This window comes from Blautia sp. DFI.9.10 (assembly GCF_024461705.1).
Taxonomy (GTDB): Bacteria; Bacillota; Clostridia; order Lachnospirales; family Lachnospiraceae; genus Blautia_A; species Blautia_A fusiformis.
This window is the reverse complement of sequence record NZ_JANGAA010000005.1, coordinates 1-115,343: the sequence shown is the minus strand read 5'-3', so window position 1 is coordinate 115,343 and position 115,343 is coordinate 1. Positions and strand designations below refer to the sequence as shown.

The following is a 115,343-nucleotide window of genomic DNA, read 5'->3' as shown; positions in this document are numbered from 1 at the left end:
CAGGGTGTGGCAGACGCCAATCTGTTCCTTCGTACCACAGAACGTGTGCTTCTGAAAATAGGCGAAGTAAAGGCTGAGACTTTTGATGAGCTTTTTGAAAAGACCAAGGCTCTCCCATGGGAGAATTACATACCGAAAAACGGTAAATTCTGGGTAGCCAAGGCAAACTCCATCAAAAGTAAGCTTTTTAGTCCATCTGATATCCAGTCCATTATGAAAAAAGCCATTGTAGAGCGTCTCAAAGGCATTTACGGGATTTCCTGGTTTCCGGAAGATGGTCCGGAATTTCCTATCCGTGTGGCCTTTATGAAAGACGTAGCTCTGATCGGAATCGACACTTCAGGAGTATCCCTCCATAAGAGAGGGTATCGCCAGATGACTGTCAAGGCACCTATCACCGAGACGCTTGCCAGTGCTCTTTTGATGCTCACCCCCTGGAAAAAGGACCGTATTCTTGTCGATCCGTTCTGCGGAAGCGGCACCTTTCCTATTGAGGCGGCAATGATGGCAGCGGATATGGCGCCGGGACTGAACCGTCATTTTCTGGCCGAGAGCTGGGAGCATCTGATCCCGAAGGAATGCTGGGAGGATGCAAGAGAAGAAGCCAGAGAACGTGTAAATCTTGATATTGAAACCGATATCCAGGGCTTTGATATCGATGCAGCTGCCATCAAGGCAGCACGCGCCAACGCAAAAATGGCAGGAGTGGACAGACTGATCCATTTCCAGCAGCGCCCGGTCAGTGAACTCCGCCATTCCAAACCCTTTGGTTTTATCGTGACAAATCCGCCATATGGTGAGCGGATCGAAGAAAAATCCAATCTCCCTGCATTGTACCGTGAGATCGGTGAAAGCTATAAGGGGCTGGATCGCTGGTCCATGTATCTGATCACTGCCTATGACAAGGCAGAGAATGACATCGGCCGAAAGGCAGATAAAAACCGTAAGATCTATAATGGAATGATGAAAACCTACTATTACCAGTTTCTTGGACCACGTCCGCCGAAGAAAGGAAGTATTAAAGAATGAAAAAGATCATTTTTGCTACCGGAAATGAGGATAAAATGAAGGAGATCCGAAGGATACTTGCGGATCCTTCTCTGGAGATCCTTTCCCTGAAGGATGCCGGGATCCATGCGGATATTGATGAAAATGGAAAAAGCTTTGAAGAAAATGCCATGATCAAGGCAGAAGCAATCAGTAAAATGACTGGCGAGATCGTTCTGGCAGATGATTCCGGTCTGGAGATCGACTATCTGAACAAAGAGCCGGGAATCTATTCCGCACGCTATATGGGTGAGGATACTTCTTATCATATTAAAAACGCAAACCTGATCCAGCGTCTGGAAGGTGTACCTGATGAGAAACGTACTGCACGTTTTGTATGTGCTATTGCGGCAGCTTTCCCGGATGGCAGAAGAAAGACAGTCCGTGCTGCCATGGAAGGCCGCATCGGCTACGAGGAAAAAGGGGAGAATGGCTTTGGCTATGACCCGATCTTTTATCTTCCGGAATATGGCTGTACTTCCGCAGAGCTTTCCATGGAAGAAAAGAACAGGATCAGCCATCGTGGAAAAGCTCTTTGCCTTATAAAGGAAGAGCTTGTATGAAGGTGCTGATCGTAAGCGATACTCACGGAAGAGATGAAAACCTGGAGATCGCGATAAATCGGGAGGCTCCTTTTGACATGCTGGTACATTGCGGAGATGTGGAAGGCAGAGAATTTTATATCGAAGCCCTTGCAGAATGTCCCTGCAGTATTGTGTCCGGAAATAATGATTTTTTCTCGGATCTTCCGAGAGAAGATGTGATCGAGGTCGAGGGAAATAAGATTCTGGTAACTCACGGTCATTACTACGGTGTATCCATGGCCTTTGATCAGCTGGCAGAAGCTGCCCGCTCAAGGGGATGCAATGCGGCTTTTTTCGGACATATCCACGTACCGGTTGTTGAAAAGGAAGCAGGTGTGCTTCTGGTAAATCCCGGAAGTCTGGCTTATCCCAGACAACGGGGACGCCGTCCAAGCTATGCAGTAATGGAGACAGATGGAAAGGGCGAAATGCACGTAGAGATCCGTTACCTCTGATTCCGGCAGAAAAAACAAATAAACTGTCATAATTGATAAAATTTGTGCCAATATTCAGCATATATTAGTCAAAAACGATTGCGAAAGTCAGCTATGTGCTATATAATGAACAAGTAGTTTTTTTTAGTAATATAGAGCATTCTTTAGGGTACTGACCATGAATGGGTCTCGTTCCTGAGAATGCAGCAGAGCGGAATGAGAAGGTCCGCTTTACATAAATGAAGGGGGAAAATACGCATGACTGCGGTTATTATAGGGAGTATCGGCTTTTTATGCTGCTTCCTGTATGATCATAACAGTATCCGATTGAAAAAAAGCTTTCTTCATCCGTTTTTTAGCATAGGATGTTTCCTGATCGCAGTGTCAACAGGTCTGGTGATCCGGAGCTGCTGGCCGCGGCGGGGAAGTTCTTTTTTTATTTCTGCTGTTTTTCTGACAGCAGCGATCCTGTTTCTGGGACTGTTGATCTATACATTGTTTTTTGCGCTGCCCTTTGATGAGACATATGTCAAAGAAAATCATGAAAGGCTGGCCTATACAGAGGGTGTTTATGCACTCTGCCGACATCCTGGCGTTCTGTGGTTCGCCGGATTTTATTTTTGCCTGGCCGGATTTCTGGGATCCGGGAAGGCAATGGGGGCTTTTGGGGTCCTTATTGTGTGGAATATATTGTACATTTTTTACCAGGACAGGATCGTGTTTCCGGAAACATTCAGTAATTACGGAGCGTATCAGCAGACAACTCCCTTTCTGATCCCAGACCGAAACAGTACAGCTGCCTGCATAAAAACATGGCGAAAAGGGGGGAAAAGGCGGTGAGTCTTGGCGAAAAGCTTCGAAAACAGCAGTATGATGCTATCTGGAAAGAATATTGCGGATTTCTTGATCTGACAATGCAGGATTACATGAAGATCCAGAATCGTCTGATGGAAGAGCAGATCCAGCTCTGGTCAGACTGTGAACTGGGCAAAAGCATTCTGAAGGGCAGGAGACCGTCCGGGATCGACGAGTTCCGTCGGCTGGTACCTCTTACCACTTATGAGGATTATGCGGATATGCTCCTCCAGAAGAGAAGTGAAACTCTTCCGGGGAATCCGATCATCTGGATACAGACGACCTGGGAAGGCGGACGCCATCCGATAAAGGTAGCACCATACACAAGAAGTATGCTGGATACCTACAGGAACAATGTAGTTGCCTGCCTCATATTAGCTACAAGCCGTGAAAAGGGCAAATTTGATGTGGAGGAAACGGACAAGATCCTTTACGGACTGGCACCGTTGCCTTTTGCTACCGGCCTTTTTCCACTGGCGCTGAAAGAAGATATCGACATCCGTTTTCTTCCGGAAGTGGAAGATGCGGTAAATATGAGCTTTGGTGAGCGGAACAAAGAGGGCTTCAAGATGGCCATGAAACAGGACGTGGAATTTTTCTTCGGACTTGGAAGTGTGGCCTATGCAGTAAGCCAGAGCCTCACCGGAAGCGTATCATCAGGAAAAAGCAAAACCTCCTTTTCGGAACTTCTGCAGTATAAACCAAAGATGCTGAAAAGGATCCTGAATGCCAAAAAGATCTGTAAGAAGGAGAAACGGGAGCTTCTTCCGAAAGACCTTTTTCACCTGAAGGGATTTATGGTGGCAGGAACCGACAACCAGTGCTATAAGGATGATCTGGAGGAAATGTGGGGAGTTCGGCCCATGGAGCTTTTTGCAGGAACGGAACCTTCCATTATAGGAACCGAGACCTGGACCAGGAACGGAATGTACTTTTTCCCGGATACCTGCTTTTATGAATTTATCACCGAAAAGGATATGCTCCATAATTATGAGGATCCCACGTTCACTCCTCCGACCTATCTTATGGATGAGGTTGTTCCCGGGGAGAAATATGAGCTTGTGATCACTGTGTTGAAGGGCGGAGCCTTTGCCAGGTACCGTGTGGGAGATATGTATCGATGCGTGGGTCTTACCAACCAGGAGGATCGGACACAGATCCCAAGATTTGAGTACATAGACCGTGTTCCGTGGATCATTGATATCGCAGGCTTTACCAGGATTTCGGAAAATGGTATCAAAAGTGTGATCCAGCTGTCCGGGCAGCCGGTTACGGATTGGATCGCAGTGAAAGAATATAATGAGAAAAAACGCCCATATCTGCATCTTTATATAGAAGTAAAAAAAGAAGCGCTGATGTATCAGGCTATGAGCACGGATATTCTGAAAGAACTTCTGACCACGTATTTCAAATATATCGATCAGGATTACCGGGATCTGAAGAAAATCCTGGGAATGGATCCCCTTGTGGTGACCATCCTGCGCTGTGGTACCTTTCATCTGTATGAGTCCAGAAAAGGACGGAAACCACGGCATATGAGCACTCCTTATTATGAGGTGGCGGAACTTTTGAGACTGCAGGATGAAATCGGATTCGGGAATATGAGGAAGTAACTATGGAAAGCTATATATCATTTTCAATCATTTCAGTTTTTTTCTATACATTTATGATACTGACTCTTCTGGCTGGTAAGCGCAGCCGGATCATCAACAGTTTCATGTGTGTGCTGGGAGGAATGCTCTGCTGGACGTTGGGCTCTTTTCTGATGCGTATGGAGGCAGGACCCTCTTACATCCTGTGGTATTATGTGTCTCTGGCCGGAATCCTGTTTCTGCCATATTTTTACTATGTGTTCATCAGTGAATTCATGGGAGTGCGTATGGGCAGAAAAAGCAAGATCCCATTGCTTTTGATGCTGCTGCTTTTTGCAATCAACATCCCGGGCGGGATCATCCTGCGCTGGCCGGATCTGATCCGTAAAAACGGTGGTGCGCATTTTGTTTATAAGATCACACCCTGGTTCCTTCTGTTCTTTGTGGTGGCAGGAATCACCATTATTCAGATCTTTATCACCATGTACCGCGGATGCCGGAGACATCCCGGATACCGCAAACAGATCGAACCGATCCTTGTGGGGATACTGATCATTTTTGTGGGAAACCTTGCGCTGGCAGTGCCGGTATTTTCCGGATTCCCCATCGATATTGTCAGCGGTCTGATCAATGCTGTCCTGATGCTTTATGCACTGACCAGAAGACGGCTGTTCCAGATGCGCCGTCTTGCGTCAGATGGGGTTTGCTTTGGTGTGGGCGTGGTCCTGACGGTAGTACTGTTTATCAATCTTTCACCGTACCTGATGAGTTATATCCGAATGCTGCTCCCTGCAGCCAGTGAGTATCATGTGCTGATCTTTTCTTTCGTTTTTCTTATATCTGCATGGCTGGTCACAGTGCTGTGGAAATGTCTGATGAACAATGTTTTTATCAAAAAAGAGATCCAGCAGTCTCAGGAGCTGAAAGATTTTAGCCAGTCAGTATCCAGGACACTCCGGGTAGGAGAGATCCTGCGCAATACGGTAAATGTGTTGAAGGAAACTACCAATGCAGGACGGATCTATATTTGTCTGAGAGACAAAAAATCAGGGGAATATCAGGCTGTTTACAGCAACCGTCCGTTGAACGATCTGACCTTTTCACTGAAAGCGGATAATCCGGTGGTCACCTGGCTTACCAGAAATGAGGACTGTGTGGTGATCCGGGATTTTCGTTCTTCCACAGCCTACAAATCCATGTGGGAGTCGGAAAAACATATGTTTTCAGAGCTGGGTATCGAATACTGTGCAGGTCTTCGCCAGAATGATGATCTGGCCGGGATTATTGCGATTTCCGGTGACGGACACAGGAATCTGAACCATAATGATCTGGCCATGCTGTCTTCGGTCAGTTCGGTAGCTTCCATTGCCATCAAAAATGCCAGACTTTATGAGGCGGCATGGACTGAGGCAAGGACCGATGAACTGACGGGCCTTCTGAACCGGAAATATTTTTATGAGATCCTGGATGAGGAATACGAAAAAAATAAAGAGGGTTCGCTTGCACTGATCCTGTTCAATATTGATGATTTCAAGCTGTACAATCAGCTGTACGGAAATCAGCAGGGAGATGTTGCACTTCGAAAGGTGGCAGATATCATCCAGGCAAGTGTGGGAGAACAGGGATATGTGGCACGTCACAGTGCCAAGGAATTTGCGGTCCTGATGCCAAATTACGATATTTTTTCCGCCAGAAATCTGGCAGAATCCATACAGAAGCAGATCCTGCATATGCGCAACGATTCTGCAGACTACAAGCTGAAGATCCTTACGGTAAGCGTGGGGATCAGTGCGGCGCCTTATGCGGCACGCTCAGCAAAGGAGCTCTTGGATAATGCGGACCTGGCAGTATATCATGTAAAGCGCAGCGGTAAAAACGGCATCGAGATTTTTGACACCATGCTGAAGGAAAGCCTGGATGAAGAAAATGCGGGTAAGAAATCCGATCATGAACATATTTATCAGTCCTATGAATCCACGATCTATGCGTTGACTGCAGCCATTGATACCAAAGATCATTATACCTTCGGACATTCCAACAATGTGGCTTATTACGCAACAAGTCTTGCGAAGGCGCTGAACTATACAACGGAAATGGTGGAGATCATCCGTCAGGCGGCGCTTCTTCATGATGTTGGAAAGATCGGGATCCCGGAGCATATCCTGAACAAGGAAGGCAAGCTTACGGATGAAGAGTATGAGATCATGAAAGGTCATGTGGAGGCGTCCATCGGGATCATCCGTCACCTTCCGTCGCTGGATTATGTTATCCCTGCGGTTATCGGTCATCACGAACGTTATGACGGAAACGGCTATCCAAGGAGGATCGCGGGAGAAGATATCCCGGCATCTGCAAGGATCCTCTGCATCGCAGATTCCTTTGATGCCATGACATCCAAACGTTGTTATAAAGAACTGATGCCAGCGGAAAAAGCTCTTCGGATCATAAGAGAAGAGGAAGGAAAACAGTTCGATCCGGATATGGCGGAGGTATTTATCCACATATTTCGGGAAGGAAAGATCCATCTGGCAGAACCGGCGGAGTTGAAACGGGAAGAAAAAGCATAAAGAATATTAAGATTACGGGTCTGACAAGCTATGTCAGACCCGTTTTTGTGAAGAATATGAAGAAAGCTTTATTTATCATCTCCGGTAAGGCGAAGTACATCCCGGATCTCATCCACATTCATATCCAGGATCACGGCAAGCTCATCAATGGTGAATTTGGTGGCGTCATCATCGTCTGTGAGTTCTTTAACCGCAGCCTCCAGGTTTTCTACCTTGGATACCAGATAGTCGTCACGGAATTTCTGCTGTGTCTGTTCCTCGATGGCATGAAGGATCCCACTGCGGATACGACCACGCATCCAGGTATCGTTTTTTTCCTGTGGGTCAGTCTCTTTGAGAGACGCCAGAAGGGCCAGATTTGCCTCCTGAATGAGATCGGCCAGGTGGATTTCCTCACAGTTCAGTTCAGCGGCCATCTGGGCTGCCTGAGCCATGTAGAACTGTGTCAGTGCACCTTCGGCAGCAGTGTCACCCTTTGCAAAGGCATGAAAGAGGGACGCAAGATCATCCGGATCAAGTCCTTCCGGGGAAAAGCTTTCCATATAGTCACTGAGATAAGCCTGTTCTTCGGCAGTAAGAGCAGCACGGGTACCCGGAAGCTCGTCCTTGTCGCTGGATTCGGATGAAACAGCATCTGCTCTGGCAGCGCCGGCAGCTTCATCGGCGCCTTCGATGGTGATCCCCTTTAATTTGAGATACTGCAGGATCTTTACAAGCTGTGAAGTGCTCAGATCCGATTCATCGAAATGATCACGGATCTGCTGCTGGGAGAGCTGCTTATTGTTTTCCTCAGCGATGGCACAGATGTCATTAAGCTTCTGCTGAAATAATTTTATATCCATGTAAAAACATCTCCTTATTATTTGCTTTTTTTCTTGACTTTAATTATGGTTTCATGATACCATAAGCCAGTCGCAAATGACAAGAAAACCTTTAAATAGGCGGAAAAAACGTGAAAAAAAGTTTTTTTAAAAAAATTCAAAAAAGGTGTTGACATTTGTAGATTGCTATAATATAATATCACTTGTCGTCAGGCAGGAAACGAAAACGAAACACAAACGAAGACGACAACAACTTAATAAAAACCATAAGTAAATGGTACATCGGGGTGTGGCTCAGCTTGGCTAGAGCGCCTGGTTTGGGACCAGGAGGCCGCAGGTTCGAATCCTGTCACCCCGACTGCTGTAAACTTATTACCGCAAGCATGCGGGTGTAGTTCAATGGTAGAACACCAGCCTTCCAAGCTGGATACGTGGGTTCGATTCCCATCACCCGCTTCTCTGAGAAGAGAGCATGTGTCTGTAGCTCAGCTGGATAGAGCAACGGCCTTCTAAGCCGTGGGTCGGGGGTTCGAATCCCTTCAGGCACGTTGTGGTGGGTATAGCGCAGTTGGTTAGCGCGCCAGATTGTGGCTCTGGAGGCCCAGGGTTCGAATCCCTGTATCCACCCTTCGCCCATTGGGCTATCGCCAAGCGGTAAGGCACAGCACTTTGACTGCTGCATTCGCTGGTTCGAATCCAGCTAGCCCAGTCCTTTTTTATGGGGTATTAGCTCAGTCGGTAGAGCACTTGACTTTTAATCAAGTTGTCCGGGGTTCGAATCCCCGATGCCTCATTAGCGGAAAGCATTTGCTTTCCGTTATTTTTTTATCATCAGACAGGATGAAAATATAATTGAATATGCGGATATGGCGGAATTGGCAGACGCGCTGGTTTTAGGTACCAGTGGGCAACCGTGCAGGTTCAAGTCCTGTTATCCGCAGTGCTTAAGAGGCTTTCTATAAATCTGATTTATGGAAAGTCTTTTAATTTTTAGAATTATATTCACAGAAAAATGCCACATATGCATAATGATATGTGGCATTTTGACTCTATCGAATTTCTTAAATGACGTTACAGTTTCTCCCCTTCATTCACTTCCTCAATAAACACCTTCCCTTCCGCCTGCTGTTCCACAAAATGAAATCGAAGTACAGCCTGAGGCCAGTTGAGTGTGATGATGGCTTTTTTGTCCCGTGTCTTTCCTGCGGCCTGGATCTGATCTACAAGGTCTGCGAGGACTTCACGGGTGAGATATCCGCCTCGCCAGTGGAAGGTGAATTCGCGGCCTTTTTTTGCGGCCTGGAGGGCACGTTTGTATACGTCTTCCAATTTGGTGAAGGATAGCTTTTTCTCACGGTAATAAAAGTGGTTTCCATCCGGGCAGGGAGGTGCCGGAGCGATCAGTGGTTCATGGTCACGGAAGATGTTTTTGTCATCCAGATTAAAATAATCGTAACGGATACTGGTTAAGCCGTCTTCGTTTTTGCCCAGAGTATTATCGAAGGTGGCATCCAGATGATAGTACTGTCCGTTGATCCGGACGATGTTCCAGGTATGACGGTATTTGATCCCTTTTTCCGGATTGTTCCCGCAGATGGCGATAATACACCATACACCAAGGGCATCACAGAGGACCTTTACGGATTTGGCGATTCCCTCGCAGACACCGACACCATGGCCCAGAGGCCCGATGATCTCGTGGGAATATGGCTTTTTCAGTTTGTCGTAGCGGATATTTTCGCAGATGAAGTCATGGACATATTTTTCCTTATCCCACTCGGAAAACTTCATGGCGGTGCGCACAAGCTTGTCTACGCGGGCTCCCAGGGCTTTCTGATGCTCCCGGATTTTATTTTTGTCGAAGATATATTCAGGAATCAGTATCAGATTTGGCGAGTCCTTGTAATAACGGTATTTAAACCCCACAGCCCAGAAAATCTCCGGGTGATCCAGACGAAGCTGGAAAAATACATCATAGAGCCAGTTTCCATCGGTGGTTGGTACCTGCGGGATCAGGAACTCGTCGGAAAGCTCCATAAGCCCGTGAAGCATTGCACGGTACACGTTTTGTTTATCTTTCGACATTTTGCCGTAGTAATATTCTTCAGTTTGTTTCATATATAAAAATACGGAGACTCCTTTCCGGAAAAATAGATTTCAATCAAAGATTATAGCATAAAAAAACATGCAGGACTATCAGAAAAGATACACCCTGCATGTTTTTGGTATTGAATATTTTAGATCGAAAATAACTGTGAGCCTGGATCAGCCGTTATACAGCTGATAATACCGGCCCTTCTGTGCAAGTAGCTCCTCGTGGGAACCACGCTCGATGATGTGTCCCTGCTCCAGGACCATGATGCAGTCACTGTTGCGTACTGTGGAAAGTCTGTGGGCGATCACAAAGGTCGTCCTGCCTTCCATCAGCTTATCCATACCATCCTGTACAAGCTTTTCGGTACGGGTATCAATGGAGCTGGTGGCCTCGTCCAGGATCAGGACGGGCGGGTCTGCAACGGCTGCACGGGCAATGGAGAGAAGCTGTCGCTGGCCCTGACTTAAGTTTGCACCGTTTCCGCGGAGAAGGGTATTATAACCCTGCGGAAGCCTGCGGATGAAACCGTCGGCGTTGGCAAGCTTTGCTGCTGCGATAACCTCCTCATCTGTGGCATCCAGCTTTCCGTAGCGGATATTTTCCATAACGGTTGCTGTGAACAGGTTGGTATCCTGAAGAACGATGCCCATGGAGCGTCTGAGATCATCTTTTTTGATCTTGGTGATGTTGATGCCGTCATAACGGATCTTACCCTTCTGAATGTCGTAAAAACGGTTCAGAAGATTGGTAATGGTGGTTTTTCCGGCGCCGGTGGAGCCTACAAAAGCGATCTTCTGGCCTGGCTGTGCATACATGTTGATGTCATGGAGAACGATCTTGTTGGAATTATAACCAAAGTCTACATCCTCCAGGACCATATCACCCTTCAGCTCGATATAATCAGTGGTACCCTCAGCTTTGTGGAAATGCTTCCATGCCCAGCGGCCGGTACGTTTGTCGGATTCGGTAAGAACACCGTTTTCCTCTTTTGCATTGACGAGAGTAACGTAGCCTTCATCCACTTCCGGTTTTTCATCCAGAAGATCAAAGATACGTTTTGCACCTGCAAGAGCCATAACAATACTGTTGAACTGCTGGCTGACCTGGTTGATAGGCATGTTGAAGCTCTTATTGAAGGTCAGGAAGCTGGCAAGCCCGCCAAGTGTGAAGCTGCCGATGCCGTTGATAGCAAGGATACCGCCCACCATGGCGCAGATCACATAGCTGACATTTCCAAGCTGTGCGACCACAGGCATCAGGATGTTGGCAAAACGGTTTGCATTGTCTGCGCTGGTGAAAAGCTGGTCGTTCAGTTCATCGAATTTCCGGATGCTTTCGTCCTCATGGCAGAAGACCTTGACAACCTTCTGACCCTCCATCATCTCTTCGATATAACCATTGACAATACCAAGGTTGGTCTGCTGCTCCAGGAAATATTTTCCGCTTAAGCCCGCAAGCTTCCGGCTGGCAGTCATCATAATGGCAACCATAAGCAGGGTAACTACAGTAAGCGGAACATTCAGGATCAGCATACTTACAAGAACACTGACGATGGTGATCACACTGGAAAGCAGCTGCGGAAAGCTCTGGCTGATCATCTGGCGCAGGGTATCAATGTCGTTGGTGTAGATGGACATGATATCGCCGTGTGCGTGAGTGTCAAAATATTTGATGGGAAGCGTTTCCATCGTTGCAAACATATCGTTTCGGAGGTTACGTAAGGTTCCCTGGGAAACATTGATCATGATACGGTTATAAGTATAGGTGGCAATAACACCAATGGCGTAAAAGCATGCCACACGTGCGATGGCTGTAGCCAGAGGCCCGAAATCCGGTGTATCTGCTGAGAGAAGCGGTGTGATATACTGGTCGATCAGGGTTTTCATGAACATAGTTCCCTGTACATTGGCAAGAACACTGACAAAAATGCAGATCACCACGATCACGATATGGATACTGTAGTTTTTAAAGATATAACGGGCAAGGCGTCCCAGAAGCTTTCCCGGCTGCTCCGGTGTTCCCATACCCCTTGGGCCAGGACCGCCCGGGCCTTTCATGTTCTGTTTTTTCAAGCCGGTTCACCTCCCTCGTCAAAATCACCGGCGCCGCCGGTCTGTGAATGAAATACTTCCTGATAAATGGCGTTAGTCTTAAGAAGCTCCTCGTGGGTACCAAAACCGTTGATCTCACCGTTATCCATAACGATGATCCGGTCCGCGTTCTGGATGCTGGAAACACGCTGTGCGATGATCAGCTTGGTGGTATCCGGGATCTCCTCGGCAAAGGCGCGGCGGATCCTTGCGTCTGTGGCAGTATCTACCGCACTGGTGGAGTCATCCAGGATCAGTATCTTCGGCTTCTTCAGAAGAGCGCGGGCAATACAGAGACGTTGCTTCTGGCCTCCGGAAACATTGGAGCCGCCCTGTTCAATGAAGGTATTGTATTTGTCCGGCATTTTTTCGATGAAATCATCGGCACAGGCAAGCTGGCATGCGCGGCGGCATTCCTCCTCAGTGGCATTTTTGTCACCCCATCGGAGGTTTTCCAGAATGGTTCCTGAGAAGAGTACATTCTTCTGAAGAACAACGGAAACCTGATTTCTGAGAGATTCCAGATGGTATTTACGGACATCGATGCCTCCTACGGAAACAGAACCATCCGTTACGTCATAAAGACGGCTGATCAGGTTGACAAGGCTGGATTTTGCACTTCCGGTACCGCCGATGATCCCTATGGTCTCGCCGGAGCGGATCGAGAGATTGATATCCTTCAGAACGGGTTCCTGACTGTCTTTCTTATAGCTGAAATTTACATGATCGAAGACGATACTTCCGTCTGGGACATCTGTTACCGGATCCTCCGGATCTGTGATGTCAGCAGTATCATTGATGACTTCCGTAACACGCTCTGCGCTGGCAATACTCATTGTCACCATAACAAAAACCATGGAAAGCATCATAAGGCTCATGAGAATGTTCATGCAGTAGGTGAGAAGGCTCATAAGCTCACCGGTAGTAAGGGAGCTGCCTACGATCATTTTGGCGCCGAGCCAGCTGATCCCCAGGATACAGGCATAAACGGTAAACTGCATCAGGGGCATGTTCATGACAACGATCTTCTCAGCACTTAAGAACATTTCGTATACTTTGTTGCAGGCTTTCTGGAATTTGCTGATCTCGTAGTCTTCGCGGACATAGGCCTTGACAACGCGTACAGCGCCGATGTTTTCCTGGACACTTGCGTTCAGGTCGTCGTATTTACGGAATACGGCCCGGAAGTATACAGTGGCCTTCTGCATGATAAAGATCAGACAGCCTCCCAGGAAGATAACAGCGACAAGGTAGATGCTTGCAAGCTTTGCGTTGATAAGAAATGCCATGACCATGGCACAGATCAGACTGGCCGGTGCACGGGTACACATACGAAGGATCATCTGATAGGCGTTCTGCAGGTTGGTCACATCTGTGGTAAGACGGGTGATCAGGCCGGCAGTGCTGTATTTGTCGATGTTGGAAAAAGAAAAGGTCTGGATGTTGGTGTACATGGCTTTTCGGAGGTTTCTGGCAAAGCCTGTGGAGGCCAGTGCTCCGTATTTTCCTCCCATGACGCCGGACCAGAGTCCGCACAGGGCAAGAGCTACCATAACTGCACCCATCCGATAGATATGGCCGATATTTCCGGCTTCCACACCCTTATCAATGATGGAAGCCATGGACAGGGGGATCAGAGTCTCAAAGAGAACTTCCAGGATCATGAAAAAAGGCGTGAGAAACGATGCCTTTTTAAACTCCCTGACCTGGGCCAGAAGGGTTTTGAGCATAAAAAATCTCCTTTCTTTACTGTTCAAAAGACAGCACTACTGGAAAGGATTCCGGGCTGCTATAGAACAGATATATTGTTCAGCTACTATTATCGGGGAAATTATTTTTAATGTCAAGATAAACATGTGCGAAATGCTTGACACAACATCCTTTAAGCGGTATATTAAAAGTTAATATTCGCCTGTAGAACAGGGAAAGAATGGGCTTCAGGTCCCTTTAGAGGGTCTATATAGAGTTAAATTTTTGCAGGGAGGATTTTATATGGAGATCAGACAGTCAGCGGAGGATTATCTTGAATCAATTCTGGTTTTATCCAAAAAAGGAGGAGGAGTTCGTTCCATTGATATTGCGACCAGACTTGGTGTTTCCAAGCCAAGCGTCAGTCACGCAATGAAGCTTCTTCGTGAGGATGGTTATATTGCCATGGACCGTTACGGTACCGTGACACTTCTGGAGAAGGGGGCGGAGATCGCCAATCAGATTTATGAGCGTCACATTGTTCTTGCCAGGATGCTGGAGGGACTTGGGGTTCCGGCAGAGATCGCAATGGAGGATGCCTGCAAGATGGAGCACGACATCAGCCAGGAGAGCTTTGAGAAGATCAAGGCACATTATAATAACTTTATTAAGAAGGAAGAAACAGCAGAATAAGAAACATGCAGACAGGCAGCCGGAAGGTAAAATACCAAACCGGCTGCCTGTTTTTTATTTATTATCTTTTTCTTTTTCTGGCAGCTGGGCCAGGATGATGGCTGCAAACATGATGACACATCCAAGAAGCTCTTTTATGGAAAGCTTCTGATCCAGGAGCACCCAGCCTGCAAGCACGGAGATGCAGGATTCAAGAGAAAGGATCAGAGAAGCAACGGTGGGATTCACATTTTTCTGGCCTACGACCTGCAGGGTGTAGGCAACACCGCAGGACATCACACCAGCATACAGGATCGGCAGCCAGGCAGTGAGAATGGAAGAAATCTGCGGATGTTCCAGAATAAGTGCCGGGATCATGGACAGGATCCCGCAGACAAGAAACTGGATACAGGAAAGCTTTACACCGTCTGCCTTCGGGGAAAAATAGTCGATCACCAGAATGTGCAGGGAAAAGAGAAAAGCACATACCAGCACCAGAATATCTCCGAGGTCAATGGAAAATCCGTCTGTGATGCAGAGAAGATAAAGTCCGACCAGTGCCATGACAACGGCTGCCCATATAAAGGGACTGCATTTCTTTTTCAGGAAAATTCCAATGATCGGGACGATGACAATGTAGCAGGCGGTGATGAAGCCAGCTTTTCCTACTGTTGTGTACTGGATGCCAAACTGCTGGAAGCTGCTGGCAGCAAAAAGAGCAAATCCGCAGGCAATGCCGCCCAGCCACAGGTCACGGCTGTTATATGGCGTGGGGGATACCGCTTTTTCTGAAGGTGTTGATGAGGATTCCGGTATTGCGGAGTCTGTGGCAGCAGAGGATTTATTTCCGGAACGGTTCAGGATAAAGAGCACCGGAACCAGGACAGCGGCGCCGATCAGGGAACGGACGCCGTTGAAGGTGAAGGGGCCGACATATTCCATGCCCACACTCTGGGCAACAAAGGCGATTCCCCAGATCGTTGCGGCCAGAAGCAGGCAGAGAGAATTTTTCAGAGGCATTTTCTGTGAGTTCATGATAAAAAATCCTTTCGTTTATTAGGTATTATGTGCTCAAAGCAGTATATAACAAAAGACCCCGGGGAACTTATATAGATTCCCGGGGCATTCTTATGATCTGTCGGAACAATGTCCAACAAAATTAGTTCTGATTCTGGTTATTCTTAACTTCTGCAAGCTTCATGGCACGAACCTTCAGCGGCAGACCGAACAGAGTGATGAATCCGTCTGCATCATGATGATCATACATATCACCGGTTGTGAAGGAAGCAAGAGACTCATTGTAAAGGCTGTACGGAGAGGTTGTACCATTCTTGATGATGTTTCCTTTGTAAAGCTTGAATTTAACCTCACCGGTAACATATTTCTGAGTGGACTCAACAAATGCCTGGATAGCCTCACGGAGAGGTGTGTACCATTTTCCTTCGTAAACAACCTGTGCAAACTGGCTGCCAAGCTTTTTCTTGGCTTCCATTGTCTCACGGTCAAGGATCAGCTCCTCAAGCTGGTCATGTGCTGCCATCAGGATCGTTCCGCCAGGAGTTTCATAAACGCCACGGGATTTCATACCAACAACACGGTTCTCAACAATGTCAACGATACCGATGCCGTTCTCACCGCCAAGCTTGTTCAGCTCTGTGATGATCTCGGAAACCTTCATTGCTTTTCCGTTGAGTGTTTTCGGAACACCCTGCTCGAATGTCATGGTGATCTCAGTTTCTTTATCCGGAGCCTTCTCCGGTGTTACACTTAATACAAGCATGTCATCATAGTTCGGAGCCTGGGATGGATCCTCAAGCTCAAGTCCCTCATGGCTGATGTGCCAGAGGTTTCTGTCACGGCTGTAGCTGTGACTTGCATCAAATGGAAGAGTGATGCCATGAGCCTTACAGAACTCGATCTCATCTTCACGGGACTGCATGGTCCACAGATCTGTCATACGCCATGGAGCAATGATCTTGATGTCCGGAGCGAGAGCCTTGATGCCAAGCTCGAAACGAATCTGATCATTTCCTTTACCGGTAGCACCATGGCAGATAGCAACGGCACCCTCTTTACGTGCGATCTCAACCAGCTTCTTGGCAATGACTGGACGAGCCATGGAAGTTCCGAGAAGATAGGAATGCTCGTATACAGCACCAGCCTCTACACACGGCATGATGAAGTCATCGCAGAACTCATCGACGATATCCTCGATATATAATTTGGAAGCACCGGACATTTTTGCTCTCTCTTCAAGACCGTCCAGTTCGTTTCCCTGTCCGCAGTTTACACAGCAGCAGACAACGTCATAATCAAAGGTTTCTTTCAGCCACGGGATAAGGGCTGTGGTATCAAGACCACCGGAATACGCTAAAACAACTTTTTCTTTCATAATATATGTCCTCCTGGGATTTTTTTGATTTTGTATCGCTCCGGACATTTCCGGGACGGTGAATTTTTTTACGTTATCTGGAAAAAAATTATGCTGTTTTATAACTTTACCAGAGTGAATAAATATTCATGTACAACAAAACAAAATTTTCGGCTGTCCTGTCGACATGGCTTAATATACACCAGATTTTATAAATATGCAAGAGATAATTTGAAAAATATGAAAAAAAATTTGCATAAAAATACATCTAAAAGTAGGTGGTATTATAAGAAAATACAGGAAAAACAGAAAAGACCGTGAAAAATCAAAGAAAATGACTATTGCATAATATGCAGAGAAGATGTATAATCTATCCATTGATAAGATGGACATACGAGCTGGCAGTACAGACTGGTTTAAGATGTCCGTCTGACCTGTGCAGAAGGTTCAGATATCAGAAGACATAAAAAAGAGGCATAAATAAGAATAGCAAGCGCTTCTGCAGGGTGTATTAAGCCGTAGGAAAACGGCAGAGGAGGAATGTGAAAGATGATTAAAGCAGGAATTATCGGTGCGACAGGATACGCAGGAAATGAGATCGTAAGACTTCTTCTTGGACACAAGGACGTTGAGATCAAATGGTTCGGCTCCCGAAGCTACATAGATCAGCAGTATGCAGATATTTATCAGAATTTTTTCAGGCTGGTGGATGCCAAATGTATGGATGACAACATGGCTGCACTTGCAGATGAGGTGGATGTGATCTTTACAGCAACACCACAGGGCCTTTGTGCATCCCTTATTAATGAAGAAATCCTTTCCAAATGTAAGGTGATCGACTTAAGCGCAGATTTCCGTATTAAAGATGTGAAAAAATATGAGAAGTGGTACGGAATCGAGCATAAGGCTCCGCAGTTTATCGAGGAAGCTGTTTATGGCCTCTGCGAGATCAACCGTGAGGATATTAAGAATGCAAGGCTGATCGCCAACCCGGGATGCTATCCGACATGCTCCACACTGTCTATTTATCCGCTGTTAAAGGAAGGCCTCATTGATCCGAATACCATTATCATTGATGCCAAGTCCGGAACCTCCGGAGCAGGAAGAGGAGCCAAGGTTCCGAATCTCTACTGTGAGGTAAACGAAAGCATCAAAGCTTATGGTGTTGCCACACACAGACATACACCGGAGATCGAGGATCAGCTTGGATATGCATGCGGACAGGAAGTGATGATCAACTTTACCCCGCATCTTGTTCCGATGAACCGTGGAATCCTGGTAACAGCATATGCCTCCCTGACCAAGGATGTTACCTACGAGGAAGTAAAAGCAGCCTATGACAAATATTATAAAGACGAGTTTTTTGTACGTGTCCTGAACAAGGATGTATGCCCGCAGACAAGAAATGTAGAAGGCAGCAATTTTGTGGACGTGAACTTCAAGATCGATCCGAGAACAAAGAGAGTCATCATGATGGGCGCTATCGACAACCTGGTAAAGGGTGCAGCAGGACAGGCTGTTCAGAACATGAACCTGATGTTTGGATTTGACGAGAACGAAGGACTGAAACAGATCCCGATGTGCCCGTAAAACAGACAGATCACAAATAAAATATGGAGGATGCCGAAGGACTTTAAACGAATGAACGGCGATATTCGATCTGGCATCACCATTGAGAGGAGATATATAATATGAAGATCATCGACGGCGGCGTTACAGCCGCAAAAGGTTTTAAGGCAGCGTCAACTGCAGCAGAGATCAAATATAAAGGCCGTACCGATATGGCCATGGTATTCAGTGAGGTTCCCTGTGTGGCAGCAGGAACCTTCACGACCAATGTGGTAAAAGCAGCTCCTGTAAGATGGGATCAGGACATTGTATATAATCACCCGGGTGCAAGAGCTGTGATCTGCAACAGCGGAATCGCCAACGCATGTACCGGTGAGGAAGGCTTCGGCTATTGCAGGGAAACCGCCAAGGCAGCATCCGAAAGCCTTGGAATCCCGGAAGACAGCGTACTGGTAGCATCCACAGGTGTCATCGGAATGCAGCTTCCCATCGACCGTATCGCAAACGGAGTAAAAGCCATGGCACCGAAGCTTGAGGGAAGCCGCGAGGCAGGCCTTGAGGCAGCAAAAGCCATCATGACAACAGATACCGAGAAGAAAGAGGCAGCGGTAGAGATCGAGATCGGTGGAAAAACCGTAACGGTAGGCGGTATGTGCAAGGGCTCTGGAATGATCCACCCCAACATGTGCACGATGCTTGGATTTATCACCAGTGATGTGGATATCTCCAAGGAGCTTCTTCAGGAGGCACTCAGCGAGGATATCAAGGACACCTACAACATGGTATCCGTTGACGGAGATACCTCCACAAACGACACCGTCCTCCTCCTTGCAAACGGCCAGGCCGGCAATCCGAAGATCACAGAGAAAAACGCAGATTATGAAGAGTTCAAAAAAGCTCTTAACTACGTAAACACAACCCTTGCCAAAAAGATCGCAGGTGACGGAGAAGGTGCAACTGCACTCTTCGAGGTCAAGGTCATCGGCGCAGCCACCAAGGCAGAAGCCGTAACCTTAAGTAAATCCGTAGTAACCTCTTCCTTAACAAAGGCAGCCATTTACGGCCACGACGCAAACTGGGGAAGAATCCTCTGCGCCCTCGGCTACTCCGGCGTCCAGTTCGATCCGGAAAAGGTAGATCTCTACTTTGAGAGCAAAGCAGGAAAGATCAAGATCATCGAAAATGGAGTTTCTACAGGCTACAGCGAAGAGGAAGCAACTAAGATCCTCTCAGAAGAGGCAGTGACAGCCATCGCGGATATGAAGATGGGAGATGCATCCGCAACTGCGTGGGGATGCGACCTCACCTATGATTACATAAAGATCAATGCGGATTATCGTTCTTGATGTAAGAGCTTTGTAGAATGTTTTTTATGGTGGATTTTAGTTGTAGTTTTGTTTCAGTTTGTAAGCTGAGAAAACCCTTAGGGGGAGCGAGCTCAAAGTTGCGAAGCCCGCACGCTCCCCCTAAGAACCCCCTCCGTTGGGCACGCTTGGCTGTGGCATGTAGAACTTCAGTCGACGAAGACTGGGTGACGAACGTGAGAACCCGCAGTGCGGGAGCCCGGAAGTTGAGGCGTGTTGAGGTGTAGTTGACGAAGACTGAGTGACGAACGTGAGAACCCTCAGAGCGGGAGCCCGGAAGTTATGTCGGGTTAGACGTCAGTCGCTGAAGGCAGACTGACGAGCTGTTCGCCTTCGGCGAAAGCGCGTCGGAAGCGGCTGTCTGCGACAGCCTGTCCGCAGCAGGCGCTTTGCCCGCAACGCGGGCAACAGCCCGTTCCCCGTGGCCGGAGGGGAGGAGCGCGAGGAGGGGAAACGGCCTTCGGAACTCCGAGTGCCTCCCCTCCTCGCAAATCCACAGCTGTCAGCTGAGACAAAATTATAATAAAAAAGAAATCCCTCCAACATACAACAACAAAACCTTTTTCAATCCATATCATTTTTCAAAAAAAGGAGACACCCACATGGTAAATCAGAAATATCTTGACAAAGCAGAGGTTCTCATAGAAGCCCTGCCATACATCCAGCGGTTCAACCGCAAGATCGTAGTCATCAAATACGGCGGAAGCGCCATGCTTGATGAAGAATTAAAGCGTAACGTCATCAAGGACGCAGTCCTTCTGAAATTAGTCGGTTTCAAACCGATCATTGTTCACGGCGGCGGCAAGGAAATCAGTCGCTGGGTCGGTAAAGTCGGCATGGAGCCGCATTTTGTAAACGGTCTCCGTGTAACGGACAAAGACACTATGGAGATCGCAGAGATGGTTCTTGCAAAAGTAAACAAGGAGCTTGTTACTCTGGTAGAATCTCTCGGCGTACAGGCTGTAGGTGTCAGCGGTAAGGACGGCGGTCTTCTCCAGTGCAAAAAGAAGCTTTCCAAAGGCGAAGACATCGGCTACGTAGGTGAAGTTACAAAGGTTAATCCGAAGATCCTTCATGACCTTCTGGAAAGAGATTTCCTTCCGATCGTATTCCCGATCGGCTTTGACGAAAATTTTGATTCCTACAATATCAATGCGGACGATGCAGCCTGCGCCATTGCAGAGGCAGTTGAGGCAGAGAAGCTTGCCTTCCTGTCCGATATTGAGGGCGTTTACAGGGATGCAGATGATCCCTCCACTCTGATCTCCGAGCTTCGTGTAGATGAGGCTGAGAATCTGATCTCAGATGGTACTGTGGGCGGCGGTATGATCCCGAAGCTGAAAAACTGTATCGACGCTATCGAGCATGGTGTAAACAGAGTCCATATCCTGGATGGAAGGATCCCGCACAGCTTACTGCTTGAGATCTTTACAAACAAAGGTATTGGTACTGCAATTTTAAAAGATGATGGGGAGAAATATTACAATGAGCATGAATGAACAGATGGAAGAATCTGAAGCCAGTATTCTTCATACATATAACCGTTTTCCGGTAGTTTTTGAAAAAGGCGATGGCTGTTACCTCTATGATTCCGAAGGAAAGGAATATCTGGATTTTGCGGCCGGTATCGCTGTAAATGCCCTGGGATATCATTATCCGGGCTATGACGAAGCACTGAAATCCCAGATCGACAAGCTGATGCATATTTCCAACCTGTACTACAATGAGCCGATCATTGAGGCGGGTGCCAAACTTGTACAGGCAAGCCATATGGAAAAGGCCTTCTTCACAAACAGTGGTACAGAGGCCATTGAGGGTGCTCTGAAGGCTGCCAAGAAATATGCCTACGAAAGAGATGGCCATGCAGACCATGAGATCATTGCCATGAACCATTCCTTCCACGGCCGCAGCATTGGCGCTCTTTCCGTGACAGGCAATGCACATTACAGAGAGGCCTTTGAGCCTCTGATGGGTGGGGTGAAATTTGCGGATTTCAATGATCTTGAGAGTGTAAAGGCTCAGATCACAGATAAGACCTGTGCCATCATCACCGAGACCGTACAGGGAGAAGGAGGTATTTATCCGGCTACAAAAGAGTTTCTGGAAGGCTTACGTAAGCTTTGTGATGAGAAGGATATCATTCTGATCCTGGACGAGATCCAGTGCGGTATGGGACGTACCGGACATTATTTTGCATGGCAGGCATATGGAGTACAGCCGGATATCATGACCTGTGCCAAAGCACTTGGCTGTGGAGTTCCGGTAGGTGCTTTTGTGCTGAACAAAAAAGCAGCTGCAGCCTCCCTGAAGCCAGGCGACCACGGAACCACTTACGGTGGAAATCCCTTCGTATGTGCAGCCGTCAGCAAGGTATTTGACATTTTTGAAAAAGATCAGATCCTTTCCCATGTGCAGGGACTTACTCCGTATTTTGAGGAGAAGCTGGACGAACTGGTTGCAAAGCATGACTGTGCAGAAACAAGAAGAGGCAAGGGCTTCATGCAGGGTATCGTGATCAAGGGACGTCCAGTAGGAGACGTGGTGAAAAAAGCTCTTGCAAAGGGTCTTCTGGTGATCTCAGCAGGAAGTGATGTTCTCCGCCTTGTTCCTCCTCTTGTGATCACAAAAGAGGATATCGACAAGATGGCAGAGATCCTTGACGAGTGTATGGAATAATAAAAAAATAACAGATACAAAAGCAGCAGTATTTTCCGGAAAGGGTAGTGTGCCGATGGAGAATACGGCTGCTTTTTTGTCAGAGAGACAATGTATATAAATTATATAACAGATATAGAAAACAGTATCCGAAAATCTGGTCGTGTGTTTGAAAACAAACAAAAAATGCTATGACACACCGACAAAATGCACAAAAAAGAGAGAGGGTTCGAGTATAAATTGCACATCTACACAGTTGATTTTAGAACGCCATATGTTATAATTTCACTGGTAAAAAAATTTATGTGAGGGGTGAAAATTTTGAAAAAATTATTAACCGTCATGTGTACTTTTCTGACAGTATTTCTGGCATGTCCTGTGGGTGTATGGGCAGCCGGAAACGGTGGGACAGGATCTGGTGTGCCGGTGTGGCTTTGTATCCCTTTTGCGGGCCTTCTTCTGTGTGTTGCAGTGATGCCGCTGGTAAAGGGTGAGTGGTGGGAGTCACATCAGCCCGTTGTGGTTGCATTCTGGATCGTTCTTATGATCATTCCGTTTGCAGTTGTTTACGGTGCCGGAAAAACTGCGGAAACAGTACTGGAGTGCGTGATCAATGACTATCTTACATTTATCATCCTGTTATTCGGACTGTTCTGTGTATCCGGTAACATTACAGTTGAGGGTGATTTTGCGGGCTCACCAAGAGTAAATGTAGGACTTCTTGCACTGGGAACCCTGCTTTCCAGCTGTATCGGAACTACCGGAGCCAGCATGCTGATGGTCCGTCCGGTGATCAAAATGAATTCCTGGAGAAAGAGAAAGGGTCATATTATGATTTTTTTCATCTTTATGGTATCCAACATGGGTGGCTGCCTGACACCGATCGGTGATCCGCCGCTTCTGATGGGCTTCATGCGAGGAGTTCCGTTTTTCTGGAGCCTGCATCTTTTTCCGGTACTGATCTTTAATATGGTGATCCTTCTGTTTGTGTTCTATCATCTGGATATGCGCTCTTACAAGAAGGATATCTCAGAGGGACGTAAACCGGATATCAGCAAACCGGGTACCGAGTTTAAGATCGAAGGTCTTCATAATATCATCTTCCTTGTGATGATCGTTGTGGGTGTTATCTTAAGCGGAATGCTTCCCGGTATGCCTGCATTCCAGGATGCGGCCGGAAATGTAAAGGGGATTCATATTTTCGGTGAGGTTACTTTAAGCTTCCCGTCGATCATTGAGATCGTCCTGATCCTGGCAGCTGCATTTCTGTCCTTTAAAACAACGGATAAAAGGATCCGTGTGCGGAACCATTTTACCTGGGGTGCGATCAAGGAGGTTGCAGTACTTTTCATCGGTATTTTTATCACCATGCAGCCGGCCCTGATGCTTCTGAAAGCAGTAGGACCGAATCTCGGTATCACCGAGCCGTACCAGATGTTCTGGGCGACCGGAGCTTTGTCCAGCTTCCTGGATAATACACCGACCTATCTGGTATTTCTGACAACAGCGGGAACTCTCGGATTTACAAACGGAATCGCAACAACGCTGGGAACGGTTCCTGTAAAGCTTCTTTCTGCGATTTCCTGCGGTGCTGTATTTATGGGCGCCAATACATATATCGGCAATGCTCCGAACTTTATGGTCAAGACACTTTCTGACGAAAATGGTATCAACATGCCGTCCTTCTTCGGATATATGGCATGGTCCATTTGTTTCCTGGTACCGGTGTTCATCATCGATATGCTGGTATTCTTTTTATAAGGGAGGAGGATCAATATGCAGGATAATAACATTCGAGAGAAATGCAGAGAGCTTGCCACCAGACTTTATGAACTGGATGGCGAGGTTTATGAAAGCGTAGGATCTTCCCTTGGACGTACCTTCACCGGTGACAGAGAAGGCACTATCCGGAACTTAAGTGCTCTGATGTATACCAAACCGGACGGACATCTTCTTCGAAGCGAGATGGCACTGATCAGCAACATGGCCAGGACCATCAAGGATAAAGAAGAAAAAAGCCGTCTCATGAAGAAATATGATGAGATCTTTCAGGAGATCCTGACGCTGCCGGAGACTTTTGTTGCTATGGATATCATGGATAAGGAACGTGTGGCGCTGAATCATATGATCAAACGCAGGGAAAAAATCTCTGAGAATGACCATCTGGTCATCTGCATCAGCCGTACACAGGGAAGTGCCGGTAATGATATCGGTTTCGGACTGGCAGACAAGCTTCGGATCAACTATTATGATGTGGAGATCTTTGATCAGGTATTAAGGCGCCTTGAGGCGGAAAAGGGCGCGGTCAACGATGCGGAATATTTTGCGGATTTCAATAAATATGAGAAGAAGCATAAATTTGATCCCAAGGGCTGGTTCCGGGAATTCAACCGTTACCATGGTCTTCCGAAACAGGATGCGGTATTCTTTAACATGAGTGACCTGATCTGCGATCTGGCCTCAAAAGAGGACTGCATCATTATGGGAAGGTGTGCGGATGCGATCCTCAAGAACAACCACATTCCGCATATCAGTCTGTTTATCACAGCTCCTTTTGCTATCCGTGTGCAGCATGTTATGGATGTACGGAAGATGAATATGAAGCAGGCAGTCCGTTTCCTGAAGAAGATGGACAGCCAGCACAGACGGTATTACAATTTTTACGGCGGAGCTCAGTGGGGCAAGCCGGATAATTATGATCTTTGTATCAACAGTGCAAGCTACGGAATCAATGAAACGGAGAATTTGATCCTGAAGCTTTTGAATGATCAGATCCACTAAGAGATAAAAATATGAGCAGCACGGAAGAAAGAAAAAGTTCCGGAAGGGGTTTTTAGCTTAACAGGCTGCAAACAGAAAAAGAATCAGAACAGAGTTCCTGCATTCTGAGGTAACCTTCTGCCAGACAGAAATACCTCAGAATGCAGGAACTTTTTTTATATTTTGTTTATAAAAACTTAATCTTGATTAACTTTTTTCATTTAGGGGATTGACATTCGAAAAAACTTAGTATAAACTAACCTATGAGTTAGGACTGACTAATTAGACTGAGTTAATTAATAGAAAGAAACGGAGGGATTCCATGCAGCCGATTTTATTTTTACAGTCAGGTGATACTGGCACGATCAAGCGTATTTCCGGAGCGGAGGATACAAGAAGATTTCTTGCAGGCCTTGGTTTTGTTGAGAATGCGGAAGTGACAGTTATTTCTCAGTTTGACGGCAATCTGATCGTAAATGTCAAGGATTCCAGAGTAGCAGTCAATAAAGAAATGGCCAGACACATTATGGTGTGACCGGACTGCGAGGCAGTGACCGGTAGTGGATTTGCCCCAAACTGCGGAAGGCGCAGTTGAGGATAGATTAGGAATTGGAATATGAACAGGGAGGAAAAGAGAAATGACTTTACGTGATGCAGCAGTAGGTTCTACAGTAGTTGTTTCCAAGATCACCGGCGACCCGGCTTACAAGCGCCGTATCATGGATATGGGAATCACAAAAGGCAGCGAGGTTTATATCCGAAAGGTAGCTCCTCTTGGAGATCCGGTTGAGATCACCATCAGAGGTTATGAGCTTTCCCTGCGTAAGCATGACGCAGCATGTGTGGAAGTAAAGTAAATAAGCTTCGAAAAATGACAGAGCGTCAGGCTCTGACCTGAAAAAAGGAGGATGCAAAATGTCTGTAACAATAGCTCTTGCCGGAAACCCGAACTGTGGTAAGACTACAATGTTCAATGCTCTTACAGGCGCAAACCAGTACGTTGGTAACTGGCCAGGTGTTACTGTAGAGAAAAAAGAGGGCAAGCTGAAAAACCAGAAGGATGTAACGGTAACAGACCTTCCGGGTATCTATTCACTTTCCCCGTATACACTTGAGGAGGTTGTCAGCCGTGATTACCTTCTGAAAGAGAAACCGGATGTGATCATCGATCTTGTGGATGCAACAAACATCGAGAGAAACCTGTATCTTGCAACCCAGCTTCTTGAAATCGGTATCCCGGTTGTTATCGCTCTTAATATGGTGGATCTTCTGAAAAAGAACAACATCCATATCAATGTAAAAGGCTTAAGCTCCGCGCTTGGATGCCCGATCGTTGAGACCTCTGCTCTTAAAGGAACAGGCCTTAAAGAGGTTGTTGATGAGGCAATCAAATGTGCGAACCAGCACAGAGTACCATCGAAGCAGATGGAATTTCCGAAAGCAGTAGAAAAAGCTGTAAATGAGATCGAGGGATTTGTTCCTGCAAACATCGCTGAGGAGAACAAGAGATGGTATGCAGTAAAGCTTCTTGAGAGAGACAGCAAGGTAAAAGAAGGTCTGAACCTTCCGGCTTCTGCACAGTCCAGGATCGAGGAGATTGCTTCTGGCCTTGAGAAGGCAGAGGATGATGATACAGAGAGTATCGTAACGGATGGAAGATATCAGTACATCCAGAAGGTTGTTTCTGCAAACGTTAAGAGAAGCGGAAATAAGATGACAGTTTCCGATAAGATCGACCGTATCGTAACAAACCGTGTTCTCGGTCTTCCGATCTTTATCCTTACCATGTTCATCGTTTATTATGTATCGGTAACAACAGTTGGTACCATGGTAACAGACTGGACAAACGACAGCTTTGTGGGAACCATCCAGAGTGTTGTGTCGGATGGACTCGGCAATGCCGGTGTTGCTGACTGGCTGGTGAGCCTTGTATCAGATGGTATCATCGGTGGTCTTGGTGCAGTGCTTGGATTCGTTCCGCAGATGGCGATCCTGTTCCTGTTCCTTTCCATCCTTGAGGATTGCGGTTACATGGTTCGTATCGCGTTCGTCATGGACCGTGTATTCCGTCATTTCGGACTTTCCGGAAAGAGCTTTATCCCGCTTCTTATCTCCTCCGGCTGTGGAATCCCTGGAATCATGGCTTCCAAAACGATCGAGGCAGATAATGACCGTCGTCTGACGATCATGACAGCGACATTTATCCCATGTGGTGCCAAGCTTCCGGTTATCGCCCTTATGGGTGGTATCATGACCGCTTATGCAACCGGTGACTACGTAGCTGCTGGTTTCATCACACCACTGATGTACTTCATCGGTGTTGTAGCAGTTCTTGTATCTGCGATCATCCTGAAGAAAACAAAACCTTTCTCCGGTAAACCTGCTCCGTTCGTAATGGAGCTTCCACAGTATCACATTCCGTCTGTAAAGACAGTTCTGCTTCATGTTTGGGAGAGACTGAAAGGCTTCATCATCAAAGCCGGTACCATTCTTTTCCTTGCAACCGTTATCATGTGGATCCTTTCCAGCATCGGAAATACAGGAAGCGGAATCGGATTTGTTGAGGACAGCAACGACAGTATCATGGCTATCCTTGGCGGTATCCTTGCTCCGATCTTTGCTCCTCTTGGATTTGGCAAATGGCAGCCGGTTGCAGCCTCCATCTCCGGATTCTCCGCAAAAGAGTCCATCGTAAGTACAATGGGTGTTCTTGCAAACGTAGCTGGTGATGATGCAGAGGATACCATGATCGTTGGTGCAGCGATCAAAGCATGGTTCCCGACAGCAGTAGCAGCATTTTCTTTCCTGCTGTTCAACCTGCTTGACTCTCCGTGCCTTGCAGCTATTTCTACAATGGCACATGAGATGCAGTCCAGAAAATGGTTCTGGTTTGCAATTCTCTTCCAGAACATTTTTGCTTATGTTGTAACACTTTGTGTATACCAGATCGGTCTTGTTGTCACAGGTGCCGGTTCCTTCGGAATTGGAACGATCGTAGCGCTGATCCTTGCAGCGATCCTGCTCTTCCTTCTGTTCAGACCAGATCCGTACAAGAACCAGAACGATGTTACAAAGAGATCTGTACAGGCAGCAGAGTAATTGAAAACCGGTCATACAGTAACGATCCGGTACATATGATAGCTTTGAAATGATGCTGTAAGAACAGCTGAAATGATAAGAAATGCAGGAGACCGGGGATGTAAATACCTGGTCTTCTGTGCTATAATAAGCCTGAAGAAATATGGAAGTTTTTTTACAAAAGTATTCATCAGAGGCTGGCAGCAGTTCACAGGCTGTACAGCGAAAGAAAGGGTGACAGATATGAGTATGATAGCGGATATTATTGTACTGGCACTGGTGATCGCATATGGCGTATTTGTGATCAGTTATCTCTATTCAAGAAAGAAACAGGGGCTCAGCTGTGTCGGCTGTGCCGGTAACACACGTACAGGAGGCTGTGGCGGCAGCTGCTCCGGTCATTGCTCCGGATGCTCCGGCTGTAGTGGAATGCATAAGTAACCAGGAGGGAAAGAAATCATGGCAAATGCAATTGTTGTCATCGTTGTTATCATCATTATGCTGTTTGCCGGAAAAGGCGCATATAAACATCTGAAGGGCGAAGGCGCCTGCTGCGGAGGCGGCAGCAAGCCGGAGATCCCGAAGAAGAAGCTGGATGGAACCAAGCTGGGTGAGAAAACCATGAAGATCACAGGCATGCACTGTGAGAACTGTGTGGCCAGCGTCACAAGAGCGATCAACCGCATTGACGGTGCGGCAGCAAAAGTAAGCCTGAAAAAAGGTGAGGCAGTGGTTTCCTACGACAGAGAGATCTCCAACGAAGAGCTTAAGAAGGTAGTGGAAGACAGAGGATATCACGTAGTTTCTATCCAGTAAAGCTTTATCATAAGAATAACTTTGCCGCGGCTTCTGAGCCGGCAGATCAGAGAAGAGACTTCTCGGCGAAATGCTTTAAAATATTTCGCCTGGGGGTCTTTTTTTGTATAAAAAGTCAGAGTTGCAATTGACTCACTAATGTACACCATTGTATAATAAAAACAGAAAAATTCAGACGGAACGAAATATTTTCTTTCTATCCGGATGAGGCATTAAAACAAAATACAGCAGGAAACAGACTTTGACGGCAAGGAATATCCGAGCAGGAATCGTTGTTCATCCGGCACAGCTTAACCGAATCAGCTGCGAAGCAGTTATTCGGTTATGAACAAGCAGCAAATGCGGATCGCGAATATCCGCTTGACTTTGTTTTGTGAGCGGAATACGGGACTCTTTCACCTTGTGCGTGAAAGAGCTTTTTTTATAAAAAATACCTGCGGGAGCGGACAGAATGAATTAGGGAGGATTTTATGCTGAAGGTAGCAGTATACGGAAAGGGCGGTATCGGAAAGTCTACAGTGACGTCCAACCTGGCGGCGGCTTTTGCAGCCATGGGGAAAAGAGTGATCCAGATCGGTTGTGATCCCAAGGCGGATTCCACCATCAATCTTCTTGGGGGAGAACCTCTGCGGCCGGTAATGAATTATATGCGGGAAGAGGATGAGGAGCCGGAAAAGCTGGAGGATATTTCAAAGGAGGGTTTTGGTGGAGTCCTCTGCATTGAGACCGGCGGCCCCACGCCGGGACTTGGCTGTGCAGGCAGAGGTATCATCGCAACCTTTCAGCTTCTGGAGGATCTGAAGCTTTTTGAGACCTGGAAGCCGGATGTAGTGCTTTACGATGTTCTTGGAGATGTAGTATGCGGCGGTTTTGCGGCACCGATTCGGGAGGGCTATGCGGAAAAAGTACTCATTGTCACATCCGGAGAGAAAATGGCACTCTATGCAGCCAATAATATTTCCAGTGCTGTGCGGAATTTTGAAGATCGAAGCTATGCGAGGATCTTCGGAATCGTGCTGAATCACAGGAATGTGGAGAATGAAACGGAAAAAGTAAATGCTTTTGCAGAAAAAAATAATATCCCGATCGTGGGTGAGATCCCGAGAAGTGACGAGATCATCCGATGGGAGGATCAGGGCAAAACGGTGATCGAGGGAGATGAGAATTCTGAGATCAGTGAGAAATTTTTTGCACTGGCCAGAAAGCTGTTGGAAAGTGAAGAAACGGAGAAGGAGGATATATGAAAAAGAAAGCATATTTTGCAACTGCAGAAGAGCTGGCCCGGGGCGGGCTGGAAACGATCCCTCCGCAGATGATCTCCGGGAAGCATCTGATCTACAGCTCTCCGGCAACTCTGGCATTTAACTCTCCGGGAGCGGAGGGCTTTGGCGTAAAAAGAGCCGGGCTTGCAGTGCCGGATTCCATTATGCTGATCGTGGCACCGGGATGCTGCGGAAGAAATACTTCTCTTATCAGCTCCATGCCGGAGTACAATGATCGATTTTTTTATCTGATGATGGATGAGACGGATATTGTTACAGGCCGTCACCTGAAAAAGATCCCGAAAGCGGTAAAAGAGATCTGCGACTGCTGTGAGAAGAAGCCGTCTGTGGTGATGATCTGTATCACCTGTGTGGATGCACTTCTGGGAACGGATATGGAACGTGTCTGCCGGAAGGCAGAGGAAAAGGTGGATATTCCGGTGCGCCCCTGTTACATGTACGCACTGACACGTGAGGGCAGAAAGCCGCCTATGGTCCATGTGCGCCAGTCCTTATACTCCCTCCTTGAGCCACAGAAGAAAAAGGGAAATGTGGTCAATCTTCTGGGATTTTTTTCGCCGCTGGTTGATGACTGCGAGATGTATGAGCTGCTGCAGCAGGCAGGCGTAAAGACCATCCATGAGATCTCAAGATGTAAGGATTATGAAGAATATCAGACCATGTCACAGGCCAATTTTAATCTGGTGCTTCATCCGGAAGCGAGGTTTGCAGCGGAGGATTTTCATGACCGGCTGAAGATTCCTTTTATTGAGCTTCGGAGGCTCTACCAGACAGATAAGATCGAAAATCAGTATCGTGCCTTGGGACAGGTCCTTGGAGTCTCTTTTGATCAGGAAGTGTATAAAAAAGCAGCAGAAGAGGCTGTGGAGCGATTCCGTGAGGTCTGTCCGGATGCGTCCTTTGCTGTAGGGGAGTGCATGAACGGAGATCCCTTCGAGCTGGCCCTTGCCCTGGTGCGGTATGGTTTCCGGGTGCCGGAGATCTACGGAACTATCACAGCCGAGAATTTTGTATACATACGGCATCTTGCGGAATTGAGTCCGGATACAAAGGTTTTTTCCAATATGGAACCCACCATGCTGTATTACGATCCGTCCGGGAGCGGAGTGAACCTTACTATAGGAAAGGATGCAGGATATTATCACCGGGATCAGCCAAATGCCGTGTGGAATCAGGACCGGCAGCCTTATGGCTATGCGGGGGTACGCAGGCTGTTTGAAACACTGACAGAGAAAGTTTTGCAGAAGGGAGAAAAGGTATGAGAGGACTTCGGAAATATCTGACACCCTTTGCACCGGATCAGTCCGGAGCCGTGTCAGTGCTGTATGAGCTTGGCGGTATCATCGTGATCTGTGATGCAGGAGGATGTGCGGGAAATGTCTGCGGCTTTGATGAACCGAGATGGTTTGAACAGAAAAGTGCGGTATTCAGCGCAGGACTTCGGGATATGGATGCCATCCTGGGACGGGATGACCGCCTGGTTGCCAAGCTTGTGGATGCAGCAGAAAAGGTGGAGGCAGGCTTTGCAGCCATTATCGGAACACCGGTACCTGCTGTGATCGGAACGGATCATCAGGCACTGCGGCGGATGTGCGAGAAGAAAACAGATCTTCCGGTGCTTACGGTAAATACCAACGGAATGGAGCTTTATGATGCGGGAGAGCGGAAGGCTTATCTGGAGCTTTTTAAAGCCTTTGCCCGGGAAAAGCTGCCTGTGGAGGCTGGTAAGACAGGAGTTCTCGGAATGACACCTCAGGATGTCAGTGACCTGAAAGCAGCAGACAAGATCCGTGAAAAATTCCGTGCCAGAGGACAGAGAGCAGTCTGCTACGGAATGGGAGACGGGCTTGATGAGGTAAAAAAAGCCTCCTCTGCGGAAAAAAATATCGTGGTTTCTCCTGCGGCACTGGAATGTGCCAGATATCTGGAGAAAACCTTCGGAACACCTTATGAGGTGGGATATCCTCTGGCGGAAGAGCTGGTTCCTGATATGGATTATACAGGAAAAAAGATTCTCATCGTGCAGCAGCAGGTGATGGCCGGTTCCATAAGAGAGGAGCTACGGAAACGTGGTGCGGACGGAGAGATCACCGTGGCAAGCTGGTTTTCCATGGAAAAGGATCTCCTGGAGGAAGGCGATGTGTCATTAAGGGATGAGGAAGATCACATGGAACTGGCAGAGAAGGGCGGATATGACGTGATCTTTGCAGATCCATGTATGAAGCGGATGACAAAGGCTTTTTCAGGAGTGTTTGTGGATACAGTGCATTTTGCAGTATCCGGAAAATGCAGGTAGACCATAAGGGCAGGACATAAAGTTACATGCATGCTGCAGTCGAATCAGTGGAAACAGCTGCAGGGAATGGAGAAACATATGGAGCGGGAAATTACGAAAATGATCCGTGTTTACGGGATCGTACAGGGAGTGGGATTTCGCCCTACGGTGAGTCGTCATGCTATGGCAAGAGGAATCCGTGGCAGTGTGTCCAATAAAGGACCCTATGTGGAGATTTTTGCTCAGGGTAAGCAGCAGGATGTGGATGCCTTTATCGCAGATATCGGGAATAAGCCACCGAAGCGTGCAGCTATCCTGAAGCTTCTTGAAGAACCGGTGGAGGAACCGGAGAAATTTACACAGTTTGATATCATCGAAAGTGAGAAGACAAAGGGGGAAATCTTTGTTTCCCCGGATATCGCGATCTGCGATGAATGTAAGGCGGAGATGTTTGATCCGGAAAACAGGCGGTATCTGCATCCCTTTATCAACTGTACCTGCTGCGGTCCGAGACTGACGATCCTGGATTCGCTTCCTTATGACCGTGAACGGACCAGTATGAAGGAATTTCCCATGTGTCCCTCCTGTGCGGATGAGTACCATAACCCGGATACCAGACGCTATGATGCCCAGCCGGTGTGCTGTAATGACTGTGGCCCTGAGGTATACCTGGCGGGAAGAAAGGAACGGGGACGGGAGGCTATCACTTATACAAGGAAGATCATTGCTTCCGGCGGAATCGTGGCCATCAAAGGGATCGGTGGTTTTCACCTTTGCTGTGATGCTACCAGTGAGGAGGCTGTACAGCGGCTGCGGCAGCGGAAACGGCGTCCGGTGAAGCCTTTTGCAGTGATGGCACAGGATATGGAAGCTGTGAAGAAGATTTGTAAGGTCAGCGGGGAACAGGAGAAGATCCTTACCGGTCATCAAAAGCCGATCCTGCTGTTGGATAAGCTGCCGGGAGAAACGAGGCTTTGTGAGAGCATTGCACCCGGGAATCCCAAGGTGGGTGTCATGCTTCCCTATGCACCGGTTCAGCTGCTTCTTTTTCATTACGATGATGGGATCCGGATGCCCGGGCTTCTGGTAATGACCAGCGGAAATACTTCCGGGGCGCCGATCTGCAGAGATGATGAGGAGGCGGCAGAGGAGCTTTCCCATCTCTGTGACTGCATTCTTTCCCACAACAGGAAGATACGTATCCGGGCCGACGATTCGGTGATGGATTTCTATAAGGGTGAACCCTATATGATCCGCCGTTCCCGCGGGTATGCGCCTCTTCCGTTTATGGTCTCCACACCCTGGAAGGGCCAGGTGATCGCAGCAGGTGGAGAACTTAAGAACACCTTCTGCATTGGTGTGGATAACCGTTTTTATCCTTCCCCTTATGTGGGAGATCTTGAGGATCTTCGAACGGTAAAAGCCCTGAAGGAAACGATCGGGCGGTTGGAAACACTTCTGGAGGTGCAGCCGGAGGTAGTGGTCTGTGATCTTCACCCTAAATATAATTCCACAGTGGTGGCAGAGGAGCTAGGGCTTCCGGTTCTGAGGGTGCAGCATCATTATGCACACATTTTATCCTGCATGGCAGAAAATGACTGCGAAGAAAAGGTGATAGGGGTTTCCTTTGACGGAACAGGCTATGGAACCGATGGAACCATCTGGGGTGGAGAGCTCCTGGTTGCAGACTGTCAAGGATTTACAAGGCTTGGAAGTATAGAACCCTTTGTCCAGGTTGGCGGAGATATTTCCGCAAAAGAAGGCTGGCGGATCGCCGTTTCCCTGATCTGGCAGAATACGGGAAATCTGGAAAAAACCCTGGACACTGTCCGGAAACTGGGACTTTGCACAGATCAGGAAGCAAAGGTACTGGTGACTATGGCACAGCGGAAGATCAATGCCGTGACTTCCACCAGTGCAGGAAGACTTTTTGACGGAGTCAGTGCGATCCTGGGGATCCGGAGAGCGTCTACCTTTGAGGGAGAAGCGTCCACAGCACTGGAATTTGCGGCGGAGGCCTGGAGAAAGCAGCGGGAGATGCAGAAGAAAAATCCGGAAGAAAATCTGAAGATACGGATGTCAGAAAAGGAAGACATTCCGGAAAGCACAGGCATCTCAGAAGCGTCTGAAGATGAACGAAAATTTATTTTAAATACAGGTGAGATCGTTGCATATCTGGTCCGGGCAAGGCTTGCAGGAGAGGATCCCGGGAAGCTGGCTTATGGATTTCACCGGGCACTGGCAGATAAGATCCTTGCAGCCTGTGAGGAAGCAGAGCGGCAGACTGGAATCCGGAAAGTGGCATTAAGTGGCGGTGTCTTTCAGAACCGGCTGCTTCTGGAGCTGGTAGATGACGGCCTTACGGAAATGGGGTTTAAAGTTCTGAAGCACAGCCTGATCCCGCCGAATGACGGAGGGATCGCACTGGGACAGGCAGTGTATGGGATGGCTTATGTGCAGCGATACAGATAAATATAGATGAGATCATGCAGATACGGATCAAAAATGTTTTATGATAACGCATGGAGTATACAGCAGAAATGCAGGATGGGAGGCACAGATATGTGTGTAGGATTATCAGCAAAAGTAGTAAAGATCAGTGACGGAACAGCAGTGGTGGATGCAGGCGGCGCAAAGAGAGAGGTTTCCGCTCAGCTCCTGGGAGACCTGGAGCCGGGGGATTATGTGATGGTGCATGCAGGTGTTGCCATTGCAAAGATCACCGATGATGACGAGGAAGAGACAGACCAGCTGATGGAGGAACTGCTGTGATGGAAGAGAGGAAAAAAACAGCAAGAGAGATCATAGAAGGATATCAGGGACCGCCGGTGCGGATCATGGAGGTCTGCGGAACACACACCCACGAGATCTTCCGTCTGGGGATCCGCAAGCTTCTGCCGCCGCAGGTGGAGCTGATCTCAGGACCGGGATGTCCGGTCTGTGTAACACCGGTAGGATTTATTGACGAGGCCGTTTATCTTGCTCTGGAAAAACAGGTGACGATCTGCACATTCGGTGATCTTGTCCGCGTACCGGGAACAAAGAAAAGCCTTGCAGATGCCAGGGCAGAAGGCGCCAGGATACGGATCGTCTATTCACCGGCAGATGCAGAAAAATATGCGAAAGAGCATCCAAAAGAGCAGGTGGTATTTCTTTCCGTTGGCTTTGAGACCACCACGCCTGCCGGCTGTCTTTCCGTGAAAAAGGCCGGAGAGGACGGACTTTCCAATTATTCGCTCCTTGTGGCAAACAAGACCATGCCCCAGGCTTATCAGGCATTAAAGGGCAGTGCGGATGTGTTCCTTTATCCGGGACATGTCAATGCGATCACAGGAACTGCGCTCTGTGAGCAGCTGGCAGAGGAAGGTATCAGTGGTGTGGTGGCAGGCTTTACAGCGAAGGAGCTGCTTACGGCACTGGCTGTTGCACTGGTACGTTTTCAGGAAGGAAAACCGTTCTTTGTGAACTGCTATCCCCGTGTGGTAAAAAGTGAGGGAAGCCCGGAGGCACAGAAGCTGATCGAAGAACTGATGGAGCCCTGTGATTCCGAATGGCGCGGTCTGGGTGTGATCCCGGGGTCCGGCCTGGTGCTCCGGAAGGAGTGGGAAGCCTTTGATGCCAGAAAAAAATATGCAGTGCCGCCGATCCAGGGCAGGCCAAATCCGGCCTGTCGCTGTGGGGATGTGCTTCAGGGAAAATGCAGGCCATCAGATTGTAAGGTATTCGGAAAGGTCTGTACCCCGCAGCATCCGGTAGGTGCCTGTATGGTATCCAATGAAGGAGCATGTTCCGCATATTTTATGTACGGAAACTGATGTCCGCTTTAATGGACTGCGAAATATGATACATTACATATAGTACAAACGAAGGATCGTATCCGGAAGATCTGACAGGATGAAACCGATATGAAATTCCTTTGACCCAGCATAGAAAGAAGATAATATTATGGAAAATAAAACAGTGACCATGGCACACGGTGCCGGAGGCCGTCAGACCTCAGAACTGATCGATGAAGTATTCAAAGCGCATTTTGCAAACCCGGATCTCACAGCCGATGATGCGGCCGTGCTGGTTCCGCCTGCAGGAAAAATGGCAGTATCCACCGATGGATTTATTGTTTCTCCGGCATTTTTTCCGGGGGGAAATATCGGCAAGCTTTCCATCTGCGGAACCGTTAATGACCTTGCCTGTATGGGAGCAAAACCGATGTATCTTACCTGCGCTTTTGTCATTGAGGAGGGTTTTCCCATGGAGAAGCTGGAGGAGATCGCCGCAGCCATGGAAAAAACAGCAAAAGAAGCCGGAGTGCGTATTGTTTCCGGAGATACTAAGGTGGCAGGAAAAGGTCAGGTTGACGGTGTGTTTATCACAACAACCGGAATGGGTGAGATCCAGGAGGGCGTTCAGGTAGGCGGTGAGCTGGCAAAACCGGGAGATGCCATTATTGTAACCGGTGATGTGGGAAGACATGGATGCACCATTCTTCTGGCAAGAGAGGATTTCGGCATTGACGCAGATGTGACAAGTGACTGCGCACCGCTGTGGGGAGCTGTAAAAGAGGTACTGGATGCCACCCACAACATTCATGTGATCCGTGATGCCACAAGAGGTGGTGTCGGAACGGTTCTTTATGAGATCGCAGGACAGAGTAACGTAGGAATCCGCCTGGATGCAGCAGCTGTTCCGGTAGCTCCGGAGGTAAAGGGTGTCTGCGGCATGCTTGGCCTGGAGCCTCTTTATCTGGCATGTGAGGGACGAATGGTGATCATGGCACCAAAGGAAGAGGCAGGAAGGATCGTGGAAGCACTGCGTAAATGTCCTTATTCCAGGGACGCAGCCATTATCGGTGAAGTTACGGAAGAACAGTCGGGAAAGGTTGTCATGACTACGGAGATCGGAACGCAGGCACTTCTTCCGCAGCCGGGAGGAGAGCTTCTGCCGAGGATCTGCTGATAATATCGGAAAGGAGAGTCAGATCTTATGGAGACAAGAGTGGCATTGATCTCGATCATTGTGGAAAACAATGACGTGATCGATGATATCAACCGTTTTCTTCATGAAGCGGGAAAATATATTATCGGGAGAATGGGGATCCCTTACCGGGAAAAAGGCATCAATATCATCAGTATTGCCATTGACGCACCACAGGATGTGATCAGCTCCTTATCCGGAAAGATCGGACGCCTCAGTGGAGTTTCCGCCAAAACGGCATATTCCAATGTGATCACAAAAGCGGAGGACAGAAAATGATAAAAGTTGCGGTATACGGAAAGGGCGGCATCGGAAAATCTACTACGGTTTCCAATGTGGCAGCTGCCCTTGCGGAAAAAGGAATGAAAGTGATGCAGATCGGCTGTGATCCCAAGGCAGATTCCACGATCCTTCTCAGGCATGGAAAAAAAGTTCCCACTGTGCTGGAGCTTTATAACGAAAAACGCCAGGAGCTGAAGCTTACGGATATGGTGCAGATCGGATATGGGGGTGTAGTCTGTGTGGAAGCCGGCGGTCCTGCACCGGGGCTTGGATGTGCGGGAAGAGGTATCATTACTGCTCTCGAGAAGCTTAAGGAAAACGGAGCCTATGAGACCTATAAACCGGACATTGTTTTTTATGACGTACTGGGAGATGTTGTCTGCGGTGGATTTTCCATGCCCATGCGAAATGGGTATGCAGATAAGGTATTTATCATCACCTCCGGAGAAAACATGGCCATCCATGCAGGGGCAAATATTGCCATGGCAGTGGATAATTTTAGAAACAGAGGATATGCATCTCTTGGCGGCGTGATCCTGAACCGGCGGAACGTGCCGGGAGAGGAAGAAAAAGTCCGGGAGCTGGCAGAGGATTTTCATACGCGGGTAGTGGGAACGCTTTCCAGAAGTGCTCTGGTTCTGGAAGCAGAGAATCGAGGAAAAACTCTTCTGGAAGCTTATCCGGATTGTGAGATGGCAGAGGAGTACCGGACACTGGCCGAGCAGATTCTGAATGCATGCAGGGAGGAAGGCTCATGTTAAAAAGAGTTGGTAACAGAGAGCTTTCGGGAAAAACAGAAATATTTATAAAGGAAGCCTCTTTTCCGGTTCCCTTTCAGCCGGGGCTGGAATTTAATTCACCGGTCCATGGAAACTGGAATATCGTACATACGGGAATGCTGGTTCCGGAAGCAAGGCAGATCTACGTCTGTGCGGATAACTGCATGCGTGGCGTTGTGCTGACTGCCGCAGAGATGAATGCGGCAGACCGTTTTTCCTTTGTGATCGTGGAGGAAAAGGATCTTCTGGGCGGAAATCTGGAGGATGTGACCATTGAAGGAGTGACGGACATTCTGAACCGGCTGGATGAGAAGCCAAAGGCAGTCTTGCTTTTTACCGTGTGTCTTCATCATTTTCTGGGAAGTGATCTGGACCGCATCTACGGCGAACTGGAAGAAAGATTTCCGGAGATCTTTTTTATGCGATGCTTTATGGATCCTGTCATGCAGAAAACAGGTCCGACTCCGGATCAGAAGCTGCGCCGTGCCATGTATGATGCAGTACCGGAGAGGAAAGCAGATCCGGAATGTGTCACAGTCCTGGGCAGTGATTTTGTGCTGGATGAGAGTGCAGATATCTGCCGGATCCTGAAAAAGAACGGAATCCGTCTCCGGGAAGCACCGGCCTGTAAGAACTGGGAGGATTATCAGAGCCTGGGAGAGGGAAGCCTGATCCTTAACTGCTATCCGGCAGGAAAATTCGGAGTACAGCAGCAGGCGGAGAGACTTGGAAGGCCGTTTTTATATCTGCCCGGAAGCTTTGACTATGAGGAGATAGAGACGCAGGAAAAGTATTTGCTGGAGCTGCTGGATCAGCACAGCTGCGGTAAAAATGGCCTGGATATCAAAACGGAGATCCGAAAATGCGAGGAGGCTCTTTCCCATGCACACCAGATCATCGGTGACACTCCCATAGCTGTGGATTATCTTTTTCATCCAAGACCTCTGGGACTTGCAAAGCTTCTCCTTACCCATGGATTTCAGGTACAGTCCGTTTTTCTGGACAGTATCAGCCCGGAAGAAAAAGAAGTATTTTTCTGGCTGAAGGAGAATTATCCGGAACTCAGGCTGATTTCGACTGTTCGCCCGGAGATGAGAGTGCGGCCACGGCAGCATTTCGGAAAAATCCTTGCCGTCGGACAAAAAGCAGCCTGGTTTACCGGAAGCCGGAATTTTGTCAATATGGTACAGGGCGGCGGGCTCTGGGGCTTTGACGGGATTAGACGTACTGCACAGCTGATGCTGGAGGCATTTAATGAGGAAAAAGCTCCGGAGGATCTGATCGTTCGAAAGGGATGGGGGTGCGAAAGCTGCATATGAGACAGGCATATCGGATCATACCAATCTACACGGCAGACGTGTCGGGTGTCTGCTCCGCGTTGTATGAGCTTGGAGGAATGACAGTGATGCATGATCCCTCCGGCTGTAATTCTACCTATAATACCCATGATGAGATCCGGTGGTACGACCAGGACAGTCTGATCTTTATCTCAGGTCTTACGGATATCGATGCCATTATGGGAAATGATGAGAAATTTCTTCAAGATATCGAAGAGGCGGCAAAGGAGCTGAAACCGAAATTTATTGCACTTGCAAGTTCACCGATCCCCTTTATGAACGGAACAGATTTTCAGGGACTGGCCTGTGCACTTACAGCAAGGACCGAAATTCCGGTATTTTCGGTTCCGACCAGCGGCATGCACGACTATGTATACGGAGCAGGGCTGGCGCTGGCGGAAATCGCAAGACATTTCACAGGAGCAGCAGAGAAAATCGGAAGGTGTTCAGAAGCACCCACAGGATCTGCGGAAAGATCTACAGAGAAGAGAAGCAGAAAATTAAATCTTCTTGGAGCAACACCCCTTGATCTTGGCCCGCAGTCTGCAGTAGATGCCATGAAAAAACGTCTGAAAAACTATGGCTGGGAGATACTTTCCACCTGGGCTATGGGGGATACGCTGGAAGCTTTGTCCTGTGCCGGTGAAGCAGCGGTAAACCTTGTGGTATCCTCTGTGGGAATTCCGGCGGCCAATGTGCTGAAAGAAAAATTCGGTACGCCATTTCTCGTGGGGACTCCTGTGGAAGGCTATGAGGGGCAGATTTCAGATGCACTTGAGCGGATCGCGGATAGATCCTGTGGAGAGTGGGTAAATAAAAAGGATGACTCCGCGGAGGAAAGCGGAGGGCAGATCTTAGGGAAACAGGAGGAACTGTGGAAAGTAACTCCGGAGCAGGTAATCTATTTTCAGGGAAGGAACAGTCTGTCAGCAGTATCTGACCCTTCAGGAGAAAGCAGGGAAATGCCCGACAAAGATGAGGTATTTTTTTCCGTACCGGACATTACCATCATCGGAGAACCGGTTACCATGGGCTCCCTGGCAGCAGTCATAGAGCAGAAATACGGAAAAAAGGTTCAGCTGCTCTGTCCGCTGGAGATCACAGAGGGACTTTTGCGCAAGGGAGATGAAGCCATCTGTGGCGAGGAAGCCATGGAAGAAAAGCTGAAAACAGCCAGGATCATTGTGGCAGACCCACTCTATCGTCCGATCTGTCCGAAAACAGCCATTTTTTATGAGATGCCGCATATTGCGTTTTCCGGAAGGATATATCTCAGAAAATATTTTCCGGAATAAAGAGCGTTTCGTGATCATGTATATAAATATTATGCGGATGAGAAAACAGGGCAGCAGTGTGTATAATTGCAGGAAAATCACATAAACTAAATTATAAGAAACAAGAAACCGTAAAGGCGTTGCAGAAATATGCAGCGCCTTTTTCCGGCAGTAATACCGGAAATGGAGTATATATGGAGGGCTTTTTATGTGGGGATTTTTGTCAGCACTGATCTCAGGTGCACTGATGAGTATTCAAGGGGTATTTAACACAAATGTAACAAAACAGACCAGTCTGTGGGTTTCAACTGGCTGGGTACAGTTTTCTGCATTTCTGGTCTGTGTGGCAGCATGGTTTTTTACAGGCAGAGAAAGTATCGGCATGCTGTGGCAGGTAGAGGCTAAATATAATTTACTCGGAGGAGTGATCGGTGCATTTATCACTATCACAGTGATCCGGAGTATGGGAAGTCTGGGGCCTGCGCGGGCGGTTATGCTTATTGTCATTTCTCAGCTTGCGGTGGCTTATCTTATAGAATTGCTGGGGATTTTTGGTGTGGAAAGAGCAGATTTTCAGTGGAGAAAGCTGTTGGGAATGCTGATCTGTATTGCAGGTGTGGTTATTTTCAAATGGAAATAGAAATAAAAGTATTGTAATATTTGTAATACTTCGTTAAAATAAGGTATGGTTTTGCATGAGTAACGGGGCACCTGCCGCCACATCGGCGGAAAGGAGTGAACCGCCTACCTATGAAAATAAGATCACATATCAGAAGTGTTCGGCTTGTTTTTTCCATATTTTTGTTACAGATCCTGGCAGGGCTGACAGGCTGTAGGGATGACGGAACAGAATTTATGGAGAAAGAACTGGTGCAGGAAGAAAGTACGGAAGCATCCGGAATGGATGCAGAGCAGGAAGAACTGAAGGATACGGAAAGTGAAGTATCCGGGAAGGAATCCGCAGGGGCTGCGGCAGATATATCACAGAAGAAACAGAATGAGTCTGCGGAGGAACCGGCTCCGGAGGTTGAAAAACAGCTGCCGGAGATCTCAGACACCCCTCAGACCATTTATGTAGATATATGTGGAGCAGTGACCAGCCCGGGAGTCTATGAGCTTCCATATGGCAGCCGTGTTTTTCAGGCTATCGAGCAGGCCGGAGGATATCTTCCGGAAGCTGCGGCAAGCTATCTCAACCGTGCTAAGGGACTTTCCGATGGACAGCAGGTTTATGTGCCTACCCAGGCGGAGGTGGACAGCCAGCGGATCGCAGCTACCCAGGATGGATCGGAAGTCACAGCAGAAAACAGTACCGAAACGGCGAGCGGACAGAAATCCTCCGGAGAGGATTCCGGTGAAGCTGAGACTGCATCTTCCACAGAGCAGAAGATCGATCTGAACACCGCTGATGTATCCCAGCTTACTACTCTCACAGGTGTAGGGGAGTCCAAGGCCCTGGCGATTATCGCTTACAGGGAAGAGAACGGTCCCTTTACTTCAGCAGAGGATATCATGAATGTACCAGGCATCAAAGAAGGAACCTATGAGAAGATAAAGGATAAAATAGCAATAAAGTAAGGAGCGCTAAATGAGCAGGAAAGTATTGGTAGTAGATGATGAGAAACTGATTGTCAAGGGACTTCGCTTCAGTCTGGAGCAGGACGGAATGGAAGTGGACTGTGCCTATGACGGAGAGGAAGCACTGGAAAAAGCAAAAGCAGGAGAGTACGATATCATCCTTCTTGACCTGATGCTTCCAAAAATGGACGGTCTTGAGGTATGCCAGCAGATCCGTGAATTTTCCAATGTTCCGATCATCATGCTTACAGCAAAAGGAGAAGATATGGATAAGATCCTGGGTCTGGAATACGGAGCTGATGATTATGTCACCAAGCCTTTCAACATCCTGGAAGTCAAAGCCCGCATCAAGGCGATCATCCGCCGTGCAGGCAGCAAACAGGACAAGCAGGAGAAGGCCAAGACTGTGGAAGTCGGAGAACTGAAGCTGGACTGCGAAGGACGCCGCGTATTTATCTCCGGAAAAGAGATCAACCTCACAGCCAAGGAATTTGATGTGCTGGAACTGCTGGTATTCAATCCGAACAAGGTATACAGCAGAGAAAATCTTCTGAATATCGTATGGGGCTATGAATATCCGGGAGATGTCCGTACCGTAGATGTACATATCCGCCGCCTGAGAGAAAAGATCGAGGCCAATCCCAGTGAGCCGAAATATGTACACACCAAATGGGGTGTGGGCTACTATTTCCAGGCATAACCTGTGAAGTTCAAAAAGAACGGCAAATTTTTCAAAAGTCTCCGCTTTCGTATTCTGATCATCCTGATCATACTGGGAATCGTACCGAGTGTCATCGTAACGGAAATGGTCATTGCCAACTATGAAGATCGTGCCATTGCTAACCGTGTGCAGAGCATGGAGAACATCTGTGACATCATGTGCGACCTGCTGATCAAGGAGAATTATCTGAATGACACCAGCTCTCAGACGGTGAACAGCAAGCTGGAATTACTGTCCAACAGCTATGGTGGCAGGATTCTCATTGTAGACAGGGATTTCAGGATCATCAAGGATACCTATGGCGTGGATGAGGGCAGGACTCTGGTTTCCCAGAAAGTATTGAACTGTTTTAAAGGAGAAGATGCCTACCAATATGATTCTGATAGCCAGAAGCTGATCCTGGCAGTTCCGGTAAAAAGTCCGGATGTAAAACAGGTGCAGGGTGCCATGATGATCATGGCATCTTCCAGTGAGGTGACAGCAACTATCCATGAACTGGAGCAGAAAGGGATTCTGATCATCGGTATCATTGTAGTGCTGGCCATTTTTCTGGGTTATATTCTTTCCACGATCCTGGTGAAGCCATTTGCCAGGGTAACGAAAGCAATCGAGGACCTTACAGACGGATATCAGAATGAGGAGATCTCGGTACCGGATTATACAGAGACAGCTTTGATCACAGATGCATTTAACAAGATGCTTTCCAGAATGAAGACGTTGGATGAATCCAGACAGGAGTTTGTATCCAATGTGTCTCATGAGCTGAAGACACCTATGACTTCAATGAAAGTTCTGGCGGATTCGCTGGTAGGACAGCAGGGGGTTCCGGAGGAACTGTATCAGGAATTTCTTTCTGATATCACAGAAGAGATTGACAGAGAGAACAAGATCATCACCGATCTGCTCTCCCTGGTAAAAATGGACAAAAAAGCAGCAGATATGAATATCAGCAATATGAATATCAATGAGCTGCTGGAGAATATCCTGAAGCGTCTCCGTCCTATTGCAGATCAGAGAAGGATTGACCTGATCCTGGATTCGTTCCGACCGGTAACCGCAGATGTGGATGAGGTGAAATTTACCCTTGCCATCAGTAACCTGGTCGAAAATGGTATCAAATACAATGTAGATGAGGGATGGGTCCGCGTAACACTGGATGCGGATCATAAGGATTTCTATGTGACGGTTGCAGATTCCGGCCTGGGAATACCGGAAGATTCCATTGAACGGATCTTTGAGCGTTTTTATCGTGTGGATAAATCCCATTCCAGAGAGATCGGCGGAACCGGTCTTGGACTTGCTATTACAAGAAGTTCTATAGCCATGCATCATGGGATCATCAAGGTATCCAGCAAAGAGGGCGAGGGAACCACATTTACCGTGAAGATCCCGCTGTCCTATATCCCGTCCTAGGAGGTACAGCATGAAAAAAACGATTTTGATCATCTGTGTGGCCGCTGCCTGCATCCTTTTTGGTCTGGTTGCTTTCATAGGTTTGTCGGGAAGAAATAAAAACGAAGAACAGCAGTATAGATTTTATTATATCAACAGCGATGAAACGAGACTGAAAGAAGAAAAATATACTCCGGAGAAGGAAACAACAGAAGTGATGCTGCGCAATTTTTCCGAGAGTCTGAATAACCGTGAGACCCGGGAAGACGGAATCTCACTTTTTCCGGATGGGGTAAAGATTTCTTCTTATTCTATACAGGATGGAGTCCTGAACGTAGAATTCAATGAGGCCTATGATAAAATGTCACGTACCAGGGAACTTCTGGTGCGGGCAGGTATAGTGAAGATCTTTTTACAGGTTCCAGGAGTGGATTCTGTGGAGATCTATGTGGGTAAAAAGCCGCTGACAGATACCAGGGGTGAAGAAGTGGGAGCCATGAACAACGACACCTTTGTGGAGTTTTCCGGGTCCGATGGGGATGTGTACAGCTATGACACCTTTACTCTGTATTTCACAAATAAAAACGGAGATAAACTGGTAGCGGAACAGAGAAGTGTCCGCTACAGACGAAATCTTCCGAAGGCTACGGTGGTTTTGGAGCAGCTTGCAAGAGGTCCGCTGGAAAAAGGACATTATCCTACAATACCGGAGAATTCAGAGGTACTTTCGCTGACGAGAGCAAACGGAATCTGCTATGTGGATTATAATTCCGTATTTCAGGATTATGCGCTGGATGTTTCGGAACAGATTGCCGTGTATTCGGTGGTAAATACGCTGATCGCGGCAACGGATGTGGACAAAGTTGAGATTTCCATCGAAGGAAACAAGGAAGTGACTTTTGGCCAGAATATGCAGCTTTATAAGTTCTATGAATGGAACGACAGCCTGCTGGCAGATACAAAGACCAAAAAAGAGCAGAAAAAATAAATACATTTCAAAATATCAGAAAAACGGGAGAACATTTATGGCGAAACGGCCGATGTGTCTTTTGTGTTTTCTTATGATGCTGAGTCTTGGCACACTGGAGCTTATGGGGATTTCTCTGATCAGGGGGAATCCCCTTCCGTTAAATGTGCAGGAACAGATCGAAGCGCACCCTGGTTCCATGATCTGCGGGGAGGTGGAACAGCATGAAAACACAGAATTTTCCCAGTCTGTTTATCTGAAAAAAACATATCTTATCCATCAGTCAAAAAAATTTCCAATTGAAAATGTAAGAATATTCCTCAAAAAAGAAGAAGATCTGAAACCCGGAATGCGGATACTGGTCAAAGGAACGCTGAAAAGAGTGGAAGGCCCTGCGAATCCTGGGGGCTTTGACAGCCGGCAGTATTATGCCTGTCGTCATATTTATTATTTTATGAAGAACGCTGTGCTCCAAAAGAAAACAGCAGTGTATTCCGGCTACAGGCAGCTCCTTTTGGAGATAAAAGAAAGCTGCAGGCAGATTCTGAAGGAAGCAGCAGGAAAAGATGCGCCTGTTTTTTGTGCCATGACGCTTGGAGACAAACAGGAGCTGGATCCGGAAATACAGATGCGCTATCAGCTGGCCGGGATCATACATATCCTTGCCATCAGCGGGCTCCATATCAGTATTCTGGGAATGGGACTTTATAACCTTCTGAAAAAGATTGGACTGGGGATCTGGCCTGCCGGGATTTTTTCTCTGGGAGTGATGCTGCAGTATGGGATCATGACCGGAGGGAGTGTTTCCACCATGCGGGCAGTAACTATGTTTTTGATCGCCATGGGAGCCAGGATCACCGGACGGATCTATGACATGATGAGTGCTCTTTCCGTAACTGCCATGATGATCCTTGTGGAATCTCCGGCCTATCTCCTGGACAGTGGATTTCTTCTGTCCTTTGGCTGTGTTCTGGGAATGGGGATCGCTGCGGAAAAGCTCTGTGCTCTTGCAGGAGCGGAGAAAAAATGGACAAAGGCACTGGTAAGTCCTGTAGCTCTTCAGCTTGTAACGCTGCCGGTGATGCTGAAATTTTTCGGAGAAATCTCTATTGCCGGATTTATCCTGAATCTGCTGGTGCTTCCAAGCGTGGGTTTGGTACTGACTGGAGGAATGGCGGCGCTGCTGCTGGGGATTTTCAGTATTCCTGCGGCAAAACTGGTAATCCTGCCGGCAAGGGTACTGCTGCTTTTTTATGAATATCTCTGCAGTCTGGCAGGAAGATCAGGATGGAGTACCTGGATCGGAGGGGAGCCGGAAATATGGCAGATTCTGGTATATTATGGCTTTTTGATCACAGTTTTGTTTATGGGGCAGTATATAAAAGAACAGCTCCGAAAGAAAAAAGCAGTCAGTGAGGAAACGGAGTTATCAGAGGAGCGGGTGGAAGCAGGTTGCCGGAAGCTACATGCTATCCGGATAACAGCCGGTATTTTTCTGGCAGTCGGAATCCTGATACTGGGATATCATCCAACAGGAAGTCTGAAGGTGATCTGCCTGGATGTAGGACAAGGTGACGGTATCCTTGTGGAGACCCCGGAGGATCACCATTTTCTGATCGACGGAGGAAGCAGCAGCCAGTCGGAGCTTGGAAGATACTGCCTTTTGCCGGCATTGAAAAGTCAGGGGATTTCCTGGCTGGATGGGATTTTTATTTCCCATACAGATCAGGATCACATCAACGGTGTGAAGGAGCTTCTGGAATATATGGGAAAAGGTCTTACAACCATCCGGGCCGGATATCTGATCCTGCCTGCCTGGGCGGAAAGACCAGATGCGTGGAGGGAGCTTGCAGAGGTAGCAAAAACAGCCGGAGTTAAGGTCATGACAGCAGGAAAAGGGGATGAGCTGCCTTGCGGCAAAGTATCTTTTTCTGTTCTGTGGCCGGAGAAAGATGCCACAGGAAAAGATGTGAATGAGGAAGCTATGGTGATGGAGTTGTCTTTTGGAGATTTTCAGATGCTTTTTACCGGAGATATCGGTGCAGATACGGAGAAAAAGCTTTTGGCAGCCGGGGGGCTTGAGGATGTTGACTGTCTGAAGGTGGGACATCACGGTTCCCGTTATTCTACCACAGAAGCATTTCTTGAGAAAATAAAGCCGGAAGTGGCGATCATTTCCTGTTCGCTCACCAACACCTACGGACATCCGTCACCGGAAACCGTAGAGCGGCTTAAAGCGGCCGGAAGTCAGGTGGAATACACCATGAAAAACGGTGCTATTACCGTGGAAACAGATGGAAAAAAGCTTAAGATCGGAAGGTTCCGAAAAAACAGGTGACTTTTGAACACACTTGTTGTAGAATAGACAGGGTTTGTGCAAAAACAAAGCACTGAAAATGTGCAATACAAGATAAGGAGTTTTTATTTATGAAATATGATGTACTGATCGTAGGAGCAGGTCCCGGTGGAATCTTTGCGGCCTATGAACTGATGAATAATGATCCGGAGAAAAAGATCGCGGTTTTTGAAGCTGGTCATCCTCTGGAAAAAAGAAAATGTCCCATCGACGGAAAGAAAGTAAAATCCTGTATTCACTGCAAAACCTGTGCGATCATGAAGGGATTTGGCGGTGCAGGCGCTTTCTCCGACGGAAAATATAATATCACCAATCAGTTTGGCGGAACTCTGTACCAGCATATCGGCAAGGATACAGCCACAGAGCTGATGGAATATGTAGATAAACTGAACCTGATGCATGGCGGTGAAGGAACCAGGCTTTATTCTACCACAAACAGCGAGATCCGTAAGCTCTGCCTTCAGAACGGCCTGCATCTTTTGGATGCATCAGTCCGTCATCTGGGAACAGATATCAACTATGTGGTGCTTCAGAACCTCTATGAAAAAATGAAAGACCATGTGGACTTCTATTTTGACGCATCTGTTGACAAAGTAGAAAAAACTGAAGACGGTTATGCAGTTTTTGTAGGAGATGAGCGTTACGAGGGAACTTACTGTATCATCTCCGCAGGACGAAGCGGAAGTAAATGGATGGAGACGGTATGTACAGAGCTTAAGATCCCGACTCTTTCCAACCGTGTGGACATCGGAGTCCGTGTGGAGCTTCCGGCAGAGGTTTTCAGCCGTCTGACAGATGAGCTTTATGAGAGCAAGATCGTTTACAGAACTGAGAAGTTTGAGGATATGGTCCGTACCTTCTGCATGAACCCGCGAGGTGTTGTCGTGAATGAAAATACCAACGGTATTATCACAGTAAACGGTCACAGCTACGAAGATCCGGCAAAGCATACCAACAATACAAACTTTGCCCTTCTGGTATCCAAGCATTTCTCAGAGCCGTTCCATGACAGCAACGGATACGGTGAGAGCATTGCAAGACTTTCCAATATGCTTGGCGGTGGTGTTATGGTACAGCGGTTTGGAGATCTGATCCGCGGAAGACGAAGCACAAAAGCCCGTATTGAGGAAAGTTTCGTAACACCTACACTTTCTGCGACACCGGGAGATTTAAGTCTTGTTATGCCGAAACGTATCCTGGATGGCATCATCGAGATGATCTATGCCCTGGACAAGATCGCACCGGGAACCGCAGATGATGATACTTTGCTTTATGGCGTTGAGGTTAAATTCTACAACATGGAGGTCGAGATCGACGAAAATCTGGAAACCTGCCACAAGGGTCTCTTTGTTATCGGAGACTGTAGCGGCGTGACCCATTCTCTGTCCCATGCATCTGCCAGCGGAATCTACGTAGCCAGATACCTGGAGCAGGAGTATTTTAACAGATAAACTGCAGAGCAGTTTATCTGTTATGAGCAAGTAGCGAAGCGGATTGCGAATATCCAGTGTAAGACAGTCCTTTTCTGATATCAGGGTGATGACAGAAAGGGGCTGTTTTTTATGCAGGATATGCATGAATATTGGAGAAAGTATTCTGATAATAACTGACAGATACAGGGAGAAAACCGGTTACTGTTCACTGGTAATATTTCGTGAGGTGTTTTTTGTGAGCGAAGATCACAGAAAACCGTGAATCGTCTGACATCAATCTTGACAAATTTGTGAGTTTGTGGTAAAAGTTAGATAACCAGGTAAAAGAAAATATGTGCAAATGTTATAATGATAAGGTTGCATCCAGTCGGATGTGCAAAAGAGAATCCGGTGAGAATCCGGAACGATACCGTCACTGTGAAAGGGGAGCTGCTTTTATAACCACTGGGAGACCGGGAAGGGAAAGCAGCGTGGAACCAAGTCAGGAGAACTGCCTTATTGTGAGATCCAGGGATTCGCGGTTTACGAATCGGTATTCTCCATAACAATACAGAACTTCTTTTTATGTATTTGTATTGCGCAGAGAATCATGTGTGAGCAGGCGGCCGCAGAGAGCTGCTGCTTTTTTGTACATATCAGTATTCTGGAAATACATGAAAAGAGGACAATGAGAAATGAAAAGAAAAACAATGTTAGCTCTGATGCTCGCAGTTTCCATGACATGCTCTATGGGTGCGGCTACAACAGCAATGGCCGCAGAGGATTCTGCTACAGAAGAGAACGCTGAGGCAGCTGATACCACAGAGGCTTCTGATGCAGATCAGGAAGCAGCAGATAATGTAGCAGCTCTGATCGACAAGATCTATGTACAGGAAAGAAACGACACAACAGATGAGGACTGCAAGGCAGCCAAAGAAGCATGGGATGCTCTGACAGATGCTCAGAAAGAACTGGTAGAGGGTGAGAATGCAGATCCGGATTATTTCGGACGTGACACAGGAGATGCTTCCAAGGACGATCCGCGTAACCAGGATGAGATCGGTGAGAATGAACTTCTTGTTGTAAGCTTTGGTACTTCCTTCAATGACAGCCGTGCAGAGGATGTCAAGGGAATCGAGGATGCTCTTGCAGAAGCTTATCCGGACTGGTCTGTAAGAAGAGCATTTACAGCACAGATCATCATCAACCATGTAGAGGCAAGAGATGATGAAGTGATCGATAACATGCAGCAGGCTCTTGACCGTGCAGTAGAGAATGGTGTTAAGAATCTGGTTGTACAGCCTACCCATCTGATGCATGGTGCTGAGTACGATGAGATGACAGAAGCGATCAATGGCTATAAAGATAAATTCGAGTCTGTAGCTATCGCAGAGCCAATGCTCGGTGAGGTTGGAGACGATGCAACTGTGATCAATGATGACAAGAAAGCCGTTGCTCAGGCGATCACAGATACGGCTTGCAAAGAGGCCGGATTTGACAGCATGGATGCAGCAGCTGAGGCTGGCACAGCATTCGTATTCATGGGACATGGAACATCTCATACAGCTAACGTTACATACGATCAGATGCAGACACAGATGGAAAACCTTGGATTGAAGAACGCATTCATCGGTACTGTAGAGGGTAAGCCGGAAGATACAGCCTGCGACAAGGTTATCGAGAAGGTAAAAGAAGCAGGATACAAGAACGTTGTTCTTCGTCCGCTGATGGTTGTTGCCGGAGACCATGCAAATAACGATATGGCCGGTGATGAGGAGGATTCCTGGAAGAGCCAGTTTGTAGCATCCGGAAACTTCGATAAGGTTGACTGCCAGATCGAGGGTCTTGGAAGAATCGAAGCAGTTGAGAAGCTTTATGTAGAGCATACAAAGGCAGCCATCGATTCTCTGGGAAGCACTGAGGAGTCCGCAGATTCTGATGCAGCAGCAGATACAGAGGCTGATTCTGCTGAGGAGTCCGCAGAATAATAAATATAAAAATATCTGAGTGAGTTCAGATACCTATAAGAAATCAATGTAACTGCCCGGAAAGATCAGGAAGACTGTTTTCCGGGCAGATTGCTGTATCTATGGAAGGGAGAAGATTATCATGAAAAAACGCTATGTAAACTTAATTCTTGCAATGGCAAGTGCATCAGTCCTGGTGCTGGGCTCTGTGCCTGCGATGGCAAAAACAGATGAAACAAAAACAGAGTCCGGTGAGGAAGCAGAAGCTTCCGAAGAAAAGGATACAGATGCAACCAAAGCAGATACCCTGGAAGATGGCGTTTATACAGCAGAGTTTGGTACAGACAGCAGCATGTTTCATGTAAATGAGGCCAATGACAAAAAAGGAGAGCTCACGGTCAAAGATGGTAAAATGACCATCCACGTAAGTCTGGTTTCCAAGAAGATCGTTAACCTGTTTGCGGGAACTGCCGAGGATGCCCAGAAGGACGGAGCAGAGATCATTGAGCCGACCACAGATACAGTGAAGTACAGCGATGGTTATACAGAGGAGGTTTACGGATTTGATATCCCGGTACCGGCCATTGGTGAGGAATTTAACGTGGCGATCCTGGGAGAAAAAGGCAAATGGTACGACCATAAAGTCAGCGTAAAGAATCCTGTAAAAACCTCTGACGACAAAAAATCCGAAGGGAAAAAACCGGAAGAGCTGAAGCTGGAGGACGGAACCTATGAGACGGATGTAACCCTTACAGGCGGAACAGGAAGAGCATCTGTAGAATCTCCGGCTAAAGTAGAGATCAAGGACAAAGAAGCTACGGCAACCATCATCTGGAGCAGTCCGAATTATGATTACATGATCGTGGACGGCGAAAAATATGAGCCGGTGAACAAAGACGGAAACTCCACATTTGAGATCCCGGTCACAGTCTTTGACGCAGAAATGGAAGTGACTGCAGATACTGTAGCCATGAGTACTCCTCACGAGATTGAGTATACCCTGAATTTTGATTCTTCGAGCATGAAAAAGGAAGAAAAATGAAAAAAATAATTTCATACATATTTCTGACGCTGACCCTGATCCTGGGGTGTGCTTTTGCAGTGCAGGCAGCAGAGACAGAACATAAGCCTGCGGATATTCCAGGCCTTACCTTTGACCACAGTATGGATCTTTCCTACGCAAAGGAATTTAATGTGGATTACTACAACGATGGCTATGCGCTGCTCACCATTGATCAGGAAGGACAGTTTCTTGTAGTTCCCGAAGGCAAGAAAGCACCGGAGGGGCTGGATCCTGACATTGCGGTTCTGCAGCAGCCCATAAACAATATCTATCTGGTAGCAACCTCGGCCATGGATCTTTTCCGCGCTATCGACGGGATTGACAGCATCAAGCTTTCCGGAACCAAGGAAGACGGATGGTATATCCAGGAAGCAAAGGACGCCATGGAACAGAAAAAGATGATTTATGCCGGCAAGTACAGTGCTCCGGATTACGAGCTGATCCTGAACGAGGGCTGTGACCTTGCCATTGAATCCACCATGATCCATCACAATCCGGAGGTACAGGAGAAGCTGGAGCAGTTCGGGATCCCTGTAATGGTAGAGCGTTCCAGCTATGAGAGTCATCCTCTTGGAAGGACCGAGTGGATGAAGCTTTACGCAGTTCTTCTGGGAAAAGAAGATGTAGCAGAAAAGGTTTTCAAAGAGCAGACGGACAAGCTGGATAAGGTTCTCACAGCAGATAAAACAGACAAGACCGTGGCGTTCTTTTATATCAACTCCGTAGGTGCGGTAAATATAAGAAAAAGTGGCGACTATGTTTCGGAAATGATCTCTCTCGCAGGAGGAAATTATGTTCCGGAGGATACGGGAGTAAATGACAATGCTCTTTCCACCATGAATATGCAGATGGAAGAGTTTTATGCCAAGGCGAAGGATGCAGACTATATCGTCTATAACAGTACGATTGACGGGGAACTTAAGACCATTGATGAGCTTCTTTCCAAAAGTAAGCTTCTTGCAGATTTCAAGGCAGTGAAGAACGGAAATGTCTGGTGCACAGGCAAAAATCTCTTCCAGGAAACTACCGGACTTGGAACCATGATCGAGGATATCCACACCATGCTGACTACAGACGATGATTCTCTGGATGAGCTGACCTATATGCATAAACTGAAATAAATTCCAGTGTTCGCTTTAAATCCTTTGCCGGTTTCCACCTGTGAGCAGGAAACGAAAGGACAGGATAACAAAACAGAAGAGGAGTGTACCAGAAAAAATGAATGACAGAAAACGCGCAGTCCGATACGGGATCTCTTTTGTGATCCTTGCGGTACTTTTGACCTTTTTATTTATATGGAATGTAAATTCAGGAAGTATCCACCTCTCTGTGAAGGAGATCCTGAATATCATATTCCGGCATCAGGGAGATGAAACTTCTTATAATATCGTCTGGGAGATCCGTCTTCCCAGGATACTGGCAGTTATCATCCTTGGCGGAGCACTTTCTGTTTCCGGATTTTTGCTGCAGACCTTTTTTAACAACCCTATCGCGGGACCTTTTGTACTGGGGATCTCTTCCGGTGCCAAGCTGATCGTGGCGCTTCTGATGATCTTTTTTTTAAGCAGATCGGTGTCCATCGGTTCCGGTGCCATGATCCTGGCTGCTTTTGCAGGCTCAATGATCTCCATGGGCTTTGTGCTCCTTGTGGCAAAAAAAGTCCACAACATGTCCATGCTGGTCATCAGTGGTGTTATGATCGGCTATATCTGTTCGGCCATCACAGACTTTGTGGTGACCTTTGCAGATGATTCCAACATAGTCAATCTTCACAACTGGTCACTGGGAAGCTTTTCCGGTATGACCTGGGGGAATGTGCAGACTATGGTTGCTGTGGTACTTCTTACCATGGTGATCGTATTTTTTATGTCAAAACCGATCAGCGCCTATCAGCTGGGGGAGACTTACGCGCAGAATATGGGAGTTAATATCAAGGCTTTCCGGATACTTCTGATCCTGCTTTCCAGTATTCTTTCTGCCTGTGTGACCGCTTTTGCAGGGCCGATCTCCTTCGTGGGGATCGCTGTGCCTCATATTGCAAAAAGTCTCCTGAAGACTGCAAAACCCCTGCTTGTGATCCCGGCCTGTTTTCTGGGCGGTGCAGTGTTCTGCCTGTTCTGTGACCTGATCGCAAGAACTGTATTTGCACCGACGGAGCTGAGCATCAGTTCTGTGACAGCAGTTTTCGGAGCACCGGTAGTTATCTATATCATGATTCACAGACAGCAGAGGATATAAACGATGAAATCATATTTTTTTTATACAGATCAGCTGACCGTAGGCTATGATGGAAAACCGCTGATCAAAGAAATCAATATTCAGCTGAATAAAGGAGAAATCCTGACACTGATCGGTCCCAACGGTGCCGGAAAATCTACTATTTTGAAGAGTATCACAAGACAGCTTTCCCTGATCAGCGGAACGGTATATCTGGAACAGGAACAGATGAGCCGGATGACCAACAGGGAAGTGTCAAAAAAACTGGCTGTAGTACTTACCGAGCGCATGCGACCGGAGCTTATGACCTGTGAGGATGTGGTATCCACCGGACGATATCCCTATACCGGAACTCTCGGGATCCTTTCCGCAGAGGACAAGGAAAAAGTTAAAAGTGCCATGGAGATGGTTCACGCCTGGGATCTGAAGGATCGGGATTTTACAGCCATCAGTGACGGACAGAGACAGCGTATCCTTCTGGCACGCGCCATCTGCCAGGAACCGGAGATCATTATCCTGGATGAACCGACCTCCTTCCTGGATATCCGGCATAAGCTGGAGCTTCTTGCCATTTTGAAGAAGATGGTATTGGAAAAACAGATGACGGTGATCATGTCCCTTCATGAGCTGGATCTTGCCCAGAAGATTTCTGACCAGGTGATCTGTGTTCATGGAGATCACATTGAGAAATATGGTGCACCGGAGGAAATCTTTACTTCCGATTATATTCGGAAGCTTTATGGCATCACCCGTGGAAGCTATAATGCAGAATTCGGCTGCGTGGAAATGGAACCTCCGGCCGGAAAACCGGAGGTGTTTGTGATCGGAGGAAATGGAAGCGGGATTCCGGTATATCGGAAGCTGCAGCGACAGGGGATTCCTTTTGTGACCGGAGTTCTCCATACCAATGATGCAGATTATCAGGTGGCAAAAGAACTGGCTGCAAAAGTGATCACGGAGAAGCCTTTTGAATGCATTTCGGAGTCTGCCTTTGAAGAAGCACTGGAGTTCCTGGGAAAATGTGAAAAAGTGTACTGTCCGCTGAAGGATTTTGGTATCATGAATGAAAAAAACCGGGAATTGTTGAAAAAAGCAAAAGAAACCGGAAAATTAAACCAGATCAGATAAGTTCTCTGGGAAAATGAGAAAAGCAATAAAACGCTGTCAGAAATGAGTGATATAATTTCCGGCAGCGTTTTTTATATAATATAAATTACAAATATTTCAGCAGCTGTGTTATAATATGACAAGAACGACAGATCGTGAAGCGCTCGCATTCGTGGAGATGTAAGTAACGAAGAGGAATGTCCGCTTTACACCGCAAAAGTTAAGCAGATACAATCGATCCGAAAAAATATATGGAGGGAAGATCAATGAAAAAAAGAAACATGATCGCAGCTCTGCTCTGTAGTGCATGCCTTGTGGCAGGAAGTGTAAATCCCGTATTTGCAGATGCATCGAAGGTAGTAACACTTGGAGCAGATCTTACGGATGCCCAGAAGCAGACAATGATGAAATATTTTAATGTAAGTTCCGATCAGGTGCAGGTGATGACCATTACAAATGAGGATGAGCATAAACACCTGGATAATATCGCACCACAGTCCCAGATCGGTTCCAGAACTTTGAGCTGTGCCTATGTGAAGCCTACACAGTCCGGCGGGATCAAGGTCCGCACAGCAAATCTGAACTGGGTGACAGGTAATATGATCGCAACGACACTTTCCACATCCGGTGTGAAGAACTGTGAAGTAGTTGCTGCCTGCCCGATGGAAGTATCCGGAACAGGTGCACTTACCGGTATCCAGATGGCATATGAGAAGGCCAGCGGAGAGAAGCTGGATGAGACCAAGACGAAGCTTGCCAACCAGGAGATCGTAACCACTGGTGAGCTTGCAGATAAGGTTGGTAAAAATGAGGCGACAACAGTTGTAAACCAGTCCAAGATGGATGTGATCCAGAACGGAGTACAGAATGCAGATGAGATTCAGAATATTGTAATCAATGTGGCTGAGCAGAACAATATTTCCGTAAGCCAGGACGATATTGACAGGATCGTGTCTCTTCTGAAGCAGATCTCACAGCAGGATTACAATTATGATGATGTGAAGGAAACACTGGAGCAGGTAGATGCCAATACCACAGGCCAGACCTCTTCCTCTGATGATACGCTGGATGGCGAGAGCAGTGATGAAACCGTAGATGTGGATGCAGATTCTTCTGATGATATCGTCAACAATGTAAATGACAGCATTCTTGGTGACGATGTGATCCAGAGCTCCACAGAGGATCCGGGTCTTGAGGAAGAAACAGGAGCAGATTCTCAGGATACAAGCAATGAGACCGGAATCCCGGATGCTACCGACGACGGAACCTATAGCAATGAGGAAAGCTCGGACGAAAGCAGCACAGACGAAAGTACCTCTGACGAGAACAGCACAGAGGATAGTGCATCTGACGAGAGCAGCACAGATGAAAGTGCTTCTGACGAGGCTGCATCCGATAAGACCGGAATCCCGGAGGCAACAGAAGATACAGAATCTTCAGAAAGTACAGAGGGCTCAGACCAGGCAGACAGTGCAGAAAACGATACTTCCGTGCTCAGCGAAGAAGCAAAGAACAATTATGACAAATTTGTCCTCTTTGTAAAAGGCGAGTATGAGGGAGATGCAGATTCCCTTCTCGCTGCAACGGAGGATACAGTGGCAACGGTAACACTGGATGAGCAGACAGCGAAGAGTGTGGCAGAAACTGTTGAGAAGGATTATTATGATATCCTGAAGGATGGTACAGAATCCTATGAGGCAGATGGTACAGAAAAATATCAGAGTACAGAGCTGAATATGATGGATCAGAAGCTGAAGAAGCTGTTCAGTATTGACAGTTCCCAGGAGGACACAGAGGCCACAGACGTGACAGCAGCTATTCTTGCAGATGTTCCCCAGGAAGATAAGCAGACACTTTATAAAGAAACCATGAAATATCTGGCAGGTCTTTACGGCGAGAACACGGACTCTTCTGAGGAATCCGCAGCAGAATAAAAGATTTACAGAAAAAGAGATAAAAAATACCGCAGCAGAGAAAACAACCTTTGCTGCGGTATTTTTTGTCGTGCAGGAAAGATATCATGAAAATTTTGTGATTTACGACAAGGATTTGTGTAAGCACTGGAAAAATGGATTTTTCTGTGATAAAATTGACCGTAAATCGGTTTTGTGGACTCATACATCGCAAACCGTGACAGGGAAACGAGAAAGGGAAAAGGTAGAATTTATGAGCCTGGCAGTAGTAACATTAAAAAAAGGCGAAGGCAGATTCCTGAAATCAGGAGGCCTCTGGGTATATGACAATGAGATCGCAAGCATCATGGGAAGCTTTGTGAACGGAGATATCGTTCTGGTCCGGGACTTTGACGGATATCCAATGGGAAGAGGATTTATCAACACCAATTCCAAGATCACAGTCCGTATGCTTACCAGAGATGAGCGTACAGAGATCAGTCCGGAATTTTTGAAACAACGTGTCCGCGACGCATGGGAGTATCGTAAGAAGGTAGTAGATACCGGAAGCTGCCGTGTGATCTTCGGAGAAGCAGACTTTCTTCCGGGTCTTGTTGTGGATAAGTTTTCAGATGTGCTTGTTGTACAGTCTCTTGCACTGGGAATCGACCGTCTTAAAGAAACGATCATAGATGCACTGAAGGAAGTCCTTGCTGAGGATGGGATCCGGATCCGTGGAGTCTATGAGCGGAGTGATGCAAAGGTACGTCGCCAGGAAGGAATGGAACTTACCAAGGGATTTATCGGAGAAGAATTTCCGACACTTGTTCAGATTGAAGAGAACGGTGTGAAATATGAAGTAGATATCAGGGACGGGCAGAAGACCGGATTTTTCTTGGATCAGAAATATAACCGTCTTGCTATCCAGAAGCTCTGCAAGGGGGCGAAGGTTCTGGACTGCTTTACACATACCGGCTCTTTTGCCCTGAATGCGGGAATTGCAGGGGCACAGAGTGTTCTCGGTGTGGATGCGTCGGAAACTGCAGTCCTGCAGGCAAGAAGAAACGCCAGTCTGAACGGCCTGGACGGAACAGTGAAATTCCTCTGTGAGGATGTTTTTGAACTTCTTCCCGAGCTTGAGGAGAAGGGAGAGAAATTTGATGTTGTGGTACTGGATCCTCCGGCATTTACGAAATCCAGAAGCTCTGTAAAAAATGCCATCAAGGGATACCGTGAGATCAATCTCCGTGCAATGCGTCTTGTAAAGGACGGCGGATTTCTTGCAACCTGTTCCTGCTCTCATTTTATGACGTATGAGCTGTTTACACAGACCATCGGTCAGGCAGCGAAGAATGTCCATAAGAGACTGCGCCAGGTAGAGTACCGTACACAGGCACCGGATCATCCGATCCTCTGGTCAGCAGATGAGTCCTATTATCTGAAATTCTACATTTTCCAGGTATGCAATGACCGTTAGGAACTGCCATCCGGATTTTTTTACGGAAATTTTTGGGCAGTGCCGTATGGCAGTGAAAAGGAGATGCAGATCACATGAGAGACAAATTCAATAAATTTATGCAGGGACGTTATGGAGTGGATGATCTTTCCAGGTTCACCATGGGAGTCGCACTGGTTCTGATCATTCTGGCAATGTTTGCTAATATATTCAGCAGAACTGTCGGCAGCACCCTTGACATTCTCGGGGTCGCAGCGATCGTATATGCATATATACGTATTTTTTCCAGAAATATCCAGCAGCGTTATGCCGAAAATCAGAAATTCCTTCAGATGACGTCAAAGTTCCGTTTTCGCTTTAATAAAGAAAAGGATCTGATGAAGCAGAGAAAGACCCATCACATCTACAGCTGTCCGGGCTGCGGACAGAAGATACGTATTCCAAAGGGAAAGGGCAAGATCGAGATCGAATGTCCGAAATGCCACACAAAATTCGTAAAAAGGAGCTGACATGTTCGGATATGTGACCGTTAATAAACCGGAAATAAAATTCAAGGATTTTGATGTGTACCGTTCTTTTTACTGCGGTCTTTGCAGAGAATTGCGGGAGAGATACGGGATACCGGGACAGATCTCACTGACTTATGATATGACATTTGTGGTCCTTCTTTTAAGCGCTCTTTATGAACCGCCAACGAAGAAGGGAACCTCCAGGTGTGTGGTCCATCCGCTGAAGCCCCAGCCAGTGCGCAAAAATACAGTAACTGAGTACTGTGCGGATATGAATGTGATCCTTACCTATTACAAATGTATGGATGACTGGCAGGATGAACACAAACCACTGCGCTATGTATATGCAGGAATTCTGAAGAATTGCGGAAATATGCATATGTCCGCTTATCCGGAGAAGATCCAAAGGATCCGAAACGCACTAGAGGAGCTTTCTTCCCTGGAAAAACAGGGGGAAACCGATGTGGACCGTGTAGCCGGATGTTCCGGACGTATCATGGAAGAGATTCTGGCCTTCCGTAAGGATGTCTGGGAATCGTCCCTGCGCCGTCTGGGATTTTATCTCGGAAAATTTATCTACATCCTGGATGCTTATGACGATGTGGAAAAAGATGCAGAAAACGGAAATTACAATCCTTTCCTTGAAAAATATAAGATAGAAGGGTTCGAGGAAGAGGTACGTCGGCTTCTTATGATGATGCTTGCAGAATGCTGCAGAGAATTTGAAAAGCTGCCGATCCTCCGATACGGAGATATCCTTCGAAATATTTTATATTCCGGCGTCTGGTGCCGCTTTGCGGCGATCGGACAGAAGCGCAGGGAAGAACGGGAGAAAGAGAAAAAATGTTAGATCCATACAGCGTGCTGGGAGTTCCCAGAAACGCATCTGATGATGAAATAAAAAAGGCATACCGGAAGCTGAGCCGAAAGTATCACCCGGATGCCAATATCAATAATCCGAATAAGGATCAGGCCGAAGAAAAATTCAAAGAAGTGCAGCAGGCTTACGAGCAGATCATGAAAGAGCGTGAGTACGGAAGCAGTTCCCAGAATGGTTATGGCAGCTACGGAAATTACGGTGGTTTTGGAAATTACGGAAATGCCGGTTCCAGTGCCTATCAGGATGAGGAAAGTATGCGCAGAAGGGCGGCCGCCAATTATGTGCAGAGCGGTCATTTTCAGGAAGCTATGAATGTACTGGATTCTCTTGGTCAGAAAAATGGGGAATGGTATTACCTGGCTGCTATGGCAAATATGGGAATGGGAAATAATGTAACAGCTCTGGATCAGATCCGTGAAGCAGTCCGTCAGGAACCGGATAATATGCAGTACCGTATGCTGCTCCAGAGAATGGAAGGCGGTGGCGGCTGGTATCAGCAGCGGCAGGATCCCTTTGGGGGAATGCCGACCGCAGGAGGAGATATGTGTGATGCCTGCTGCAGGACCATGGCCTGTTTCATGTGCTGGCCGGGCGGCTTTTTCTGCTGCTGATGCAGGAAAAAGGGCTGTCATCGATGTCCTGAAACTGAGATCGGGGATATCATAAGGCAGCATATCCATATGTTTGTAAGGCGGATCCTGCAGATCCGTTTTGCGATATAGATCGCAGAAGGCTTTTTCTGACAGAGATTCACAATGCTGTCCGGAAAATGTCATACTGCAGAGAAAAAGAGGAGGAAATCGTTATGAGTATAAGAATTGGTATTTTAGGTTACGGAAACCTGGGACGCGGCGTGGAGTGCGCCATCAAGCATAATCCGGATACAGAGCTGGTTGCAGTATTTACCAGACGTGATCCAGAGACTGTAAAGATCCTTACAGAGACCGCAAAGGTTTATTCTGTAAAAGATGCGGAGAAGCTGAAGGATGAGATCGATGTCCTGATCATCTGTGGAGGAAGTGCGACAGATCTTCCTGTTCAGACACCGGAGTATGTAAAATATTTCAATGTTGTGGATAGCTTTGATACACATAAGAAAATCCCGGAGCATTTTGCAAATGTTGACAAGGCAGCAGCAGAGAGTGGACATGTAGGAATCATTTCCGTAGGCTGGGATCCAGGAATGTTTTCTCTGAACCGTATGTATGCAAATGCGATCCTTACAAATGGAAACGACTACACATTCTGGGGCAAGGGTGTCAGCCAGGGACATTCTGATGCAGTCCGCCGCATCAAAGGCGTAAAGGATGCAAAGCAGTACACCATTCCGGTAGAAGCTGCACTTGAGGCAGTAAGAAACGGAGAAAATCCGGAGCTTACCACACGCCAGAAACATACAAGAGAGTGCTTCGTAGTTGCTGAGGAAGGTGCTGATCTTGCACGCATCGAGGAAGAGATCAAGACCATGCCGAACTACTTTGACGAGTATGATACAACGGTACATTTCATTTCCCAGGAAGAGCTGGACCGTGACCACAGCGGTATCCCGCACGGCGGTTTTGTGATCCGCAGCGGAAAAACAGGCTGGAACAATGAGAACAGCCATGTGATCGAGTACAGCCTGAAGCTGGATTCCAATCCTGAGTTTACATCTTCTGTGATCGTTGCCTATGCAAGAGCTGCATACCGCATGAACCAGGAAGGACAGAAGGGCTGCAAGACTGTATTTGATGTTGCACCTGCATATTTAAGTGCCCTTGACGGAGCAGAGCTTCGCAAAAAATTCCTGTAAGGATCTGTAACAGATCTGTAACAGACAGGAGCAAAACTGCATAAAAGATCATATCCCCGGAGCATCAGTGAATATTTCTGATGTTTCGGGGCTTTTTTCTGCATAAAATCAACATTGGTAATACCTGGATGATGATTTTTCTGAAAGAAAAGGAAAGAGTTGACGGACCGTAAAGAATGTTATATAATATGGACGTAAAATTGTAACAAAATTGTAACGTTTACGATCAGTCGGACTTAAGAAATAGTAAATATCAATGATCTATCTATCAAAGGAAGGTATGTATGCGAAAATTAAGCAGAAAATGGAAACTCTGGGGACTTTTTTTTGTTCTGATGTTCTTTGCAGCCGGAGCAACTGTACATACAACGGCAACAGATGTACAGGCTGCGACCAAAAACGGCTTTAAAACAGAAAAAGGAAAGTCCTATTATTATCAGAATGGACAGAAGGTAAAAGGCTGGCTTACACTGAACGGGAAGAAATATTTTTTTAATAAATCCACAGGCGTGCAGATGAAGCGTTGGGCTAAGGATTCCAAGGGCAAACGATATTTTTATAATGTCAACGGTGCCAAGGGCTATATGGCAACAGGCTGGCTTACAGACAGTAAGAACAATACCCGCTATTTTAATCCCACCAGCGGATATATGACAACGAGATGGGCCACGATCAGTAATAAGAAATATTATTTCTACAGCGGCAGTGGTGCTGCAGCCAGAAGTGTATTCCTTACAGACAAGAAGAATGTGACCAGATATTTTACCAGCAAATGCTTTATGGCAAAGGGCTGGGCAACGAATAAGAAACAGCAGAAGCGTTATTTTGATCCAAACACGGGAGCTATGTATAAGGGCTTCAAGAAGATCGGCAGCGATACCTATTATTTTTACAGCAAGAGCGGCGTGATGGCTACCGGTTGGGTCACAAATTCCAAAAAAGGATATAAATATTATTTCGATCCGTCAACCGGTGTCATGGCTACGGGAACGAAGACGATCGATGGCAAGAAGTATACATTTGGCAGCAATGGTGTCTTGGATACCAACCCAAGTACTACTACAGCGACAAGCTCCAGGACTATCAAGAATTTCCTTGCCAATGCATTACTTCCGGTAGGAAAGACTCTTTACGTATGGGGCGGCGGCCACAACTGGTCGGATGCGACCAGAAAGGGCATCAGTCCAAAATGGAAACAGTGGTATGACAGCAATTCCAGCTCCTATAATTACAGATATTATATGGATCTCAGTGAAGCTACAGAACAGAAGGGCCTTGACTGTTCCGGCTTTGTAGGATGGTCTGTATATCAGATCATGCAGAGCAGATCCGGTGGACCTATGTACACGGATGTTTCCGGAAATCTTGGATCTTTGTATTCCGGCAAGGGAATGGGTACCGTTGTTTCCCAGGCTCAGCTGGCAAGCTCAAACTGGAAGCTTTATCCTGGGGATATCGGATACAACAGCGGACATACCTGGATCGTTCTCGGACAGTGTTCCGATAAGAGTGTCGTGATCCTCCACTGTACACCGAATGCCGGCGTACAGATTTCCGGAACACCGACACCAAGCGGAACTTACGGAAGCCAGGCGATCAAGCTGGCAGAAACTTACATGTCCAGGTATCCTGGAGCCAGCAAATATGACTATCATGAATCCAGTGGTAACTATATCCGAAACGGTGCATACTTCAGATGGAACAGAAGCACTCTTTCCGATCCCAACGGATATCTGAACAAGACAGCCAATCAGATCCTTGCAGATCTTTTCTGATCAGGATATGCTGAAAGAAATTTATATGTAACAAATAGCAATAAGAAACGCGAGAGGAGAATCTGAGATAACCCGGGTTCTCCTTTTTTAATGTCAAAATCATTAATAAATGTTACAAAGTTTTAAACTAATTAATAGAAAATCCTTGCAATCCAAATAACACTGTGTTAATATATAAAAAGATTGAAACAAGATATTGCAAAAGTGTTACAAAGAAAACCAACGAAGCGGATGGTCAGATCCGCTGTATTAAATTAGAATCAGATTGCGAGGGTGAACAGTCATGAAGAAAAGGATATTATGTCTGACACTGGCGCTCATCATCAGCGGAGCACAGGTAGTCAGCGTAAGCGCAGCAAGAGAAGATGAGGCAGCACTTCAGCAGGAGATGGATGCGACCAACGAACAGCTGAATGCGACTTATTCCAGATTGGATGAGCTTTCCTCACAGAAGTCACAGATTGAAGGCGAGATTTCAACTCTTGATGCCAATCTTGTAAACGTGATGGTTTCGATCCAGACACTGGAGGGAGATATCTCCAATAAGGAAGCCGACATTGCATCTACACAGACCAACCTTGAGAAGGCCAAAAATGCCAAGCAGAAACAGTATGAGGCAATGAAGAAACGTATCCAGTATCTCTATGAGAAGGGTGGAGATGATGCATGGTTCCAGATGATGCTGAATGCAGAGAACCTGTCTGATCTTCTTACAAGAGCAGAGTACACACAGAAGACTTATGAGCAGGACCGTAAGAGTCTTGAAAAATATTCCAATACGATCCAGCAGGTGGCAAACCTGGAGGCACAGTACACACAGGAGAAGGCAGAGCTGGAGGGAATGAAGCAGGAATATGAGGCAGAGTCCCAGAACCTGCAGGCACAGCTGGATGAGAAGCGTGCCACATCCGCAGATTATGATAATGAGATCGCCTACGCACAGCAGCAGGCTACAGATTATGCCAACCTTCTTGCAGAGCAGACTGCAGAGCTTCAGAGATTAGAGGCTGAGCGTATTGCAGCAGAGGAAGAGGCAAGACGTCAGGCCGAGGCTGAAGCAGCAGCGAGAGCACAGGCTGAGGCAGAAGAGGAAGCAAGACGCCAGGCAGAGCAGGAAGCACAGCAGGATGAGGCGGACGAGAGCGAAGACGTACAGTACGATGAGGACGGCGACGTGATCGAGAATGCAGATGAGGATACTGCAGAAGATGACACCGAGGATGTGGATGAAGATGCAGACAATGGTGAGAATGATGATGCGTCCGAGGATACTGAGAATACAGAGGATAATGCAGACGCAGATTACGATAACAGCACAGACGCATCTGAAGAAAGTGCAGAGGACACATCTAATGCAGAGGATACATCTTCAGACAGTGACAGTTCTTCTTACAGTAGCGGTTCAGGATCTTCTGTTGTGAATTATGCTACACAGTTTGTGGGAAATCCTTACGTATGGGGTGGAACAAGCCTTACCAATGGTGCAGACTGCTCCGGATTTGTACAGAGTGTCTATGCGAACTTCGGAGTCAGCCTTCCGAGAACCTCCTATGAGCAGCAGAATGCAGGTACAGAAGTATCCTACGCAGATGCACAGCCGGGAGATCTGATCTGCTATGGCGGACACGTGGCTATTTACATGGGTAATGGCCAGATCGTTCATGCATCGAACTCTCAGGACGGGATCAAGATCAGCAATGATGCTACATACAGAACAATTGTATCTGTAAGACGTCTTGTATAATAAAAACGTACAACAGAAAATAAAAATACAGCAGCCCGACAGCAGTTTGTCGGGCTGTTTTTAACGTCGGAAAAAATACTGAAAAACCCATGGAACGGAGTGAACAGCAACAAAATATGCTCAAAAATGTATAAATATTGAAAACAGTATTGACATATAATTAACGGGATGTTATTATAATGTCAGTATAATTCCATATTGAACATAGCAAGTGCTGAGGATAGCTGACAGTTATATATTGATTATCAGAAGTCCACAGAAAAGGGAATCAGGTGTGAAACCTGAGCGATCCGGTCACTGTAACGGAGGAGCGAATCTCATAGTCCATTGTACGTATGTATGAGAAGGAGAGAGGAGTCATGATCCCGGAGCCAGGAAACCTGCTTGTTATGGCGAGGTTAAACTTCCGTGTAAAGTGTAACAACCATTTCAGGGACTCCGCACCCCTGGGACGTTGTCTACTTTTTTACGAGAGTAGGCATTTTTTTATGGAATGCGCCTGTTCATATGAATTATACATGATTAAATGGCAGGCGATACTACTCCGGATACATTCGTTCCCTCCGCGCACTCATGAACGGATTATATTTCTACCCCGGGGTGGCATCGCTACCTCTTTTTTATAGGAAAAAATTATGTGTGGTTATGTCAGGAGAGGAGAAAAGAGCCATGGAGAAACCATACTGGGAAGGCAAAGAATACTCTTACTTCAGCCACAAAAACTGTGAGTATTTTCCGTGCCATAAAGGAGCAGATCCGGAGAACTTCAATTGTCTGTTCTGCTATTGTCCTTTATATGCACTGGGAGATAAATGTGGTGGTAATTTCCGCTTTACGGAAAGCGGGATCAAAGACTGCACCGAATGCAAGCTTCCTCACAGAAGAGAAAATTTCGGATATGTTACAGGTAAATATAGCGAGCTTGCGGAAATTGTACGGAAGCAGCGGGAAAAATAAAAAACAGGCCAGTTCAGATACAGGAAAATGTATATTCCTGTGTTTGAACTGGCCTGTTTTGTTTGGGGTGGACAATATCTGTTATCTGTCGAAAAAGATACAGAAGATCATTCTCTGGTTTGGAGAAAAACCTTGAGTCTGGGAATCTGGTTGTTGAGGATCAGCTGTTCCGGAAACATGGCCTGATGAACAAACTCAGCAGCACAGGTAAAATCTCCGATATGCTCCGGGCCATGGCTGTCACTGGAAAGAAGCAGCGGCAGATCATATTTGCGGCAGCATCGAAGGATCTCGAAACAGTTTTCTCTTGTGTCGCCACGATAGCCATAAGGTGCAAGAGAAGCTTCGTTGATCTCAAAGATCGTGCCGGTTTCCCTGGCAGCCCTTGCAAGCGCATCATAATTAACCGGGTAATGAGTGTTATCACTATGTCCGAGGATCTTTACACAGGGGTTTTTCATTACATTGATAAAAGCTTCTGTGTTTTCGGCTCTGGTACCGCAGCGGTAATTCCAGGCATGCATGCTGGCAATGGCGTAATCAAGTTTACATAATAATTCCTGATCTAAATCTACCGTCCCGCTGCGGTCAAGGATATTCAGTTCAATTCCGTAGAGTAATTCTACACCGAAATGTTTTTTGGGAGAATAGGTAAGGCTGCGGAAATAGGAGGAAGTTCCGGCTGCCAGAGTGCCGGGACCGTGATCAGTGATTCCGAGAAGCCGGAGACCTTTCTCAGCAGCTGCGCGTGCCATGTTGGTGATGGTACATTCCGTGCCGTGACCACTGGCGATGGAGTGGGTATGCATATCAGAAAGATACATAAAAATACACCTCTTTTACTGTTTGAGAACATGTGACAGAGCGGAATACGAATGTCCGCTTTGCATAAATTTTTTCTGAAAAACAAAGGAATTCCTATATAAATCCAAGTATGGCAGAGCAGAAAAACAAAGTCAATAGAGAAAAACATAAAAATACAAAAAACAAATAAAATCAACAGGGCACAACCGATAAAAACCACAAAAACAGCTAGAAACACATGTTGGATTTCGTTGACATCGAAGTAGGGGTAAGGTATAATAAAACTACATGAGCACATAGCCGGACAGGAGCGGTTCTGGAAGCGTAGAGGCAGACAGATCACCAGAAACAACCGGTTATGAGAAAGGAGAATCATGGAGAAATTTCATATAGCAGATGTTCCGAAAACAGACAGGATCACACATCTTGTAGATAATCTTTATGCAAAGATGCCGGTGATCGAATCTGCCAGAGCAAAACTGATCACAGAGTCTTACAAAGCAACAGAAGACGAGCCGATCATCACCCGCAGAGCCAAGGCATTTGCCCACATCCTGCACAACATTCCGATCATCATCCGTGATGAGGAGCTGATCGTCGGAAGCAGCACTTTGGCGCCGAGAGGATGTCAGACGTTTCCGGAGTATTCTTTCCAGTGGCTGGAAGATGAGCTGGATACAGTGGCTACCAGAACAGCCGATCCATTTTATATTGCGGAGGAAACCAAGGCGGAGCTCCGTGAGGTACATAAATACTGGAAAGGCAAGACTACCAGTGAGCTTGCAACCTCTTATATGGCACCGGAAGCGATTCTTGCCATTGACCACAATATTTTTACACCTGGAAACTATTTCTACAATGGTGTAGGACACGTAACCGTTAAATATGAAGAAGTTCTGGCGATCGGTTATGAAGGGATCATTGCCAAAGCTCAGAAGGAACTGGATGAGTGTAATGTAGGAGATGGTGATTACGCAAAGAAATCCCGTTTCCTGGAAGCGGTTATCATGAGCTGTCAGGCAGTTATTGACTATGCACATCGCTATGCCGAGCTCGCAGAGCAGATGGCATATCAGTGTCAGGATCCGACCAGAAAACAGGAACTCCTTCAGATCGCATCCAATTGTACACGCGTACCGGCGAAGGGCGCCCGTAACTTCTATGAGGCGTGCCAGTCCTTCTGGTTTGTACAGCAGCTGATCCAGATGGAAAGCAGCGGACATTCTATTTCTCCGGGACGTTTTGACCAGTATATGTATCCATATTACAAGAGTGATATGGAAGCAGGCAATCTTACCAGAGAATTTGCCCAGGAACTGATGGACTGCATATGGGTAAAATTAAACGACCTGAATAAATGCCGTGATGCTGCATCTGCAGAAGGCTTTGCAGGCTACAGCCTTTTCCAGAACCTGATCGCAGGCGGTCAGAACAAGGATGGCGAGGATGTGACCAATGATCTCTCCTTTATGTGCATCCAGGCGTCTATGCATGTGCACCTTCCGGCACCGTCTCTTTCTGTAAGAGTATGGAACGGATCACCACATGAATTCCTGATCAAGGCTGCAGAGCTTACAAGAACAGGAATCGGACTTCCGGCTTATTACAATGATGAGGTTATCATTCCTGCACTGCAGAACCGTGGCCTTTCTCTTGCAGATGCCAGAGAATATAACATCATCGGCTGTGTAGAACCGCAGAAGGCAGGTAAGACAGAGGGCTGGCATGACGCTGCATTCTTTAACATGTGTCGTCCGCTGGAGATGGTTTTCTCTAATGGTATGGACAAAGGGGTACAGATCAGTGTCCAGACCGGCGATGTCACAGAGATGAAGAGCTTCGATGAGTTCTATGATGCATATAAGAAACAGATGGAATATTTCATTTCCCTGCTTGTAAATGCTGATAATGCCATTGATGTGGCACATGCGGAGAGATGTCCGCTTCCATTCCTTTCCTGTATGGTGGATGACTGCCTGAAACGAGGCAAATCCGTTCAGGAAGGCGGAGCTGTTTATAACTTTACAGGTCCTCAGGGATTTGGTATTGCAAACATGGCAGATTCTCTGTATGCGATCCGCAAGCTTGTATATGAAGAAAAGAAGATGACCATGGAAGAGCTGAAGGAGGCTCTGGCATGGAACTACGGCAAGGGTATCGATGCACAGTCTGCAGCAGATATCACCACCATCGTTATGCAGAAACTTCAGGAGAATGGCATCAGTGTAAATGAGCAGACTGCAACAGCTGTTATGACAGCAGCTCTCGGAACAGAGCCAGCTCCGGAGAAGAAGGCAAGATTCGAAGAGATCCACAAGATGATCGAGGAGGTTCCGAAGTTTGGAAATGATATCCCGGATGTGGACTACTTTGCAAGGGATGTGGCTTATACTTACACAAGACCGCTTCAGAAATATATGAACCCAAGAGGCGGACATTATCAGGCAGGACTTTATCCTGTATCTGCAAATGTTCCGCTTGGCGGACAGACCGGTGCAACACCGGATGGCCGTTACGCACATACTCCGGTAGCAGATGGTGTTTCCCCGTCAGCCGGCAAGGATGTGAAGGGACCGACAGCTGCGGCAACTTCTGTATCCCGTCTGGATCATTTTATCGTATCCAACGGAACACTGTTCAATCAGAAATTCCATCCGTCAGCACTTGCAGGAAGAGAAGGACTGGAGAAATTCGTAGCACTGATCCGCGGATACTTTGATCAGAAGGGTATGCATATGCAGTTTAACGTTGTTGACAGAGAAACACTTCTGGATGCACAGAAGCATCCGGAGAAGTACAAACATCTGGTTGTACGTGTTGCAGGCTACAGCGCATTGTTCACTACACTTTCCAGATCTCTGCAGGACGATATCATCAGACGTACTGAGCAGGGCTTCTAAAGGAGTAACGAATGGACTATTTGGATACAAAGGGCAGGATCTTTGATATTCAGAAATATTCAGTACACGATGGACCGGGCATCCGTACCATCGTGTTCCTGAAGGGCTGCGTTCTTCGCTGCCGCTGGTGCTGTAATCCGGAATCACAGGAATACCGGATCCAGAACATGAAGGTTCTGGGAGAAGATAAAGTGATCGGCCGCGACGTGACAGTTCGTGAGATGATCGAAGAGGTGGAAAAAGACCGTGCCTATTATTATCGTTCCGGAGGCGGGATCACCCTTTCTGGAGGGGAATGTATGTGTCAGGCGGACTTTTCCAGAGATCTTCTTCGCGCGGCAAAGGAGAGAGGAATCAACACAGCAGTGGAAAGCATGGCCTGTGCCCCATGGGAAAAGATCGAACAGGTACTTCCCTATCTGGATGTATATCTGATGGATATCAAGCATATGGATCAGGAAAAACATAAAGAATTCACAGGACGGGCCAACGGACTGATGCTGGAGAATGCAAGAAGGGTTGCGCTCTACGGAAAAACCAGATTGGTGATCCGCGTTCCGGTGATCCCCACATTTAATGATTCTGTGGAAGAGATCCAGGCAATCGCAAGATTTGCAGCATCCCTTCCGGGCGTAAACAAGATCCATCTTCTTCCGTACCACAGACTGGGGCAGGATAAATATGAAGGACTTGGCAGACCCTATTTAATGGAAGGAATCCTTCCGCCTACAGCAGAACATATGCAGATGTTAAAGAATGCAGTGCATGCGGTATGCAGCCTGGACTGCCAGATCGGCGGCTGAGAGATACAGGATTACAGAAAAAAGATCCTTTACAAACAGAAAATATAAAAAACAATAAAAACAACACAAAATACAACAAGAAACCAACATAAAACAACGGATTGTCCTTGACTTATTTTGTGGTATGGGGTAAAATGTTCTCAGAAACAAAATAGTGCAATCCAATGCTCAAGGAGGAAATTAAGCATGGTAAACGAGTTTGAAATCAAAAAACAGCTTTGTGACATCGGTAAGAGAATCTACAACCGTAACATGGTTGCAGCTAACGACGGAAACTTTTCTGTTAAAGTAGCTGAGAATGAATATCTTTGCACACCAACAGGTGTATCTAAAGGATTCATGACACCAGAGTTCATCTGTAAAGTAGATGGCAAGGGTAATGTAATCCAGGCTAACCCGGGATTCAAACCATCATCTGAGATCAAGATGCACATGAGAGTATATGAGAAGAGACCGGACGTAGGATCTGTTGTACATGCTCATCCGATCTATGCAACATCTTTCGCAATCGCAGGTATTCCGCTTACACAGCCGATCATGCCGGAGGCAGTTATCGCTCTTGGATGCGTTCCGATCGCTGAGTATGGTACACCTTCCACAATGGAGATTCCGGACAACCTTGAGAAATACCTTCCATACTTTGATGCAGTACTTCTTGAGAACCACGGAGCACTTACATGGAGCACAGACCTTAACGCTGCATACATGAAGATGGAGTCTGTAGAGTTCTACGCACAGCTTCTGTATCAGACCAAGCTCCTTGGCGGACCGAAGGAATTCGACAAAGAGAACATCGAGAAACTCTATGCGATCCGTCGTAAATTTGGTATGCCTGGTAAACATCCGGCAAGCCTCTGCCTGAACAAAGACGGCAAGAACTGCCACAACTGCGGTGGTGCATGCCACAGTGAGGACTACAAACAGTTCCCAGGATATCAGTATGATTTCGTTGGAAAAGACTGCGGAACAAGCGCTGCTGATCCTCAGGGTGAGGCTCCGGCTGCTGCAAACAACGATGCAGAACTCGTTGCTCAGATCACAAAACAGGTTATGGCTCAGCTTGGCCTGAAATAATTTTTTGACGGAATATTAAGGAGGACAATCTCATGCCAATAAGTGAGAATATGGTACAGGAAATTGTACAGGAAGTTATGGCAAAGATGCAGATTGCAGATGCTCCGGCCGGAAAACATGGCGTTTTCAAGGATATGAATGATGCTATCGAGGCAGCCAAAAAGGCTCAGCAGGTAGTTAAGACAATGTCTATGGACCAGAGAGAGAAGATCATCACCTGCATCCGCAAGAAGATCAAAGAGAATGCGGAAGTACTGGCACGTATGGGTGTTGAGGAAACTGGTATGGGTAATGTAGGAGATAAGATCCTCAAACATCACCTGGTAGCAGATAAGACTCCTGGTACCGAAGACATCACAACAACTGCATGGTCCGGAGACAGAGGACTGACTCTGATCGAGATGGGACCGTTTGGCGTGATCGGTGCGATCACACCATGTACAAACCCAAGTGAAACAGTTCTCTGCAACACAATGGGTATGCTGGCAGGAGGAAATACAGTAGTATTCAATCCGCATCCGGCAGCAGTGAAAACTTCTATTTATGCAATCAATCTTCTGAACGAGGCTTCCCTGGAATCAGGCGGCCCGGACAATATTGCTGTCACAGTTGAGAAACCAACTCTTGAGACAAGCAATATCATGATGAAACATAAAGATATCCATCTGATCGCAGCAACAGGAGGCCCTGGTGTTGTAACAGCGGTTCTTTCCTCCGGTAAGAGAGGCATCGGTGCAGGAGCAGGTAACCCGCCGGCACTGGTTGATGATACTGCTGATATCCGCAAGGCTGCACAGGATATCGTAAACGGATGTACCTTCGATAACAACCTTCCATGTATCGCAGAGAAGGAAGTTGTTGCAGTATCTTCCGTAGTTGATGAGTTAATGCACTACATGCTTACAGAGAATGACTGCTACCTTGCTTCCAAGGAAGAGCAGGACAAGCTTGTTGAGACTGTACTTGCAGGCGGCAAGCTGAACCGTAAATGTGTAGGACGTGATGCAAGAACACTTCTTTCCATGATCGGAGTTGACGCACCGGCTAACGTACGCTGCATCATCTTTGAGGGACCGAAGGAACATCCGCTCATCACAACAGAGCTTATGATGCCGATCCTCGGTATCGTAAGAGCTAAGGATTTTGACGATGCTGTAGAGCAGGCTGTATGGCTTGAGCATGGCAACCGTCATTCCGCACATATTCATTCCAAGAATATTGATAACATTACAAAATATGCGAAAGCAATCGATACCGCGATCCTTGTAAAGAACGGCCCGTCCTATTCCGCACTTGGATTCGGAGGAGAAGGTTTCTGTACATTTACCATCGCAAGCCGTACAGGTGAGGGACTTACAAGCGCAAGCACATTCACAAAGAGAAGACGCTGCGTAATGACAGACAGCCTTTGCATTCGTTGATCAGGAGGAACATAAATCATGGATATGAACAATGTAAATATCGAAGAAATCGTTAAACAGGTTCTCTCCGGCATGACAGGAAACGCTCCGGCAGCAGCTGCTGCACCAAGCGCTCCGGCTGCTCCGGCAGGAAACACAATTCCGAAAAAAGCAAGAGTAGCAATGATGACAGAGAAGAAACATTTTGAGCTTCAGGAGTATGATCTTCCGGAAGTTGGCGACGACGACATCCTTGTTAAAGTTGAGGGATGCGGTGTCTGTGGAACAGATGCTCATGAGTACAAAAATGACCCGTTCGGTCTTATCCCGGTAGTTCTCGGACATGAGGGAACCGGTGAGATCGTAAAAATGGGTAAAAACGTTAAAGTTGATACAGCTGGTAAACCGGTTAAAGTCGGCGACAAGATCGTTACATGTATGATCTTCAAAGATGATCCGGAAATCACAATGTTCGACCTTAACAAGAAGAACGTAGGCGGCGCTGACGTATACGGACTTCTTCCGGATGACGACGTTAAATTCAACGGCTGGTTCGCTGATTACATCTTCATCAGAGGCGGAAAATTCGGTTCCACATTCTTTAATGTAAGTGACCTGGATCTTGATTCCCGTATCCTCATCGAGCCATGTGCAGTACTTGTACATGCTGTAGAGAGAGCAAAAACAACAGGAATCCTGAAATTCAACAGCAGAGTTGTTGTTCAGGGGTGCGGACCGATCGGTCTTATCTGCATCGCAGTTCTCCATACAATGGGCGTTCATAATATCTGTGCAGTAGACGGAAATGAGAAACGTCTTGAGTTTGCCAAGAGAATGGGAGCAACTACAACTGTAAACTTTATGAACTTCAAGGGTGTTGAGGCACTTGCTGAGGCTGTGAAAGAGGCTCAGGGCGGACATCTTGCAGATTTCGCTTTCCAGTGTACTGGAAATCCTCATGCACACTCCAACATCTACAAATTTATCCGCAACGGCGGCGGTCTTTGCGAGCTTGGTTTCTTCATCAACGGTGGAGACGCTACCATCAACCCGCACTTCGACCTCTGCTCCAAAGAGATCAACCTTGTTGGTTCCTGGGTATACAACCTCAGAGACTATGCAACAACATTTGATTTCCTTAAGAGAGCAAAAGCAATCGGACTTCCAATGTCTGAGCTGATCACACACAAGTTCCCGCTTGAGGAGATCAACGAGGCACTTGAGACAAACCTGGCAATGACAGGTCTTAAGATCGCGATTGTTAATAAATAACCTTAACGGGAAAGGAGAAGCAACATGGCAGAAGCTGTAGGAATTCTTGAGGTCTTCGGACTTGCAACAGCCTTTGTGGCAGCTGACGCCGGGTGCAAGGCTGCAAATGTCCACCTGGAGGTATTCGATAAGAATAAACCGGCGAATGCGGACAGCCTGCCAGTACCGCTTCTTGTCTGCATCAAGTACCGCGGAAGCGTGTCAGATGTCACGGCAGCGGTAGAAGCCGGCATGAAAGTTGCAGAGAGCATGACAGGCGTGGTACAGCATTACATAATCCCCAACCCGGAACCAGGTACACAGAAAATGCTGAAAATCAGCGCCTTGGATAAAGATTAAGAGGATTCCGAAGTTCACTTTACAAAAGTGGCGGAATCATATATGATAAAATGTAACGAAGATAAGATTCAGGAGGATAGAATCATGGCACAGGAAGCATTAGGAATGGTTGAGACAAGAGGCCTCACAGCTGCAATCGAGGCAGCAGATGCAATGACAAAAGCAGCAGAGGTTGCACTTGTAGGAACAGAGAAGATCGGTTCCGGTCTTGTAACTGTTATGGTTCGTGGAGACGTAGGCGCTGTAAAAGCAGCAGTAGAGAGCGGAAGCGCAGCAGCATCCAGACTTGGAGAGCTCGTAGCTACACACGTAATCCCGAGACCTCATACAGACGTAGAGAAAATTCTTCCGAAGCTCTGATTTCAGGCTTTGAGAGGAATGGAAATTAATTAAGGAGTTCGCTCATGGGAAAATCATATGGATTTATAGAAATCACTGGTGTTGTAGCGGCGATCAATGCCCTGGACATCATGTGCAAAACGGCAGACGTTGAGCTGGCGTCATGGGAGCGTAAGCTGGGCGGACGACTGGTGACCCTGATCGTACAAGGCGATGTATCAGCAGTTACAGCAGCTGTCAATGCAGCAGTGGAGCAGGCAATCAAAAAACCTGCCAGCTATGCGGTAATTGCCAATCCTCACGAGGAAATCGTCAAACTGGTTGAGCTGAGTGCAAGCCGGTGGAAAAAGAAACAGCAGGAAAATCCGGAAGAAGCACTGGCAAGCAAAAACAGCAGCAAAAAATAAAGCTGCTGCACCAAAATAGTCAGAAGTAAAGAGAACAAATAAAGCATTTATAATCCACAAGGAGGATATGATCATGACACAGGAAGCATTAGGAATGGTTGAGACAAGAGGACTTACAGCAGCTATCGAGGCAGCTGACCAGATGTGTAAAGCAGCTAACGTTGCTCTGGTAGGAACAGAGAAGATCGGTTCCGGTCTTGTAACAGTTATGGTTCGTGGAGACGTAGGAGCAGTTAAATCTGCAGTAGAGAGCGGAAGCGCAGCAGCATCCAGACTTGGAGAGCTTGTAGCTACACACGTAATTCCGAGACCTCATACAGACGTAGAGAAAATCCTTCCGGTTCTTAAATAATCTAACTGATCAGTTCCAAGACGCACCGGCCTGAGGGCCATTAAGGCTTCCGGCCGGTGTGTTTTGAGTTAAGTTCAGTCATGAAACCGAAAGAAAGCAGGTGTACTCTTGGAAACGAATAATATTGAAATGATCACAAAAATGGTGATCGATGCGATCAACAAAAACGAAGACAAGGGCAATGGTTTCGTTGTTCCTATCGGAGTTTCCGCAAGACATATTCACCTGACACAGGAGCATGTGGAGGCGCTGTTCGGAGAAGGCTATCAGCTCACAAAGAAAAAGGATCTGATGGGCGGACAGTTTGCATCCAACGAAACAGTTACCATTGTGGGACTGAAGCTCCGTGCGATCGAGAATGTAAGGATCCTCGGACCTGTCCGCAGTAAATCACAGGTTGAGGTTTCCGCAACAGATGCGATCAAGCTGGGAATGAAGGTTCCGGTACGTATGTCCGGTGATCTTGCAGGAAGTGCACCGATCGCCATCGTCGGACCGAAAGGTGCCATTTATCTGAAAGAGGGATGTATTGTGGCTATGCGTCACATCCACATGGCTCCGAAGGATGCCCAGGCTGCGGGTGTACATGATGGTGATGTTGTTTCCGTTAAAGCTGACAATGAGCGTGGAACGATCTTTAATCAGGTTAAGATCCGTGTTGATGACAGCTTTACACTGGAAATGCATATTGATACAGATGAAGCAAATGCAGCAAGAATTGCCACAGGCAATACAGTTACCATAATCAAATAATATTCCTCCTTCGGGGATGCCGTTTCCGGCATCCCCAGCAGAGGATATAGAGAAAAACGGAGGCTCATATGATCGTAGGCAAAGTAGTTGGAAGTATTGTTTCCACACGAAAAAGTGAAAAACTCATAGGAAATAAATTCATGATCGTGGAGCCGGTGCATCATATGAAAGCCGAGCACAGCCAGATTGTCGCTATTGATATCATCGGTGCGGGAATCGGCGAATATGTATTGGTGGCACAAGGAAGCGCAGCAAGAATTGGCTGCGGCGTAGAAACAGCACCGGTAGATGCCGCCATCGTCGGTATCGTAGACGACGGTGCAGGATTGGAGTAACGCCATGGATATCAAAGAATTACAGAAAATTATGCAGGAGAATGGTGTTGTCGGAGCAGGTGGAGCAGGTTTCCCTACATACATGAAACTGACAGACAAAGCGGATACCATTCTTATGAACTGTGCAGAGTGCGAACCATTACTGAAACTTCACAGACAGTTGTTGGAGAAGCACGCATACGAGATCATGAAAACATTCGATATGGTTGCGGAGACGGTAGGAGCTTCACAGGCCATTATCGGAATCAAAAAGTCTTATGTACAGACGATCAATGCTTTAAATCAGCATATTGAAGAATTCCCGAGGGTTAAGATCCATCTTCTGGATGAGGTTTATCCGATGGGTGATGAGGTTGTTCTTATTTATGAGGCAACCGGACGTGTGGTACGGCCCGGAGGACTGCCGATCGAGCAGGGAGTAGCCGTATTTAATGTAGAGACTCTCTACAATGTATACCGCGCGGTAGAAGAACATAAACCGGTCACATGTAAATATGTTTCCGTTGTTGCTGAGGTTGAGAACCCTGTTACAGTGAAGGTTCCGTTGGGATGTACACTGGAAGAGGTTGTTGCCCAGGCAGGCGGTACAACTGTAAAGGATCCTGTATATTTCGTTGGCGGCCCGATGATGGGACGTATCGGAAATGGTTCAGACCCGGTTACAAAAACAACGAATGCAATCCTGGTTCTTCCAAAGGACCATGTTATTGTCATGAAGAAGCAGCGGACTTCTTCTATAGATCTGAAGAGAGCAGCATCGATCTGCTGCCACTGCCATACATGTACAGATCTTTGCCCGAGACATAATCTGGGACACCCGATCGATCCGGCAATGTTCATGATGGCAGCATCCAATCAGGATTTCAGAAATGTAAATCCTTATATCAATTCTGCATTCTGCAGCTCCTGTGGTGTCTGCGAGATGTATGCGTGTCCGCAGAGCCTGGCTCCGAGAACACTGCTTGCAGATATGAAGGGCGGACTTCGTAAGGCAGGGATCAGACCACCTCAGGGTGTTCAGCCGAAGCCGGTTCAGGAGTCCAGAGAATACCGCAAGGTTCCTGAGGAGCGTCTGATGGCACGTCTGGGACTTACCAAATATGACAAGGATGCACCGCTTCAGGAAGAACTTGTAAACGTATCGAAGGTAAAGGTTCTCTTAAGCCAGCATATCGGTGCACCGGCACAGGCAATCGTAAATGTAGGCGATATGGTAACAGAAGGCCAGATGATCGCACAGCCTGCACAGGGATTAAGTGTCGGAATCCATGCAACCATCAGCGGTAAGGTTACAGAAGTGACAGACCGCCATGTTGTAATTGCAAGAAATTAGAAAGGACGTGCACAAAATGAGTAGAGCAATCGGAATGATTGAGTTTAAAACCACACCAGCTGGTATCACTGCAGCAGATGCCATGGTTAAGACATCTGAAGTAGAGATCGTGGAGGCGCAGACAGTATGTCCGGGAAAATATATTGCAATTATCACCGGAGATTTAAGCGCAGTAAAAGCTGCTGTAGACACAGCTGTAACAACATACGAGGACAAATGTATTGACAGTTTTGTACTGGGCAATCCACATGAGTCCATTTTCCCGGCAATCTACGGAACCACACAGGTCGAGGAGATCAGTGCCCTGGGAATTCTTGAGACCTATGATGCAGCATCTATCATCGAGGCGGCAGATCAGGCAGCTAAGACAGCTATCGTTGATCTGATCGAGCTTCGTATCGCCAAGGGTATGTGCGGTAAATCATACATGCTTCTTACCGGCGAGGTTTCTGCAGTGGAGGCTTCTATCGAAAGAGCAAAAGAGCTGGTAGCTGAAAAAGGAATGTACATGGATTCCTCAGTGATCGCTCATCCGGACAAGAGAATGATCGATACGATCCTTTAATATTGTCTTTATATCTGAGGGATATCCTTTTGAAGGGTATCCCTGCAATGACATCTGAAAAGGAGGCATCTTATGCTAGCATTAGAGAGAAGAAATCTGATTCTCGAGAAATTACAGGAAGAGAAAAGGGTTGTTGTAAGTGAACTAAGCCAGCTTTACAGTGTCTCAGAAGAAACCATCCGCCGTGATCTGGACAAGCTGGAAAAAGAGGGACTTGCCACAAAGAGTTATGGCGGTGCGGTGATCAACGAAGATGTCGGTATTGATTTACCATTTAATGTTCGTAAAAACCAGAATGTACAGGGAAAGCAGAAAATGGCGGAGATTGCTGCTTCCATGGTGAATGACGGAGATCACATTTTTCTGGATGCCAGCACAACGGCAGTTTTTGTGGCCAAGGCGCTGAAAGAAAAAGAACGTCTCACCGTTGTTACCAATTCTATGGAGATCCTTCTGGAGCTCTCGGATGTATCCGGCTGGAATATTATTTCCACCGGTGGAGTGATGAAGGAAGGGTATCTTGCATTCCTGGGTGCCAGAACCGAGGAAGTGATCCGCTCTTATTATGTGGACAAGGTTATTTTTTCCTGTAAAGCATTAAATGAGGATCTGGGAATCATGGAATCCAAAGAAGCCTTTGGAACAACAAAAAAAGCCATGATCAATTCCGGAAAAATGCGTATTCTGGTGGTAGACAGCACGAAATTTGATCAGACTGCTTTTTCCGTGGCAGGACAGCTGCGGGATATCGAGACGGTCATCACAGACAAAAAGCCGTCTGAAAAGTGGCTGAAGCATTTCAGCGCGCATAAGATCGAATGCATCTACCCGAAATAGGTTGGACATATATCGGAAAACGATTGTGTTCATGAGCATGCAGTGTATGCGGAATGCGGAGATCCGCTTTACTTTATCCGGCCACAGGCAGACAAAAGAGACCTGTGTTCCGGTATGACGAGAGGGAGCAGTTTCTATGAATACATTTGAAATGAAAACAGCCATCCATTTTGGAGCTGATGCCCTGGGAAGACTGAAAGAAATTCCATACAAAAGAGTCCTTGTTATCACAGACCCGTTTGTTGTAAAAAGCGGAATGATCGATATGATCACAAAACCGCTTCAGGCAGGTGGAAAAGAATTTGATATTTTCTGTGATGTTGTTCCGGATGCACCGGTTGGAAAAATTGCCGAAGGAGTCAAAAAATTCCTTCAGTATCAGCCGGAAGCTATTGTTGCAGTAGGTGGTGGTTCTGCCATCGACTCCTCCAAGGCAATCCGTGAGTTTGCCCTGAAGATCAACAATTACGGAAAAGTCGGACTGGTTGCCATTCCTACAACAAGTGGTACCGGTTCCGAGGTTACTTCTTTTGCAGTTGTAAATGATACAGAAGCACATGTGAAGTATCCGCTGATCTCAGACAGCCTGACCGCTGATGAGGCAATTCTGGATGCGGAGCTTGTACGTAGTGTTCCGCCTGCGATTACAGCAGATACAGGTATGGATGTTCTGACTCATGCAATTGAGTCTTATGTCAGCATCAACCATAATGAGTTTACATCTGCACTTGCAGAGAAAGCAATCGAGATCTGTGGCGTATATCTTTATCGTGCATATGTTGACGGTAATGATATGCATGCAAGACAGAAGATGCATGTAGCGTCCTGTCTGGCAGGACTTTCCTTCAATGCAGCAGGTCTTGGAATTACTCACAGTATGGCTCATCAGCTGGGTGCTATTTTCCATATTCCTCACGGAAGAGCTAATGCGATGCTGTTGCCGCATATTGTTGAATATAATGCAAATATCAACAAACGCAGCAGAAGCCAGAAAGAATATCTTCCGGCAGTAAAGAGATATTCCAATATTGCACATCTTCTTGGACTGAGCAATTATAACGAAGTTATGAGCGTAAGATCTCTTGTAAACTGGATCCAGTTTATGCAGAAAGAGATGAATATCCCGCTTACCATCGAAGAGATGAAGACGATCACACCGGATGCTTATTTTGCGGCGGTTGATAAGATGGCGGATATGGCACTTGCGGATGCCTGCACAGCGGCAAATCCGCGTGTACCGAAGAAAGAGGATATTGTTAAGATTTATACTAAACTTTGGTCTTTTTGATAAAAGATGAAAATCGCAAAGGGGCCGCAAAGCCGCGGCCCCTCTGCACACCCCTCGGGCTTTTTTTAGAGTGCTTGACTGTGGCGGGCGGAAGGGTATTGACTTGTGCCTGTATGCTGCGGTTGTTCCGGGTTGAACGTTGTGCCGATGGGGCGCTGTGGCGCCTTGAATGTGTGACGTTTTGGCGGAGGCTGGCGCGTTTGTGAACGCCGCGCTTGGTTTGCTGGGATGGTTGTGGTGTGTGTTACGTTTGCGTGGAATACGTGGACGCGTTTGTGGACACTGCGCCTGGTTTGCCGGGATGGTTGTGGTGTGTGTTTACGTATGTGTGGTATGCGTAGCATTTCGAGGATTGTAAAATTGGTCTGATATGGGTGGGATTATTTATCAGGAGTTGCTGGGAGGTTGAGCTGGGATGGAGGTTTATACCGGGTATGGTGATAAGGGGATGACGGATCTTTCCCATACGAAGAATGTTTCAAAGTCGGATGATCGGATTTGTCTGATGGGGTCAGTTGAGGAGCTGATGAGTCATATTGGGCTTGTGCGGGTTCTGGTTGATGATGTGGATGTTGTCCGGATGCTGGAGAAGATCTCGGAGACTTTGAAGAAGATCATAGATGGGGTTTCTGATCCTTATAATCGGGAATTTAAGGTCAGTGAAGACCGGACGGAGCTTCTGGAGGAGGAGATTGGCCGGATGAAAGAGATTTTTTCCGGAGAGAGGCTTCCGATTCTTCCGGGGGATTCCCGAGTTGCGGCTGAGATCGATGTGACAAGAGCTGTGGCGCGGAGGGCTGAGAGAGAGCTTGCGCTGGTCAGTGTGAAGTTTGGATCGGATACCGGAGCCAAGAAATATATGAACCGTCTGTCAGATTATTTTTATGTGTTGGCAAGGTATGTGGATGCAGCGAAGATTGAAGAGAAGAAGACAGATATTTCTGAAAGTGTTCAGGAATCTGTGAAAGCAGAAACTGCTGGGATTGTAGCTAATGTTGGGGTAGAGGCTGTAGGAACTGTTGGAAGTAGTGCGGATGTTGCAGCGGGTACATCGGCGGTGGATGTAAGAGCACAGGATTCGCAGATGGTGCAGAAAAGGGATGTACAGGCTTTTGATGTGCAGAATGGGACTGTGACGACAGCAGTGGGAGGAAATACGGCAATGGCACAGAATGACAGTATAGCAGCAAACACGGCGATGATCCAGGAAGTGCTGAAGCGTATGGGTATCCAGGGTCGTATCACATTGGATTCTGCCAAGAGGCTTATCGAGAAGATCGAGCAGGAAGCTTTGAGAAGAAACAAGCCTTCCGTAATTGCGGTATGCAGCCCGGATGGAAATCCGGTTGCGGTTCATGTGATGGATGGATCTTTTCTTGTAAGCTTTGATATGGCCGTAAAAAAGGCGTATACATCTGTGGCAGTGAAGATGTCCACTATGGAGCTTTCCAGACTGACACAGCCGGGTCAGACATTTTATGGCCTTGGAAAAATGAGTGACAATATTGTGATATTCGGAGGTGGTGTACCCCTGAAGGTTGGAGACACCATCATCGGCGGTCTTGGTATCAGCGGCGGTACCGGCGAAGAGGATAACAGCCTCGCAGAGTATGGACTGCAGGTACTGAATGAGGTACTGTAGGATACAGGATAAAAACAAAACGTATAGACAGCTCAGAGAGAATAAATAAAAGGGACGTGTTGCAGTGATGATTTTTAAATCAATACTGCGGCACGTCCCTTTTGAATTATTTACTTCCAGCTAATCTTCAGGTATTTAACGGAAATATCACTTTTTTCCGGCGCCTGGACCATGTTCTGGATAAAATAGGTTTTTGTCATGGTTTTTCCGGGCTTCAGGTTCAGTGTCAGGTTCTTGGTCCAGTACATCTGGTCATAGATACCGGAACCGGTGGTGATCTTTACTTTTGCGGTAGTGATGGTTTTCGCAGAAGTATTGGTGAATTTTAAGGTATAATAGGTCTTCATGTCATTGGGGCCATACTTGATACGGGCAACACTGATCTTCAGATTTTTGACGGTAGGTTTGGCGGCCGGTGCGGATACGGTAATAGTGATCTTACGATTGACACCGTTTAAATTCGCGGTAACTGTGGCTGACCCTTTTTGCTTTGGGACAAGATAGTTTCCGGAAATGGCAAGTACAGAAGGCTTGCTGGATTTTGCATTTTTGATGGTCAGATTGGTACCGCCCTTCAGATTGATAAGGGAACGCATGCTGACCTTGGAGCCAACCTTGAGTGTAGTTTTGGAAGCGCGGAAGGTTGCTACGGTTTTTGAAGGCGAGGTTACTTTTCCGGTCAGCTTATAGGCTGTGGCCTTTGGGTAGGATAAAGTGATCTTTGCGGATCCGGCTTTGAGAGCCTGCAGGGTGACTGTGAAACGGCTGCGTTTTTTGGAATCCTGAGTGATGCTTTGTACCTTGAGAACAGAGCTGTTGGAAGAAGTAACCTTGAATTTTGATTTGCTGATGGTTTTTACGTAGGGATCAGAAATCTCGATTCCGATGGAAGTGGTTTTTCCGGTTCGGATGCTCTGGTTCAGATAATTGTTGTTGGTGATAAAAATTTCAGGCACTGCCTGTTTGATGGTAACCTCATAGTCACAGTCTACCGGTACCGGACATTCTTTATTGCCGAAATCAAACTCCAGGTAGCCATCCTCCAGGTTATCATCGTAGGTGAAAAAAGTCTCCTTGTATGCCAGCGGTGTATAATTTGAAGTGCTCAGCTTAACCACATTGATCCCATCGATGGAAAATGTGGTGCTTTTTGGGATGACTCCCTTGGGTGAATAAAAGCTTACACGGACTGTCACGGCATAGATCCGTTTTTGGCAGTTTGCATTTTTGATGTTGATTGGGAAATTAATGTCTGAAGACTCATCTTCGATCACACCGTCGGTATCACGGATAGTGGAAGTGGTTCCTTTGGTCACGACCCGGACTCTGGCGTGGGCATCCTGGGGAAGCAGGAGCACAATAACGGAAAAAAGAAACAGGAAAAAAATTGCTTCGATGGTTTTTATTTTTCTTTTACACATAACAAACCTCCTTTTTTTATGAGCATACCGGCTGTTACTGAACAGAGGCCCGGGCACTCCATGAATTCATGGTCCTCTGCTGCGGAACAGTATAAACAGACTCTTTCTCTTATATCATTATAACAGGAAACCAGGGAGGAAGTGCTTTGTGATTTTTTTGTATCAATTGGCAATTTATCTGTAAATATGTTAAAATAAAATATTCGGAAAACAGCAGCGATTCGACAATGAAAAAGAGAAGCGTTACAGTTCCGGTGGGAACGTAACAGAAAGGATCATGTCGATTTATGACGAAACAGGAACTTTTAAAGACCCATTTCGGGTATGATACATTCAGAGAAGGGCAGGAAGCGGTGATCGATGCGCTTCTTGCAGGAAAAGATGTTCTGGCAGTGATGCCAACCGGCGCAGGAAAATCTATCTGCTATCAGGTACCGGCACTGATGATGAAGGGGATCACACTGGTAATATCACCGTTGATCTCCCTTATGAAGGATCAGGTGAGAAGCCTGAACCAGGTCGGCATCTCAGCAGCATACCTCAACAGCTCTCTGACGCAGGGGCAGTATTTCACAGCCTTGCGCTATGCAAAGGCAGGACGATATCCGATCATCTATGTAGCACCGGAGAGGCTTACCACAGAGGCGTTTCTGGATTTTGCGCTGAGCGCGGATATTTCCATGATCGCAGTGGATGAGTCACACTGTGTATCACAGTGGGGACAGGATTTTCGGCCAAGCTATCTGAAGATCGCAGAGTTTGTGGCACAGCTTCCAAAAAGACCGGTGATCGGTGCATTTACAGCTACAGCCACGAAGGAGGTCAGGGAGGATATTGCAAGACTTCTGGGGCTTCAGGATCCCTTTTGCACAACCACAGGATTTGACCGGGAAAACCTTTATTTTGCAGTGAAAACACCGAAAGATAAATATAAGGAAGTACACGATTACATACTGGAGCATCCGGACGACAGTGGAATCATCTACTGTCTTACCAGAAAGCTGGTGGAGGAGGTCTGCGGAAAGCTGATCCGTGACGGCATCACGGCCACCAGATATCATGCAGGACTTTCCGATGAGGAACGCCGGAACAATCAGGATGATTTTATTTATGACCGCTGTCGTGTGATGGTAGCCACCAATGCATTTGGAATGGGAATCGACAAGTCCGATGTACGTTATGTCATTCATTATAATATGCCGAAGAACATGGAAGGCTATTATCAGGAAGCAGGCCGTGCGGGCCGTGACGGCGATCCTGCGGAATGTATCCTGCTTTACAGCGGGAAGGATGTGGTTACCAATCAGTATCTTATCGAGAGAGGACAGGATAACCAGGAAATGGAAGCGGCAGTCTGGCGCCTTGTCCGGGAGCGTGATCAGGAGAGGCTGAAGCAGATGACCTTTTACTGCTTTACCCATGATTGTCTGCGTGAGTACATCCTGAAATATTTTGGGGAATACGGAAAAAGCTACTGCGGAAACTGCCTGAACTGCCAGACCGAGTTTGAAGAGCAGGATGTGAGCCAGGAGGCCAGGGCAATGATCCGGTGCGTGGAAAGCAGTGGTCAGAGATACGGGGTGAACGTGATCCTGGATACTCTGCGCGGCGCATCTACGGCGAAAATCCGGCAGTATGAGATGGATGGAAATCCGGAATATGGAGTCTGTGCAAAGATTCCGGCACACCGGCTGCGGCAGATCTTTAATTATCTGGTACTGAAGGAATATCTTCATCTGACGGATGACGGATATACGATTGTGAAGCTGACCGCCGCTTCCAGGTCATTTCTGGAGGAGGAGCATATCCTCACAATGAAAATGTCAAAAGAGCTGGAGACGAAGAAAAAAGAGAAACGGAGCAGACTTCCGAAATCTGCAGTCGGGGAGCTGGGAGAACAGGATGAGCCCCTTTTTCAGAAGCTTCGTGCTCTTCGCCTGGAGATCGCCAGAGAGGAAAAAATTCCCCCTTATATGGTCTTTTCCGACAAAACCCTTATCCATATGTGCATTCTAAAGCCTGGAAACGAGGAGGAAATGCTGAATGTGACAGGAGTCGGCAGGCACAAGTACGAAAAATACGGAAAAAGGTTTATAGACGCGGTGAAAAATCTGTAGGAAAGAGACTTTTGCTGTCGGAAAATGAAGAGCGAAATGTTCTGAAATTTCTTGCATTTTAAAGAGGCATTTGTTAGAATAAGACAAGCAGGAAACATCCGGCGGCTATAGTGCGGCCGGATCGTTTTTAACTGTATCATATTCTGCTGCACGTTCCGGTGCAGCGTACAGGCATTTCGCAAGCAGAGTTCTATGCAGCAGTGGAATCCCTTCGAGTAGATGGACCGACTGTGTGAGATATCCGTTGGTCAGAAGCAAGCAGTGAGGTGGATGATCGTATCCGCTTTCAATTAAGACATAATCTGGTGCTGGTCACTGCGTGAACAGAGATCAGGCTCCTTCACGATCTGCGTCGGCTTTTTCATGCAGAAAATCTGCCCTGCCGGCTTTTTTTCTCATACAGAAGAGTAGCATGTATTCATAAAGACATGAACATAGCCCGTCTGCAAAACGGGAATCCGTTCCGGCATGACTGTTCTCCGCCAGGCCGAAAAAGCTGTATTTACATAAAACAGCCCAATTCCTCAAAAAGCAGGATATCCGCAATATGTGCGAAATCCTGCTTTTTGTCATGTAATACTCTGGTATGTGCCATTAAGACGTGGAAAAATATTTCAGCGTCTTTTATATTTGCCGGGGGTGATCCCCTTGTACTTTTTGAAGGTACGGATAAAGTAGCTCAGATCATTAAAGCCATTCCGATAGGCAATCTCTGTGATGGAATCATCGGTGGTAGCCAGCTGGCAGCAGGCCTGCTCGATCCTCTGGCGGTTGAGGTAATCCATTGGTGTCTGATGCGTCATCTCGGAAAAGAACCGGCAGAAATATTTGGGAGACATGGAAACCGAAGCGGAAAGCTCCTGCAGGGTAATGGGGCTGGCATAGTTCTTTTCAATAAATTCCACGACCTGCTTCAGCTGGACAATGCGCTTGTAATCTCGTCTGGTTTTCCGCAGGCTTTCCAGGTAGTAATGATTACCAAAAACCAATCCGAAAAAGTGGTAAAATTGTCCAAACACAACCAGCTCATATCCTGGCTTTCTCTGCCAGAAAGAATCAAAAAGAGAGTTCACTGCTCTCTGGATATCAGGCTGCTTTTCAGTGAAATGGTGATAGATCAGAAGCTCCTGGTGGCTGATCTTCTGCATATATTCTGTGCAGACGGAATTAAATTTCAGAAACATGTTCATATCAAAAACAATGCACTGATAGATACAATCCTGAGGAATTCCGGAATGCAGAACTCCACTATTGACAAAAATCACATCTCCGGCTTTTGCTGTAAAACTTTTTTCGTCTAAAGTGACGGTGAGAGTGCCCTGTAATACACGCATGATTTCACATTCTACATGCCAGTGGTAGGACATGACATAGCGTGGATGGCTGCTGTCAATGTGGTGGAATTCAAAAGGAAATTCATAGGTACCTCGAAGTCTGTCCTCATTTCTTCCAAGATCGTGCAAAATACAACCCTTCTTTCTTAAATTTTATAGTTTTTTTAGGAACTCATATGAAAAAGTGAATATTGTACTGTTTTTTGCTATTATAACACAAGTAATTTAAAAGATGCAATCGTATAATAAAAGCATAGTTCAGACAGGAGTTGTTGGAACGTAAAAAAACAGTAAGTTATAATAGTGAATATAAATTTAGGAGGTAATTGTTACTATGGCAAAGAGCAGATTAGTAGGCAGCTATCCGGTTATCGGTATCAGACCAACCATCGACGGACGTAGAGGAGCCCTCGATGTAAGAGGATCTCTGGAAGATCAGACTATGAACATGGCCAAATCCGCAGCAAAGCTTTTCGAGGAGAACCTGAAATATTCAAATGGTGAGCCTGTAAAAGTTGTTATTGCTGATACCACCATCGGACGTGTTGGTGAGAGCGCTGCATGTGCGGATAAATTCCGTAAAGAGGGTGTAGATATCACTCTTACAGTTACACCATGCTGGTGCTACGGAGCTGAGACCATGGATATGGATCCACAGACCATCAAGGCTGTATGGGGATTCAACGGAACAGAGAGACCTGGTGCTGTATATCTGGCATCCGTTCTTGCTACACATGCACAGAAGGGCCTTCCAGCATTCGGTATCTACGGACATGACGTTCAGGAAGCTGACGACACATCCATTCCGAAAGACGTTAAAGAGAAACTGTTAAGATTCGGTCGTGCAGCAGTTGCAGCTGCATCCATGAGAGGTAAATCCTACCTGCAGATCGGTTCTGTAACAATGGGTATTGGCGGATCTATCATCGATTCTGATTTCATCGAGTCCTATCTCGGAATGAGAGTTGAGTCTGTTGATGAGGTAGAGATCATCCGTCGTATGACAGAGGGTATCTACGATCACGAAGAGTTTGAGAAAGCTCTCAAATGGGCAAAAGAGACCTGCAAGATCGGCTGGGACAAGAACCCGGAAGAGCTTCAGTTCTCACCAGAGAAGAAAGAGGAGCAGTTCGAGTTTGTTGTTAAGATGGCAGTTATCATCAAAGAGCTGATGAACGGCTGTGATAATCTTGCTCCGGAATTCTCCGAGGAAGCAATCGGACACAATGCTCTTGCAGCTGGATTCCAGGGCCAGAGACAGTGGACAGACTTCTATCCGAACGGTGACTTCGCAGAGGCTATGCTGAACACATCCTTCGACTGGAATGGCGCTCGTGAGCCGTACATCCTTGCTACAGAGAACGACGTTCTCAACGGACTTGGAATGCTGTTCATGAAACTTCTTACAGGACGTGCTCAGATCTTCGCTGATGTTCGTACATACTGGAGCCCGGAGGCAGTTAAGAAAGCTACAGGATATGACCTTGAGGGTGTTGCCAAAGAAGCTGGCGGATTCCTTCATCTGATCAACTCCGGTGCTGCTTGTCTGGATGCTAACGGACAGGCTAAAGAGGCTGACGGAACACCAGTTATGAAACAGTGGTGGGATGTTACAGAGGCAGACCAGAAAGCAATCATGGACAATACAGAGTGGTGTATGGCCGACAACGGATACTTCCGTGGAGGCGGATACTCCAGCCGTTATGAGACACGTGCTCAGATGCCTGCAACTATGATCCGTCTGAACCTTGTAAAAGGACTTGGACCGGTTCTTCAGATCGCAGAGGGATGGACAGTAGCCCTTCCGGAAGAGGTATCTGACAAGCTCTGGAAACGTACAGATTACACATGGCCATGTACATGGTTCGCTCCAAGATGCGATGGCAAAGAGGGACCGTTCAAAACAGCTTACGATGTAATGAACAACTGGGGTGCTAACCACGGTGCGATCTCCTACGGACACATCGGTGCAGACCTGATCACAATGTGCTCTATGCTGAGAATCCCGGTATCCATGCACAACGTTCCTGAGAAGGATATCTATCGTCCGGCAGCTTGGAACGCATTCGGTATGGAAAAAGAGGGTGCAGACTTCCGCGCTTGCAAGAACTATGGACCACTTTACAAATAAATCATATTGTTAAGATAACGGAATATCAAATCCTCCGGCATGCATGTGCCGGAGGATTTTTTTGTGCCATAGTATATGGATAGTTGGGAAATATACTGTTCGGATCTACGGAAAAAAGTTATAATAGAAAAAGATATATATGAATACGGGAGGTTACGTAGATGAAATATATACAGCTGAACAATACAGAGCTGAACATCAGTCCTATCTGCCTCGGAACAGCAGGATTTGGAGATAAATCAGACCTGGAAAAAAGCTTTGAGATTCTGAATGCCTTTGTATGGGCAGGCGGAAATTTTATTGATACGGCAAATGTCTATTGCAAATGGCTAAAAGGACATGGAAACTGCAGTGAGCAGATCATAGGAAAATGGCTGAAAGAGAGTGGCATGCAGGGAAAAGTTATTGTGGCAACGAAGGGCGCGCACTATTCCTTTGAGGATCCAGGCCGCAGCAGAGTGAACAAAGAAGATATCCGCATGGACCTGGATGAGAGCTGCCGCACACTGGGAAAAGATGAGATGGATTTTTACTGGCTTCACAGAGATGATCCGGAGAAACCGGCGGAGGAAATCGTGGATATTCTGGAAGAATTGAAAAAAGAAGGCCGGATCCGTTATTATGGATTTTCCAATTACCGCACAGAGAGGCTGAAAGAAATTGCTCAGTGTCTGAGAGAACGAAATCTTTCAGGGATCACAGCAGTATCCAATCAGTGGAGTCTTGCAGGAATCAATCCCGGAGGAAATACAAATCCGGATCCTACACTTGTGGAGTTTTCCAGGGAAGAATATCAGTGGCACTGTGAGACAGGCGCTGCTGCCGTTCCGTTTTCTTCCACTGCAATGGGATTTTTTTCAAAACTTCAGAAAATGGGGCTTTCCTTTACAGATGCAGAGGTGGATGCATCCTGGATGCGGGAGAAGGAAACACAGATCACAGGTCTTTCAGAAAGTATGAAAAGATCCTACTGGAACGAGACAAACTTTCGTACCTATCAGAAGCTGTTAAAGCTGCAGAAAGAAACCGGCCACAGCCTGCAGGCCCTGTCTTTGGCATACTTTTTCCATCAGCCATTCCAGACTGTGCCTGTAACCGGTGTCAGCAATCCTTCACAGCTAAAAGATGTACTGGATGCCTGTGAGATCGACCTTGCACCGGAACTGTTCGGAGGCTGGGTGAGTGCAGGAGGATGATATAAGTAACTAAATATATTGTAAAAAGATATTAAATGTGTTTAAATGTACTTATGGAGGTATATTATGAACACATCAAATATCACAAATTATAAACCAAAAGATTTTGCTGAATTATTAGGTGTTTCTGTAAAAACGCTTCAGAGATGGGACAGAGAGGGAATCTTAAAAGCAAACCGAACTCCAACAGACAGGCGTTATTACACATATGACCAGTATCTTCAATTTAAAGGTATAAATATAGAACATGATAAACGAAAAGTTGTTATTTATGCAAGAGTATCTACCAAAAACCAAAGGGATGATCTTCAAAATCAGACAGCATTTCTGCGTCAGTTCTGTAATGCCAGAGGAATGATCGTAGACCAGTGCATTGAAGACTATGGAAGCGGACTTGATTATAACCGCAGGAAATGGAATGGATTACTGGACGAAGTCATGGAGCAGAAGGTCAAAACCATAGTGATCACGCATAAAGACAGATTTATCCGTTTTGGATACGAATGGTTTGAAAGATTCTGCATGAGATTCCACACAACGATACTGGTGGTGAACAATGAAGAACTGTCACCACAGGAAGAACTTGTACAGGATATTATTTCCATCCTTCATGTGTTTTCCTGTAGATTATATGGACTTCGTAAGTATAAAAAACAGATAGAAAAGGATGAGGAGATTGCTGAAGAGCTTCAAGACAGAGATCGATCCTACAGAAGAGCAGAAGATCAAAATACATAAGACAATCGGCACATGCAGATATATTTATAATTTCTACCTGTTTCATAATAAAGAACGTTATGATGCCGGTGAAAGATTTATGAGCGGCAAGTCGTTCAGTGTATGGCTGAACAATGAATACCTTCCAGGGCATCCGGAATATTTCTGGATCAGAGAAGTCAGTTCCAAATCGGTAAAGAATGCAATCGAAAATGCCTGTACCGCTTTTTCAAGATTTTTTCATCATCAGACTAGTTTCCCGAGATATAAGAAAAAAGGAAGATCTGATGTAAAAATGTATTTTGTAAAGAATAATCCCAAAGACTGTCTCTGTGAACGTCACAGGATCAAGATCCCAACACTTGGCTGGGTAAGGCTGAAAGAAAAAGGTTACATTCCGGCTTCTAAGGATGGATATGTGATCCGAAGCGGGGCAGTTTCCATGAAAGCAGGCAGATATTATGTGTCTGCACTTGTCGATATACCTGCTCCGGAAGCAGATGGAAATTTCACTGATGGGATCGGAATCGATCTGGGGCTGAAAGACTTTGCGGTTGTGTCAAATGGAACTGTATACAGAAATATCAATAAAACAGCACGGATCAGAAAACTTGAGAAACAATTAAGACGGGCACAGCGAAAGCTTTCCCGTAAATATGAGAACTTAAAGAAAGGAGAGTCCACTCAAAGAGCAAATATATGCAAACAAAAGCTTAAAGTACAGAAACTTCATCATCGGATAGAAAATATCCGTACAGATCATATCAACAAGGTAATATCTGAGATAGTGAAAACCAAGCCGTCTCATATAACGATCGAGGATCTGAACATATCCGGGATGATGAAGAACCGGCATCTCTCAAAAGCAGTTGCGTCCCAGAAATTCTATGAATTCCGGACAAAATTGAAAATAAAATGTGCTGAATATGGAATCGAACTGAGGGTAGTTGACCGATGGTATCCATCTTCCAGGATCTGCCACTGCTGCAGCTGTATTAAAAAAGATCTGAAACTTTCAGACAGGATCTACAGATGCACATGTGGATATATTGAGGACAGAGATCTCAATGCAGCACGGAATCTGAGAGATGCAGAGACTTACGAAGTTGCATGATCCCGCAAACGTAAGTATGTACCGAAGGCTATTTCGGGAATTAACGACTGTGGAGTGTACTTAGGATCTGTGAGTAGAGATAACTCCGGTTACTCAAAAGCATACACAAAGAAACAGTAAGCGGTATTCGTGAGAATCCGCATTATCTCGATGTGAGTATGTTTAATCACATTTTGAGTGGCAGGTGATCGATGAAACTGATCCATTTATCAGATCTTCACCTGGGAAAACGTGTCAATGAGTTTTCCATGATCGAAGATCAGAAATATATTTTGAATGAAATCCTGAGGATCATTGATAAAGAAGCACCGGACGGGGTTCTTCTTGCGGGGGATCTTTATGACAGACCGATTCCGTCTGCGGAAGCCGTGCAGCTTTTTGACCGGTTTCTTACGCAGTTGGCAGAAAGGAAGATTCCGGTGTATGCCATCAGCGGAAATCATGACAGTGCGGAAAGGATCGCTTTCGGTTCACAGATCATGAGTAGCAGTGGGATCTGCATGACCCCGGTATACGATGGAAAAACAGAAAAGTACTGTTTAACGGACAGCTATGGAGAAGTGTGGATCCATCTGCTTCCATTTGTGCGTCCGGCAACTGTGAGGCACGGGCTGGAAGGAGAAGAAGAGGTGGATGAGATCCGTACCTACCAGGAGGCCGTGCAGGCGGCAGTTGCACATATGGAGATTGATAAACGTCATCGCAATGTACTGATCGCCCATCAGTTTGTGGTCGGTGCAATGCGCTGCGATTCTGAAGAGATTTCCGTTGGAGGTATCGACCAGGTGGAGGCAGATGTGTTCCGGGATTTTGACTATGTGGCACTTGGTCATATCCACAGTCCTCAGAATGTGGGAAGCGAGCACATCCGCTACTGCGGAACTCCTTTGAAATATTCTTTTTCCGAGGCAGGACAGCAGAAATCCGCGACAGTTGTGGAGCTTCTGGAAAAAGGAAATCTCAAGATCAGGGAGATTCCGCTGAAGCCTCAACGGGATATGCGAAAACTGAAGGGCACATACATGGAAATCACATCACTGTCCGGTTATCAGGACACAAACACAGAGGATTATGTGCAGATCACGCTGACAGATGAAGAAGATATCGTAAATGGAATGCAGAAGCTCCGTACTATTTATCCGAATCTGATGAGGCTGGAATATGATAACCGACGCACAAGAGAAAACCAGGAGATCGCAGGCACAGAAACGGTGAAAAGGAAATCTGAGCTGGAATATTTTGAGGAATTTTTTGAACTGCAGAATAACCAGCCCATGAATGAAGAACAGCGGAAATATTCCGAAGACCTGATCCGTAAGATCCAGGAGGTGAAATAATGAGACCGGAAAAACTGACCATCAGTGCCTTCGGGCCCTATGCGGACAAAACAGAGATTGATTTTTCAAAGCTTGGAGAGGGAGGTCTCTACCTGATCACCGGTGACACCGGAGCGGGAAAAACCACGATCTTTGATGCGATCACCTTTGCGTTATATGGAAGAGCCAGTGGAGAGGTAAGAGATCCGGCCATGTTTCGGAGCAAATATGCAGAGCCTTCCACAGAGACCTTTGTGGAGCTTGTTTTTTCCTATCAGGGGAAAAATTATCACGTGCGCCGGAGTCCGGAATATATGGCTCCGAAAAAAAGAGGCACCGGACAGACTCTTAGAAAAGCTGAAGCACAGCTGATCTATCCGGATGAACGTCAGCCGGTGACAAAGGCAAAAGATGTTACTGCGGCAGTGGAACAGCTTCTGGGACTGAGTTATGATCAGTTCACACAGATCGCAATGATCGCCCAAGGGGATTTCCAGAAATTACTTCTGGCAGGAACTACACAGAGAGGAGAGATCTTCCGACAGCTCTTTCACACAGGACTTTATCAGCAGATTCAGATGAAACTTAAGGATGCGTCAATAGCCAGATATAAGGAATATGATGAAATGCGCCGCAGTATTGCCCAGTATTTGGATGGAGTGAAAACGGAGACTGCTTCATGGCAGGAGGCAGAGGAATTTGACGAACTGAAAAAGATAAAATTCGAGGGAAAACTGGAGCGGAGTCTGGAACTTCTGAAGCAGTTTCTGGAATATGGTGAAGCACAGGAAAAAGAGCTCCGGGAAAAAGAAGACTCGCTTAATCAGGATATACGAAAAGCAGAAGAGGCACAAAATCTTGTGGCTCAGAAACGAAATCTGGAGCTGAAAAAGAAAAAAGCGGAAAAAGATCTGGAAGAATTAACACCACTTCTACAGCTTGCAGTAGAAGAGGCGGAAAAATATAAAGATGCAGATCACAGATGTGAAGAGCTTGGAATCAGGATCCGTGAAAAAGAAGAAAAGCTGAAAAAATATCAGGAGCTGGAAAAGCTGAAAAAAGAGCTGGAAACAATCGAAGGAAAGCTTGAAACAGTCAGTGAAAAAAAAGAGAAGGATATTTCCGAAGAGCAGCTTTTGCAGAAAAAAGATGAGGAAGAAAAAAAACGCCTTTCAATACTGGCAGATGCAGGAGAAGAACTACAAAAATACAAGTTTGAGTACGATAAACTGGACAGTGAAAAACGAAGCTATGACAGCTGTCTGCTGACGGAAGAAGAGATCAAAAAAGAACAGAAACAGATAGATGGATGGCAGGAAGAAATCATCCGGAAAGAAACGCAGCAGAAGGAAGAGCTGGAGCAGCAAAAGAAAGACAAGGCGCTGTTTGACAGCGCGGAGCTGGAACTTCAGAAGGCAGAGACGAAAAAGACAGAAGGGCTTCGGAAAAAGAAAGAATTAGAAGGACTGATTGCTCTGGTTAAGGAGTTTCAAGGGGCTTATAATGCCACGAAAGAGCAGCAGGAAAAATATAAGATTTCCATTGAAAAAGTACAAAAGCAGAGAGAAGTTTACCAGAAACTGTTTCAGAGTTTTCTGGACGCGCAGGCAGGGCTCCTGGCGCAGGAACTGAAAGAGGGCTGCCCATGCCCGGTATGTGGTTCTTTCGAGCATCCGCGTCCGGGAATACTTCCCAAAGGACAGGTTGTGGATCAGGAAATCCTGGACAGAGAGAAACAAAAACTGGACAGACTGGAGAATGACGCAAATACGCAGAGTGTGGAAGCAGGAAAACGAAAAGAACGCCAGAAAACATTATGGCATCAGATCCAGAGGGAGGCACAAGAGCTTTTACATGAGACGGTATGGAAAAAGCTGATCCCTTTGCTGAAAGAAAAACAGGACCAATGTGAAAAGCAGCTGGCAGACAGCGAGGAAGAGATTCGCATAGCAATAGAACGTAAAAAAAAGAAGAACGAAACAGAAACGTGGATCGAAAAGCTGGAAACAGAGATCGTTCAGTTACAGGAAGAGAAAAATCAATGTGACAGAAAACAGGCCGGTCTTCAGACAAGAGACGTGGAAAACAAAAAGCAGCAGCAGATAACAGCAGAAGAGATCCGAAAACTGATTCAGAAAAGTCTGGTGGCAGGAAATGGAGAAGTGACGGACAACACAGCTGCAGGATTTGAAAGACAGATACAGGATATGCTCAGCTGCCTGTCAGAAAAAGTTCAGGGAAAGGAAAAAGAAGCAAAACAGAAACAGGATCTTGAGAAGCTGATCATAGAAAGAGAAAAGACTCTGAAAGAACTGGGAAGAGTTATCAATGAAGCTGCACAGGACATCGTACGTCTGGAAACAGAGAGGAAGAACAAAGCACAGAAAGTGGATGAGCTGAACGAAGAGATCGGAGAAGGTGGAAAAGAATCTCTAGAACAGGAAATAAAAACACAGAGGAAGCTGTATGAAGAGCTGAAAGAAAGCAGCAGAAGAGCTCAACAGAAATTACAGGAGATCCGGGCGGAAAAGGAAAGAATAACAGCGGTTGTAAAAAACTTTGAGGAGCAGAAAAAAGAAATCGGAGAAGTAGATGAGGATGCGCTCAGAGAGCAGTACAGCCGTTTTAGGGAAGAGAAAACACAGCTTTCGGAAAAACGAAAAGCACTTTTTTCTGTTCAGAAGGGAAATGAGGAAATATATCAGAAAGTGCAGGTACGTCAGACGGAAATGACTGCGGCGGAAAAAGAATATGTCTGGATGAAAAATCTTTCGGATACAGCAAACGGAAAACTGAACGGAAAGGCGAAGATCGAGCTGGAAACCTATATCCAGATGGCATATTTTGACCGGATCCTGCGAAGAGCCAATCTCCGTCTTATGACCATGAGCAGCGGCCAGTACGAGCTGAAACGCCAGGAACAAAGCAAAAATCAGAAAGAAAAAGCAGGTCTTGATCTGAATGTCATTGATCACTATAACGGAACGGAACGAAGCGTAAAGACATTGTCCGGTGGGGAATCCTTCCAGGCATCGTTATCCCTGGCGTTGGGACTTTCCGATGAGATCCAGGCTTCAGCCGGGGGAATCCGGCTGGATTCCATGTTTGTGGATGAAGGATTCGGTTCTCTGGATGAGGAGTCTCTGGAGCAGGCATTAAAAGCGCTGAACAGCCTTGCAGATGGCAGACGTCTGGTAGGGATTATTTCCCATGTTTCCGAGCTGAAGGAACGAATTGACAATAAGATCATCGTTACCAAGCAATGTGGCGGAGAAGGTGTGGGAAGCAGTATCCGGATACAGTAACGCAGAAATAAAATAAGAATAAGATAAAAAAGCTCCGGCCGGGATGACATATATATGTATCGTCCTGGTCAGAGCTTCTTATATAGCTTTTTATTTATACAGAAGGTATGTTATCAGAGGATCAGTCTTTCTGATAGTTTTTCTTCTGTTCCTTCTTGGCTTCGCAGGTAAGCTCAACACCAAGCTTACGGAAGCTGATCACATCCACATCGGAAAGCATTACGGAAGTATGAGCCTGGCATCCACGGAGATTCGGGATCTGTTCCAGGGCAAGGCGTGCAGCATCGCTGGTTGCGGCACTCATGGAAAGGGCAATCAGGATCTCATCAATGTGAAGACGTGGATTCCTGCTTCCCAGATATTTGGTCTTCAGCTGCTGGATCGGATGGATGGCATCCGGGGAGATCACATGAAGATCGTGATCGATTCCTGCCAGCTCTTTCAGGGCATTGAGAAGAAGCGCAGCGGATGCGCCGAGAAGATCGGATGTTTTTCCGCATACGATCTTTCCGTCAGGAAGTTCCATAGCGGCGGCAGGGCCATTGGTTGCTTTTTCTTTTTCGAGGGCAGCCGGAACAACCTTACGGTCAGTGATCTCTGCATGAGCCTGCTGGAGAAGAAGCTCGATCTTACGTACCTCATTCTCTGTGCCGGAGCCGGAAACCAGAGCGTTCATGCTCTTATAATAACGGCGGATGATCTCCTGGCGGGAAGCCTCCTGGCATACTTCATCGTCAACGATGCAGTTACCTGCCATGTTGACACCCATATCTGTCGGAGATTTATAAGGGCAGCTGCCCATGATCTTCTCAAACATGGCCTGTACAACAGGGAAAACTTCTACGTCACGGTTGTAGTTGACGGTAGTTTTGCCGTAAGCCTCCAGATGGAACGGGTCGATCATGTTGACATCGTTCAGATCTGCAGTGGCAGCTTCGTAGGCAAGGTTTACCGGATGTTTCAGAGGAAGGTTCCAGATCGGGAAGGTCTCAAATTTTGCATAGCCGGCTTTTACTCCTCGTTTGTATTCGTGGTAAAGCTGGGAAAGGCAGGTTGCCATCTTTCCACTTCCTGGTCCCGGTGCTGTGATCACGACCAGAGGTCTGGTAGTTTCAATATAATCATTCTTTCCATAACCCTCGTCACTTACAATAAAGGAAGTGTTGCTTGGATAGCCGGGGATCAGGTAAAGCTTGTAGACACGGATTCCCAGTTTCTCCAGACGTTTTTTGAAGAGATCGGCACTTTCCTGGCCGGAGTACTGTGTGATGCATACGCTTCCCACATACAGGCCACGGCTTGAAAACTCATCCATAAGACGGAGTACATCTTCGTCATAGGTGATCCCAAGATCGCCACGTATTTTATTCTTGTCAATGTCATTGGCACTGATAACAATAACGATCTCCGCCTGATCAGAAAGCTGCATCAGCATGCGGAGCTTGCTGTCCGGTTCAAAACCCGGAAGAACACGGGATGCATGGTAGTCGTCAAACAGTTTGCCGCCGAATTCAAGATAAAGCTTGTTGCCGAACTGACCGATTCTTTCACGGATGTGTTCTGACTGCATTTTCAGATATTTGTCATTATCAAAACCTATTTTCATTTGTCTGATTTCCTCTCCTCTTTAATTTTCCAATTCACTGGGAACAGTATACTACAACTTTACGTTCACTGGCAATATCCAATGCGGTGTTTTTTCGATGGTATTTTTGTAATCTCGCAGTTGATTTATATGGTTTTTCTCTTTATAATAAAGAAATGACAAGAGGAGGAAAAAAATGAATAATCAACTGAATAATGATCAGGACGGGAAGCGACCTGACAACAAAGATCCCAGGCAGGGATCAGGTAAAAATCATCAGTCGATTCTGGCTTTTCTGATATGCCTCCTGGTCACACTGGTGTGCTTCGCGTTGTTTACCAATATGCTGAAGGATAACAGCAGTGAGATCTCCTATGATAAATTTATCGATATGGTGGATAAGGACCAGGTTAAGGAAGTAACGATCCAGTCCAGTACATTGACGATCGTACCCAAGAAAAAGAATTCCAAGTACGAGGATATGAGCTATTACACCACGAAGACCGAAGACAGTACAGCACTTACCAAGAGACTGGAAGGAAAGGGAATCAAGTTTGAGACCGATCCGCCGGATGTTTTTGGTGAATTTGTTGCAATGATCCTGAGCGTGGTTCTGCCGACATTGCTTCTGTTCGGACTTCTGATGTTTTCCATGCGCCGCATGAACAAAGGCGGCGGGATCATGGGCATGGGCGTGGGCAAGAGCAAAGCCAAGGCATATGTGCAGCAGGAAACGGGCGTTTCCTTTAAGGATGTGGCAGGTCAGGATGAAGCCAAGGAATCTCTCCAGGAAGTTGTGGATTTTCTTCATAACCCCGGAAAATACACAGCCATCGGAGCCAAGCTACCTAAGGGCGCACTTCTTGTAGGCCCTCCGGGAACCGGTAAGACATTACTTGCCAAGGCAGTTGCAGGTGAAGCGCAGGTACCGTTCTTCTCTCTTTCCGGCTCGGAATTTGTGGAGATGTTTGTGGGCGTGGGTGCCTCACGTGTCCGTGACCTTTTCGAGGAAGCCAAGAAGAATGCTCCGTGTATCGTATTTATCGATGAGATCGATGCCATTGGTAAAAGCCGTGATTCCCGCTATGGCGGCGGAAATGATGAGCGTGAGCAGACATTGAACCAGCTGCTTGCGGAGATGGATGGCTTTGATACATCCAAGGGACTTCTGATCCTTGCTGCGACCAACAGACCGGAGGTTCTTGATCCGGCTCTTCTCCGTCCGGGACGTTTTGACAGACGTGTGATCGTTGACAGACCGGATCTTAAAGGAAGGGTGGATATCCTGAAGGTACATGCCAAGAACGTGCTTCTGGATGACACCGTTGATTTTGAAGCTATTGCACTTGCAACTTCCGGTGCGGTAGGCTCTGATCTTGCCAATATGATCAATGAGGCTGCGATCCTTGCAGTCAAGAAGGGACGTAAAGCTGTATCACAGAAGGACCTGGAAGAATCCGTAGAGGTAGTTCTGGTGGGAAAAGAGAAGAAGGATCGTATCTTAAGCAAACAGGAACGCCGGATCGTATCCTACCATGAAGTCGGACACGCACTGGTAAATGCACTCCAGAAGGATGCGGAGCCTGTACAGAAGATCACCATCGTACCCCGTACCATGGGAGCACTGGGTTACGTTATGCAGGTACCTGAGGAAGAAAAATATCTCAACACCAAGAAAGAGCTGGAAGCTATGCTGGTAGGCTATCTTGGCGGACGTGCTGCAGAGGAGATCGTTTTTGACACAGTCACTACAGGTGCTGCCAATGATATTGAGCAGGCTACCAAGGTGGCCAGAGCCATGATCACACAGTATGGTATGTCAGAGAAGTTCGGACTGATGGGACTTGCCACACAGGAGAACCAGTATCTCAGCGGAAGAGCAGTTTTAAACTGTGGTGATGATACCGCAACAGAGATCGATCATGAGGTGATGAAGCTTCTCCACCATTCCTATGAGGAAGCCAAGAGGATCCTTGGAAGTCACAGAACAGAGATGGATAAGATCGCAGAATATCTGATCCGCAAGGAAACCATTACAGGTAAAGAGTTCATGAAGATCCTCCGTGCAGTTCAGCAGGGCCTGGATATCCCGGAGAATCTGGATGATCTGGTACTTTCCGAGGATGAAAAAGAAGTGTCCAATAAACAGGATATTGAAATGATCGCGGAAAATAACGAGGCTGCAAAAAGTACAGAATCGGTTCAGTTCAGACCGGAGATATCCGGACAGGAACTGACAGAGGATATGCAGGCACCGGAGAAAACAGAAGAATCTGCTCAGACAACAGATAGCGATCATGCAGAAACAGAAGAAAAGCCGGGATCACAGGCATAAAACAGATCATAAGAAAACCGGGAGAAATCCCGGTTTTCTTATGATCTGTAATAGTAAAACAGGAGAATAAAGTATGTTCATAATCGAGGAAGAATTAAAGAAGCTTCCGGCAAAACCGGGAGTTTATATCATGCATGGCGAGAAAGACGAGATCATCTATGTGGGAAAAGCCATAAGCCTTAAGAATCGTGTGCGCCAGTATTTCCAGAGCAGTCGTAATAAAGGTGCCAAGATTGAACGGATGGTTACACATATTACCAGATTTGAGTACATTATTACGGATTCGGAGCTGGAAGCCCTTGTGCTGGAGTGTAATCTTATCAAGGAACATCGTCCGAAATATAATACCATGCTCAAAGATGACAAGAGCTATCCGTTTATTAAGGTGACAGTTCATGAGCCATACCCGAGAGTGCTTTTTGCCAGGAGAATGAAAAAGGACAAGGCAAGATATTTTGGCCCCTATACAAGCGGCGGAGCAGTAAAGGACGTGATCGAACTGGTGCGGAAGCTGTATCAGGTACGCTCCTGCAACCGCAGTCTTCCGAGAGATACCGGAAAGGACCGGCCCTGTCTGTACTATCATATGAAACAGTGCAAGGCACCCTGCCAGGGATATGTCAGCCAGGAAGAATACCGGAAGAATATCAATAAGGTGATCAAATTTCTGAATGGAGATTTTCAGGACGCCATTAGTGAGCTGATGGAAAAAATGCAGAAAGCTTCGGAGGAAATGCGCTACGAAGATGCTATGGAATACCGGGACCTGATCAGCAGTATCCGGAAGATCGGGGAACGGCAGAAGATCACCGGCTACGGGCAGGAAGACAGGGACATCATTGCAGTAGCCATGGATGACAGTGAAGACCTCAGGGATCAGGATGCGGTTGTCCAGGTGTTTTTTATCCGGGATGGCAGGCTGATCGGCAGAGATCATTTTTATCTCCGTGTGGCAAAGGGTGATACAAAGGCGCAGGTCCTTTCCAGCTTTCTGAAACAGTTTTATGCGGGAACGCCATTTATCCCATCTGAGATTATGCTGCAAAGTGAGATTGAAGATGCAGATATCATCGAGGAGTGGCTGTCAGGAAGAAGAAAGCAGAAGGTACACATCCGGGTCCCGAAGAAGGGAACAAAGGAAAAATTGGTAGAGCTTGCCCTGGAAAATGCCCGTATGGTACTTGCCAAGGACAGAGAACGGATCAGGCGGGAGGAAGGACGAACCATCGGAGCTGTTCACGAGGTGGAAGAATGGCTGGGACTGAAAAACGTGGTGCGCATGGAAGCTTACGATATTTCCAATATCAGTGGCTTTGAGTCTGTGGGATCCATGGTAGTTTATGAAAAAGGCCGTCCCAAACGCAGTGATTACCGTAAGTTCAAGATCAAATGGGTACAGGGACCCAACGATTATGCCAGCATGGAAGAGGTTCTGACCCGAAGGTTCACTCATGAGAGTAACGGAGAATTTGACAGCTTTGCAAGGCTTCCGGATCTGATCCTGATGGATGGTGGAAGAGGGCAGGTAAATATCGCTCTGAAGGTGCTGAATGAGCTTGGGATAAGCATCCCGGTCTGCGGTATGGTCAAGGACGATCATCATCGGACGAGAGGCCTGTATTTCAACAATGTGGAGATTCCTATTGACACATCCGGCGAAGGCTTTCGCCTGATCACCAGGATCCAGGATGAAGCCCATCGGTTTGCCATTGAATACCATCGTTCCCTCAGGAGCAGGGAACAGGTCCATTCTATCCTGGATGATATCCCGGGGATCGGTGATACCAGGAGGAAAGCCCTTCTGCGTAAATTTAAATCTGTGGAAAATATCCGGGATGCATCGGAGAAAGAACTGGCACAGACAGAGAGCATGAATGCCAGAAGCGCCCGTCAGGTCTATGAATTTTTTCATAAATCCTGATGCTGCATTGCAGTTTCAGCAGTGATTGTGTATAATTAAAGATAAGGTGTCTCACGCCTCGGTAAAACGGCAGTGAGAATGCAAACTTTCAGCGAAAAGGAGACAAAAGTATGAAGGGTGTACAGTTGACAAAGATGGTACAGGAACTGGAGCTTAATAATCTGACTCCGGAGATCGACCTGTCAGGCATCGTGATCAAGACTGCGGAGATCAACAGACCTGCGCTTCAGCTTACCGGATATCTGGAGCATTTTGCCAATGAACGAGTTCAGATCATCGGATATGTAGAGTATACGTATCTGATGCAGCTTAATGAGGAGGAGAGACGTTTTAAATATGAACGTTTCATTTCCAGCAAGATCCCATGTGTTATTTTCAGTACCATGACTCGTCCGTCTCAGGACATGATCGATCTGGCTGTTAAATATAATGTTCCGACATTCGTGACAGAAAGAACAACTTCCAGTTTTATGGCAGAGATCATCCGTTGGCTGGGCGTGCAGCTTGCACCATGTATTTCTATTCATGGTGTGCTGGTTGATGTTTACGGCGAGGGAATCCTGATCACAGGTGAGAGCGGTATCGGTAAGAGTGAGGCAGCCCTGGAGCTGATCAAGAGAGGTCATCGTCTTGTCAGTGATGATGTTGTTGAGATCCGTAAGGTCAGTGACGTAACACTGGTGGGATCTGCGCCGGATATCACACGTCACTTTATCGAACTTCGTGGTATCGGTATCATCGATGTAAAAACACTGTTCGGTGTTGAGAGCGTTAAGGATACCCAGTCTATCGATCTCGTGATCAAGCTTGAGGAGTGGGACAGAGACAAGGAATACGATCGTCTTGGACTGCATGAGGAGTATACAGAGTACCTTGGAAATAAGGTAGTATGCCATTCTCTTCCGATCCGTCCGGGCCGTAACCTGGCGATCATCGTTGAGGCAGCGGCTGTCAATCACAGACAGAAGAAGATGGGATACAATGCGGCAGAGGCTCTGTACAAGCGTGTACAGGCAAATCTTGCGAAAAAAAGAGAAAATCCAGATGACGAAGAATAAGAGAGGGTAAGAAATGGGAACATATTGTTTTGGAATCGATGTAGGTGGAACAACTGTAAAATGCGGACTTTTCCGCACGGATGGTACTCTTGTTGAGAAATGGGAGATTCCAACCCGTAAAGAAAACAATGGAGATCAGATCCTTCCTGATGTGGCAGCAGCAGTAAATGCCAAGATGGAAGAAAAGGGTATCTCCAAAGAGGAGGTGGAAGGCGTCGGGATCGGTGTTCCGGGACCGGTAAACTCCAAAGGCGAAGTATCACGTGCAGTAAATCTCTTCTGGGGATATAAGAACGTTGTGGGAGAGATGGAAGAACTTACAGGTCTTCATGCGGAAGCTGGAAATGACGCCAATGTAGCGGCATTGGGAGAGGCATGGAAGGGTGCTGCAGCAGGCTCCTCCGATGTGATCATGGTCACACTTGGAACAGGTGTAGGCGGTGGTATCATTGTTGATGGAAAGATCGTGACCGGACATCACGGAGCTGGCGGTGAGATCGGACATGCCAATGTGGATCATCATGAAACAGAATCCTGCAACTGCGGAAACAGGGGCTGTCTGGAACAGTATGCTTCTGCGACCGGAATTGTCCGCATGGCAAAAAAAGAGCTTGCAGCTTCCGGTGAGAACAGTGTTCTCAGAGATGCCGGAGAGATTTCAGCAAAAGCAGTTCTGGACGCATTTAAGGAGAATGATCCGGTAGCTGTAGCAACCATGGAAAAGGTCGGAGAGCAGCTGGGTGGTGCTCTTGCCATTATTTGCTGTGTGACAGATCCGGAGACCATTGTTATCGGCGGAGGAGTTTCCAAGGCCGGACAGCCGCTTATTGACTGTATCCGGAAATATTACAGAGAGTATGCTTTTGAATCCTGCAAGGATACTCCTATCGTGATCGCGACACTTGGCAATGATGCAGGAATCTACGGTGCAGCCAAGATGGTACTTTAACCGAACCAGGGAAGTCCACTGCTTCAATTGCGAAAAGTAATAAGCGGTGGGTGGGACTTGCCTGAACTGATAAACTGCGAGACAGTAAGAAGTTATTAAAAGTAAAAAAGTGGTTTCCATATTTCAGGAAACCACTTTTTTTATATGTTGTTTATGAAAGATACTTATAATGGAGATCATTCATAATATTCTACCGGATCTTCGCCGGTGTCATAGCTGCCGTCATCGCCACCGGTATCATTGCTGCCGTCATCACCACCGGTGTTGTCGTCTGTTCCGGAATTGTCAGTATCATCACCGGTATTATCGGAACCGTCATCAGAATTGTCAGTATTGTCAGTGTCGGTGCTGTCAGTACTGTCCGGAGCTGCGCTTGGAATCGCTTCAGCTGCTGCATCGGTATCGGCGTCCGTATCTTCGTTATAATAATAGTCCTCTTCATCGTAATCGCTGCTGCCGTAGAAATGCTGATCACAGTATTCGGTGGGAAGACTGGAGATATCAAAATACTCTGTGATAGTCGGGCATCCGGATCTGGGAAGAAGACCGGTTTCTGCGCAGACACTGGCTTTTTCCACACTGGAAGGCATATCGAAATCTCTGTCCTCCAGGCCCTCGTGGATACGGGTCATAACTTTTTTCCAGAGGTTTTTGTGGAAGTTACGGGCATCTTCCGGAATTTTTTCGTTGTTGTCATAGCCGGACCATACTGCACAGGTGTAGTACGGTGTGTAGCCTACGAACCACAGGTCATTGTAGTCCTCTGTAGTACCTGTTTTTCCGGCTACAGTCATATTGTCCAGCTGGCAGGCGGTACCGGTACCTTTTTTTACAACGTCTTCCATGGCGCTTGTAAGAAGATAAGCGGTACTATCTTTGATCACAGATCTGGAAACGGAGGAGTTCTCGATCAGAACATTTCCGTCATGATCAAGGATCTGTGTATAATAGATCGGTTTGATATAGTTCCCGCCATTAGCAATGGCTGCATATGCAGCACAAAGTTCCACGTTCTTGACACCTTTGGTGATACCGCCAAGAGCAGTAGCCAGGTTGGCGTCACTCCAGATATTTCCGTTGGCATCTTTATCTGCCTCAGTTCCGTGAGCCAGTGTGGTGAAACCGAAATCATCCAGATATTTAAGGCCGAGAGCCGGGGTAACCTGCTCCAGGCATTTAACAGCTACAACGTTGATGGAATTCTGGATCGCTTTGCGGATGGTGGTCTCGCCGCCGTAGCTTCTTGAGGCGTTGTTGACAGGAGATCCGTCCGGGTATTCGTAAGGCTCATCCATAAAGGTTGTAGCAAGTGTATCGCCTTTTTCGTTCAACGCAGGTGCATAGGTGGAAACGATCTTAAAGGTAGAACCAGGCTGTCTGGTCGTATCAGTGGCACGGTTCAGGGTCAGGCTGGCTGTTTTTTCGCCACGGCCTCCGATCAGGGCTTTTACGTAACCGGTATGCTGGTCAATGACAGTCATGGAAGACTGTGGCTGTGGCGCAAAGTTTACACGCTCAGATACTACGGTGCTTCCGTCTGCCAGGATGTTAGCCTTGTACTGATCCACATACTGCTGACCTTCCTCAGGAGAATCAAAGAGAAGATCAAATTCCGGATCCTGATCACGGAAATACAGCTGCAGCATTTCTTTGCTGTAGTTTGTCTGTTTTCCATCCGGGCTTTGTACAGTCAGTGCATAATCCAGTTCATACTGAACATTGGCCGGATAGTTATCAGGGTTTGCATATTCCTCATCAAGGATCTGCTGCATGTTGGAATCCAGGGTTGTCATGATCTTCAGACCACCGCTGTAAAGAAGATTGGTAGCCTGCGTCTTGGTATATCCTTTAATGTTCATCAGGTCGCTGATGACCTGATTGGTAACCTCATCTTCGAAATACGTGTAAACGGTACTTTCTTCTTCGGTGTTCTCAAGCTGTGCGGCCTGGATACGGGAATAAACGTCATCATTCAGTGCTGCATTATATTCATCCTGTGAGATGTAATTCTGATCCAGCATGTGATCCAGGACTTCCTTCCGTCTCTTGGAGTTTGCTTTTGGATTGGTGATCGGATTAAATTTGGTAGGGTTCTGCGTGATGCCGGCAAGGGTGGCACATTCAGAAAGGTTCAGATCCCATACGTCTTTGTTAAAGTATTTTTTGGAAGCGGCCTGTACACCGTAGGAACCTGCACCCAGGTTAATGGTATTCAGGTAATTCTCAAGAATCACATTTTTGTCATATTTTTTTTCAATCTGTACAGCAAGGTACTGCTCCTGGAACTTACGTGTGAAACGTTCCAGCTGTGTGGATTCGTTGGTCCAGTCAGTGAAAACATTATTCTTCAGAAGCTGCTGCGTGATGGTACTGGCACCCTCGGAAAAGTTACCGGTGGTGATCGCCTTCATTCCGGCACGTGCGATACCGCGGACATCAATACCGTTATGTTCATAAAAACGCTCATCCTCAATGGCTACCACTGCATGCTGCAGACTAACCGGGATCTGGTCTAGGGAGACCGGAAGACGGTTGGATGTAGGGGCTGAAAGCTGTCGCATCTGTGTTCCCTGGTCATCATACAGGAAGGTTGCATATCCGAGAGGTGAAATATCCACATCGTTGACGTCAGGTGCTCCGGCGATCACGCCCCGGAAGGAGCCGATACCAAGGCAGACAACCATGACGCAGACTGCGATCAGAGCTGTAAATAAAACCCGGATAAACGAAACGTGTGCTCTTTTTTCCAGCATGGAAGTACGGGAGATCAGAGCATTCCGCTTCTTGGAAGTGGATCTTTTTCCGTAGTTCATAATATTCCTCCTTTATAATCCGTTTCATTATAACAAATATGAGATGCCAAATAAAGCCTTAAAAAAAATTTCACAATTCATGATATCTTATACATTGTGCAATGAAGATAATTATTATACAATAAAGAAAACTCTGCCTGAAACAGAGGGTTGGATATAGATAACGGAGGCGTAAACCATGCTGGAACATTATAAAACCATATACGAAGGCGGCGAAGGCGAACTTGTGGAAAAAAAATCCCGTTTCATCGCAACCGTCCGTCCTGTGGAAACAGAAGAAGAGGCCCTTGCCTTTATCGAAGAAATGAAAAAAAAATACTGGGATGCACGTCATAACTGCTATGTATATTCCGTAGGGATGAACCGGGAAGCCACCCGCTGCAGTGATGACGGAGAACCATCCGGAACAGCCGGAAGGCCTATGCTGGATGTGCTTCTGGGAGCCGGGATCTATAATGCGGCCATTGTGGTGACCAGATATTTTGGAGGTGTCCTTCTTGGGACAGGAGGGCTTGTGCGGGCATATTCCGGTGCAGTCCAGGCAGGACTGGCGGCAAGCACCGTCATTGAGAAGCATCATGGGATCTCTCTTCAGGTGACGACGGATTATACAGGGATCGGAAAGATCCAGTATATCGCAGGAGAAAGAAGTTTGCCGATCCTGGATTCCGAATATACCGACAAGGTTGTCTTGAAGCTTCTTGTGCCGGATGATCAGGTCGAAGAGGTGAAGAAGGCGATCACAGAAGGAACAAATGGAAGAGCCGGACTTGAGAAGGATGCAGAACTGTATTTTGCGAAAGTAAACGGAGAAGTGAGGACCTTCGAAAAGTAAAAGAAAAGAGAATGTCAGTATAAAAATACCCCGGGAAGAGGGCAGATGATCTGTGTTACAGTCTGCTCTTCGCGGGGCTTTTTTATTTCAGAAAATTATTCCTGTTAGCATTTCTCCGGTTCCGGATAATCCACACCAAAGGTATCAACAGTCATGGAGCTGATCTTCTGCTCGTCAAGAGGACGGTCACTGTAGTCCGTGTCTGTCTCTGCGATAGCATTTACAACATCCATGCCCTCAATGATCTGACCGAATGCAGCATAGCTTCCGTCAAGATGCGGAGCAGCCTTGTGCATGATAAAGAACTGGCTTCCGGCAGAGTTCGGATTCATGGCTCTTGCCATGGAGAGAACACCTGGTGTATGCTTCAGGTCGTTTTTGAAACGGTTCTGGGAGAACTCACCCTTGATGCTGTATCCCGGGCCACCCATACCGGTTCCGTCCGGGCATCCGCCCTGGATCATAAAGCCGTTGATGACACGGTGGAAGATCAGGCCGTCATAAAAGCCTTTTTTTACAAGGCTGATGAAGTTATTTACTGTGTTCGGGGCAACTTCCGGATATAATTCCGCTTTCATTACATCGCCATTATCCATTGTGATGGTAACGATAGGATTTGCCATAGTTTTCGCACTCCTTTTCAAAAAGTATTGTATTTCGCTGTTCGCTCTATTATAATATGCAAAGAATAATTGTGCAAGAAAAAGGTGGAAAATATGGTCATAGAAACGCATGATCCTGAGGAAACATTCGAGGTCGGAAGGACGATCGGAATGAATGCGAAGCCGGGACAGATCTACACACTGACAGGCGATCTGGGAGTTGGAAAAACCGTGTTCACACAGGGAGTGGCAGCAGGTCTTGGAATTACAGAACCTGTAAACAGCCCTACGTTTACCATTATCCAGGAATATGAAGACGGACGTCTGCCATTTTATCATTTTGATGTATATCGTATCGGGGATCTGGAAGAAATGGAAGAGATCGGATACGATGATTATTTTTTCGGGCAGGGAATCTGTCTGATCGAATGGGCGGAACTCATTGAGGAGATCCTGCCGGAAAAAAGGATTGAAGTTACCATTGAAAAAGATCTTGAGAAGGGCTTTGAATACAGAAAGATCACCATTGAGGAGAGAGGAGAAAAGACAGAATGAGAGTTTTGGCACTGGACAGTTCCGGAATCGTGGCATCCGTAGCCGTTGTGGAGGACGATATACTGGTAGCAGAATATACAGTTAATTATAAGAAAACACATTCCCAGACTCTTCTTCCCATGCTGGATGAGATCGTGAAGATGACAGAGCTGGATCTGAAGACGATTGACGCTATTGCGGTAGCCAAGGGACCGGGCTCTTTTACCGGACTCCGTATTGGCTCTGCCACAGCCAAGGGACTTGGACTTGCCCTTGACAAACCCCTGGTCGGGATTCCGACTGTGGAGGCACTGGCCTATAATCTCTATGATGTAAACGGACTGATCTGTCCGATCATGGATGCCAGAAGAAAGCAGGTTTATACGGGAATCTATCGTTACGAGGATCACAGGCTCATGACGGTAAAGGATCAGATGGCAGTGGGAATTGAGGAGCTTCTTTCCATGCTGAATGAGATGGGAGAAACCGTAACATTCCTCGGAGACGGAGTCCCGGTATTTAAAGATATCATCGCAGATAAGCTTACTGTACCGTTTTCTTTTGCACCGGCCCATCTTTCCAGACAGAGAGCAGGTGCTGTAGGTGCACTTGGTGTCCTTTATTATAAAGAAGGCAGAATCGAGACAGCGGCTGAGCACAAACCGGATTATCTCCGTGTTTCACAGGCTGAGCGGGAGCGTGCCCAGAAACTGAAAAAAGGATCAGAAGGGGAAAACGCATGATCTTAAGAGAAATGCTTGTGGATGATCTGGATCAGGTTATGGAGATCGAAGAGGAACTTTTTTCAGTCCCCTGGACAAAAGAGGGATTTCTGACATTTCTTATGAAAGAGAACGGGATGTTTCTTGTTGTGGAAGAAAAGGGCCGGATCCTGGGATATTGTGGTCTTCTTACGGTGCTGGATGAGGGGGATGTGACCAATGTGGCTGTCCGCAGAGAACGTCAGAGAGAGGGAATCGGAAATTTCCTTATGGAGAGTATGATCCGTCTGGCAGAAGAGCGTGGGATCACCATGATCCATCTGGAGGTCCGGGCAGGAAATGAGACTGCGATCCGGCTTTATGAACGTCAGGGATTTGTGCGGGATGGCCTGCGAAAGGGGTACTATACAGATCCCACAGAGGATGCTGTTCTTATGACACGCACCGCAGTTTCTGAATAGGCTTACCCGGGAGAGGTACTTGTCTGTACGGGATAAGTATGCTAAACTTTGCCACAGAACAGGAAAAGAGGAAAAATATGTTAGATGTTTGTTTACTTGGCTGCGGAGGAATGATGCCGCTGCCACGCAGATGGCTTACCGCACTGATGACCCGTTATAACGGCAGCAGTCTGATGATCGATTGCGGGGAAGGCACTCAGGTGGCCATTAAAGAAAAGGGCTGGAGCTTCAAGCCTATTGATGTGATCTGTTTTACCCATTATCATGGGGATCATATCAGCGGACTTCCGGGACTCCTTTTGACTATGGGAAATGCAGACCGCACAGAACCGCTGACTCTGGTAGGCCCAAGAGGACTGGAACGTGTGGTAAGCGCACTTCGTGTGATCGCACCGGAGCTGCCCTTTGAAATTAAATTTATCGAGATCACGAAACCGGAGGAAGTTCTGGAACTGAATGGGTACCGGATCACTGCATTTCGGGTGAACCATAATGTTACCTGCTATGGATATACCCTTGAGATCCTGCGCCAGGGAAAATTTTCTCCTGACAGTGCCAGAGAGCATGAGATCCCGCTGAAATTTTGGAATCCGCTGCAGAAGGGACAGACTGTGGAGGATGAAGGAAGGATCTACACACCGGATATGGTGCTTGGTCCGCCAAGAAAAGGGATCAAGCTTACCTATACCACAGATACCAGACCGACAGAGTCTATTTTACGTAATGCAAAAGGTTCCGATCTTTTTATCTGTGAGGGAATGTATGGTGAAGATGACAAGATCGAAAAGGCAAAAGGCTACAAACACATGACGTTTCGTGAAGCGGCCACTCTTGCCCGTGATGCGGAAGTGGGGGAAATGTGGCTGACCCATTACAGCCCTTCTCTGGTACGTCCGGATGATTACATGGATACAGTACGTGAGATCTTTCCGAAGGCATGGCCGGGAAAAGACGGGAAGAGTGTGGAACTGAATTTTGAAGAGGACTGAAAAAATGAAAGATACATTAATTCTTGGTATTGAGAGCTCCTGTGATGAAACGGCAGCTTCCGTTGTAAAAAATGGAAGGACTGTCTTATCAAACGTGATTTCCTCACAGATCGAGATCCATAAACTGTACGGAGGTGTTGTACCGGAGATCGCCTCCAGAAATCATATAGAAAGGATCAACCAGGTCATCCAGGAAGCGCTGGACGAGGCAAATGTCACTCTGGATGATATTGATGCTATCGGTGTAACCTATGGACCGGGGCTTGTCGGTGCACTTCTTGTAGGTGTGGCAGAAGCCAAGGCTATTGCCTATGCAAGAAACCTGCCACTGGTAGGCGTGCATCATATAGAAGGCCATGTTTCTGCCAATTATATTGAGCATCCGGATCTGGAACCGCCGTTTCTCTGTGCCATTGTATCCGGTGGACACACCCATCTTGTTATTGTGAAGGACTACGGCCAGTTTGAGATCCTGGGCCGAACCAGAGACGATGCGGCAGGTGAGGCATTTGATAAGGTTGCACGTGCCATTGGGCTGGGATATCCGGGAGGACCGAAGATCGATAAGCTGGCAAAGGAAGGAAATCCGGACGCTATCGAGTTTCCACGTGCAAAAATCGGCGAAAATCCATATGATTTCAGCTTCAGCGGCGTGAAGTCCGCAGTTCTTAATTATTTAAACGGGGCAAAAATGAAAGGTGAGGAAGTAAACCGTGCAGATATCGCGGCATCCTTCCAGAAGGCGGTTGTTGACGTACTGGTAGAGCATACCATGCAGGCAGCAGCTGATTTTGGCATGAAAAAGGTTGCCATTGCAGGAGGTGTTGCTTCCAACGGAGCACTTCGCACTGCTATGGAAAAAGCATGTACAGAACGTGGATACAAATTTTACCGTCCGTCACCGATCTTCTGTACGGATAACGCAGCGATGATCGGTGTGGCAGCTTACTATGAATATATCAGGGGAACACGCCACAGCTGGGATCTGAATGCGGTTCCGAACCTGAAGCTTGGCGAAAGATAAAAGAATCCGGGGTAATTGATCATGGGAGAGTGCAGAAATACAGCTATTGTCCTGGCAGCAGGCCAGGGAAAGAGAATGCACAGCAAAATACAGAAGCAGTTTATGGAGCTTGACGGGATGCCGGTGCTCTGTTATTCTCTGCGCTGTTTTCAGGAAAGTCCGCTGATCAGGGATGTGATCCTGGTAACAGGGGAGGAGTATGTTTTCTGGTGCAAAGAAGAAATCGTGGAAAAATATGGTTTTACAAAGGTTTCTGCTGTAGTATCCGGCGGAAAAGAACGGTACGATTCTGTTTATGAAGGACTTCGTGCGTGTAAAGACACAGAGTATGTGCTGATCCATGACGGTGCCAGACCATTTATTGATCATGGGATCATTGAAAGAGGACTTATGGCAGCAGCACAGACAGGTGCCAGTGTTACAGGCATGCCTTCCAAGGATACAGTTAAGATCGCAGATGAGGATGGGAATGTCAGTGAAACTCCGGATCGCAGCAGTGTATGGATCGTCCAGACTCCGCAGATCTTTCAATACCCGCTGATCTATGGCGCATATACCAGCATTCGGCAGAAGGAAATGACCGGAATTACAGATGATGCCATGGTTGCAGAACATGAGACCGGGGTGAAGATCCGCTTTTCAGAAGGTTCTTATCGCAATATTAAGATCACAACACCGGAAGATCTGGTGGTTGCGGAGGCATTTTTGAAGGAAAACAGAGAGTAGAATAGAGAGTAGAACAGGGTGAAAATCCCGGTAAATATGGACATATAGCAGAAATTGAAGCTATATGTCCAATTTTTTGAAAAAAATATCAAATTTGTTATTGACAGGGGAGATATTTGATGATAGAATACAACATGCGCTGACAAAACAGCACAAAAAATGTTGGAAAACATTATATGGAGAGATATCGAAGTGGTCATAACGAGGCGGTCTTGAAAACCGTTTGTCCGCAAGGGCGCGTGGGTTCGAATCCCACTCTCTCCGTTTGTCAAATACAGAATAAAAACTTTTTAAAAAAGTAAAAAAAAGTACTTGACAACATAAAAGATACGAGATATAATATCACCTGTCGCTGAGAACGGCAGAGATAAATATCGGAACTACTTAGTAAGTAGGGCAATTTGGAGAAGTACCCAAGCTGGCCGAAGGGGCTCCCCTGGAAAGGGAGTAGGTCGTTAACGCGGCGCGAGGGTTCAAATCCCTCCTTCTCCGCTTTAATTTTTTTGAAGACTAAATGCTTCAAAAAAATTAAAAAAAGTTCTTGACAAGCAGTTGAGAATGAGATAAAATGAACAAGCTGTCCGAGAGACAGACGCAACAAACCTTGATAACTAAACAGTGAAACACATACGATTCTCGAAAATTTCTTT

96 protein-coding genes, 9 tRNA genes and 2 riboswitches (1 of these 107 running past the window's edge) are annotated in these 115,343 nt (G+C 46.8%); of the genes, 93 read left to right on the top strand and 12 right to left on the bottom strand.

Annotated elements, in window-relative coordinates; all coding sequences use genetic code 11:
- The 6 genes from NE671_RS05000 to NE671_RS04975 all read left to right on the top strand — a co-directional run.
- A protein-coding gene (locus NE671_RS05000) for a THUMP domain-containing class I SAM-dependent RNA methyltransferase (RefSeq protein ID WP_015526018.1) crosses the window boundary here: on the top strand, positions 1 to 1,029 show its 3' portion. 129 nt of this gene lie to the left of the window's left edge; 1,029 of the gene's 1,158 nt are visible here — the last part of the coding sequence; the start codon falls outside the window, past its left edge; the stop codon is at positions 1,027 to 1,029.
- A complete protein-coding gene (locus NE671_RS04995; RefSeq protein WP_110103311.1) occupies positions 1,026 to 1,610 on the top strand; it encodes an XTP/dITP diphosphatase in 585 nt (194 codons plus the stop codon). The genes NE671_RS05000 and NE671_RS04995 overlap by 4 nt, the downstream gene beginning before the upstream one ends.
- Positions 1,607 to 2,086 (top strand): metallophosphoesterase family protein, encoded by a 480-nt coding sequence (locus NE671_RS04990; RefSeq protein ID WP_021650292.1) that lies wholly within the window; start codon positions 1,607 to 1,609, stop codon positions 2,084 to 2,086. Before NE671_RS04995 ends, NE671_RS04990 begins: the two co-directional genes overlap by 4 nt.
- A 237-nt stretch (positions 2,087 to 2,323) precedes the next feature.
- Complete coding sequence (locus tag NE671_RS04985; RefSeq protein ID WP_118608104.1) at positions 2,324 to 2,905, top strand: hypothetical protein; 582 nt, start codon at positions 2,324 to 2,326, stop codon at positions 2,903 to 2,905.
- A complete protein-coding gene (locus NE671_RS04980) occupies positions 2,902 to 4,533 on the top strand; it encodes a GH3 family domain-containing protein (protein WP_114002198.1) in 1,632 nt (543 codons plus the stop codon). The genes NE671_RS04985 and NE671_RS04980 overlap by 4 nt, the downstream gene beginning before the upstream one ends.
- Before the next feature lie 2 nt (positions 4,534 to 4,535).
- Positions 4,536 to 7,079: a histidine kinase N-terminal 7TM domain-containing diguanylate cyclase/phosphohydrolase gene (locus NE671_RS04975; protein WP_059086788.1), complete on the top strand. Its 2,544-nt coding sequence runs from the start codon at positions 4,536 to 4,538 to the stop codon at positions 7,077 to 7,079.
- 68 nt (positions 7,080 to 7,147) lie between these two features.
- Here NE671_RS04975 and NE671_RS04970 read toward each other — a convergent pair whose 3' ends face one another.
- On the bottom strand, positions 7,148 to 7,921 hold the full coding sequence (locus NE671_RS04970) for a hypothetical protein (protein WP_173758581.1): 774 nt from the start codon (positions 7,919 to 7,921) through the stop codon (positions 7,148 to 7,150).
- Between the two features lie 262 nt (positions 7,922 to 8,183).
- Between NE671_RS04970 and NE671_RS04965 the strand changes: the two genes are divergently transcribed.
- The 7 genes from NE671_RS04965 to NE671_RS04935 all read left to right on the top strand — a co-directional run bounded on the left by NE671_RS04965 (position 8,184) and on the right by NE671_RS04935 (position 8,840).
- Positions 8,184 to 8,258 (top strand) — tRNA-Pro (locus NE671_RS04965).
- A gap of 27 nt (positions 8,259 to 8,285) precedes the next feature.
- A tRNA-Gly gene (locus NE671_RS04960) sits at positions 8,286 to 8,356 on the top strand.
- Between the two features lie 18 nt (positions 8,357 to 8,374).
- A tRNA-Arg gene (locus tag NE671_RS04955) sits at positions 8,375 to 8,448 on the top strand.
- A 5-nt stretch (positions 8,449 to 8,453) separates the two neighbouring features.
- Positions 8,454 to 8,527: transfer RNA gene (locus NE671_RS04950), tRNA-His, on the top strand.
- A gap of 10 nt (positions 8,528 to 8,537) precedes the next feature.
- Positions 8,538 to 8,609 (top strand) — tRNA-Gln (locus tag NE671_RS04945).
- A gap of 11 nt (positions 8,610 to 8,620) precedes the next feature.
- Positions 8,621 to 8,693, top strand: a tRNA-Lys gene (locus tag NE671_RS04940).
- Between the two features lie 67 nt (positions 8,694 to 8,760).
- A tRNA-Leu gene (locus NE671_RS04935) sits at positions 8,761 to 8,840 on the top strand.
- A 131-nt stretch (positions 8,841 to 8,971) separates the two neighbouring features.
- On the opposite strand, the gene NE671_RS04930 is transcribed toward NE671_RS04935, so the two are convergent.
- The 3 genes from NE671_RS04930 to NE671_RS04920 form a co-directional block, all read right to left on the bottom strand.
- Positions 8,972 to 10,018, bottom strand: a complete 1,047-nt coding sequence (locus NE671_RS04930; RefSeq protein ID WP_059086789.1) for a transglutaminase domain-containing protein — start codon at positions 10,016 to 10,018, stop codon at positions 8,972 to 8,974.
- 147 nt (positions 10,019 to 10,165) lie between these two features.
- Positions 10,166 to 12,052 (bottom strand): ABC transporter ATP-binding protein, encoded by a 1,887-nt coding sequence (locus tag NE671_RS04925; RefSeq protein ID WP_173722830.1) that lies wholly within the window; start codon positions 12,050 to 12,052, stop codon positions 10,166 to 10,168.
- Positions 12,053 to 12,063: 11 nt separating this feature from the next.
- A complete protein-coding gene (locus NE671_RS04920; protein WP_173733966.1) occupies positions 12,064 to 13,815 on the bottom strand; it encodes an ABC transporter ATP-binding protein in 1,752 nt (583 codons plus the stop codon).
- A 262-nt stretch (positions 13,816 to 14,077) separates the two neighbouring features.
- On the opposite strand from NE671_RS04920, the gene NE671_RS04915 reads away from it, so the two are divergent.
- Positions 14,078 to 14,467: a metal-dependent transcriptional regulator gene (locus tag NE671_RS04915; protein WP_161209400.1), complete on the top strand. Its 390-nt coding sequence runs from the start codon at positions 14,078 to 14,080 to the stop codon at positions 14,465 to 14,467.
- Positions 14,468 to 14,521: 54 nt separating this feature from the next.
- On the opposite strand, the gene NE671_RS04910 is transcribed toward NE671_RS04915, so the two are convergent.
- Positions 14,522 to 15,466, bottom strand: coding sequence for a DMT family transporter (locus tag NE671_RS04910; protein ID WP_161209426.1), 945 nt, complete (start codon positions 15,464 to 15,466; stop codon positions 14,522 to 14,524).
- A 139-nt stretch (positions 15,467 to 15,605) separates the two neighbouring features.
- Positions 15,606 to 16,838 carry an argininosuccinate synthase gene (locus NE671_RS04905; protein ID WP_015526007.1) on the bottom strand — a complete coding sequence of 411 codons (1,233 nt, stop codon included), beginning with the start codon at positions 16,836 to 16,838 and terminating at the stop codon, positions 15,606 to 15,608.
- A 528-nt stretch (positions 16,839 to 17,366) separates the two neighbouring features.
- Between NE671_RS04905 and argC the strand changes: the two genes are divergently transcribed.
- The 43 genes from argC to NE671_RS04690 all read left to right on the top strand — a co-directional run bounded on the left by argC (position 17,367) and on the right by NE671_RS04690 (position 67,045).
- Positions 17,367 to 18,407 carry an N-acetyl-gamma-glutamyl-phosphate reductase gene (argC, locus tag NE671_RS04900; RefSeq protein ID WP_015526006.1) on the top strand — a complete coding sequence of 347 codons (1,041 nt, stop codon included), beginning with the start codon at positions 17,367 to 17,369 and terminating at the stop codon, positions 18,405 to 18,407.
- Positions 18,408 to 18,508: 101 nt separating this feature from the next.
- Entirely contained in the window at positions 18,509 to 19,732 is a 1,224-nt protein-coding gene (gene argJ / locus NE671_RS04895) for a bifunctional glutamate N-acetyltransferase/amino-acid acetyltransferase ArgJ (protein ID WP_021650304.1), read from the top strand.
- Between the two features lie 620 nt (positions 19,733 to 20,352).
- The gene (gene argB / locus NE671_RS04890) at positions 20,353 to 21,249 is read left to right on the top strand and encodes an acetylglutamate kinase (RefSeq protein ID WP_022426393.1); all 897 of its coding nucleotides are present in this window, start codon (positions 20,353 to 20,355) and stop codon (positions 21,247 to 21,249) included.
- Entirely contained in the window at positions 21,236 to 22,426 is a 1,191-nt protein-coding gene (locus tag NE671_RS04885) for an aspartate aminotransferase family protein (RefSeq protein WP_178818340.1), read from the top strand. The genes argB and NE671_RS04885 overlap by 14 nt, the downstream gene beginning before the upstream one ends.
- A 300-nt stretch (positions 22,427 to 22,726) precedes the next feature.
- A complete protein-coding gene (locus NE671_RS04880; protein ID WP_173758585.1) occupies positions 22,727 to 24,166 on the top strand; it encodes a sodium:proton antiporter in 1,440 nt (479 codons plus the stop codon).
- A 15-nt stretch (positions 24,167 to 24,181) separates the two neighbouring features.
- Positions 24,182 to 25,186 carry a cytidylate kinase-like family protein gene (locus tag NE671_RS04875; RefSeq protein ID WP_256163733.1) on the top strand — a complete coding sequence of 335 codons (1,005 nt, stop codon included), beginning with the start codon at positions 24,182 to 24,184 and terminating at the stop codon, positions 25,184 to 25,186.
- Between the two features lie 301 nt (positions 25,187 to 25,487).
- Positions 25,488 to 25,700, top strand: a complete 213-nt coding sequence (locus NE671_RS04870; protein WP_015525999.1) for a FeoA family protein — start codon at positions 25,488 to 25,490, stop codon at positions 25,698 to 25,700.
- Positions 25,701 to 25,803: 103 nt separating this feature from the next.
- A complete protein-coding gene (locus NE671_RS04865; RefSeq protein WP_015525998.1) occupies positions 25,804 to 26,022 on the top strand; it encodes a FeoA family protein in 219 nt (72 codons plus the stop codon).
- Between the two features lie 58 nt (positions 26,023 to 26,080).
- Positions 26,081 to 28,264 (top strand): ferrous iron transport protein B, encoded by a 2,184-nt coding sequence (feoB, locus tag NE671_RS04860; protein WP_118608099.1) that lies wholly within the window; start codon positions 26,081 to 26,083, stop codon positions 28,262 to 28,264.
- Between the two features lie 72 nt (positions 28,265 to 28,336).
- Positions 28,337 to 28,684, top strand: a complete 348-nt coding sequence (locus NE671_RS04855) for a FeoB-associated Cys-rich membrane protein (RefSeq protein WP_244094837.1) — start codon at positions 28,337 to 28,339, stop codon at positions 28,682 to 28,684.
- 18 nt (positions 28,685 to 28,702) lie between these two features.
- Entirely contained in the window at positions 28,703 to 29,059 is a 357-nt protein-coding gene (locus NE671_RS04850; protein WP_021651583.1) for a heavy-metal-associated domain-containing protein, read from the top strand.
- A 470-nt stretch (positions 29,060 to 29,529) separates the two neighbouring features.
- Positions 29,530 to 30,303, top strand: a complete 774-nt coding sequence (locus NE671_RS04845) for a nucleotide-binding protein (protein ID WP_021651581.1) — start codon at positions 29,530 to 29,532, stop codon at positions 30,301 to 30,303.
- A complete protein-coding gene (locus tag NE671_RS04840; RefSeq protein WP_256163732.1) occupies positions 30,300 to 31,604 on the top strand; it encodes a nitrogenase component 1 in 1,305 nt (434 codons plus the stop codon). The genes NE671_RS04845 and NE671_RS04840 overlap by 4 nt, the downstream gene beginning before the upstream one ends.
- Positions 31,601 to 32,638 (top strand): nitrogenase component 1, encoded by a 1,038-nt coding sequence (locus NE671_RS04835; RefSeq protein WP_256163731.1) that lies wholly within the window; start codon positions 31,601 to 31,603, stop codon positions 32,636 to 32,638. The genes NE671_RS04840 and NE671_RS04835 overlap by 4 nt, the downstream gene beginning before the upstream one ends.
- A 78-nt stretch (positions 32,639 to 32,716) precedes the next feature.
- Positions 32,717 to 35,089 carry a carbamoyltransferase HypF gene (hypF, locus tag NE671_RS04830; RefSeq protein ID WP_256163730.1) on the top strand — a complete coding sequence of 791 codons (2,373 nt, stop codon included), beginning with the start codon at positions 32,717 to 32,719 and terminating at the stop codon, positions 35,087 to 35,089.
- A 90-nt stretch (positions 35,090 to 35,179) separates the two neighbouring features.
- A complete protein-coding gene (locus tag NE671_RS04825) occupies positions 35,180 to 35,389 on the top strand; it encodes a HypC/HybG/HupF family hydrogenase formation chaperone (RefSeq protein ID WP_022426401.1) in 210 nt (69 codons plus the stop codon).
- The gene (gene hypD / locus NE671_RS04820; RefSeq protein ID WP_015525988.1) at positions 35,389 to 36,432 is read left to right on the top strand and encodes a hydrogenase formation protein HypD; all 1,044 of its coding nucleotides are present in this window, start codon (positions 35,389 to 35,391) and stop codon (positions 36,430 to 36,432) included. Before NE671_RS04825 ends, hypD begins: the two co-directional genes overlap by 1 nt.
- Positions 36,433 to 36,562: 130 nt before the next feature.
- Positions 36,563 to 37,570 (top strand): hydrogenase expression/formation protein HypE, encoded by a 1,008-nt coding sequence (gene hypE / locus NE671_RS04815; RefSeq protein ID WP_015525987.1) that lies wholly within the window; start codon positions 36,563 to 36,565, stop codon positions 37,568 to 37,570.
- A 27-nt stretch (positions 37,571 to 37,597) separates the two neighbouring features.
- A complete protein-coding gene (locus NE671_RS04810) occupies positions 37,598 to 37,867 on the top strand; it encodes a TM1266 family iron-only hydrogenase system putative regulator (RefSeq protein WP_015525986.1) in 270 nt (89 codons plus the stop codon).
- The gene (locus NE671_RS04805) at positions 37,864 to 38,631 is read left to right on the top strand and encodes a nitrogenase iron protein NifH (protein ID WP_173758555.1); all 768 of its coding nucleotides are present in this window, start codon (positions 37,864 to 37,866) and stop codon (positions 38,629 to 38,631) included. Before NE671_RS04810 ends, NE671_RS04805 begins: the two co-directional genes overlap by 4 nt.
- The gene (locus NE671_RS04800) at positions 38,625 to 39,968 is read left to right on the top strand and encodes a nitrogenase component 1 (protein WP_015525984.1); all 1,344 of its coding nucleotides are present in this window, start codon (positions 38,625 to 38,627) and stop codon (positions 39,966 to 39,968) included. The genes NE671_RS04805 and NE671_RS04800 overlap by 7 nt, the downstream gene beginning before the upstream one ends.
- On the top strand, positions 39,965 to 41,281 hold the full coding sequence (locus tag NE671_RS04795) for a nitrogenase component 1 (protein ID WP_256163729.1): 1,317 nt from the start codon (positions 39,965 to 39,967) through the stop codon (positions 41,279 to 41,281). Before NE671_RS04800 ends, NE671_RS04795 begins: the two co-directional genes overlap by 4 nt.
- Positions 41,282 to 41,468: 187 nt before the next feature.
- Positions 41,469 to 41,900 carry a DMT family transporter gene (locus tag NE671_RS04790; RefSeq protein ID WP_021651570.1) on the top strand — a complete coding sequence of 144 codons (432 nt, stop codon included), beginning with the start codon at positions 41,469 to 41,471 and terminating at the stop codon, positions 41,898 to 41,900.
- 110 nt (positions 41,901 to 42,010) lie between these two features.
- Positions 42,011 to 42,838 carry a helix-hairpin-helix domain-containing protein gene (locus NE671_RS04785; protein WP_173740782.1) on the top strand — a complete coding sequence of 276 codons (828 nt, stop codon included), beginning with the start codon at positions 42,011 to 42,013 and terminating at the stop codon, positions 42,836 to 42,838.
- A 10-nt stretch (positions 42,839 to 42,848) separates the two neighbouring features.
- Complete coding sequence (locus tag NE671_RS04780) at positions 42,849 to 43,538, top strand: response regulator transcription factor (protein ID WP_015525979.1); 690 nt, start codon at positions 42,849 to 42,851, stop codon at positions 43,536 to 43,538.
- Positions 43,539 to 43,541: 3 nt separating this feature from the next.
- Positions 43,542 to 44,972, top strand: coding sequence for a sensor histidine kinase (locus NE671_RS04775; RefSeq protein ID WP_022426407.1), 1,431 nt, complete (start codon positions 43,542 to 43,544; stop codon positions 44,970 to 44,972).
- Between the two features lie 10 nt (positions 44,973 to 44,982).
- On the top strand, positions 44,983 to 45,939 hold the full coding sequence (locus NE671_RS04770) for a GerMN domain-containing protein (protein ID WP_173775971.1): 957 nt from the start codon (positions 44,983 to 44,985) through the stop codon (positions 45,937 to 45,939).
- A 37-nt stretch (positions 45,940 to 45,976) separates the two neighbouring features.
- On the top strand, positions 45,977 to 48,256 hold the full coding sequence (locus tag NE671_RS04765) for a DNA internalization-related competence protein ComEC/Rec2 (protein ID WP_173740780.1): 2,280 nt from the start codon (positions 45,977 to 45,979) through the stop codon (positions 48,254 to 48,256).
- Positions 48,257 to 48,345: 89 nt separating this feature from the next.
- Entirely contained in the window at positions 48,346 to 49,725 is a 1,380-nt protein-coding gene (locus NE671_RS04760; protein ID WP_022426410.1) for an NAD(P)/FAD-dependent oxidoreductase, read from the top strand.
- Between the two features lie 319 nt (positions 49,726 to 50,044).
- Positions 50,045 to 50,219, top strand: a riboswitch (cobalamin riboswitch).
- Between the two features lie 162 nt (positions 50,220 to 50,381).
- Complete coding sequence (locus tag NE671_RS04755) at positions 50,382 to 51,674, top strand: sirohydrochlorin cobaltochelatase (protein ID WP_015525974.1); 1,293 nt, start codon at positions 50,382 to 50,384, stop codon at positions 51,672 to 51,674.
- Positions 51,675 to 51,795: 121 nt separating this feature from the next.
- The gene (locus tag NE671_RS04750; protein WP_173740779.1) at positions 51,796 to 52,695 is read left to right on the top strand and encodes a hypothetical protein; all 900 of its coding nucleotides are present in this window, start codon (positions 51,796 to 51,798) and stop codon (positions 52,693 to 52,695) included.
- Positions 52,692 to 53,837 (top strand): ABC transporter substrate-binding protein, encoded by a 1,146-nt coding sequence (locus NE671_RS04745; protein ID WP_173740778.1) that lies wholly within the window; start codon positions 52,692 to 52,694, stop codon positions 53,835 to 53,837. Before NE671_RS04750 ends, NE671_RS04745 begins: the two co-directional genes overlap by 4 nt.
- 97 nt (positions 53,838 to 53,934) lie before the next feature.
- Positions 53,935 to 54,954, top strand: a complete 1,020-nt coding sequence (locus NE671_RS04740; RefSeq protein ID WP_173740777.1) for a FecCD family ABC transporter permease — start codon at positions 53,935 to 53,937, stop codon at positions 54,952 to 54,954.
- A gap of 3 nt (positions 54,955 to 54,957) precedes the next feature.
- A complete protein-coding gene (locus NE671_RS04735; protein WP_021651559.1) occupies positions 54,958 to 56,061 on the top strand; it encodes an ABC transporter ATP-binding protein in 1,104 nt (367 codons plus the stop codon).
- Positions 56,062 to 56,306: 245 nt separating this feature from the next.
- Positions 56,307 to 57,974 (top strand): DUF1002 domain-containing protein, encoded by a 1,668-nt coding sequence (locus NE671_RS04730; RefSeq protein WP_015525971.1) that lies wholly within the window; start codon positions 56,307 to 56,309, stop codon positions 57,972 to 57,974.
- Between the two features lie 232 nt (positions 57,975 to 58,206).
- The gene (locus NE671_RS04725; RefSeq protein WP_015525970.1) at positions 58,207 to 59,409 is read left to right on the top strand and encodes a class I SAM-dependent rRNA methyltransferase; all 1,203 of its coding nucleotides are present in this window, start codon (positions 58,207 to 58,209) and stop codon (positions 59,407 to 59,409) included.
- A 74-nt stretch (positions 59,410 to 59,483) separates the two neighbouring features.
- Positions 59,484 to 59,897, top strand: coding sequence for a hypothetical protein (locus NE671_RS04720; protein ID WP_015525969.1), 414 nt, complete (start codon positions 59,484 to 59,486; stop codon positions 59,895 to 59,897).
- A gap of 1 nt (position 59,898) precedes the next feature.
- Positions 59,899 to 60,747 (top strand): DUF5685 family protein, encoded by an 849-nt coding sequence (locus NE671_RS04715; protein WP_195635143.1) that lies wholly within the window; start codon positions 59,899 to 59,901, stop codon positions 60,745 to 60,747.
- A complete protein-coding gene (locus tag NE671_RS04710) occupies positions 60,741 to 61,388 on the top strand; it encodes a J domain-containing protein (protein ID WP_114002793.1) in 648 nt (215 codons plus the stop codon). The genes NE671_RS04715 and NE671_RS04710 overlap by 7 nt, the downstream gene beginning before the upstream one ends.
- A gap of 194 nt (positions 61,389 to 61,582) precedes the next feature.
- A complete protein-coding gene (locus NE671_RS04705) occupies positions 61,583 to 62,569 on the top strand; it encodes a diaminopimelate dehydrogenase (protein ID WP_015525965.1) in 987 nt (328 codons plus the stop codon).
- 284 nt (positions 62,570 to 62,853) lie between these two features.
- A complete protein-coding gene (locus NE671_RS04700) occupies positions 62,854 to 64,344 on the top strand; it encodes an N-acetylmuramoyl-L-alanine amidase family protein (RefSeq protein ID WP_256163727.1) in 1,491 nt (496 codons plus the stop codon).
- 283 nt (positions 64,345 to 64,627) lie between these two features.
- The gene (locus tag NE671_RS04695; protein ID WP_256163726.1) at positions 64,628 to 66,088 is read left to right on the top strand and encodes a C40 family peptidase; all 1,461 of its coding nucleotides are present in this window, start codon (positions 64,628 to 64,630) and stop codon (positions 66,086 to 66,088) included.
- 232 nt (positions 66,089 to 66,320) lie between these two features.
- A riboswitch (cobalamin riboswitch) is annotated at positions 66,321 to 66,490 on the top strand.
- 267 nt (positions 66,491 to 66,757) lie between these two features.
- A complete protein-coding gene (locus tag NE671_RS04690) occupies positions 66,758 to 67,045 on the top strand; it encodes a cysteine-rich small domain-containing protein (protein ID WP_173723397.1) in 288 nt (95 codons plus the stop codon).
- A gap of 107 nt (positions 67,046 to 67,152) precedes the next feature.
- Here the strand turns inward: NE671_RS04690 and NE671_RS04685 are convergent, their stop codons facing one another.
- Complete coding sequence (locus NE671_RS04685) at positions 67,153 to 67,869, bottom strand: phosphatase (RefSeq protein ID WP_021651550.1); 717 nt, start codon at positions 67,867 to 67,869, stop codon at positions 67,153 to 67,155.
- 354 nt (positions 67,870 to 68,223) lie between these two features.
- Here NE671_RS04685 and NE671_RS04680 point away from each other — a divergent pair, with 354 nt between their 5' ends.
- The 16 genes from NE671_RS04680 to NE671_RS04605 all read left to right on the top strand — a co-directional run bounded on the left by NE671_RS04680 (position 68,224) and on the right by NE671_RS04605 (position 83,488).
- A complete protein-coding gene (locus NE671_RS04680) occupies positions 68,224 to 70,749 on the top strand; it encodes a glycyl radical protein (protein ID WP_195635142.1) in 2,526 nt (841 codons plus the stop codon).
- Between the two features lie 11 nt (positions 70,750 to 70,760).
- Positions 70,761 to 71,552 carry a glycyl-radical enzyme activating protein gene (locus NE671_RS04675; RefSeq protein WP_021651548.1) on the top strand — a complete coding sequence of 264 codons (792 nt, stop codon included), beginning with the start codon at positions 70,761 to 70,763 and terminating at the stop codon, positions 71,550 to 71,552.
- A 186-nt stretch (positions 71,553 to 71,738) separates the two neighbouring features.
- Positions 71,739 to 72,626, top strand: a complete 888-nt coding sequence (locus tag NE671_RS04670; RefSeq protein ID WP_118169837.1) for a class II aldolase/adducin family protein — start codon at positions 71,739 to 71,741, stop codon at positions 72,624 to 72,626.
- Positions 72,627 to 72,658: 32 nt separating this feature from the next.
- The gene (locus tag NE671_RS04665; protein ID WP_118062686.1) at positions 72,659 to 74,047 is read left to right on the top strand and encodes an aldehyde dehydrogenase family protein; all 1,389 of its coding nucleotides are present in this window, start codon (positions 72,659 to 72,661) and stop codon (positions 74,045 to 74,047) included.
- A gap of 18 nt (positions 74,048 to 74,065) precedes the next feature.
- On the top strand, positions 74,066 to 75,298 hold the full coding sequence (locus NE671_RS04660; RefSeq protein ID WP_256163725.1) for a zinc-binding dehydrogenase: 1,233 nt from the start codon (positions 74,066 to 74,068) through the stop codon (positions 75,296 to 75,298).
- A 24-nt stretch (positions 75,299 to 75,322) separates the two neighbouring features.
- A complete protein-coding gene (locus NE671_RS04655; protein ID WP_015525953.1) occupies positions 75,323 to 75,637 on the top strand; it encodes a BMC domain-containing protein in 315 nt (104 codons plus the stop codon).
- An 84-nt stretch (positions 75,638 to 75,721) separates the two neighbouring features.
- The gene (gene pduA / locus NE671_RS04650) at positions 75,722 to 75,997 is read left to right on the top strand and encodes a propanediol utilization microcompartment protein PduA (protein WP_015525952.1); all 276 of its coding nucleotides are present in this window, start codon (positions 75,722 to 75,724) and stop codon (positions 75,995 to 75,997) included.
- Positions 75,998 to 76,041: 44 nt separating this feature from the next.
- Positions 76,042 to 76,383: a BMC domain-containing protein gene (locus NE671_RS04645; protein WP_114002790.1), complete on the top strand. Its 342-nt coding sequence runs from the start codon at positions 76,042 to 76,044 to the stop codon at positions 76,381 to 76,383.
- Positions 76,384 to 76,456: 73 nt separating this feature from the next.
- A complete protein-coding gene (locus tag NE671_RS04640; protein WP_005427721.1) occupies positions 76,457 to 76,735 on the top strand; it encodes a BMC domain-containing protein in 279 nt (92 codons plus the stop codon).
- Positions 76,736 to 76,876: 141 nt separating this feature from the next.
- Complete coding sequence (locus NE671_RS04635) at positions 76,877 to 77,488, top strand: phosphate propanoyltransferase (RefSeq protein WP_373152625.1); 612 nt, start codon at positions 76,877 to 76,879, stop codon at positions 77,486 to 77,488.
- Between the two features lie 68 nt (positions 77,489 to 77,556).
- The gene (locus NE671_RS04630) at positions 77,557 to 77,823 is read left to right on the top strand and encodes a EutN/CcmL family microcompartment protein (RefSeq protein ID WP_015525950.1); all 267 of its coding nucleotides are present in this window, start codon (positions 77,557 to 77,559) and stop codon (positions 77,821 to 77,823) included.
- Positions 77,824 to 77,827: 4 nt separating this feature from the next.
- Complete coding sequence (locus NE671_RS04625; protein WP_015525949.1) at positions 77,828 to 79,156, top strand: 4Fe-4S dicluster domain-containing protein; 1,329 nt, start codon at positions 77,828 to 77,830, stop codon at positions 79,154 to 79,156.
- 16 nt (positions 79,157 to 79,172) lie between these two features.
- Entirely contained in the window at positions 79,173 to 79,721 is a 549-nt protein-coding gene (locus NE671_RS04620) for a BMC domain-containing protein (protein WP_015525948.1), read from the top strand.
- 72 nt (positions 79,722 to 79,793) lie between these two features.
- Complete coding sequence (locus tag NE671_RS04615) at positions 79,794 to 80,558, top strand: DeoR/GlpR family DNA-binding transcription regulator (RefSeq protein WP_118752781.1); 765 nt, start codon at positions 79,794 to 79,796, stop codon at positions 80,556 to 80,558.
- Positions 80,559 to 80,694: 136 nt separating this feature from the next.
- The gene (locus tag NE671_RS04610) at positions 80,695 to 81,846 is read left to right on the top strand and encodes a 1-propanol dehydrogenase PduQ (protein ID WP_118062683.1); all 1,152 of its coding nucleotides are present in this window, start codon (positions 80,695 to 80,697) and stop codon (positions 81,844 to 81,846) included.
- Positions 81,847 to 82,261: 415 nt separating this feature from the next.
- Positions 82,262 to 83,488 carry a cob(I)yrinic acid a,c-diamide adenosyltransferase gene (locus tag NE671_RS04605; RefSeq protein ID WP_256163724.1) on the top strand — a complete coding sequence of 409 codons (1,227 nt, stop codon included), beginning with the start codon at positions 82,262 to 82,264 and terminating at the stop codon, positions 83,486 to 83,488.
- 110 nt (positions 83,489 to 83,598) lie between these two features.
- Here NE671_RS04605 and NE671_RS04600 read toward each other — a convergent pair whose 3' ends face one another.
- On the bottom strand, positions 83,599 to 84,909 hold the full coding sequence (locus tag NE671_RS04600) for a hypothetical protein (protein WP_256163723.1): 1,311 nt from the start codon (positions 84,907 to 84,909) through the stop codon (positions 83,599 to 83,601).
- A 287-nt stretch (positions 84,910 to 85,196) separates the two neighbouring features.
- Here NE671_RS04600 and recQ point away from each other — a divergent pair, with 287 nt between their 5' ends.
- A complete protein-coding gene (gene recQ / locus NE671_RS04595; protein WP_256163721.1) occupies positions 85,197 to 87,026 on the top strand; it encodes a DNA helicase RecQ in 1,830 nt (609 codons plus the stop codon).
- A 614-nt stretch (positions 87,027 to 87,640) separates the two neighbouring features.
- Here recQ and NE671_RS04590 read toward each other — a convergent pair.
- A complete protein-coding gene (locus tag NE671_RS04590) occupies positions 87,641 to 88,489 on the bottom strand; it encodes an AraC family transcriptional regulator (RefSeq protein ID WP_021651531.1) in 849 nt (282 codons plus the stop codon).
- A 205-nt stretch (positions 88,490 to 88,694) separates the two neighbouring features.
- Between NE671_RS04590 and NE671_RS04585 the strand changes: the two genes are divergently transcribed.
- The 6 genes from NE671_RS04585 (at position 88,695) to NE671_RS04560 (ending at position 98,139) form a co-directional block, all read left to right on the top strand.
- Positions 88,695 to 90,491, top strand: a complete 1,797-nt coding sequence (locus tag NE671_RS04585) for an L-fucose isomerase (RefSeq protein ID WP_256163720.1) — start codon at positions 88,695 to 88,697, stop codon at positions 90,489 to 90,491.
- Between the two features lie 161 nt (positions 90,492 to 90,652).
- Positions 90,653 to 91,687 (top strand): aldo/keto reductase, encoded by a 1,035-nt coding sequence (locus NE671_RS04580; protein WP_129974565.1) that lies wholly within the window; start codon positions 90,653 to 90,655, stop codon positions 91,685 to 91,687.
- Between the two features lie 81 nt (positions 91,688 to 91,768).
- Positions 91,769 to 92,425, top strand: a complete 657-nt coding sequence (locus tag NE671_RS04575; RefSeq protein WP_173740174.1) for an IS607 family transposase — start codon at positions 91,769 to 91,771, stop codon at positions 92,423 to 92,425.
- Positions 92,355 to 93,518: an RNA-guided endonuclease InsQ/TnpB family protein gene (locus NE671_RS04570; protein ID WP_256163719.1), complete on the top strand. Its 1,164-nt coding sequence runs from the start codon at positions 92,355 to 92,357 to the stop codon at positions 93,516 to 93,518. Before NE671_RS04575 ends, NE671_RS04570 begins: the two co-directional genes overlap by 71 nt.
- A gap of 191 nt (positions 93,519 to 93,709) precedes the next feature.
- The gene (locus NE671_RS04565; protein ID WP_129976049.1) at positions 93,710 to 94,855 is read left to right on the top strand and encodes an exonuclease SbcCD subunit D; all 1,146 of its coding nucleotides are present in this window, start codon (positions 93,710 to 93,712) and stop codon (positions 94,853 to 94,855) included.
- Positions 94,855 to 98,139, top strand: a complete 3,285-nt coding sequence (locus tag NE671_RS04560) for an AAA family ATPase (RefSeq protein WP_256163718.1) — start codon at positions 94,855 to 94,857, stop codon at positions 98,137 to 98,139. Before NE671_RS04565 ends, NE671_RS04560 begins: the two co-directional genes overlap by 1 nt.
- A gap of 121 nt (positions 98,140 to 98,260) precedes the next feature.
- Here NE671_RS04560 and NE671_RS04555 read toward each other — a convergent pair whose 3' ends face one another.
- Complete coding sequence (locus NE671_RS04555) at positions 98,261 to 99,745, bottom strand: DUF1846 domain-containing protein (protein WP_256163717.1); 1,485 nt, start codon at positions 99,743 to 99,745, stop codon at positions 98,261 to 98,263.
- A gap of 175 nt (positions 99,746 to 99,920) precedes the next feature.
- Between NE671_RS04555 and ftsH the strand changes: the two genes are divergently transcribed.
- The 4 genes from ftsH (at position 99,921) to NE671_RS04535 (ending at position 105,987) form a co-directional block, all read left to right on the top strand.
- Positions 99,921 to 102,059, top strand: a complete 2,139-nt coding sequence (gene ftsH, locus NE671_RS04550; RefSeq protein ID WP_021651517.1) for an ATP-dependent zinc metalloprotease FtsH — start codon at positions 99,921 to 99,923, stop codon at positions 102,057 to 102,059.
- A 73-nt stretch (positions 102,060 to 102,132) separates the two neighbouring features.
- The gene (gene uvrC, locus NE671_RS04545) at positions 102,133 to 103,980 is read left to right on the top strand and encodes an excinuclease ABC subunit UvrC (protein ID WP_173734409.1); all 1,848 of its coding nucleotides are present in this window, start codon (positions 102,133 to 102,135) and stop codon (positions 103,978 to 103,980) included.
- Positions 103,981 to 104,090: 110 nt separating this feature from the next.
- Positions 104,091 to 105,038, top strand: a complete 948-nt coding sequence (hprK, locus tag NE671_RS04540) for an HPr(Ser) kinase/phosphatase (RefSeq protein ID WP_021651515.1) — start codon at positions 104,091 to 104,093, stop codon at positions 105,036 to 105,038.
- 13 nt (positions 105,039 to 105,051) lie between these two features.
- Positions 105,052 to 105,987: an ROK family glucokinase gene (locus tag NE671_RS04535; RefSeq protein WP_022426675.1), complete on the top strand. Its 936-nt coding sequence runs from the start codon at positions 105,052 to 105,054 to the stop codon at positions 105,985 to 105,987.
- A gap of 176 nt (positions 105,988 to 106,163) precedes the next feature.
- Here the strand turns inward: NE671_RS04535 and NE671_RS04530 are convergent, their stop codons facing one another.
- Positions 106,164 to 108,800, bottom strand: coding sequence for a transglycosylase domain-containing protein (locus NE671_RS04530; protein WP_173740918.1), 2,637 nt, complete (start codon positions 108,798 to 108,800; stop codon positions 106,164 to 106,166).
- A gap of 178 nt (positions 108,801 to 108,978) precedes the next feature.
- On the opposite strand from NE671_RS04530, the gene NE671_RS04525 reads away from it, so the two are divergent.
- Entirely contained in the window at positions 108,979 to 109,635 is a 657-nt protein-coding gene (locus tag NE671_RS04525) for a YigZ family protein (RefSeq protein WP_173740917.1), read from the top strand.
- 104 nt (positions 109,636 to 109,739) lie between these two features.
- Here the strand turns inward: NE671_RS04525 and NE671_RS04520 are convergent, their stop codons facing one another.
- The gene (locus NE671_RS04520; protein ID WP_021651510.1) at positions 109,740 to 110,258 is read right to left on the bottom strand and encodes a peptidylprolyl isomerase; all 519 of its coding nucleotides are present in this window, start codon (positions 110,256 to 110,258) and stop codon (positions 109,740 to 109,742) included.
- 93 nt (positions 110,259 to 110,351) lie between these two features.
- On the opposite strand from NE671_RS04520, the gene tsaE reads away from it, so the two are divergent.
- The 8 genes from tsaE to NE671_RS04480 all read left to right on the top strand — a co-directional run bounded on the left by tsaE (position 110,352) and on the right by NE671_RS04480 (position 115,185).
- Complete coding sequence (gene tsaE / locus NE671_RS04515; protein WP_015525922.1) at positions 110,352 to 110,792, top strand: tRNA (adenosine(37)-N6)-threonylcarbamoyltransferase complex ATPase subunit type 1 TsaE; 441 nt, start codon at positions 110,352 to 110,354, stop codon at positions 110,790 to 110,792.
- Positions 110,789 to 111,514, top strand: coding sequence for a tRNA (adenosine(37)-N6)-threonylcarbamoyltransferase complex dimerization subunit type 1 TsaB (gene tsaB / locus NE671_RS04510; RefSeq protein WP_110104053.1), 726 nt, complete (start codon positions 110,789 to 110,791; stop codon positions 111,512 to 111,514). The genes tsaE and tsaB overlap by 4 nt, the downstream gene beginning before the upstream one ends.
- Positions 111,511 to 111,954, top strand: a complete 444-nt coding sequence (gene rimI, locus NE671_RS04505) for a ribosomal protein S18-alanine N-acetyltransferase (protein WP_110104052.1) — start codon at positions 111,511 to 111,513, stop codon at positions 111,952 to 111,954. Before tsaB ends, rimI begins: the two co-directional genes overlap by 4 nt.
- A gap of 77 nt (positions 111,955 to 112,031) precedes the next feature.
- On the top strand, positions 112,032 to 112,943 hold the full coding sequence (locus NE671_RS04500; protein ID WP_015525919.1) for a ribonuclease Z: 912 nt from the start codon (positions 112,032 to 112,034) through the stop codon (positions 112,941 to 112,943).
- Positions 112,944 to 112,947: 4 nt separating this feature from the next.
- The gene (gene tsaD / locus NE671_RS04495; protein WP_015525918.1) at positions 112,948 to 113,967 is read left to right on the top strand and encodes a tRNA (adenosine(37)-N6)-threonylcarbamoyltransferase complex transferase subunit TsaD; all 1,020 of its coding nucleotides are present in this window, start codon (positions 112,948 to 112,950) and stop codon (positions 113,965 to 113,967) included.
- A gap of 21 nt (positions 113,968 to 113,988) precedes the next feature.
- On the top strand, positions 113,989 to 114,693 hold the full coding sequence (gene ispD / locus NE671_RS04490; protein WP_015525917.1) for a 2-C-methyl-D-erythritol 4-phosphate cytidylyltransferase: 705 nt from the start codon (positions 113,989 to 113,991) through the stop codon (positions 114,691 to 114,693).
- A 178-nt stretch (positions 114,694 to 114,871) separates the two neighbouring features.
- Positions 114,872 to 114,957, top strand: a tRNA-Ser gene (locus NE671_RS04485).
- A gap of 139 nt (positions 114,958 to 115,096) precedes the next feature.
- Positions 115,097 to 115,185, top strand: a tRNA-Ser gene (locus NE671_RS04480).
- The last annotated feature ends 158 nt before the right edge of the window (positions 115,186 to 115,343 follow it).

Coding starts and splice junctions, on each gene's coding strand:
- NE671_RS04995 (WP_110103311.1), top strand. CDS start 1,026: ATGAAAAAGATCATTTTTGCTACCGGAAATGAGGATAAAATGAAGGAG.
- NE671_RS04990 (WP_021650292.1), top strand. CDS start 1,607: ATGAAGGTGCTGATCGTAAGCGATACTCACGGAAGAGATGAAAACCTG.
- NE671_RS04985 (WP_118608104.1), top strand. CDS start 2,324: ATGACTGCGGTTATTATAGGGAGTATCGGCTTTTTATGCTGCTTCCTG.
- NE671_RS04975 (WP_059086788.1), top strand. CDS start 4,536: ATGGAAAGCTATATATCATTTTCAATCATTTCAGTTTTTTTCTATACA.
- NE671_RS04970 (WP_173758581.1), bottom strand. CDS start 7,921: ATGGATATAAAATTATTTCAGCAGAAGCTTAATGACATCTGTGCCATC.
- NE671_RS04930 (WP_059086789.1), bottom strand. CDS start 10,018: ATGAAACAAACTGAAGAATATTACTACGGCAAAATGTCGAAAGATAAA.
- NE671_RS04925 (WP_173722830.1), bottom strand. CDS start 12,052: ATGAAAGGCCCGGGCGGTCCTGGCCCAAGGGGTATGGGAACACCGGAG.
- NE671_RS04920 (WP_173733966.1), bottom strand. CDS start 13,815: ATGCTCAAAACCCTTCTGGCCCAGGTCAGGGAGTTTAAAAAGGCATCG.
- NE671_RS04915 (WP_161209400.1), top strand. CDS start 14,078: ATGGAGATCAGACAGTCAGCGGAGGATTATCTTGAATCAATTCTGGTT.
- NE671_RS04910 (WP_161209426.1), bottom strand. CDS start 15,466: ATGCCTCTGAAAAATTCTCTCTGCCTGCTTCTGGCCGCAACGATCTGG.
- NE671_RS04905 (WP_015526007.1), bottom strand. CDS start 16,838: ATGAAAGAAAAAGTTGTTTTAGCGTATTCCGGTGGTCTTGATACCACA.
- argC (WP_015526006.1), top strand. CDS start 17,367: ATGATTAAAGCAGGAATTATCGGTGCGACAGGATACGCAGGAAATGAG.
- argJ (WP_021650304.1), top strand. CDS start 18,509: ATGAAGATCATCGACGGCGGCGTTACAGCCGCAAAAGGTTTTAAGGCA.
- argB (WP_022426393.1), top strand. CDS start 20,353: ATGGTAAATCAGAAATATCTTGACAAAGCAGAGGTTCTCATAGAAGCC.
- NE671_RS04885 (WP_178818340.1), top strand. CDS start 21,236: ATGAGCATGAATGAACAGATGGAAGAATCTGAAGCCAGTATTCTTCAT.
- NE671_RS04875 (WP_256163733.1), top strand. CDS start 24,182: ATGCAGGATAATAACATTCGAGAGAAATGCAGAGAGCTTGCCACCAGA.
- NE671_RS04870 (WP_015525999.1), top strand. CDS start 25,488: ATGCAGCCGATTTTATTTTTACAGTCAGGTGATACTGGCACGATCAAG.
- NE671_RS04865 (WP_015525998.1), top strand. CDS start 25,804: ATGACTTTACGTGATGCAGCAGTAGGTTCTACAGTAGTTGTTTCCAAG.
- feoB (WP_118608099.1), top strand. CDS start 26,081: ATGTCTGTAACAATAGCTCTTGCCGGAAACCCGAACTGTGGTAAGACT.
- NE671_RS04855 (WP_244094837.1), top strand. CDS start 28,337: ATGATAAGAAATGCAGGAGACCGGGGATGTAAATACCTGGTCTTCTGT.
- NE671_RS04850 (WP_021651583.1), top strand. CDS start 28,703: ATGGCAAATGCAATTGTTGTCATCGTTGTTATCATCATTATGCTGTTT.
- NE671_RS04845 (WP_021651581.1), top strand. CDS start 29,530: ATGCTGAAGGTAGCAGTATACGGAAAGGGCGGTATCGGAAAGTCTACA.
- NE671_RS04840 (WP_256163732.1), top strand. CDS start 30,300: ATGAAAAAGAAAGCATATTTTGCAACTGCAGAAGAGCTGGCCCGGGGC.
- NE671_RS04835 (WP_256163731.1), top strand. CDS start 31,601: ATGAGAGGACTTCGGAAATATCTGACACCCTTTGCACCGGATCAGTCC.
- hypF (WP_256163730.1), top strand. CDS start 32,717: ATGGAGCGGGAAATTACGAAAATGATCCGTGTTTACGGGATCGTACAG.
- NE671_RS04825 (WP_022426401.1), top strand. CDS start 35,180: ATGTGTGTAGGATTATCAGCAAAAGTAGTAAAGATCAGTGACGGAACA.
- hypD (WP_015525988.1), top strand. CDS start 35,389: ATGGAAGAGAGGAAAAAAACAGCAAGAGAGATCATAGAAGGATATCAG.
- hypE (WP_015525987.1), top strand. CDS start 36,563: ATGGAAAATAAAACAGTGACCATGGCACACGGTGCCGGAGGCCGTCAG.
- NE671_RS04810 (WP_015525986.1), top strand. CDS start 37,598: ATGGAGACAAGAGTGGCATTGATCTCGATCATTGTGGAAAACAATGAC.
- NE671_RS04805 (WP_173758555.1), top strand. CDS start 37,864: ATGATAAAAGTTGCGGTATACGGAAAGGGCGGCATCGGAAAATCTACT.
- NE671_RS04800 (WP_015525984.1), top strand. CDS start 38,625: ATGTTAAAAAGAGTTGGTAACAGAGAGCTTTCGGGAAAAACAGAAATA.
- NE671_RS04795 (WP_256163729.1), top strand. CDS start 39,965: ATGAGACAGGCATATCGGATCATACCAATCTACACGGCAGACGTGTCG.
- NE671_RS04790 (WP_021651570.1), top strand. CDS start 41,469: ATGTGGGGATTTTTGTCAGCACTGATCTCAGGTGCACTGATGAGTATT.
- NE671_RS04785 (WP_173740782.1), top strand. CDS start 42,011: ATGAAAATAAGATCACATATCAGAAGTGTTCGGCTTGTTTTTTCCATA.
- NE671_RS04780 (WP_015525979.1), top strand. CDS start 42,849: ATGAGCAGGAAAGTATTGGTAGTAGATGATGAGAAACTGATTGTCAAG.
- NE671_RS04770 (WP_173775971.1), top strand. CDS start 44,983: ATGAAAAAAACGATTTTGATCATCTGTGTGGCCGCTGCCTGCATCCTT.
- NE671_RS04765 (WP_173740780.1), top strand. CDS start 45,977: ATGGCGAAACGGCCGATGTGTCTTTTGTGTTTTCTTATGATGCTGAGT.
- NE671_RS04760 (WP_022426410.1), top strand. CDS start 48,346: ATGAAATATGATGTACTGATCGTAGGAGCAGGTCCCGGTGGAATCTTT.
- NE671_RS04755 (WP_015525974.1), top strand. CDS start 50,382: ATGAAAAGAAAAACAATGTTAGCTCTGATGCTCGCAGTTTCCATGACA.
- NE671_RS04750 (WP_173740779.1), top strand. CDS start 51,796: ATGAAAAAACGCTATGTAAACTTAATTCTTGCAATGGCAAGTGCATCA.
- NE671_RS04745 (WP_173740778.1), top strand. CDS start 52,692: ATGAAAAAAATAATTTCATACATATTTCTGACGCTGACCCTGATCCTG.
- NE671_RS04740 (WP_173740777.1), top strand. CDS start 53,935: ATGAATGACAGAAAACGCGCAGTCCGATACGGGATCTCTTTTGTGATC.
- NE671_RS04735 (WP_021651559.1), top strand. CDS start 54,958: ATGAAATCATATTTTTTTTATACAGATCAGCTGACCGTAGGCTATGAT.
- NE671_RS04730 (WP_015525971.1), top strand. CDS start 56,307: ATGAAAAAAAGAAACATGATCGCAGCTCTGCTCTGTAGTGCATGCCTT.
- NE671_RS04725 (WP_015525970.1), top strand. CDS start 58,207: ATGAGCCTGGCAGTAGTAACATTAAAAAAAGGCGAAGGCAGATTCCTG.
- NE671_RS04720 (WP_015525969.1), top strand. CDS start 59,484: ATGAGAGACAAATTCAATAAATTTATGCAGGGACGTTATGGAGTGGAT.
- NE671_RS04715 (WP_195635143.1), top strand. CDS start 59,899: ATGTTCGGATATGTGACCGTTAATAAACCGGAAATAAAATTCAAGGAT.
- NE671_RS04710 (WP_114002793.1), top strand. CDS start 60,741: ATGTTAGATCCATACAGCGTGCTGGGAGTTCCCAGAAACGCATCTGAT.
- NE671_RS04705 (WP_015525965.1), top strand. CDS start 61,583: ATGAGTATAAGAATTGGTATTTTAGGTTACGGAAACCTGGGACGCGGC.
- NE671_RS04700 (WP_256163727.1), top strand. CDS start 62,854: ATGCGAAAATTAAGCAGAAAATGGAAACTCTGGGGACTTTTTTTTGTT.
- NE671_RS04695 (WP_256163726.1), top strand. CDS start 64,628: ATGAAGAAAAGGATATTATGTCTGACACTGGCGCTCATCATCAGCGGA.
- NE671_RS04690 (WP_173723397.1), top strand. CDS start 66,758: ATGGAGAAACCATACTGGGAAGGCAAAGAATACTCTTACTTCAGCCAC.
- NE671_RS04685 (WP_021651550.1), bottom strand. CDS start 67,869: ATGTATCTTTCTGATATGCATACCCACTCCATCGCCAGTGGTCACGGC.
- NE671_RS04680 (WP_195635142.1), top strand. CDS start 68,224: ATGGAGAAATTTCATATAGCAGATGTTCCGAAAACAGACAGGATCACA.
- NE671_RS04675 (WP_021651548.1), top strand. CDS start 70,761: ATGGACTATTTGGATACAAAGGGCAGGATCTTTGATATTCAGAAATAT.
- NE671_RS04670 (WP_118169837.1), top strand. CDS start 71,739: ATGGTAAACGAGTTTGAAATCAAAAAACAGCTTTGTGACATCGGTAAG.
- NE671_RS04665 (WP_118062686.1), top strand. CDS start 72,659: ATGCCAATAAGTGAGAATATGGTACAGGAAATTGTACAGGAAGTTATG.
- NE671_RS04660 (WP_256163725.1), top strand. CDS start 74,066: ATGGATATGAACAATGTAAATATCGAAGAAATCGTTAAACAGGTTCTC.
- NE671_RS04655 (WP_015525953.1), top strand. CDS start 75,323: ATGGCAGAAGCTGTAGGAATTCTTGAGGTCTTCGGACTTGCAACAGCC.
- pduA (WP_015525952.1), top strand. CDS start 75,722: ATGGCACAGGAAGCATTAGGAATGGTTGAGACAAGAGGCCTCACAGCT.
- NE671_RS04645 (WP_114002790.1), top strand. CDS start 76,042: ATGGGAAAATCATATGGATTTATAGAAATCACTGGTGTTGTAGCGGCG.
- NE671_RS04640 (WP_005427721.1), top strand. CDS start 76,457: ATGACACAGGAAGCATTAGGAATGGTTGAGACAAGAGGACTTACAGCA.
- NE671_RS04635 (WP_373152625.1), top strand. CDS start 76,877: ATGGTGATCGATGCGATCAACAAAAACGAAGACAAGGGCAATGGTTTC.
- NE671_RS04630 (WP_015525950.1), top strand. CDS start 77,557: ATGATCGTAGGCAAAGTAGTTGGAAGTATTGTTTCCACACGAAAAAGT.
- NE671_RS04625 (WP_015525949.1), top strand. CDS start 77,828: ATGGATATCAAAGAATTACAGAAAATTATGCAGGAGAATGGTGTTGTC.
- NE671_RS04620 (WP_015525948.1), top strand. CDS start 79,173: ATGAGTAGAGCAATCGGAATGATTGAGTTTAAAACCACACCAGCTGGT.
- NE671_RS04615 (WP_118752781.1), top strand. CDS start 79,794: ATGCTAGCATTAGAGAGAAGAAATCTGATTCTCGAGAAATTACAGGAA.
- NE671_RS04610 (WP_118062683.1), top strand. CDS start 80,695: ATGAATACATTTGAAATGAAAACAGCCATCCATTTTGGAGCTGATGCC.
- NE671_RS04605 (WP_256163724.1), top strand. CDS start 82,262: ATGGAGGTTTATACCGGGTATGGTGATAAGGGGATGACGGATCTTTCC.
- NE671_RS04600 (WP_256163723.1), bottom strand. CDS start 84,909: ATGTGTAAAAGAAAAATAAAAACCATCGAAGCAATTTTTTTCCTGTTT.
- recQ (WP_256163721.1), top strand. CDS start 85,197: ATGACGAAACAGGAACTTTTAAAGACCCATTTCGGGTATGATACATTC.
- NE671_RS04585 (WP_256163720.1), top strand. CDS start 88,695: ATGGCAAAGAGCAGATTAGTAGGCAGCTATCCGGTTATCGGTATCAGA.
- NE671_RS04580 (WP_129974565.1), top strand. CDS start 90,653: ATGAAATATATACAGCTGAACAATACAGAGCTGAACATCAGTCCTATC.
- NE671_RS04570 (WP_256163719.1), top strand. CDS start 92,355: ATGAGGAGATTGCTGAAGAGCTTCAAGACAGAGATCGATCCTACAGAA.
- NE671_RS04565 (WP_129976049.1), top strand. CDS start 93,710: ATGAAACTGATCCATTTATCAGATCTTCACCTGGGAAAACGTGTCAAT.
- NE671_RS04560 (WP_256163718.1), top strand. CDS start 94,855: ATGAGACCGGAAAAACTGACCATCAGTGCCTTCGGGCCCTATGCGGAC.
- NE671_RS04555 (WP_256163717.1), bottom strand. CDS start 99,745: ATGAAAATAGGTTTTGATAATGACAAATATCTGAAAATGCAGTCAGAA.
- ftsH (WP_021651517.1), top strand. CDS start 99,921: ATGAATAATCAACTGAATAATGATCAGGACGGGAAGCGACCTGACAAC.
- uvrC (WP_173734409.1), top strand. CDS start 102,133: ATGTTCATAATCGAGGAAGAATTAAAGAAGCTTCCGGCAAAACCGGGA.
- hprK (WP_021651515.1), top strand. CDS start 104,091: ATGAAGGGTGTACAGTTGACAAAGATGGTACAGGAACTGGAGCTTAAT.
- NE671_RS04535 (WP_022426675.1), top strand. CDS start 105,052: ATGGGAACATATTGTTTTGGAATCGATGTAGGTGGAACAACTGTAAAA.
- NE671_RS04530 (WP_173740918.1), bottom strand. CDS start 108,800: ATGAACTACGGAAAAAGATCCACTTCCAAGAAGCGGAATGCTCTGATC.
- NE671_RS04525 (WP_173740917.1), top strand. CDS start 108,979: ATGCTGGAACATTATAAAACCATATACGAAGGCGGCGAAGGCGAACTT.
- NE671_RS04520 (WP_021651510.1), bottom strand. CDS start 110,258: ATGGCAAATCCTATCGTTACCATCACAATGGATAATGGCGATGTAATG.
- tsaE (WP_015525922.1), top strand. CDS start 110,352: ATGGTCATAGAAACGCATGATCCTGAGGAAACATTCGAGGTCGGAAGG.
- tsaB (WP_110104053.1), top strand. CDS start 110,789: ATGAGAGTTTTGGCACTGGACAGTTCCGGAATCGTGGCATCCGTAGCC.
- rimI (WP_110104052.1), top strand. CDS start 111,511: ATGATCTTAAGAGAAATGCTTGTGGATGATCTGGATCAGGTTATGGAG.
- NE671_RS04500 (WP_015525919.1), top strand. CDS start 112,032: ATGTTAGATGTTTGTTTACTTGGCTGCGGAGGAATGATGCCGCTGCCA.
- tsaD (WP_015525918.1), top strand. CDS start 112,948: ATGAAAGATACATTAATTCTTGGTATTGAGAGCTCCTGTGATGAAACG.
- ispD (WP_015525917.1), top strand. CDS start 113,989: ATGGGAGAGTGCAGAAATACAGCTATTGTCCTGGCAGCAGGCCAGGGA.